103 protein-coding genes and 2 riboswitches (1 of these 105 cut by a window edge) are annotated in these 115,343 nt (G+C 35.8%); of the genes, 18 read left to right on the plus strand and 85 right to left on the minus strand.

Features of this window, described 5'->3' with window-relative positions:
* From A9178_RS05345 to A9178_RS05355, 3 genes are all read right to left on the minus strand, one after another.
* Positions 1-578 carry the 5' portion of a DegV family protein gene (locus A9178_RS05345; protein WP_068673094.1) on the minus strand. It extends 265 nt beyond the left edge of the window, so 578 of the gene's 843 nt are visible here — the first part of the coding sequence; it begins with the start codon at positions 576-578; the stop codon falls past the left edge of the window.
* A gap of 175 nt (positions 579-753) precedes the next feature.
* Positions 754-1,446 carry a response regulator gene (locus A9178_RS05350; RefSeq protein ID WP_068673096.1) on the minus strand — a complete coding sequence of 231 codons (693 nt, stop codon included), beginning with the start codon at positions 1,444-1,446 and terminating at the stop codon, positions 754-756.
* A 52-nt stretch (positions 1,447-1,498) separates the two neighbouring features.
* The gene (locus A9178_RS05355; RefSeq protein WP_068673097.1) at positions 1,499-2,644 is read right to left on the minus strand and encodes a sensor histidine kinase; all 1,146 of its coding nucleotides are present in this window, start codon (positions 2,642-2,644) and stop codon (positions 1,499-1,501) included.
* A gap of 129 nt (positions 2,645-2,773) precedes the next feature.
* Between A9178_RS05355 and A9178_RS05360 the strand changes: the two genes are divergently transcribed.
* Complete coding sequence (locus A9178_RS05360) at positions 2,774-3,421, plus strand: YigZ family protein (RefSeq protein ID WP_068673099.1); 648 nt, start codon at positions 2,774-2,776, stop codon at positions 3,419-3,421.
* Positions 3,422-3,549: 128 nt separating this feature from the next.
* Here A9178_RS05360 and A9178_RS19120 read toward each other — a convergent pair whose 3' ends face one another.
* The 9 genes from A9178_RS19120 to A9178_RS05395 all read right to left on the minus strand — a co-directional run bounded on the left by A9178_RS19120 (position 3,550) and on the right by A9178_RS05395 (position 8,682).
* Positions 3,550-3,699 (minus strand): hypothetical protein, encoded by a 150-nt coding sequence (locus A9178_RS19120; RefSeq protein ID WP_197482155.1) that lies wholly within the window; start codon positions 3,697-3,699, stop codon positions 3,550-3,552.
* A gap of 249 nt (positions 3,700-3,948) precedes the next feature.
* Entirely contained in the window at positions 3,949-4,431 is a 483-nt protein-coding gene (locus A9178_RS05365; RefSeq protein WP_068673101.1) for a VanZ family protein, read from the minus strand.
* An 85-nt stretch (positions 4,432-4,516) separates the two neighbouring features.
* Positions 4,517-4,852, minus strand: a complete 336-nt coding sequence (locus tag A9178_RS05370; RefSeq protein WP_068673103.1) for a helix-turn-helix domain-containing protein — start codon at positions 4,850-4,852, stop codon at positions 4,517-4,519.
* Between the two features lie 68 nt (positions 4,853-4,920).
* Entirely contained in the window at positions 4,921-5,058 is a 138-nt protein-coding gene (locus tag A9178_RS18570) for an anti-repressor SinI family protein (protein ID WP_082918099.1), read from the minus strand.
* A gap of 20 nt (positions 5,059-5,078) precedes the next feature.
* A riboswitch (cyclic di-GMP riboswitch) is annotated at positions 5,079-5,164 on the minus strand.
* A 99-nt stretch (positions 5,165-5,263) separates the two neighbouring features.
* Positions 5,264-5,905, minus strand: coding sequence for an LPXTG cell wall anchor domain-containing protein (locus tag A9178_RS05375; protein WP_068673105.1), 642 nt, complete (start codon positions 5,903-5,905; stop codon positions 5,264-5,266).
* Between the two features lie 23 nt (positions 5,906-5,928).
* The gene (sipW, locus tag A9178_RS05380) at positions 5,929-6,510 is read right to left on the minus strand and encodes a signal peptidase I SipW (RefSeq protein ID WP_068673107.1); all 582 of its coding nucleotides are present in this window, start codon (positions 6,508-6,510) and stop codon (positions 5,929-5,931) included.
* A 2-nt stretch (positions 6,511-6,512) separates the two neighbouring features.
* Positions 6,513-7,319, minus strand: coding sequence for an amyloid fiber anchoring/assembly protein TapA (gene tapA / locus A9178_RS05385; protein WP_068673109.1), 807 nt, complete (start codon positions 7,317-7,319; stop codon positions 6,513-6,515).
* A gap of 130 nt (positions 7,320-7,449) precedes the next feature.
* The gene (locus A9178_RS05390) at positions 7,450-8,007 is read right to left on the minus strand and encodes a TasA family protein (protein WP_068673111.1); all 558 of its coding nucleotides are present in this window, start codon (positions 8,005-8,007) and stop codon (positions 7,450-7,452) included.
* Positions 8,008-8,079: 72 nt separating this feature from the next.
* Positions 8,080-8,682 carry a CalY family protein gene (locus A9178_RS05395; protein WP_068673113.1) on the minus strand — a complete coding sequence of 201 codons (603 nt, stop codon included), beginning with the start codon at positions 8,680-8,682 and terminating at the stop codon, positions 8,080-8,082.
* A 474-nt stretch (positions 8,683-9,156) separates the two neighbouring features.
* Here A9178_RS05395 and A9178_RS05400 point away from each other — a divergent pair, with 474 nt between their 5' ends.
* The 3 genes from A9178_RS05400 to A9178_RS05410 all read left to right on the plus strand — a co-directional run bounded on the left by A9178_RS05400 (position 9,157) and on the right by A9178_RS05410 (position 13,045).
* Positions 9,157-9,753 carry a class D sortase gene (locus A9178_RS05400; protein WP_068673114.1) on the plus strand — a complete coding sequence of 199 codons (597 nt, stop codon included), beginning with the start codon at positions 9,157-9,159 and terminating at the stop codon, positions 9,751-9,753.
* Between the two features lie 245 nt (positions 9,754-9,998).
* Positions 9,999-10,937, plus strand: coding sequence for an LCP family glycopolymer transferase (locus tag A9178_RS05405; RefSeq protein WP_068673116.1), 939 nt, complete (start codon positions 9,999-10,001; stop codon positions 10,935-10,937).
* Between the two features lie 104 nt (positions 10,938-11,041).
* Positions 11,042-13,045, plus strand: coding sequence for a penicillin-binding transpeptidase domain-containing protein (locus A9178_RS05410; protein WP_068673118.1), 2,004 nt, complete (start codon positions 11,042-11,044; stop codon positions 13,043-13,045).
* A 51-nt stretch (positions 13,046-13,096) separates the two neighbouring features.
* Here the strand turns inward: A9178_RS05410 and A9178_RS05415 are convergent, their stop codons facing one another.
* From A9178_RS05415 to A9178_RS05430, 4 genes are all read right to left on the minus strand, one after another.
* A complete protein-coding gene (locus tag A9178_RS05415; RefSeq protein WP_068673120.1) occupies positions 13,097-13,552 on the minus strand; it encodes an IDEAL domain-containing protein in 456 nt (151 codons plus the stop codon).
* A 366-nt stretch (positions 13,553-13,918) separates the two neighbouring features.
* Positions 13,919-14,959 carry a hypothetical protein gene (locus A9178_RS05420; RefSeq protein WP_068673122.1) on the minus strand — a complete coding sequence of 347 codons (1,041 nt, stop codon included), beginning with the start codon at positions 14,957-14,959 and terminating at the stop codon, positions 13,919-13,921.
* A gap of 332 nt (positions 14,960-15,291) precedes the next feature.
* Positions 15,292-15,474, minus strand: coding sequence for a cold-shock protein (locus A9178_RS05425; RefSeq protein ID WP_068673124.1), 183 nt, complete (start codon positions 15,472-15,474; stop codon positions 15,292-15,294).
* Between the two features lie 93 nt (positions 15,475-15,567).
* Positions 15,568-16,443 carry a LysR family transcriptional regulator gene (locus A9178_RS05430; RefSeq protein ID WP_068673126.1) on the minus strand — a complete coding sequence of 292 codons (876 nt, stop codon included), beginning with the start codon at positions 16,441-16,443 and terminating at the stop codon, positions 15,568-15,570.
* Positions 16,444-16,558: 115 nt separating this feature from the next.
* On the opposite strand from A9178_RS05430, the gene A9178_RS05435 reads away from it, so the two are divergent.
* Positions 16,559-17,584, plus strand: a complete 1,026-nt coding sequence (locus A9178_RS05435) for a YeiH family protein (RefSeq protein WP_068673128.1) — start codon at positions 16,559-16,561, stop codon at positions 17,582-17,584.
* Between the two features lie 40 nt (positions 17,585-17,624).
* Here the strand turns inward: A9178_RS05435 and A9178_RS05440 are convergent, their stop codons facing one another.
* The 15 genes from A9178_RS05440 to A9178_RS05510 all read right to left on the minus strand — a co-directional run bounded on the left by A9178_RS05440 (position 17,625) and on the right by A9178_RS05510 (position 33,376).
* A complete protein-coding gene (locus A9178_RS05440) occupies positions 17,625-18,362 on the minus strand; it encodes a Cof-type HAD-IIB family hydrolase (RefSeq protein WP_068673130.1) in 738 nt (245 codons plus the stop codon).
* Between the two features lie 407 nt (positions 18,363-18,769).
* A complete protein-coding gene (locus A9178_RS05445; RefSeq protein ID WP_068673132.1) occupies positions 18,770-19,228 on the minus strand; it encodes a chemotaxis protein CheW in 459 nt (152 codons plus the stop codon).
* A gap of 68 nt (positions 19,229-19,296) precedes the next feature.
* Positions 19,297-21,324 (minus strand): chemotaxis protein CheA, encoded by a 2,028-nt coding sequence (locus A9178_RS05450; protein WP_068673134.1) that lies wholly within the window; start codon positions 21,322-21,324, stop codon positions 19,297-19,299.
* A gap of 211 nt (positions 21,325-21,535) precedes the next feature.
* Positions 21,536-21,994, minus strand: a complete 459-nt coding sequence (locus A9178_RS05455) for a flavodoxin (RefSeq protein ID WP_068673136.1) — start codon at positions 21,992-21,994, stop codon at positions 21,536-21,538.
* 176 nt (positions 21,995-22,170) lie between these two features.
* Positions 22,171-22,860, minus strand: a complete 690-nt coding sequence (locus A9178_RS05460; RefSeq protein ID WP_068673138.1) for a YesL family protein — start codon at positions 22,858-22,860, stop codon at positions 22,171-22,173.
* A gap of 63 nt (positions 22,861-22,923) precedes the next feature.
* A complete protein-coding gene (locus A9178_RS05465) occupies positions 22,924-23,892 on the minus strand; it encodes a sugar phosphate isomerase/epimerase family protein (RefSeq protein ID WP_068673140.1) in 969 nt (322 codons plus the stop codon).
* A 33-nt stretch (positions 23,893-23,925) separates the two neighbouring features.
* Entirely contained in the window at positions 23,926-24,951 is a 1,026-nt protein-coding gene (locus tag A9178_RS05470; RefSeq protein WP_068673142.1) for a Gfo/Idh/MocA family protein, read from the minus strand.
* A 5-nt stretch (positions 24,952-24,956) separates the two neighbouring features.
* Positions 24,957-25,988 (minus strand): Gfo/Idh/MocA family protein, encoded by a 1,032-nt coding sequence (locus tag A9178_RS05475; RefSeq protein WP_068673144.1) that lies wholly within the window; start codon positions 25,986-25,988, stop codon positions 24,957-24,959.
* 12 nt (positions 25,989-26,000) lie between these two features.
* A complete protein-coding gene (locus tag A9178_RS05480; RefSeq protein WP_068673146.1) occupies positions 26,001-26,717 on the minus strand; it encodes a ThuA domain-containing protein in 717 nt (238 codons plus the stop codon).
* A 63-nt stretch (positions 26,718-26,780) separates the two neighbouring features.
* On the minus strand, positions 26,781-27,800 hold the full coding sequence (locus tag A9178_RS05485) for a LacI family DNA-binding transcriptional regulator (protein ID WP_068673148.1): 1,020 nt from the start codon (positions 27,798-27,800) through the stop codon (positions 26,781-26,783).
* Positions 27,801-27,863: 63 nt separating this feature from the next.
* Complete coding sequence (locus tag A9178_RS05490) at positions 27,864-28,682, minus strand: carbohydrate ABC transporter permease (protein WP_068673150.1); 819 nt, start codon at positions 28,680-28,682, stop codon at positions 27,864-27,866.
* Entirely contained in the window at positions 28,682-29,542 is an 861-nt protein-coding gene (locus A9178_RS05495; RefSeq protein ID WP_068673152.1) for a carbohydrate ABC transporter permease, read from the minus strand. The genes A9178_RS05490 and A9178_RS05495 overlap by 1 nt, the downstream gene beginning before the upstream one ends.
* 88 nt (positions 29,543-29,630) lie before the next feature.
* Positions 29,631-30,938, minus strand: a complete 1,308-nt coding sequence (locus tag A9178_RS05500) for an ABC transporter substrate-binding protein (protein ID WP_068673154.1) — start codon at positions 30,936-30,938, stop codon at positions 29,631-29,633.
* A 303-nt stretch (positions 30,939-31,241) separates the two neighbouring features.
* Positions 31,242-31,991: an acyl-[acyl-carrier-protein] thioesterase gene (locus A9178_RS05505; protein ID WP_068673156.1), complete on the minus strand. Its 750-nt coding sequence runs from the start codon at positions 31,989-31,991 to the stop codon at positions 31,242-31,244.
* Between the two features lie 89 nt (positions 31,992-32,080).
* Positions 32,081-33,376, minus strand: coding sequence for an NCS2 family permease (locus tag A9178_RS05510; RefSeq protein ID WP_068673158.1), 1,296 nt, complete (start codon positions 33,374-33,376; stop codon positions 32,081-32,083).
* A gap of 136 nt (positions 33,377-33,512) precedes the next feature.
* Positions 33,513-33,614, minus strand: a riboswitch (purine riboswitch).
* A 169-nt stretch (positions 33,615-33,783) separates the two neighbouring features.
* Between A9178_RS05510 and A9178_RS05515 the strand changes: the two genes are divergently transcribed.
* Entirely contained in the window at positions 33,784-34,146 is a 363-nt protein-coding gene (locus tag A9178_RS05515; RefSeq protein ID WP_082918100.1) for a hypothetical protein, read from the plus strand.
* Between the two features lie 41 nt (positions 34,147-34,187).
* Here A9178_RS05515 and A9178_RS05520 read toward each other — a convergent pair whose 3' ends face one another.
* From A9178_RS05520 to A9178_RS05560, 9 genes are all read right to left on the minus strand, one after another.
* Positions 34,188-35,474, minus strand: coding sequence for a hemolysin family protein (locus tag A9178_RS05520; RefSeq protein WP_068673160.1), 1,287 nt, complete (start codon positions 35,472-35,474; stop codon positions 34,188-34,190).
* A 323-nt stretch (positions 35,475-35,797) separates the two neighbouring features.
* Complete coding sequence (gene ilvD, locus A9178_RS05525) at positions 35,798-37,477, minus strand: dihydroxy-acid dehydratase (protein WP_369801953.1); 1,680 nt, start codon at positions 37,475-37,477, stop codon at positions 35,798-35,800.
* A gap of 274 nt (positions 37,478-37,751) precedes the next feature.
* A complete protein-coding gene (locus A9178_RS05530) occupies positions 37,752-38,732 on the minus strand; it encodes a cation diffusion facilitator family transporter (RefSeq protein ID WP_068673162.1) in 981 nt (326 codons plus the stop codon).
* Between the two features lie 228 nt (positions 38,733-38,960).
* Positions 38,961-41,030, minus strand: coding sequence for a cation:proton antiporter domain-containing protein (locus A9178_RS05535; RefSeq protein WP_369801954.1), 2,070 nt, complete (start codon positions 41,028-41,030; stop codon positions 38,961-38,963).
* 408 nt (positions 41,031-41,438) lie between these two features.
* Positions 41,439-42,932 carry a tripartite tricarboxylate transporter permease gene (locus A9178_RS05540; RefSeq protein WP_068673166.1) on the minus strand — a complete coding sequence of 498 codons (1,494 nt, stop codon included), beginning with the start codon at positions 42,930-42,932 and terminating at the stop codon, positions 41,439-41,441.
* Between the two features lie 15 nt (positions 42,933-42,947).
* The gene (locus A9178_RS05545; RefSeq protein ID WP_068673168.1) at positions 42,948-43,406 is read right to left on the minus strand and encodes a tripartite tricarboxylate transporter TctB family protein; all 459 of its coding nucleotides are present in this window, start codon (positions 43,404-43,406) and stop codon (positions 42,948-42,950) included.
* Positions 43,407-43,551: 145 nt separating this feature from the next.
* On the minus strand, positions 43,552-44,601 hold the full coding sequence (locus A9178_RS05550; protein WP_068673170.1) for a tripartite tricarboxylate transporter substrate binding protein: 1,050 nt from the start codon (positions 44,599-44,601) through the stop codon (positions 43,552-43,554).
* A gap of 187 nt (positions 44,602-44,788) precedes the next feature.
* On the minus strand, positions 44,789-45,475 hold the full coding sequence (locus A9178_RS05555) for a response regulator (RefSeq protein WP_068673172.1): 687 nt from the start codon (positions 45,473-45,475) through the stop codon (positions 44,789-44,791).
* Between the two features lie 19 nt (positions 45,476-45,494).
* Positions 45,495-47,087, minus strand: coding sequence for an ATP-binding protein (locus A9178_RS05560; RefSeq protein ID WP_068673174.1), 1,593 nt, complete (start codon positions 47,085-47,087; stop codon positions 45,495-45,497).
* 460 nt (positions 47,088-47,547) lie between these two features.
* Between A9178_RS05560 and A9178_RS05565 the strand changes: the two genes are divergently transcribed.
* Complete coding sequence (locus A9178_RS05565) at positions 47,548-49,611, plus strand: thioredoxin domain-containing protein (protein ID WP_369801959.1); 2,064 nt, start codon at positions 47,548-47,550, stop codon at positions 49,609-49,611.
* Between the two features lie 77 nt (positions 49,612-49,688).
* Here A9178_RS05565 and A9178_RS05570 read toward each other — a convergent pair whose 3' ends face one another.
* Together A9178_RS05570 and A9178_RS05575 are read right to left on the minus strand one after the other, a co-directional pair.
* Positions 49,689-49,928, minus strand: a complete 240-nt coding sequence (locus A9178_RS05570) for a ferredoxin family protein (RefSeq protein WP_068673178.1) — start codon at positions 49,926-49,928, stop codon at positions 49,689-49,691.
* Positions 49,929-50,121: 193 nt separating this feature from the next.
* Positions 50,122-52,296, minus strand: coding sequence for a DNA topoisomerase III (locus tag A9178_RS05575; protein WP_068673179.1), 2,175 nt, complete (start codon positions 52,294-52,296; stop codon positions 50,122-50,124).
* Between the two features lie 227 nt (positions 52,297-52,523).
* Here A9178_RS05575 and ytaF point away from each other — a divergent pair, with 227 nt between their 5' ends.
* The gene (ytaF, locus tag A9178_RS05580) at positions 52,524-53,150 is read left to right on the plus strand and encodes a sporulation membrane protein YtaF (protein ID WP_068673181.1); all 627 of its coding nucleotides are present in this window, start codon (positions 52,524-52,526) and stop codon (positions 53,148-53,150) included.
* A 99-nt stretch (positions 53,151-53,249) separates the two neighbouring features.
* On the opposite strand, the gene A9178_RS05585 is transcribed toward ytaF, so the two are convergent.
* Together A9178_RS05585 and A9178_RS05590 are read right to left on the minus strand one after the other, a co-directional pair.
* The gene (locus A9178_RS05585; RefSeq protein WP_068673183.1) at positions 53,250-54,041 is read right to left on the minus strand and encodes an SDR family oxidoreductase; all 792 of its coding nucleotides are present in this window, start codon (positions 54,039-54,041) and stop codon (positions 53,250-53,252) included.
* Between the two features lie 91 nt (positions 54,042-54,132).
* Positions 54,133-55,035, minus strand: a complete 903-nt coding sequence (locus A9178_RS05590; RefSeq protein WP_231889802.1) for an AEC family transporter — start codon at positions 55,033-55,035, stop codon at positions 54,133-54,135.
* Between the two features lie 513 nt (positions 55,036-55,548).
* Here A9178_RS05590 and A9178_RS05595 point away from each other — a divergent pair.
* A complete protein-coding gene (locus A9178_RS05595) occupies positions 55,549-56,403 on the plus strand; it encodes a CvfB family protein (RefSeq protein ID WP_068673187.1) in 855 nt (284 codons plus the stop codon).
* A gap of 45 nt (positions 56,404-56,448) precedes the next feature.
* Here the strand turns inward: A9178_RS05595 and A9178_RS05600 are convergent, their stop codons facing one another.
* Entirely contained in the window at positions 56,449-56,736 is a 288-nt protein-coding gene (locus A9178_RS05600; protein ID WP_068673189.1) for a hypothetical protein, read from the minus strand.
* 183 nt (positions 56,737-56,919) lie between these two features.
* Here A9178_RS05600 and A9178_RS05605 point away from each other — a divergent pair, with 183 nt between their 5' ends.
* Positions 56,920-57,705 (plus strand): HAD family hydrolase, encoded by a 786-nt coding sequence (locus tag A9178_RS05605; RefSeq protein ID WP_068673190.1) that lies wholly within the window; start codon positions 56,920-56,922, stop codon positions 57,703-57,705.
* A 144-nt stretch (positions 57,706-57,849) separates the two neighbouring features.
* Here the strand turns inward: A9178_RS05605 and opp4A are convergent, their stop codons facing one another.
* From opp4A to ilvB, 13 genes are all read right to left on the minus strand, one after another.
* The gene (gene opp4A, locus A9178_RS05610; protein WP_068673192.1) at positions 57,850-59,628 is read right to left on the minus strand and encodes an oligopeptide ABC transporter substrate-binding protein; all 1,779 of its coding nucleotides are present in this window, start codon (positions 59,626-59,628) and stop codon (positions 57,850-57,852) included.
* A gap of 101 nt (positions 59,629-59,729) precedes the next feature.
* On the minus strand, positions 59,730-60,635 hold the full coding sequence (locus tag A9178_RS05615; RefSeq protein WP_068673194.1) for an ABC transporter permease: 906 nt from the start codon (positions 60,633-60,635) through the stop codon (positions 59,730-59,732).
* Positions 60,636-60,662: 27 nt separating this feature from the next.
* The gene (gene opp4B / locus A9178_RS05620) at positions 60,663-61,625 is read right to left on the minus strand and encodes an oligopeptide ABC transporter permease (protein WP_068673196.1); all 963 of its coding nucleotides are present in this window, start codon (positions 61,623-61,625) and stop codon (positions 60,663-60,665) included.
* Between the two features lie 255 nt (positions 61,626-61,880).
* Positions 61,881-62,825, minus strand: coding sequence for an ABC transporter ATP-binding protein (locus A9178_RS05625; RefSeq protein ID WP_068673198.1), 945 nt, complete (start codon positions 62,823-62,825; stop codon positions 61,881-61,883).
* A 4-nt stretch (positions 62,826-62,829) separates the two neighbouring features.
* A complete protein-coding gene (locus A9178_RS05630) occupies positions 62,830-63,825 on the minus strand; it encodes an ABC transporter ATP-binding protein (protein ID WP_068673200.1) in 996 nt (331 codons plus the stop codon).
* A gap of 352 nt (positions 63,826-64,177) precedes the next feature.
* A complete protein-coding gene (gene ilvA / locus A9178_RS05635) occupies positions 64,178-65,140 on the minus strand; it encodes a threonine ammonia-lyase (protein ID WP_231889796.1) in 963 nt (320 codons plus the stop codon).
* Positions 65,141-65,277: 137 nt separating this feature from the next.
* Positions 65,278-65,865: a 3-isopropylmalate dehydratase small subunit gene (gene leuD / locus A9178_RS05640; RefSeq protein ID WP_068673204.1), complete on the minus strand. Its 588-nt coding sequence runs from the start codon at positions 65,863-65,865 to the stop codon at positions 65,278-65,280.
* An 11-nt stretch (positions 65,866-65,876) separates the two neighbouring features.
* The gene (gene leuC / locus A9178_RS05645) at positions 65,877-67,289 is read right to left on the minus strand and encodes a 3-isopropylmalate dehydratase large subunit (protein WP_068673206.1); all 1,413 of its coding nucleotides are present in this window, start codon (positions 67,287-67,289) and stop codon (positions 65,877-65,879) included.
* A 50-nt stretch (positions 67,290-67,339) separates the two neighbouring features.
* The gene (gene leuB / locus A9178_RS05650; protein WP_068673208.1) at positions 67,340-68,407 is read right to left on the minus strand and encodes a 3-isopropylmalate dehydrogenase; all 1,068 of its coding nucleotides are present in this window, start codon (positions 68,405-68,407) and stop codon (positions 67,340-67,342) included.
* 391 nt (positions 68,408-68,798) lie between these two features.
* Positions 68,799-70,343, minus strand: a complete 1,545-nt coding sequence (locus A9178_RS05655; RefSeq protein WP_068673210.1) for a 2-isopropylmalate synthase — start codon at positions 70,341-70,343, stop codon at positions 68,799-68,801.
* On the minus strand, positions 70,330-71,364 hold the full coding sequence (gene ilvC / locus A9178_RS05660) for a ketol-acid reductoisomerase (protein WP_068673212.1): 1,035 nt from the start codon (positions 71,362-71,364) through the stop codon (positions 70,330-70,332). Before ilvC ends, A9178_RS05655 begins: the two co-directional genes overlap by 14 nt.
* A gap of 268 nt (positions 71,365-71,632) precedes the next feature.
* Entirely contained in the window at positions 71,633-72,151 is a 519-nt protein-coding gene (gene ilvN, locus A9178_RS05665; RefSeq protein ID WP_068673214.1) for an acetolactate synthase small subunit, read from the minus strand.
* Complete coding sequence (gene ilvB, locus A9178_RS05670) at positions 72,148-73,872, minus strand: acetolactate synthase large subunit (RefSeq protein ID WP_068673216.1); 1,725 nt, start codon at positions 73,870-73,872, stop codon at positions 72,148-72,150. The genes ilvN and ilvB overlap by 4 nt, the downstream gene beginning before the upstream one ends.
* 1,120 nt (positions 73,873-74,992) lie before the next feature.
* Here ilvB and serA point away from each other — a divergent pair.
* Entirely contained in the window at positions 74,993-76,579 is a 1,587-nt protein-coding gene (gene serA / locus A9178_RS05675) for a phosphoglycerate dehydrogenase (protein ID WP_068673218.1), read from the plus strand.
* Between the two features lie 86 nt (positions 76,580-76,665).
* Here the strand turns inward: serA and A9178_RS05680 are convergent, their stop codons facing one another.
* The gene (locus tag A9178_RS05680) at positions 76,666-77,451 is read right to left on the minus strand and encodes an HAD family hydrolase (RefSeq protein ID WP_068673219.1); all 786 of its coding nucleotides are present in this window, start codon (positions 77,449-77,451) and stop codon (positions 76,666-76,668) included.
* A gap of 194 nt (positions 77,452-77,645) precedes the next feature.
* Here A9178_RS05680 and A9178_RS05685 point away from each other — a divergent pair, with 194 nt between their 5' ends.
* Complete coding sequence (locus tag A9178_RS05685) at positions 77,646-78,737, plus strand: branched-chain amino acid aminotransferase (RefSeq protein WP_068673220.1); 1,092 nt, start codon at positions 77,646-77,648, stop codon at positions 78,735-78,737.
* Between the two features lie 108 nt (positions 78,738-78,845).
* Here A9178_RS05685 and A9178_RS05690 read toward each other — a convergent pair whose 3' ends face one another.
* Positions 78,846-79,040: an alpha/beta-type small acid-soluble spore protein gene (locus A9178_RS05690; RefSeq protein ID WP_068673221.1), complete on the minus strand. Its 195-nt coding sequence runs from the start codon at positions 79,038-79,040 to the stop codon at positions 78,846-78,848.
* 190 nt (positions 79,041-79,230) lie between these two features.
* Here A9178_RS05690 and A9178_RS05695 point away from each other — a divergent pair, with 190 nt between their 5' ends.
* Complete coding sequence (locus tag A9178_RS05695) at positions 79,231-79,692, plus strand: SRPBCC family protein (protein WP_068673222.1); 462 nt, start codon at positions 79,231-79,233, stop codon at positions 79,690-79,692.
* A gap of 41 nt (positions 79,693-79,733) precedes the next feature.
* Here the strand turns inward: A9178_RS05695 and A9178_RS05700 are convergent, their stop codons facing one another.
* From A9178_RS05700 to mbcS, 3 genes are all read right to left on the minus strand, one after another.
* Positions 79,734-80,042, minus strand: coding sequence for a hypothetical protein (locus A9178_RS05700; RefSeq protein ID WP_068673223.1), 309 nt, complete (start codon positions 80,040-80,042; stop codon positions 79,734-79,736).
* 57 nt (positions 80,043-80,099) lie between these two features.
* Positions 80,100-81,059 carry a dipeptidase gene (locus A9178_RS05705; protein WP_068673224.1) on the minus strand — a complete coding sequence of 320 codons (960 nt, stop codon included), beginning with the start codon at positions 81,057-81,059 and terminating at the stop codon, positions 80,100-80,102.
* Positions 81,060-81,215: 156 nt separating this feature from the next.
* Complete coding sequence (gene mbcS, locus A9178_RS05710; protein ID WP_068673226.1) at positions 81,216-82,787, minus strand: acyl-CoA synthetase MbcS; 1,572 nt, start codon at positions 82,785-82,787, stop codon at positions 81,216-81,218.
* A 165-nt stretch (positions 82,788-82,952) separates the two neighbouring features.
* Here mbcS and A9178_RS05715 point away from each other — a divergent pair, with 165 nt between their 5' ends.
* Both A9178_RS05715 and A9178_RS05720 read left to right on the plus strand, forming a co-directional pair.
* Positions 82,953-84,374 (plus strand): FMN-binding glutamate synthase family protein, encoded by a 1,422-nt coding sequence (locus tag A9178_RS05715; protein ID WP_068673227.1) that lies wholly within the window; start codon positions 82,953-82,955, stop codon positions 84,372-84,374.
* Between the two features lie 179 nt (positions 84,375-84,553).
* Positions 84,554-86,266, plus strand: a complete 1,713-nt coding sequence (locus tag A9178_RS05720; protein WP_068673229.1) for a putative bifunctional diguanylate cyclase/phosphodiesterase — start codon at positions 84,554-84,556, stop codon at positions 86,264-86,266.
* Positions 86,267-86,398: 132 nt separating this feature from the next.
* Here the strand turns inward: A9178_RS05720 and A9178_RS05725 are convergent, their stop codons facing one another.
* The 4 genes from A9178_RS05725 to A9178_RS05740 all read right to left on the minus strand — a co-directional run bounded on the left by A9178_RS05725 (position 86,399) and on the right by A9178_RS05740 (position 91,693).
* Positions 86,399-87,790, minus strand: coding sequence for an amidase (locus A9178_RS05725; RefSeq protein WP_068673231.1), 1,392 nt, complete (start codon positions 87,788-87,790; stop codon positions 86,399-86,401).
* A complete protein-coding gene (locus tag A9178_RS05730; protein ID WP_068673233.1) occupies positions 87,787-87,975 on the minus strand; it encodes a hypothetical protein in 189 nt (62 codons plus the stop codon). The genes A9178_RS05725 and A9178_RS05730 overlap by 4 nt, the downstream gene beginning before the upstream one ends.
* 79 nt (positions 87,976-88,054) lie before the next feature.
* A complete protein-coding gene (locus A9178_RS05735) occupies positions 88,055-90,112 on the minus strand; it encodes a catalase (protein ID WP_047184833.1) in 2,058 nt (685 codons plus the stop codon).
* 171 nt (positions 90,113-90,283) lie between these two features.
* Positions 90,284-91,693 (minus strand): SpoVR family protein, encoded by a 1,410-nt coding sequence (locus tag A9178_RS05740; RefSeq protein ID WP_068673235.1) that lies wholly within the window; start codon positions 91,691-91,693, stop codon positions 90,284-90,286.
* A gap of 174 nt (positions 91,694-91,867) precedes the next feature.
* On the opposite strand from A9178_RS05740, the gene ymzB reads away from it, so the two are divergent.
* Positions 91,868-92,218 carry a protein YmzB gene (gene ymzB / locus A9178_RS05745; protein WP_068673237.1) on the plus strand — a complete coding sequence of 117 codons (351 nt, stop codon included), beginning with the start codon at positions 91,868-91,870 and terminating at the stop codon, positions 92,216-92,218.
* 70 nt (positions 92,219-92,288) lie between these two features.
* Here ymzB and yhbH read toward each other — a convergent pair whose 3' ends face one another.
* The 4 genes from yhbH to A9178_RS05765 all read right to left on the minus strand — a co-directional run bounded on the left by yhbH (position 92,289) and on the right by A9178_RS05765 (position 97,390).
* A complete protein-coding gene (yhbH, locus tag A9178_RS05750) occupies positions 92,289-93,458 on the minus strand; it encodes a sporulation protein YhbH (protein ID WP_068673238.1) in 1,170 nt (389 codons plus the stop codon).
* Between the two features lie 534 nt (positions 93,459-93,992).
* Positions 93,993-95,888, minus strand: coding sequence for a PrkA family serine protein kinase (locus tag A9178_RS05755; protein ID WP_068673240.1), 1,896 nt, complete (start codon positions 95,886-95,888; stop codon positions 93,993-93,995).
* Between the two features lie 178 nt (positions 95,889-96,066).
* On the minus strand, positions 96,067-96,369 hold the full coding sequence (locus A9178_RS05760; RefSeq protein WP_068673242.1) for a heme biosynthesis protein HemY: 303 nt from the start codon (positions 96,367-96,369) through the stop codon (positions 96,067-96,069).
* A gap of 196 nt (positions 96,370-96,565) precedes the next feature.
* Complete coding sequence (locus A9178_RS05765; protein ID WP_068673620.1) at positions 96,566-97,390, minus strand: aldo/keto reductase; 825 nt, start codon at positions 97,388-97,390, stop codon at positions 96,566-96,568.
* 253 nt (positions 97,391-97,643) lie between these two features.
* Here A9178_RS05765 and A9178_RS05770 point away from each other — a divergent pair, with 253 nt between their 5' ends.
* Positions 97,644-98,234 (plus strand): TetR/AcrR family transcriptional regulator, encoded by a 591-nt coding sequence (locus A9178_RS05770; RefSeq protein ID WP_068673244.1) that lies wholly within the window; start codon positions 97,644-97,646, stop codon positions 98,232-98,234.
* 36 nt (positions 98,235-98,270) lie between these two features.
* On the plus strand, positions 98,271-98,441 hold the full coding sequence (locus tag A9178_RS18575) for an anti-repressor SinI family protein (RefSeq protein WP_082918102.1): 171 nt from the start codon (positions 98,271-98,273) through the stop codon (positions 98,439-98,441).
* Between the two features lie 127 nt (positions 98,442-98,568).
* Here A9178_RS18575 and A9178_RS05775 read toward each other — a convergent pair whose 3' ends face one another.
* The 14 genes from A9178_RS05775 to A9178_RS05840 form a co-directional block, all read right to left on the minus strand.
* Positions 98,569-99,447, minus strand: coding sequence for a 3-hydroxyacyl-CoA dehydrogenase family protein (locus tag A9178_RS05775; protein ID WP_068673246.1), 879 nt, complete (start codon positions 99,445-99,447; stop codon positions 98,569-98,571).
* Between the two features lie 157 nt (positions 99,448-99,604).
* A complete protein-coding gene (locus A9178_RS05780) occupies positions 99,605-101,194 on the minus strand; it encodes a long-chain-fatty-acid--CoA ligase (protein WP_068673248.1) in 1,590 nt (529 codons plus the stop codon).
* A gap of 20 nt (positions 101,195-101,214) precedes the next feature.
* Positions 101,215-101,994, minus strand: coding sequence for an enoyl-CoA hydratase/isomerase family protein (locus A9178_RS05785; protein ID WP_068673250.1), 780 nt, complete (start codon positions 101,992-101,994; stop codon positions 101,215-101,217).
* Between the two features lie 200 nt (positions 101,995-102,194).
* Complete coding sequence (locus A9178_RS05790; protein ID WP_068673252.1) at positions 102,195-103,340, minus strand: acyl-CoA dehydrogenase family protein; 1,146 nt, start codon at positions 103,338-103,340, stop codon at positions 102,195-102,197.
* A gap of 170 nt (positions 103,341-103,510) precedes the next feature.
* Entirely contained in the window at positions 103,511-104,536 is a 1,026-nt protein-coding gene (locus A9178_RS05795) for a phosphotriesterase family protein (RefSeq protein ID WP_068673254.1), read from the minus strand.
* Between the two features lie 12 nt (positions 104,537-104,548).
* A complete protein-coding gene (locus A9178_RS05800; protein ID WP_082918104.1) occupies positions 104,549-106,168 on the minus strand; it encodes a class I adenylate-forming enzyme family protein in 1,620 nt (539 codons plus the stop codon).
* Positions 106,169-106,374: 206 nt separating this feature from the next.
* On the minus strand, positions 106,375-107,988 hold the full coding sequence (locus tag A9178_RS05805; protein WP_197482157.1) for a long-chain fatty acid--CoA ligase: 1,614 nt from the start codon (positions 107,986-107,988) through the stop codon (positions 106,375-106,377).
* A gap of 250 nt (positions 107,989-108,238) precedes the next feature.
* Positions 108,239-109,279, minus strand: a complete 1,041-nt coding sequence (locus A9178_RS05810; RefSeq protein WP_068673256.1) for a phosphotransferase family protein — start codon at positions 109,277-109,279, stop codon at positions 108,239-108,241.
* Positions 109,280-109,305: 26 nt separating this feature from the next.
* Positions 109,306-110,085, minus strand: coding sequence for an enoyl-CoA hydratase/isomerase family protein (locus A9178_RS05815; protein ID WP_068673258.1), 780 nt, complete (start codon positions 110,083-110,085; stop codon positions 109,306-109,308).
* Complete coding sequence (locus A9178_RS05820; RefSeq protein ID WP_068673260.1) at positions 110,082-111,071, minus strand: NAD(P)H-dependent flavin oxidoreductase; 990 nt, start codon at positions 111,069-111,071, stop codon at positions 110,082-110,084. Before A9178_RS05820 ends, A9178_RS05815 begins: the two co-directional genes overlap by 4 nt.
* Positions 111,072-111,094: 23 nt before the next feature.
* Positions 111,095-111,865: an enoyl-CoA hydratase gene (locus tag A9178_RS05825; RefSeq protein WP_082918105.1), complete on the minus strand. Its 771-nt coding sequence runs from the start codon at positions 111,863-111,865 to the stop codon at positions 111,095-111,097.
* Positions 111,866-111,941: 76 nt separating this feature from the next.
* Positions 111,942-113,078 carry a CaiB/BaiF CoA transferase family protein gene (locus tag A9178_RS05830; protein WP_068673262.1) on the minus strand — a complete coding sequence of 379 codons (1,137 nt, stop codon included), beginning with the start codon at positions 113,076-113,078 and terminating at the stop codon, positions 111,942-111,944.
* 37 nt (positions 113,079-113,115) lie between these two features.
* Positions 113,116-114,267 carry a thiolase family protein gene (locus A9178_RS05835; RefSeq protein ID WP_068673264.1) on the minus strand — a complete coding sequence of 384 codons (1,152 nt, stop codon included), beginning with the start codon at positions 114,265-114,267 and terminating at the stop codon, positions 113,116-113,118.
* A 141-nt stretch (positions 114,268-114,408) separates the two neighbouring features.
* Positions 114,409-115,179, minus strand: a complete 771-nt coding sequence (locus A9178_RS05840; RefSeq protein ID WP_068673266.1) for a 3-hydroxyacyl-CoA dehydrogenase — start codon at positions 115,177-115,179, stop codon at positions 114,409-114,411.
* Positions 115,180-115,343 lie beyond the last annotated feature (164 nt).

Here is a 115,343-nt window from a genome sequence, read left to right on the forward strand (position 1 = left end):
TCTTCAAAGTGAAGAATAGGTTTAATTTGTAAGAGCCCACCTACTAAAGCTTGAGCACTACTTAGACGCCCACCTCGTTGTAAGTTTGTTAAATCGTCGACCATAAAATAAGCACGTAATGTTTGTTTCATTTCATCTAAACGGGCGATAATTTCTTTAGCCGAAATACCACTTTTTGCCATTTGGGCAGCTTCTAATACATAAAACCCTTGTGCCATCGCACTAATTTCTGAATCATACGCGTAGACATCTATTCCCTCTACCATTTCTCCTGCACTAATTACCGATTGATACGTCCCACTTATTCCGCTAGAAAGGTGTATAGAGACAACCGCATCATAATCTTTTGCCAATTTTTCTAATGTCTCGGTCACATATCCGATTGAAGGTTGAGATGTAGTTGGTAAATATCCTACTTCTTTAAGTTTTTTATAAAATTCATTAGTAGAAATATCGATTTCTTCTTGATATATTTCCTCTCCGAAAACAACGCTGAGTGGTACCATATATATATTCTCTTGTTTCCGGATTTCAGCTGGTATGTATGCTGTACTATCAGTCATAACAGCTACCTTCATAAACAATCTTCTCCTTATTAAGAATTAAGCTTCTTGAGCAATATTTTACATGATTCCATGAAAAAAAGCATTAATATACTAAGTGTTTCTTAGAAAACTTGCTTATCCTTACTTATCCTGCCACAAAAAATACCCTAATACAATTGTACTAGGGTATCCGCCCGTATATAATCTATCAGATAACCTCTACCCATCCTTTTCGGATAGCAGAGACTACTGCTTGTGTACGGTCATTACAATTCATTTTTTGTAAAATATTACTTACATGGTTTTTGACTGTTTTTTCACTTATATACAATGTTTCCGCTACTGCACGATTGCTTTTCCCATCAGCTAGTAATTGTAAAACTTGGCATTCACGTTTAGTTAATAGATGAAGTGGTTTACGATATTCGATACCTCTGTCATTTACAGAAGGTCTATTTTCTTTTGCAAGTCTACGATATTCTAACACTAGATTATGAGTTACTTTCGGATGTAGATAAGAACCACCTTCACTAACTACTTTGATTGCTTCGATTAAGGCATCTGCATCCATTTCTTTTAATAGATAACCTAAAGCACCTGTTTTCAATGCATGTGTTACATAATTTTCATCATCGTGAATGGATAGAATGATTACCTTGGAATTTGGAAAATAACGAACTAAGTCAGCTGTAGCTTCTACACCATTTGTATTCGGCATGTTGATATCCATCAAAACAATATCAGGGTTATTTTCTTTTACTAATTTCGTTGCTTCCGAACCATCACTACCTTCTGCAACTACTTCAAAACTAGGTTCAAATTCTAAAATACGTTTGACCCCTTCACGAAATAATTTATGATCATCTATTAGTACAATTCGAATATTTCTTTCCTCGCTCATTCTATTCTCCTCCATCTATATATCTATTACGTTTTATTGCTTTGTATCTTAATCATAACACGGATTCGTTATACGGGGCCTGAATAGTAACAACAGTCCCTCTCCCTATCTCTGATTGGATAGACAATTTACCTTGAAGGTTTTCCACTCTTTCCTTCATTCCGATTAATCCAAAGGACTGTTCTTTTTTACGTTCTGTATCAAATCCTTTTCCATCATCCTTAATTATTAAGGTTAGATAGTTTGTACCTATTTCCAACTTTACTTGAATAGCAGATGCCTCTGCATGTTTGATTGCATTTTGTAGCGCTTCTTGCATCAATCGAAAAAAAGCTATTTCATATTTAGAGTTTAGGCGTTTTTCCGTTCCCATCATAATAAAATCAATATGTATATTGTTGTATTCGCTTGTAGTTGATATATATTTTTTTATAGTTGGGACCAGCCCTAAATCATCTAATGCCATTGGCCTTAAATCATAAATAATTCTTCTTACCTCAACAAGCGAAGAGCGAATCATCCCGCGAATACTTTTCATTTCGTCCATTGCTTTGGTAACCTCACCTTGGAGATAAATTCTTTCAATTATCTCCGAACGCAATAAAATATTCGCTAAACTTTGTGCTGGACCATCATGGATTTCACGAGAAATTTTTCGACGTTCTTCCTCCTGCGCCTCAATGATCTTTAAGCCAAACTTTTGTTTTTCCTTTGCATCTTCAATCACTTCATTTACTTGTTTAAAATCTTCTTGTAAGTAATTTAAGATTACTGTGATTTTACTAGCTAAGCCTTCCGCTCTTTCCATCGTACTTGATAATTTCACTAGTCTTCTTTCAATATCATCACGTTTTTCCCGAAGATTTTTTTCCTCTCTACGAAGAATCGTTAATTTCGTCTGCATTCGATGAGTAGTCTCATAAACTTGACGAATTTCATTTTCAGAATGTTGGTCAAAAAATTTACTTACTTCTGCTAAACGTTGTCTGGAAAAACGAACTTTCACCTCTAGTTGGTCGCCTTTTTCAATATAATGAATTACCTTTTCTTTTATTTCTTTCAACTCTAATTGAAGGCGTTCATATTCGGAACGGGCCCATTCACTAATATCAAAAATTTCATCTTTACTGTGAACAACAACATTAATCATCTCATCAATCACATGATCTAAAGCATTGTCTCCAAATTTCTTTGACATCGGTTCCCACCAACCTATGATATAATTATACGTAAATACCCACTGCTTTGATAGGGTTAACTATAAAATTCTAGGAATTTCTACCCCTACATATTAAAATTATTACCCATATAGGAGGATTTAATATTCATGTTATCAACCTATTATACCGTAAAACCTGAAGGAAATGACCAAATAATCATACAAAAATCACGATTTATTGGGTATGTACGTCGAGTAAAGACCGAAGACGAGGCACAAACGTTTATTCAAGAAATAAAGAAAAAACATTATGATGCCACCCATAATTGTTCAGCTTATATCATTGGAGAACATGATGAAATTCAAAAGGCGAATGATGATGGGGAACCAAGTGGAACTGCAGGAGTACCGATTCTTGAAGTATTAAAAAAACAAGGTTTAAAAGACACCGCAATTGTTGTTACAAGATATTTCGGTGGAATTAAACTTGGTGCTGGTGGATTAATTCGCGCTTACGGAAGTACAACTTCACAGGCAATTAAAACAACAGGAATTGTAAAAAGACAATTAATGAAAGGTTTTTCTATTACAGTAGACTATGGTTTACTAGGAAAACTAGAAAACGTACTACGGAATTCTGAGCATATTTTAGAAACAATTAATTACTTAGAAAATGTAGAATTTATCGTTTTTGTGGAGGATGGGCAAGAAACAACATTCACTGAATGGATCATTGATTTAACAAACGACCAAGCTGAAATAACGGAACTAGATCCAAAATATATTGAAATTGACGTAGAATCAACATCCGAATAAACCTTTAGAAAACTTGGCATTCGCCAAGCCTTTGGTGAATGGCTTAGTTGCACTTATGCAGGAAAAGAGAGTTTATACTTTCTTTTCTGCAAAAAAAAGAAAAGCTCACCAACGTAGCTTTTCTTTTTTTAGATTTGTGTATTTCCACTTAATTGTTGATTACTCGTTAATTCTTTTACTATCTTCTGAATTAACTCCTCAGCTGATTTAATCTTCTGACTTTCTGTTTCATCTATTAATTTCTTTAACATTCGCTTATATAATTCTTGTTCCCCCATTAAACGGTCCCGCCTTTTGTTCAAATTTATCGCTTAAATCTAGATGAATAGACATATTTCATTTTACATTGTGTCGATATTTATTATTTTTTAAGAAAAAATAACGTACATAGGGTATCTTACTATATATCTACAATTTATTCTATAGATTTCTTATTATTTTCAATAAATTGTTTCTTATTATTAGAAAACCGGCATTCACAAGCCTTTGGTGAATGCTTAGTTGTACTTATGAAGATTAGAAAGTTTTTATGCTTTCCTTATCTTCCTAAAAATAACAATACATATCACTGCAACAATTGCTCCAAACACATCTATGAATACATCTCCAATATATGGTGTGCGATTTGGCGTTATACCTTGGTGGATTTCATCTACGATAGCATATGCAGAAGTTAATAAAAATGAAATTAAAATAGCCTGTATTTTTGGGATACGGGTCGTCCTTTTAATAGCAATATAAAAAAGGCATGTTAACAGGAAGAAAACGGTAAAATGTGCCCCCTTACGTATAAAAAATTCGATAAATCCTGCAACACCTAATGTTTCCACACTTACAACGGATTGATGATAAGTAAAAGAAATCCAAGAAAGAGCGGGTTCCAAAAAGGATAAATCAATGAGGTTTCCTAAAAACGGTCTCATATCTTGTTTTTCATAAGGGGTAGAAGATGAATAATATATAATTCCCATCCATCCCAAGGTCAAAATCCAGTACCAATATTTACGCATATGTCACCTTACTTCTTCTTTCTATAATTATTTCTCACACTAAAAAACCGTTAAAGCAGAATGCCAAACGGTCTACTAATCATATTTATGATTCGTTACTCTTTCTCCATTTATTGAATTCCAAGTATTCCCTAAATTGCTCTTTCGTTACTCCGGAATCCATTGCCTCACGAACGATATCTAACCATTCGTTATCTAACGTTTCATACTCTACACTTTGATTTGTTTCATCATTTAATAATTCATTTACGGTTACGCCTAACACTTCGCTAATCTTTTCTATAAACTGGATGGACGGATTGGATTGTAGGTTCCGTTCAATGGAACTTAAATAAGACTTAGCAACCCCAGCTCGCTCGGCTAATTCTGAAATTGACATTTTTTTCTCTTTGCGCAATTGTTTGATTTTTTCACCGATCAAGTCTTCTCACCTACTTTCATTGGGGATTATACCATAAAACAGGTGAGGTGTTCTATTTTCTAGCAAAATTACTTTGTGAATTTTATTTGTCCTTGTCTTAATAAAAATGCACGTATTTCCTCTTTCGTCATCCCCATATCCTTTGCCTGTTTTATCAATTGAATCCAACCATTGTCTAGCGCCACACTTTTTACTAACTCGCTCATCTCGTTTCCCCCATTTTAAATCAGGTAATCCAGCCGTCATAGCATAAAAAGCGTTAGACCTGTGACTTTGCGCCCTTACCTTTCAATAAGTTTGCCATTTTTCTGACGTCCATTTTTATCTGAGTCCATTATACTATTTCTAAACGCCCTTTTGTGTGGCTAGTTTTGTCGAGTTTTTTCTAGTTTTGTAGAGTGAGAAAATTTGCTAAGCCTTTGACCTTTTATTATATAAAACGAGTAAACCAACTATGCTACCAACGGTTATAAGTAACATGCCAATTAATAAAAAAGCAAACATGTTCGTAGCAGTGTTTGGTAAAATACCCCCATCTGTACTATTACCGCTATCAATTGTCCCTGTTACTGATTCTACACCACTTTCTTCAGTGTCTTCAGCTTCTGCAGTGTAATAAATAGTGAATTTAGCATCTAAACCTTGAAATTCATTTCCTAGATGCTCAGGAAATCGAACAGTATATTCTAATTCTTCTTCCTCATTCGGTGAGAGAACGCGCAGAGGAAATCCAGTGAACTCGGATAGTTTTCCGTTATAAAGCTCCTCATTGCCGTCCCAAACCTCTAGCAATAATTCATTATACAGTTTTAACGATTCACTATTTGGCTTAACGGAAGTAGTGTATTCAAATCCAACCTCTCCATTATTCCTAATTGTAGTAGTTCGCGGCGCCCAATCTCCTGGTTTCATGTTGCTTACATCAAACAACTCTTTTGCCGGTAGAACTTCAATAGATAACTTTTCTTCAGCTAAAACAGTCGTCCAATTCATTAATGTAATGATTATTAAGCTTATTATCAATATGAATAATGTTTTTCTCCGGAATTTCATAATCATCTTCCTCTTTAAGTAAATTAGGAATTCGTTGCATCAGTTGGAGTTTTCTTATGATCATCCAATTCTCTTAGTGCTCTCCATATTATTAAAATAGAATAACCTAACATTAAGAATCCAGGTATAATCAAGAAAGCAATACTACCATTTGGTGACTGAGCAAAACTTGAAATATATCCGAGGTATGGAATTGTAAATCCTTGATAAACAGCTACCACATTCTCTGCAAGTACTGGATTCGTATCAGGGGCATTGTTATTATCCCCTTTCGTTGTATAAAAGACATTGTCGCCACTATTGTTAACATCGATTACTCTGTGCGTCACTAACATATCATCCGATTCCATAAATGTAATGACATCACCATTCCCCAATTCCTTGCGTTCATCGCCTTCTACTGGTGTGACAGCAATAACAGAGCCAGTTTGGATTTCAGGCTCCATAGAACCAGATAAAACCGTTTTCAATTGATAACCAAGGATTTCAGGTTCTCCGCCTGAGGCTTTGTTTATAACCACTAATGCCGCCACTGCAAAAAGAACAATCATTAACACACTTGATATGATTCGATTAACCCATTTAAATAACGCTTTCTTTTTCATTATTATGCCCCTTCCTTGTTTTCTTGCTTTGGATTAGATTCTATTTCCGGCTTCATTTCCTCTTCTTTTTGTTTCTCTTCTTCTACAGGCTTCTGCTCTTGTACAGATCTCTGTTCAACAGGTTTCCCTGGGCTTTGTTCGGGTTCAGCACTTTTCTCTGGCTTTTCTTCCTTCACCTGTTTTTCTTGTTGTTTAGGTTCCACGGATTTCGTTTCATCCTCTTTCTTAACCTGTTCGTCTATATTTTCTATAACCTTTTCACTAGGTTCTTTGTTAACATTATTATTTTCTTCGGTTTTCTGTTCTGAGTTCGTTACTTTTTCATTATTCGGATTACATTCAACATTAAATTTTTTACTCTCCACTTTTATATCTTTTTCATCCACTATAAAGACATATTTGCCAGTCTTATTTGCTTCATAACTAACTTTTGCAGATTCTTCACTTTTTAGTGCATTAATTCGTCCTTCTCCTACTTTTTCACCTTTCACGGGATTTCCATTTTCAACATAAAATACATCAAATTTAACATTTTCCTCCATATCACCAGGTCCCGTATTCTTTACAGTAGTTTCAATACTACATGTTCTGTGTGGATTTCCACTCATATCAAATTGAAGCTCGTATTGCCCTTTTAACCAATCTGAAGCTTCAATACTTCCCTTTGGTGCAACCTTACTAGAAAAAACTGCAGAAGTAGTTGAAGTGAAGTAAGTTGCGGAAAAGAGTAACAAATACCAAATCATTGCAATTTTTGCTATCAACCAAAAACCCCGATATTTAGATTTAAACTTTTTTAAACGGCTCATCCTCACAAACTATCTCCGCCCTTTTAATGAAATCCTTTTTATGCTTCTGTAATTATGTGTAGTTCTAAAAACATTAAAGAATTAACATGCTTAGGACTACACATAAAATAGTCCTATAGAATGAACAATTTTATTTTTCCTTAATGACTTGCTTTGCCTCAAAAGTCCAATTCAAATCCATCACATTTCCTTGATAATCATTTTGGCTTTCCTTCGTCTGTATAAATTTAAACTTTACAAATACTTCAACATCCTGACTATCCTCTGGAAATTTATTTAATAAAACTTTTGCATTTTTCGCTCCTTTTAAATCATCTAAAGTGACCTTTTTGTCAGATGTAATTTTCTCTTCTCCATCAACCGTTAACGACACGACCTCTATCTGACTACCAAAATCAGCCTTACCGTCAACTGTATGGTTCGATATTAAAGTTACCTCTCCAATTTCTAAAGTTCCATTGTTAGACAGGTTAAATTTATAATCGAATACATCACCCGGTTGTTTATTTTTAAACTCAAACAGAACGCCGTCATCTATATTTGTCACACCCAAATCTAATGTTCCCGACATGATTTCGTTCTGCGTATCTACACTATCGGTAAAATAGGCAACAGTTCCTCCACTAATCAATGCCATCCCAACTAAACCTGTCGCCATCCCCATCATGATATGTTTTTTAAAACTCATGGGATCCCCTCCGTTTGTTAAAATATGTATAATATGGAAGACGAGATTAACTCGTCTTCCGTTTTAAGAATATTATTTTGCTGTACCTCTTGTTTGCTTCGCATCAAACGTCCATTCAAGTTTTAAAGAATCTCCTTGGAAGACGTTTTGGTCTTTTTTATTATCAACAAACTCAAACTTCACCTGCAAATCATCATTAGAATTTGCTTTTAGGCCATCATTTTCCCCACCTAGTATCCAACCTAATAGATCCCTATCAACGACATCCGTTTCACTTAATTCTTTCAAAGTAGTTTCATGAACTACCTCAGTTTTCTTATCTTTATTTATTAGAAACTTAACTTTAATATGTTCACCAAAATCGGCACCAGCATTATCCCCTTTGGCATCTGTTGTTGTGTATTTTGATGTTAATAATACCTTTGATACATCTAAACTACCTGTATTGTTCAGTTTAAAGTTACGTGTCATTGTATCACCAGGTTTTAAATTATTAACATCAATTATTGCATTAGCAGTGTCGTTTCCTTTAACGTTAATATCTAATGTTCCTGCTGCAAAGGAACTATTATTTACTTCCGAATCACTAAAATATGCAAACGTTCCCCCACCAACTAATGAAATTCCTAGTGCTGCTGTTGCGATTCCCATTCCAATTTTCTTTTTAAGACTCATTTTTCAATTCCCCCTATTTTTTAATTAAATTTTCTAATACAAAAAAATTCCACAGTTTACTAAAAAACGATAGCGCCTTTTTCTCAATCACTCTTACAGTAATAGATAAGTAATCTAAATGCCGATGCTGTCCCCCTTCCTAATATGTATATATTGAATCAGTCGCGTTCTTTTTAAAAACCCTTTTGTTTCTTATTAAGAACGTTATGTTTGCAGTATAGGACATTATCCTCAGAAAGAAAAACACCAAAATCACCCATTTATACGTTATAATGAACAATTATCTTTAATTTACTGCCTATTACTTTAATTTACTTATAGTTTTAAAAAAACTAAAAATTAATTTTACATTATAAAGAACGTTTAATTAAAACCTTCCTTTAAAAAGGTCTGATAACAAACATCACTTTACTTCTTCCATATTCTTCAAACCCCGTTTATAATAAAGCTAATACTAAAGAGGAGTTTGATCCTATGCGTATATTTTCTATGTTGCTCATAACAGCAGGAATTGTCTTTCTCGGTTTTGGCGGCTATCAATGGTATGCCACTGAAACCGCACAAAAGAATAGTTTAGCGGAAGCGAAAGAAATCATAAAAGACTCTACTAAAGAAACTCAATCGAATGAAGAAGCTACAATCGACGGTTCTAATTTTTCTCCATCCACTGGTGAAACAGCTGGAATCCTACATATTCCAAAACTGGAATCCGATCTTCCTATAGTAGAAGGAACGGATGAGGACGAGTTGGAAAAAGGTGTTGGTCATTATAAAGGAACTGCTTACCCAACACAAGGGGAACAAATTGTATTATCAGGCCATCGTGATACGGTATTCAGACGAATGGGAGAGCTAGAATTAGGAGATATATTAACCGTAAAACTTCCTTATGGTGAATTTTCATACGAGATAGTAGATACTAAAATTGTAAGTGCGGATGATCGAACGATTATTAAACCACAAGGGAAAGAGGTTTTAACCCTTACAACATGCTATCCTTTTAACTTTATTGGAAGTGCTCCGGATCGTTATATTATAACTGCATTACCTGTAGAAAATGGGGACAATTAAATTGTCCCTATTTTTTTTGGGATTTTATAAAACATTCTTCCTGCATCAATGGCATTCACTGAAAAGAATTGCTGAACTCTTATTTTCTAATGGTTATTTTTTCATTTTATATTTGCGGCTAATCCACATAACCTAAAATATAGGAAAAATTTCATAGACGAGTTTCGACAATTCGGTTATAATTTATACAGGATTTTTAAACATATGCCATAATTTTACAATTAAAAATAAAGAGGAGAATTCGAGTGGATTCTAGAAAAAGTAATCGTAAAAATAACAAAAAAAGAAGATGGCTTTATTGGGTAGGAGGAATTTTTCTCGCCTTAATACTCGCGGTTGTCGGTTTTGGGTTTTACGTATGGAATGAGCTTGGAAATACAGTTGAAACTATGCACACCCCTTTAGAAAGAGAAGATGGCCGCTACAAGGAAACAGAAGGCCGGTTTAAACAAAAGGAAAGTATCAATGCGTTGCTACTTGGTGTAGATGAGCGTGCTGGTGATAGAGGGCGTTCGGATACGATGATCCTATTATCATTAAATCCGAATACGAATACGATGGAGATGTTAAGTATTCCAAGGGACACTTATGTTAATATTCCGGGCCGTGGTATGGATAAAATTAACCACGCTTATGCATTTGGTGGACCTGAGTTATCCGTACAAACGGTGGAAGAAACATTTGATATTCCGATTCATGTGTATGGTCGTATCAATATGGAAGGTTTCATTGAAGGTATAGATGCAATAGGCGGTGTAACCGTTAATAATACATTTGCTTTCAAACAAGGCGGCTATAGTTTTCCTGAGGGAGAAATCCATTTAGATGGAAAAAAAGCGCTTGAATATACTCGAATGAGAAAGAATGACCCGCGAGGTGACTTCGGACGTAATGATCGTCAAAGACAAGTTATTGCAGCTGCAATTGATGAAGCGGCAGACTTTTCAAGCATTACTAAATTTGGGGATATTTTAGAAATAGTTGGATCCAATGTTCAAACCGATTTAGATATGAAAAAAATTCAAACATTGTTCTCTGATTATCTTGGAACTAGAAAAAATATGGAAACCTTACAGATTAAAGGTAGTGGACAAAAAATGAATGGGGTATATTATTACGTTGTACCTGATTCAGAGTTTAGTCGAATAAATACAGAAATAACTAATCACATGGAAGCAAAGTAAAAAGTTAAAGTCACCTGTTTTTCCTTAAACAGTGTGGCTTTTCTTATTTGGAAGAAATCGGTTTAATGTTATAATGTTAGAAGATATTTATGGGGGGTCACATAATGAAAAAAAGAATAGTTATGTTATTTATTCTCATCTTTCTTGTTGCTTGCTCCGATGATCGCGTTACACCAAATGAACGGTTCGATACTTTCGTAAGTAACTGGAATGAACAAAAGTATGAGGAATTGTACGATATGTTCGCTTCCGAGGCAAAATCCACTTTCTCACCAGAAGAATCTGTATTACGTAACGAGAAGTTATACAATGACGTTCAAGTCACAGATTTAAATGTATCTTTCAATCCAATTACCGAAGATGAATTAGAAACCGCTATGGACAAAGGGGTTGCGAAAATCCCCTTCCATGTAGAGATGGATACAATCGGTGGACCAATTCAGTTTAACTACAGAGCTACATTAAAACTGGAAGGCGAAGATGAAAATCAGAACTGGTATGTGGAATGGGATTCTGGCTTTATTTTTCCAGAATTAAAAAACGGTGGAGACCTTAGATATACGACAACTGAACCAAAACGCGGAGAAATTTTAGACAGAAATCAAATGCCTTTAGCATTAAATGATGACATTTATGAAATTGCTATTGTCCCTGAAAAACTAGGAGATACTGCGGATCAATCAAAAAAGGAAATTGCTAACCTCCTAGGTATTTCTGTGGAAAGTATTGACGGGAAACTAAATCAAAGTTGGGTGCAACCAGAATGGGCAGTACCCATTGCGAGAATTACGAAAGAAAATGAAAAAGTAAAAAATCAACTATTACAAATTAGTGGAATACAAATAAATACAGTTAGTGGACGAGTTTATCCTAGTGGTGAATCAACGGCTCATTTAACCGGATATTTAAGAACAGTCCGTGCCGAAGACTTTGAGGATTTTGATGAAAGTAAATATGCTGCGGATGACATGATTGGCGCTAGAGGCTTGGAAAGACTTTATGAAGAACAATTAAAAGGTGAGCCTGGTGCTACCATATATATAGAAAAAGAAAATGAAGAAAAAATAGTGCTAGCTGAAAAAGAAGTAGAGAATGGAAAAAATCTTAATCTCACCCTAGATATAAACTTACAAGATAAATTATACGATTCCTACAAAAAGGATGCAGGGACAGCTGCAGCAATTCATCCTAAAACTGGGGAAACATTAGCACTTGTTAGTAGCCCAAGTTTCGATCCGAATGAAGTGATGTATGGTACAACTGAAGGCTATATGGAAGATTTAGATAAAAATGAACAGTTACCATTAATTAATCGAATTGTTTCTACGTTTGCTCCCGGTTCTGTATTTAAACCTGTTACAGCATCAATTGGTTTAGAAAACGGGACTATTAAGCCTGATGAAGGATTTAAAATCAATGGCTTACAATGGGGCAAAGAATCATGGGGAGATTATAAAGTTACTCGCGTTTCTACTTCTAATGGACCAGTTGATTTAAAAGATGCATTAGTTCGCTCTGATAATATCTATTTTGCCATGCAGGCAATAGATATGGGGAAAGATAAATTTACAAAAGGGCTTCATAACTTTGGGTTTGGTGAAGATTTTCCATTAACTTACCCAGTAACCGGTTCTACTATTTCTAATAGCGGAGAAATCGATAATGAAGTGATGTTGGCTGATACAAGTTATGGTCAAGGACAAATTCAGATGACAGCTATTCACCTTGCTACAGCTTATACAACTTTCTTGAATGATGGAAATATGATAAAACCTATATTTTTCACTGATGAAGAGACAGGACAAGTCTGGAAGGAAGGCCTGATTACCAAAGAACAAGCAAGCATTATCCAAGATGCACTTAGAGCTGTTGTAACAAATGGTACTGCTAAAGATGCAAAAAACGATAAAGTTGCTATTTCTGGTAAAACTGGAACAGTGGAGTTAAAACAAACACTAGAGGAAAAAGGTGCAGAAAATAAATGGTTCGTTGCCTACCCTACCGACTCACAGGATATTTTGATTGCCATGATGGTGGAAAATAGCCATAAAGCAGAGACGGAAAGTCCTGTAATTAAAGTAAATAATCTTCTTATGAACTTGAAATAGTAACGATAAAAAGCTACTCCCAGGAGTAGCTTTTTATATTATGAGGCTGAATTAAAGATACTTAATAAGTTCATTAAATGCTTGTTCATTTCTTTCATCTAAGGCCTTGTCAATTAACCTTCTTACATTCATTTTCTCAAGTTCCTCCATTATGATTGCGCTTTCAAAACCATTTTCTACAATATCATTTTCATCATTTTCTTTATCATCATTTATATAATAGGAACTCGCAATAGAATGAAGCTGCTGTAAGAAATCCGGGAGAGTAATTAATTTTGCGAGAGTTAAGTATACTACCTCTTTCCCATTTTGAAATGCGAATTTAGCATCCACATTTTCAACCTTCTGAGTTCGTCGGTTAATACGGAACTCATTTGCCTCGATAGGGATAAATTGATAATCCTTTTCATTGATTACTACCGAAAAGTATTGATATGCTAAAACGATACGTACATACTCTTTATCCGTTTTTATATAATAAGGCTTAAGCATTTTTACACTAACCATCCAACTCACCAACCTCCCAATTTTTTCGATAAACCATATCTAAATTTTCTGTTAATTTATTTTACATCAAATTTTACAAATTATCAAGTGATACTTTTTAGAATATTTTGTCGATTAATCTTAAATGAAGAAAATTAGTATTCGCTAAGCTATAGGTAAATTATTTAGTTAGACCTAACGAGGTAAGGAAAACTTTCTTATCTTCTTAGAAAACTCGTCATTCGCCAAGCCTTCAGGCGAATGACCTAGTTGCACTTATGCAAATCTTTACGCTGGGGCGAGTAACCGGAGCCCCAGACGGGAAAGATTTTATACTTTCTTACCTACCAAAAAAACAGTACTCGATTGAGTACTGCGTTTCTCTTTTTATTGAATGACTTGTTTATTTATAAATTCAAATATTGCGTTCTTCTCTTCTTCAGTAAAGCTAAATTGCTTTTCGTATTTCTCACGATATTCTCCAGCTTTCTTTAATTCTTTAACCCCTTGTTTCATAAAAGATTTGTAGTGATTGTTGACTTTAGATATTTGTTCTTCATATTTTTCATCGGTTCCAGGCTTTACTGCTTCTTCATAAAGGTCAATAATTTCTTCTCCTTCACGTGTTGGGAAAAATTCATGTGGATCGGTACTATCAAACATGCAAAATTCCAGTTCAGGGACTAAGACCATATCTAAACTTCCTGGGTCGAAACTACAATGATATAGCTCCAAATCAAACCCATAATCTTCACATGCTTCGACTATTTTACGCATAAAGGTAGATTTACCCGTTCCTGCACGACCTTTTATATAGAAAACCTTTTTCATTTGCTCGATAATATGTGGTACTTCATTAACAACACCATCTGCAGTATTCGTTCCAAATAATCGATGATACGTTGTTGATACACGATTTCGTTCACTTTGATTTTCCATAATTCTTTGAATTAACTCTTTAGCAAGTTCATTCGCTCGATTAAAATCCATTTCATTAATAAAAATCGTTTCTAAATCATCATGAACAGTTAATCCTGTTTTAAATTTTTCGTATGCCTTTTCTGTAAAATAAGTTATTTTCTTTTCTAATTCCTTATTAAGCACTGGCTTATCTTTGATAAATAGGCTACAATCTATTTCTATCGCATTAAACGTTTTAATATCAGTTGTTGCCACTTGGTCACAAATAACAGCAAGTGATTTATCCCTAATGATAATACCATCTAAATACTTAGAACTAAGTGAACTTAATAACACTTCGATTTCATAGTTAGGCTGAAAAGAATCTATAACTTGTTGAATTAATCCTGTTTTCAAGGAATTCGACGGATGTTTAAGAATAATGATTTGTTTTATATTTTGAAGATTAGAAGAAACGTGATTGATTAAACCTTCTGCAGTATTTGCAGTTACGTAATATTTCTTCAAAAAGACACATCCTTTATTTATGTTTATAATAAAATATGATACGTATGGGCTATATGTGAATTTAGCCTATAAACAAGAGAAACCTCGGTTTTTTTGACCAAGGTTTCTCTAATAAAGTGGTTCTTCAATAAGCAGATCTTTCCACGTACTACTTATTGTTAGTAATAGAAACGAGCTTTTCTAGGCAACTCTCCCACTTGTGTCTACTTGTGTTAGTCCTGTCTTTTTGCTCTTGATTGGTATTGCTGCCCGTTAGAAACATAATAAAAAAGATGCCATACATGACACCGGTCGAAAACTTTATTCTGTTTCTGTTTTTACGATAGAGATACTTACTTTATTTCGGGAAGTACACGTACTTCTAGCTCCATATTGGATTGACAAAGTGGACATTCTGGCTCAGCTTGAAAGCTAAATGACTCTCGCATCCATCCTTGACATTCCTCACTAGTGCATGACCATACATTTGTTTCCACCTCTGGAACCGGTTCTTTCGGTCCACGTGAAAAAGCCATGAAAGCATCCCCTTTCCTGTTTCTGTTTCTATTATACACTTTATTATCTGACAAATAAAGGGCACCATAAATGTTGTATGTATAAGTACTAATTTAAGTGTAATTTTTAACTAATTCTTGAAATACTAATAGCGCCTTTGGTTGAAAAACTTGATCATTTTTAATGATTGAAAAATGACGTTTTATTGGTATCTCAGGTGCAGGGAGTTTCACAATGCGGTGTAACTCTAATTCCTTTTGAAATGTAAGTTGAGAAAGTAAACTAATACCTAGACCAGATTCTACACCTTCTTTAATTGTTTGTGTACTTCCAAGAGTTATTACCCTTTTTGGATGGATTTCATTAAATTTCAAAAAATCTTCTAGCATTCTTCGAGTACCTGAACCCTCCTCCCGAATAATCCACGTTTGATTTTCAAGTTCATTTTTCGTGAGCTTTTCTTTAAACTTAATTTCTTTACTACTACCAATTAGGTACATCTTGTCTGTAGCAAAAGTTTGAAGACTTATCTGATTATGTAAAAATTCTCCTTCGATTAAACCAATATCAATGTCACGTTGAAGAAGTTTTGACCCAATATCCTCTGTGTTCCCAATTGTTACATACGGGGTAATCGATGGGTACTGTTCTTGAAGTTTTGCTAATAATTTAGGTAAAAGATATTCACCAATGGTATAACTTGCACCGATTTGTATTTCCCCACTCGGCTCGCTTTTCATATCTGAGATAAGTAATTTCATTTGCTCATATTCTTTCACAATGGATTTCGCATAAAAATAAACCATTTCCCCAGCTTTATTTAACTCTACTGATTTATTCGTTCTTTCAATTAACTTGGCTCCTATCTCCTTTTCAAATGCGGATACATACTGACTAACAGCAGGTTGGGTCATATGAAGCGCTTCTGCTGCTCGAGTAAAATTCTTTCGTTCCGCTACTTCTATAAACACAATAAGATGCTGATCCATTTTTCTTCCCCTATCATAACTAAATCTTATCATTGTTATTATTATAATTTATTTTCCTTATAATAAAAAGGAATTTACAATAAAAGGAAGGAAGGGTTGAAAGGATAGGTGTAAAATGATGAATGAAGCTACAAGTAAGGAAAGATCTACAAGTAAAAAAAGATTTATCTTAGGAATTGGGTTTACATTTTTAATTGCCATTATCGGTTATTTACTTGCTCTTCTCCCAGTAATTAATCGTATTGGTCCTCTTGCCGCTGCCATTATTCTTGCCGTTGTCTATAGGCAAATTTGGGGCTACCCAGAATTCCTTCGTCCGGGAGTTCAATTTTCATCTAAATATTTATTACGTTTTGCAATTATTTTATATGGTCTTAAATTAAATATGGATGTCATTTTCCACGATGGACTTGGACTAATATTAAAGGGAGCCATCACAATTATTTTTGCTATTCTTGTCACAGTATTCTTGGCAAAGTTATTAAAGGCAGATCCACAAATCTCTCTTCTTTTAGGAATTGGTACGGGGATTTGCGGGGCGGCTGCCATTGCAGCTGTAGCTCCTATTCTTAAATCCAAAGATGAAGATACGGCAATTAGTGTGGGAATCATTGCATTAATTGGAACCGTGTTTTCCATCGTTTATACTCTACTATTACCATTTTTGCCGCTTTCAGATGTTCAATATGGAATTTGGTCAGGGATTAGTTTACATGAACTTGCTCATGTAGCTTTAGCGGCAGAGCCTGCCGGTGAAGATGCATTGGCCATTGCTTTATTAGCCAAATTAGGTCGTGTATTTTTACTCGTCCCTTTATGCTTTGTCATCATTTTTTGGAAAAATCGTCAAAACCGTTCTGAAAATGAAACGACAAAAGTGCCATTTCCATGGTTTTTATTAGGATTTATTGCTATGAGTTTAGTAGGTAGTTATGTATTAGGGGTATATATCCCAGTCTCTGAATCAATAATGGACTTTATAAGTATTGCTACAACATTTATTTTAACTTCAGCAATGGTTGGATTAGGATTAAATGTAAGCTTAAAAGATTTGAAATCAAAAGCATTAAAGCCTTTTTATGCGATGCTTTTGACTTCGATTCTGGTCTCTATCCTCATGTATTGGGTTTCAGGAATTTAACATAAAGAAAAAGACTTGCATGCACGCAAGTCTTTTTTCTTTATTGCAACACAAACTTCTCAATTGCTTTCGCTACTCCATCGTTATCATTTGTGTCTGTAATATGATTTGCCACTTTTTTAATCGCTTCTTGAGCATTGCCCATTGCTACACCAATTTTAGCTTCTTGAATCATTTTTATGTCATTTAAACTGTCTCCACATGCCATAACTTCATCCATTGTAATTCCAATTCTTTCACATAAAAAATGAAGAGCCTTTGCTTTACTTACGCCTTTTGGATTTGCTTCAATATTGGTTGGTAGTGAATTAGTTAATTCTAGATTATCGTAGTATGATAATTCTTTCACCATTTTATCCAATTTTTCTTTGTCCTCCGATTGGCATCCAAATTTTAACCATTCATGGTCATATAAATTATCCGGAGCATCCCCATAGTACACATCATCAGTAGATATAAGCCACATGTAGACCCCGATTTCCTTTCCAATGTTCCACATTCTATCAACCATTTCTGTTTCCAAAGTATGCTGATCAAGTAACTCTTTACCTACCGTATAAATTTGTCCACCATTTGCAGTAATAAGATATGACTGTAATTTTAATTCTTCCACATATGGATAAGCTGTTTTTAATGCTCGACCTGTACTTAAAACAACATGCACATCTTTTGCCAACGCTTCGGCAATCGCTTTTTTTGTTCTATCAGAAACCTCATGATTCGAAGTTAATAATGTCCCGTCCATATCTAATGCAATTAATTTTATATTATTATCCATTACAACATTCCTCCCTTAGATGCCCTAGATGCCATTTCTAATATGTATATGTTTACTATTTTATCAAAAGTTGCGACAAAATGATAAGAAATCCAATTGGCGACGAAAGATTTTAATGGTGGTTAGGCGCCTTTCCTCCATACAAGTGTGTGTAATACACTTGACAGCAATATGATAAGAACAGCTTAATATTAGCATTTCCCGGGAAATATGAGTCTTTTCACTGTTGAAATTTGTTTTTTTATGTCAATTAATATTTTTAGTGTCATATTGCTGACGAAATTGTAACTTTTCATAAAATCATAAGAATACTTGGCAATTATGTAGAACGACTGTTTTATAATTCCTCTCTAAGAAAAAAGAGTAATTTGAAAAGGTTCCACTGCCCTATCAAACTACTCTTTATTTTAATTGATTACTTCCTGTAGCTCGTTTGTTTCATCGAGATTGATAATCGTTTCTAAATCCAGAATGATTAAAAGGCCGTCTTCTAAATTTGCTACTCCGTTAACAAATGTATCTTTTACACCACCAACATAGGAAGGTGCTGGTTTAATTAATTTTTGTTCAATATCTTTTACTTCTGTTGCTGCATCGACGATTAAACCAATTTGCATTTCTTTTATTTGTACGACTAAAATTCTACTACTATCTGTATAGTCTTGTTGTTTCATCAATAATCTTTCTCTTAAATCAACTACTGGTGTCGTTTCCCCTCTTATATGAGTAACACCTTTAATAAATTCAGATGTTCTAGGTACTTCAGTTATTTCTTGAATTCGTTCGATGGAGATAATTTGTTGAACATCTACTCCAAATGATTGATTTTGAAGTTTAAAAATAATATATTTTGTCATCTCATCCATCTAATCACCTTCTGTTCTGTTATTTTATCGCTGGTTATCTGGCTGTAAGATCCCCACTGATTGAAGTCTTACTTTATCAAAGCATTTGGATCGATAATTAACGCCACTTCCCCATCGCCTAAAATGGTTGCTCCTGAAATGGCAAATACATCCTTCAAGTAGGATCCGAGTGATTTTAATACGACTTCCTTTTGACCTATAAAGGAATCCACAATCAGTCCGGTTAACATTTCACCTTTCTTCACAACAACTACAGCATGGTATTTTTCATTTGTTTCTTCTTCAGAAGGAACCTCAAATACTTCTGCTAAAGATACAAGTGGAACAACTTGTCCACGGAAGTCCATCACTTTTCTGCCATGCGCACTTAAAATCTGGTCATCTTCTAATAAAACTGTTTCGATAATGGACGATAGGGGGATTGCATACGTTTCTTGTTTCACTTTTACTAGTAAGGTAGCAATGATAGAAAGGGTTAAAGGTAATTGGATAGAGAAAATACTTCCTTTTCCTTTCTCAGTTTTAATACTAATTTCTCCGCCTAATGCTTCCATCTTGCTTTTTACAACATCTAATCCGACACCACGACCAGAAATATCCGATATTTGATCAGCCGTACTAAATCCTGATGAAAGAATAAAGTTTGCAATTTCATCATCGGATAATAATTCAGCTTCTTCCGCTGATATTAACCCTTTGTCAATTGCTTTTGCTTGTACTCTTTCACGATTAATTCCCGCTCCATCGTCTTCAATTTCAATAAAAACGTGGTTCCCGCTATGGTACGCTCGTAATGTTAAATGTCCTTCTTCGGATTTCCCTGCTTGCTCTCTCACTTCCGGAAGTTCTATACCATGATCAATCGAATTACGGATTAGATGAACTAATGGATCACCAATTTCATCAATAACGGTTCGGTCTAATTCCGTTTCCGCTCCAATTATTTCTAGATTTATTTTCTTGTTCAAGTCTCTAGCAAGCCCACGAATCATCCTTGGAAAACGATTAAATACTTGTTCAATTGGAACCATTCGCATGGACAAGATTAAACTTTGCATTTCTGAAGTTACTCGTCCCAAGTGTTCTACTGTTTCTGTCAGCTCTTGGTTACCAAATTCCTCTGAAATAACTTCTAACCGCCCACGATCAATAATTACTTCTTCAAAGATATTTAATAAATCATCTATTCGTTCGAGATTCACACGAATAGTTTTGGAACCATGATGACTGGCCTCTGATTTATCATCCTTTGTCTTTTTATTACTTTTCATTTCTGCTTTTTTTTCTACCTTATCTATCGTTTCTTTTTCCTTTTGAGGAGAGTTATTATCCACTACAAAACGAACAACCTCAACATTTTTAACCTCTGAAACTTTTAAAATCTGTTCCTGTAGATTTTCAGGAGGTTCACTAGATACATAGATAAATGAGAATGATTCATCAAAGTTCCCATCTTCTATATCCTCAACAGCGGGGCTTGTCTTAATGACATCTCCACTTTTTTCTAAAACATCGAAAACCATATAAGCACGGGCACCTTTTAAAATGCATTCATCTTCTAAAGAAACAGTTAGTTGATATGCGTCGATATCTAGTTCCTTTGCTTGTTGAACTATCTCTAACTGAAACTCGTCTAATTCTAACTTAGCGATAGATTGCGCTTCTAATGTAGCAGCTACTTCTTCTCCTTCATTGTTACCATCACTGTTAATGGACTTTCCATTTTCAATCATATCCAAACGGGCAACTAGTTCTGTTACATCCTTTTTACCATCATTTCCATCGGCTATTGACTCTATCATATCTTCCAAATATTCAATAGCAATGAAAATAACATCGATGACTTCTGTAGTAACTTTTAATTTATAATTTCTTATACCGTCCAACACATTTTCCATTTTATGGGTTAAAGATGCAATATCTTCAAAACCCATGGTAGCAGCCATTCCTTTTAAAGTGTGGGCTGAACGAAAAATTTCATTTACTAAATCAATGTTGTCTGGTTGTTTTTCTAACTCCAAAATATGATCGTTAACTGCTTGTAAATGTTCACGACTTTCATCCAAAAACATATCTAAATACTGATCTGTCTCCATATGTATTTCCTTCCTTTTACTATATGTATATCGTTACTTCACTCTATTCTTAAAGTCCCTTATTCTAATATCGACATGATTTCACATAAATCAAGAAGAATGATATAGTTTTTTACTAGTTCTATTTTACTATATCGGAATGTTTTCTTCATATATAAAGCCAATTTCATATTTATTTCAATAAGTAATAAGTTTATGTTGGTTCGAGGATTTATACTCCTTTACCAACTAGTTGACAAACCTCTTCAGCCAAACGTTGACACTCCATGATTTCCTCCCCTTCAGGATCCATATCTACTTTCACTTTATATGGAATCATCGTTGCACCAACGTCTTCAAATTGCTCATACATTATGTCCACCGCCCCACAGAAGTCATCATAAAATTGATCCCCTGAGCCAAACACACCACACACTTTTCCCCTTAAATCAAGATCAGACACTCCATCATAGAAATCCTCAACTTCAAATGGTAATTCACCGCCTGACCATGTATATAACCCCATTAAAATGCCATCATATTGCAAGATATCTTTCGCTTCTATTCGATCCTCATCAAATACTTTTACATCGATATCTACATTTCTATTTTTAAAGGTATCAATTATAATTCTAGCCATCATTTCCGTGTTTCCACTCACACTAGCATAAAGAACTAGAATATTACTCATTGAATCCCCTCCTTCCTTCTATTTTAGTTGATAATGATTATCAGTATCAAGATATCTCCTGCTCTTTTTTTAACAAATCGATGACTATTTTAAAACAATAAGAAAAAGGAAGCTCTATAGGCTTCCTTAAACTAAATATAGACGTGCTTCATACGTTCTTGTTCATAACGAGTGATTTATTTTTGTTTTGAACTAGATAAGTTCACATACTGACGATAAAAAGCAGAAAATGATAAGAAAGTTATTAATGTCCCTGTAAAAAAAGGAATTAAAAACGATAGTTTATAAATACTTATTACTAAAACAAGAAAATTACTCAACAATATTATCAAAGTTAAAACTGGACTACCAATTGAAATTATCAATGACCTTTTTAAAAGTTCTGCTAAACTCAAGTGGAAATGGGCATTCAAGGAAAATGCATTTACTGTATAGACGTATAGAAGCAATCCTAAAAATCCAATCATAAACATGATTACAACATTTTCCTTACTAAAATAATAAAAATCAAAGCCCCAGATAACCCACACAATAGTTAAGATTATTGCCACTTTCATACTTTTTTTATAATTTTCTTTATAATACTTTATATATGATTGAATGAGTCCTTTTTCTTCTTCATTTACTAACCAGTCACGAACTGTTGAAAACATACTTTGAGTTGCTGGGAAAAATAAAAAAGGTATCAAGATGATAAGTATTGGGAGTAAAATAACGATATCTTCTTCGCTATTTGCATAAAGTATACTCACAAGAATAAAAATAATTGGTAATTGAAAGAGGAGCCAAAGTAAATTTATGACAGAAAAACGCATCACCCACATACTTATAGCGTAGACCCCTCTCATAAACCCAGAATATTTCAAATATAACTCCTCCTTTCTTACCAACCATTTTTAACAAATTCGTATGGATACTTAATTAACGTTTCATGCCCACCACATTTCTGCAGGTGGTTCTTCTATATTTATAGATTTTAAATTTTTAACCGCTTGTTTAAATCCTTCGTCTATTGACATAATTGGATCCTCATGTTCGATACTAATTACATAATCATACCCATATGTTCTTAAGGCACTCACAATGTTAGTCCATTCCTGTAAACTATGGCCATAGCCCACTGAACGAAAAGTCCATGCCCTAGTTTGTACATTAGAATAAGGTTGCATGTCCGTTAAGCCATACATATTTACATTGTCCTGATCGATATACGTGTCCTTTGCATGGAAATGGTGAATGGCATTTGCTTTTCCTAATATTTTTATTGCCCCAACCGGATCAATTCCTTGCCACCATAAATGACTTGGATCAAGATTAGCGCCTATTGCATCATTCGTTGCTTCTCTTAGCTTAAGTAAGGTATATGGTGTATGTACGAGGAAACCTGCATGTAATTCCAATCCTACTTTAACACCATGGTCCTTCGCGAATTGCGCTTGTTCTTTCCAGTAAGGTATTAATCTTTTTTCCCACTGCCAATTTAACACATCAGAATATTCGGTTGGCCATGGCGTAACAGGCCAATTAGGATATTTGGAATCTTCATTTGAACCTGGGACACCAGAGAATGTATTCACTACAGGAACATCCATTAGTTCAGCTAATCTAATTGTTTTTACGAAAGTTTCATGTGATTTGTCTGCATGATTTTTATTAGGTGATACAGGATTATCATGACAACTAAATGCACTAATTGCAAGTCCCCGTGAATGAATTTTATCTAAGTATTCCTTTCGTTTATCCTCACTAGCTAAAAGTGCATCAAGATCACAAAAATCATTACCTGGATTTCCACCTGTACCTATTTCTACCGCATTTAGTCCTGAACTTTTTACATGATCAAGCATTTCCTCAAAAGTCTTCCCTGCAAATAGAACTGTAAACACACCTAATTTCATATATATCCTCCTTTAGTAATCTCTAAATTAAAATTAGAACCGTACACTCTTACCAGACTGGCTACTTTCATAGATTGCATCAATTATTTTTGTTACTCTTAGTGATTCTTCTGGTTTTACAATTAAGTCTGTTTCACCAAGACAGCTTTCCACAAAATTTTTAGCTTGCAAGAAACCGGACTTATCCTCCTCTATACTTGCGGTTGTTGTCATAAAGGCCCCATATTTTGGCGTATATAATTCATAAGGGAATACGCTTATTCCTGCTTCAGATCCCGAGATACTTAAATGTGTAGTATCTTCTTTAATATTTGCCGCCCAAGAACATTCAAACAACATCGTACTTCCGTTTGTAAAGGTTACATATGCGGATACGTGATCATCTACATCAAAAGATTCATGGTCAAAAGTACCCCAATCGTTGATTTGATTCGGTGTCTTACTAAGACGGTTATATGTTTTTCCAATTACCTCAACTGGTTCTGTTTCTCCCAATAGCCATAAGGACAAATCAATCAAATGACAACCAAAATCAATTAAACTGCCTCCACCTTGTAGATCTTTGTTTGTAAAAACACCCCAACCCGGTACTTTTCTTCTTCTTAATGCCTGTACCCTTGTAACAAGAGGATCACCAATTTCATGTATAGCTTGTTTGGCGAGTTGTCCCTCCGGCATAAATCGGTAATGATATCCAATTCCTAGTAATCTTTTAGATTTTTTTGCCGCTTCAATCATTTTCTCGCACTCTGATGTATTCAATCCCATTGGTTTTTCACATAAAACATGGCACCCAGCCTCTAATGCCGCGATAGTTATTTCCGCGTGAAATTTATTTGGAGTACAAATTGTAACGGCATCAACTTCTTTGAATAGATCACGGTAATCGTGATAGACATTTGGAATATCGTATTCCCTCGCTATTTTATGTGCTCGTTCTATATTTACATCTTGAACGGCAACTATATTTACTTTATCTTTTAATAAAAGGTAGGCGGGAATATGCCGCGAAACAGCGATTCCCCCCGCACCAATTATTCCCATTTTTAATTTATTCATCTCATTCACTTCTCTAATTTATAAATAGTTTTTGTATCCACTGATTCTATTGCAGCTAGAATAATATCTAATGACTTCATTCCTTCTTCTCCATCAATTAATGGTTCCTTATCCTCTACGATGGAATCAATAAAATGATCAATTACGTGTGACTTAGATTGGCCTCCATCTTCATTAGATTGAATTCCATCAAGCTCATACCTAACAATATCCCCGTTCTTATACTGTACTATTAATGAATAAGTTGGATCATCTTCTAAACGTAAGATAGCATTTTCTGCAAAAATTACAGTGGAATTGTCTTCCGCTGCTGTATAGGCCCAACTTGCAGCAAGTGTTCCAATAATTCCAGTATCCGTTTTTAAGATAAATACAGCATTATCATCAACATCAGCTTTTTCTTTGGCACTAGTCTCAACAAACGCACCGACTTCACTAATCTCATCATTTAGTAAATAACGAATAAGATCAGCCTTGTGAACACCTAAATCCCCCATAGCACCGATAAATGCCTGTTCTTTCTTGAAGAACCAACTATCTGTTCCTTCTGCACTCCAAGTTTCAGGTCCAGCATGTCCAAAAGTAGTACGGAAGCTATAAATTTTCCCTATTTCACCACTATCAATAATTGCTTTTGCCTTTTGATGAGAAGATACAAAACGTTGATTATGTCCAATCATTAGTTTTTTACTATTTCTTCGTGCTGCTTCAATCATTTCTTCTGCTTCAGTTCGAGATGTTGCCATTGGCTTCTCACATAAGACATGACACCCTGAGTCTAGTGCCTTGATTGAAACCGGAGCATGTAAATAGTTTGGTAAGCATACACTTACTGCATCTACTTCTTCTAATTCTAGTAATTGTTCATAATTTGTATACGGCTTTGCATTATACTTTTTCGCAACTTCTTTAACTCTCTCTTCAACTATGTCACAAACAGCAACAATTTCTACATTAGGATTATCATCGTACTCAGGTAAATGTCGATTTTGTGCAATACTTCCAGTTCCTATAACAGCAATACGTACTTTTTCCATTTCCCCATCCCCCTATTTATCAAAGTTTTCTAATGGTTTATGATTTCCATAAGTATGTTTTGTTGTATTGTTATTATTAACCCATCTCACACCATTTTTTATAACCTTTCTAATATCTTCATTATGATACGTTGGATAGGTCTCATGTCCAGGTCTAAAATAAAAAATCTTTCCTCTTCCCCGTTTAAAGGTTGCTCCACTTCGGAATACTTCTCCACCCTCAAACCAGCTTATAAAAATTAATTCATCCGGTGTAGGAATATCGAAATGCTCTCCGTACATTTCTTCTTTTTCAAGTTCGATATATTGCCCAATTCCCTCTGTAATCGGATGAGTAGGATCGACAACCCATAGACGTTCTTTTTCATCTGCTTCACGCCACTTTAAGTCGCAGCCCGTACCCATTAATTTCTTAAATACTTTAGAAAAATGCCCAGAGTGTAAAACAACTAACCCCATTCCATCTAAGACACGTTGTTTCACTTTTTCAGCTATATCATCTCTTACTTCTTCATGTGCTTTGTGCCCCCACCATACAAGAACATCCGTTTCTTGTAGCAGTTCATCTGTCAAACCATGTTCCGGTTCGTCAAGTGTTGCGGTTTTTACGGTTATTCCTTCCTCACGTAAAAATGTCGCTAATGTTTCATGGATTCCTGCTGGATAAACCTCTTTTACAGCGGGATTTTCTTTTTCATGTCTGTATTCATTCCAAACAACTACATTCATTTTATAATCTCCTCTCTTCACTTTAGGCAAACGTTTGCATTTATATTTAAAAAATAATGGATGTTACTTTAATACAGATTCTCTTTCCACAATGACAGCTGGTATGATCACACTTTTTCTGAACATATCTGGTTTTTTTATCAATTCAATCAGGCCTTTTGCCGCCTCAAATCCCAATTGATAGGTTTGAATATCTATCGATGTTAAAGGTGGAGTGGATAATTCAGAAATAATCGTATTATTAAATGTAATAATGCTTATTTCATCTGGTATTTTTATTTTTTTATTACGTAATGCCTTCATAACCATTAATGTATGAAGATCAGCCGAAACAATGATAGCCGTTGGTCTTTCCTTTGATTCTAGTAAGGCATCGATATTCTTCCTAGCAATTTCATCCACTTCCAAAGGATATGTTAGATAATATTTACCGGGAATTTTTAATCCATGTTTTTTTATCGCGATATCAAATCCGCCTATTCTATCTTGCACAACCTGATAATCCGGATCATCGCCAATAAAACAAATTTGCTTATGTCCCTGGTTGATTAAATACTCTGTTGCATCAATCCCTGCTTGAACATTATCGTTGTCCACATACATTATTCGATTTTGTTCTTTTGTTGGCTTTCCTATAACAACAAATGGAATTCCCGATTCAAGTAAATAAGGAACAACTGGATCGTCTTTTTTGGAATAGATAACGATAATTCCATCTACTCGCTTTCCCATTACCAACTTTTTTACTTCATCAAAGATAGACTTTTCGGAATTACCTGTCGTAAGTAAGATACTATATTCTTTTTCGTTACATTCCGCGCTAATCCCCCTCAGCAATTCCGGAAAGAAAGGATTATCCAAGGTTTGACTTGCGGAATGTTTCATCACAATACCAATCGTTTGTGTTGACTTCTGAACTAATACACGTGCATTTAAATTAGTATGATAGCCCATTTCCTCCATCACTTTTCGTACCCTTTTTTTCGTCTTCTCGCTAATTTTATTACTATCGGAAATTACCCGAGATACAGTGGATGGAGATACATTAGCCTGCTTTGCTACATCTTTTATTGTAACTGACATTTTCTCATTCCTTCGTTAATAACTATCCATCAAAAAATACTAACTTATACGTTTGCATAGGGGTTATTTAACCGCGCCGTCAGTAACTCCTTTAATAATCTGCTTTTGCGCGAAGAAATAAACAATAATGATTGGTATAATGGCTAACGTTAATCCAGCAAGCGCTAGATGCCACTGTTTTGTATATTGTCCGAAGAAAAAGAACATATTTAGTGGAATCGTTGCATTTTCGGCACTAAGTACAAGGGATGGAAGTAAATAATCATTCCAAATCCAGATAATATTCAGGATCATAACAGTTACGGAAATTGGCTTTAACATCGGAAAAATAATCTTCCAAAATATTTGCCACCTATTTGCTCCATCAATTGTTGCTGCTTCATCCAAGGAGGCAGGGATACTTGACATTGCCCCATGATACAAAAAGATAGAAAGGCTGCATCCAAACCCTAAGTACATAAAAATAAGACCACCGGGATTAAGCATATCCACCTTTCCAAAAAGAGAGATAAGTGGAATCATGACAGATTGGAATGGTATTAACATTGCAGCGACGAAAACCATAAATAAGGCATTACTTATCTTACTTTTATTTCGTGCCAATGCATATCCAGCCATAGAAGAAAATAGAATAATTATCGTTACACTGACTACAGATATTAATAAAGAATTCATAAATGCATTTACAAAATCCAAGTCAATAAACGCTTGCTTAAAGTTTACAAATGTCCATTCCTCAGGTATACCTAATACATTAGAAAATATACCTTTTTTTGTTTTAAAGGAATTCACAACCATTAAATAAAACGGAGATAACCATAATAAAGCTAGAAGCGTACCAATTACACCGATAATTAATTTATTTCTCTTTTTCTGCTTCATTATAAATCAACCTCTCGTTTCTTATTGTAATAAACCTGTGTTAATGCAACTACTGCGACAAGAATGAAGAATATAACAGCCTTTGCCTGTGCATATGCCATATCATACTCCTTAAATGCCGAGTTATAAATATTCATAGCTACCATTTCAGTAGATCTAAATGGCCCACCATTTGTTAATGCAAGGTTTTGGTCATAAAGTTTAAATGCATTAGATAATGTTAAGAACAAACTAATAGTGAATGCCGGAGCTACTAGTGGAAATTTAACATTCCAGAAACGTTTAAAGCTATTTGCTCCATCCATTTCAGCAGCTTCTAATAATTCTTCTGGAACACTTTCTAAATATGCGATATAGATAATCATAATGTATCCTGCATATTGCCAAACATTTAGGATGACCATTCCCCAGAAACCAGTTTCAGAAGTAGATAACCATCCACTTAATGCTTCAATTCCTAACGCGCTACCAACTGCATCAAATGCACTAATGAAGATAAATTGCCAAATAAATCCTAAAATTAATCCACCGATTAAATTAGGCATGAAAAATACTGTTCTTAAGATACTACTCGATTTTAACTTTTGTGTAACGAGTAAGGCTAAGCCTAATCCAATGATATTTACTAAAATAATAGATGCTACAGCAAATTTAATCGTAAACCAAATGGAACTTATGAATGCTTCATCCTGTAATAATTCCGCATAATTTGCAAGTCCTAAAAACTCCGTCGCTTTTAAACCATTCCAATCAGAGAAGGAATAGAAAAATCCATAAATAAATGGCACAAAGACAACGAGTGCTAATGAAATTAACGTTGGTGTAATAAAAAGCCAAAATGATACACTTCTATTTTTCATTTAAAACAACTCCATTCGAAAATAAAAACTTGGATAGAAGGCAACCAACAAAAATGAAATTCTTATTTTGTTGGTTGCACATACTGCATTATTTTCTATCTTTTTCCCACGCTTCTTTGGCTTGCTCTAATACACCTTCCCAATCCATATCACCACTTAGATAACGTTGGAAGTTAACCCCAATAACATCCTCATTCCAACCAACCGGTGTTCCAAGGAATGTCCAACCAATCGTATTTCCTTGTTCGGCATAGCTATATACAGATTTTGATAGAGGGTCGGCAATTTGCTCAGTATCATAACCTTCGTAGGCAGGAATAAACTTAAATTCATTCAACACAATTTCTTTACCTTCGTCAGATGTATACATCCAATCTAAGAAATCTTTTGCAGCTTGTACCTCTTCGTCACTACTTTCTTTATTTACAACCCAATATTGCGGTACACCAACAGGTAAATGACCTTCAAGACCTTCCACTGGCATAGGAATCATACCAATATTACTTTCAGCAAATTCCTTATCCATCTGTTCAATTGTAGGATATACCCAGTTTCCTTGTTGAATGATTGCAACTTTTCCTAAGGAGAATAGTTGCTCTACTTGTTGTGAATAATCTAAACTTAAAACAGGTTGAACAGAATACTTACTTTGTAAATCAAGCATTCTCTTCATTTGATCGCCGTAATCGAAATTGATTGTTTCCGCCTCATATGCCTTTGTGACATCATTATCAAATTCTGGTGCAATGTACGTATTTGCTAAATGGTTACCCATTACCCATAATTCTTTTGCAGGGAATGCAAATACTGCATCAATTCCTAAATCATCTTTTTTACTATCCAATGTTTTAATAGCGCTTTCAAGAGCGTCGAATGTTGTTAATTCATCTGGATTAATTCCTGCTTTTTCAAAAACTTCCTTGTTATAAATTAAACCATAACCTTCTTGGGCATAAGGAAGACCAAGAATTTTGTCTCCTTCTTTCACACCATTAAGTGTTCCTTCTAAAGCTGCTTCTGCTGCTGCAGTATCTGATAAATCTGCTAAATAATCATGATATTCTTCTACTTCTGTTGGTCCACCAACATTGAATATGTCCGGTTCATTTCCAGATGAAAATTGTGATTTCACCGCGGATGCATAACTATTTCCTCCGCCAACTGTTTGAACATTGATTTCAACATCAGGATTTACTTCTTCATATTTTGCTATAAGACTTTCAAACTGATCTTTGAACTCTACCTTATACTGAAAAACATCTAGTGTGACTTTACCTGAATCCCCTTTACCTTCTGATGCATTTTCATCATCAGAAGAACTACAACCCGCAATAATAACTACTACTGATAAAGCAACTATCAAAAATAGTTTGGATAAAAACTTTCTTTCTCCCATTTTTCTCACTCCTTATTTTTTATTTCCCCTCACTTTGATAACGGTTTCAAAATCCTACTAAAATAATTTTATAGAATCTCTTTTTCTAGTAATCATTTAAACTACTCTTGTTCATCAAAAGTTGGGGAAAACTTTTGCATAATCATATTAACATAAACTATATATGTAAGACAAGGGTGTTTAATTAATTTATATAGCACTGCATAATGCAACTTTTTCCAACACCGCTACTAGAGTGCAAACGTTTTATTATTATGTTAATAAAAAAAGACCAAAATCCAGTTTTGGCCTCATTATCTAAAATTATGATTTTTCCACTTTTAACATCGCTTTAAACACAACCCGATTTTCCTTCTCGTTAATACCTCCCACATAAACCTGATTACCACGTAATATTACATCTTTCTTTAACACAATACTTTCACCAGGCAAAGCTTCATGCATAAAATCTACTTCAATCGACGTTACATCGTATTTTTTATGATTATTTATATCAAAACAGTCCATAATATAATCAATGTATTTAGAATTATTCAAATGCCCGTTAAAATCAACGTCACTATAACCTATTCTTTTCGTATAGACCGTTTCCGCTTGTTCAATATGCTTTAATCTTCTAAATGTATCCTTTATCGCCCTATCTACTATAGGAGTTGGAAATGTAAATGGAACGGATGTTGACCTTTTTAATTTTCTATCCTTTAAGTCTATTATTACCCAAGACGAAATGGCTCTTATGATACTTTTCCCATCTTTATCTCGAACAATATAATCACGATCAAAGTTTAATTTGCCCGGTTCTAAAGGCCATGTTTCTATCGTTATTTCCTCGCCCCACACGGGTAAACGTTCCACGTCCACACGAATTTTCGTTAAAACCCAAGCAAGACCATTTCCTTTTTGTAACGTATCAATACCTAGTCCCAAGCTAGATGCAGCTAGACTTGCAATTTCTTGAAAATAACTAAATAACGCGCTTAATTTTAACTCTTTTTTAAAATCAACATCACGTAAATCAATATGATACTTACTCGTAAATAAAGATTCAGACATTCTAGGTTCTCCTTATACAAAATTGTATATATATTTTATCATAAATTACAGTATGAAATAATAAAGACACTCTTAAGGAGTGTCTTTATTCAAGCAATAAAAATAAAATATAAAATAAATAACAAACAGAGTACATACATAATCGGATGGATATCTTTAAACCGTTTTTGGGCAATCAACGCCAATGGATAGAGAACAAAACCAAACGCTAGTCCCATCGCAACACTTGAAGTAAGGGGCATCATAATGATTGTCATAAAGGATGGTATAACGACTTCTAATTTGCTCCAATTAACATTCTTAATCTCCATCGCCATTAACGCTCCAACAATGATTAGCGCTGGCGCCGTTACCTCTGTTGTTATGACAGACAGAATTGGAGAAAAGAATAGAGCAACCGCAAAACATAACGCAATAATTACAGAAGTGAATCCAGTTCTTCCACCAACTGCTATTCCAGCTGATGACTCCACACTTGTTGCCGGTGTAGATGTACCTAATACCGCACCTATCGCCCCTGCAGAAGAATCAGCTAACAATGCTCTTCCAATACGAGGGATTTCATTATTTTTCATAATCCTCGCTTGGCTCGTTAAGGCAATTAATGCACCTGCCGTGTCAAAAAATGCCACAAATAAAAAGGTGAAAATAACCGCTAGTACATCTGGTGTCAAAATTTCAGGTAAGTTCGAAAACACTACACCAAACGTTGGCTCGAGACTAGGGATAGACCCGATAACGGAAGATGGCATCTTTACTAAACCAATGATTATACCAATGATTGTCGTAATGACCATCCCATAAAAAATAGCCCCATTAATTCCCCGAACAATCATAATGATCGTAATAATTAAGCCAAAAACAGCAAGTGCTGTCGTCGGGGAAGTTAAATTCCCAATCGTAACAAAGGTATCTGGATTCGCTACAACCATTCCAGCATTTTTCAATCCTATAAACGCTATGAAAAATCCAATCCCTGCGGCTATAGCATGCTTTAAATCTTCAGGAATCGCATTAATAATTTTTTCCCGGATTTTCATTAAACTTAAAATCATAAAAATAATTCCTGCTATAAATACACCCGTTAAAGCAACTGGCCACTCTATTCCCATCCCAATACAAACAGAAAATGTAAAGAAGGAATTCAACCCCATACTCGGTGCAATTGCAATGGGATAGTTGGCAAGCAACCCGATAAGTAAGGTCCCGATAATGGCAGTTAGAGCAGTTGCAGTAAATACAGCGCCCCTATCCATACCTGCTTGACTAAGAATGAGCGGATTTACAACTAAAATATACGCGACTGAGAGAAAAGTCGTTATTCCTGCTAATGTTTCCTGTTTATAGGAAGTATTTCTTTCGGTAAACTGAAAGAAGTTTTTCATGATGATGTTCTCCTATTCTGGTAGATTGACCTTGAATAGCTCATATGTATAACCTTCCACAGCCTTTGCCTTTTTATGAAAAAGCAAAAAAACTTTGACTACAGCATGCCAAAGTTTTATCTAGAAATGAAAAAATATACATATTTTCACTCCTTGTAGACGGGCTATTTTAAGGTAGCTGGTAGAAACGTTCAAGCCATATTCTTGAACTTATACAAGGTGGTAACTATTAATTTAAATAACTGTAGAAATGATAACAAGTTTCTACCAATACGTCAATTGAGAAAACCTTTCTTCTTATTTTTATTTATATATAAAAGCCATACAAAATACTAACATTTTCCACTGTGATATAATGATGGATAGTTGGTTAATTAACATGCTTCATAAGAAAGGTCGTAATATGAATGAATTCAGATATTGTAGAAATACTTACAACACAAGGAAAAAACACCGTTAAGGCTATTCAGGATTTAAAGCAACAAGCAAAAAAGTTAAATAAAGAACGATCTGATCTTTATGAAAAGTTTTGTGCAAATGAGCATTCTTTTCGTGTTTACACCTATATGGATCAAAATATTAGGGAATCGAATGAAGTGCAAGCATTTTTGCAAAAAGTAGAAGAGCTTAACGAAAATTTTGTTGGCGTTAATACCGAACTTGAGACAACTGTAGATGAAAAAAAGGTAGCAGTATCCTATAAAAAAGTTGTAGAAGCATACAATGACATGGTGAAATCATTAGGTTTTGCTGAAGAAGTTATATTGTGAAGAAAAAGAAAAGCAAACTCCCGAAGAGTTTGCTTTTCTGACTAACTAGTTACAATTTTTATTTTTTTAACTTTATATTTATCCATTTCATCAACAATAAATTTATATCCTTCGTGTACGATGGAGCTACCCACAGTAGGTTCCATGTTTTTAGAAAACACCCATCCTCCGATTGTTTCCACTTCTTCATTCGGAAGATTAATGCCAAGTAGTTTGTTCAAATCAACCAATTTTAATTTACCTGAAACTACTTTTGTTTTTTCGTTTACTTCTTCAATTTCCGGTAACTCATCCTTATCGAACTCATCACGAATATCCCCTACAATTTCTTCTAATATATCCTCTACTGTAACTATTCCCGATGTTCCTCCATATTCATCGTGTACAATGGCCATATGAATTCGTTCTCGTTGCATTTTTAAAAGTAGTTGTCTAATCGGGGTTACCTCAGATACATGAATAATGGGACGTATTAATTTCTCTATTGATAGGGATTGATGCCCTTCTAAATGACCAGTAAACACTTCCTTAATATTAACAAGACCAATAATATTATCCTTATCTTCATCCGCCACTGGATATCTTGTATATTGAGCTTCTAGAATAATATCAATATTTTCTGTTATATTGTCCGCCTTGTAAAAGCAAACTACCTCATTACGTGGTACCATTATTTCCCTTACAATGGTTTCATCAAATTCGAAAATATTATTAACATAGGTCATTTCAGTTAAATTGATTTCCCCGTTTTTATAACTGTCCGTAACAATCATTCGAACTTCTTCCTCTGAATGTGCTACGTCATGTTCCTTTACTGGTTGAAACCCTAAAAGTCGTACGAGCAACCTAGCTGATCCGTTTAACAACCAAATAAACGGGTACATTATTTTATGAAAGAAAATGAGTGGTCTTGCTAATAAAAGTGTTACAGCTTCCGCCTTCTGTATCGCGATAGTTTTTGGTGCTAACTCTCCTATCACCACATGTAAATAGGTTACAAATAGAAATGCGATTAGAAATGATATGAAAGTTCCGACTGTATTATTAATGCTTAGCCCTTCAAATACTGGATGTAATAAGCGTGCCACAGTTGGTTCACCTAACCAACCTAAGCCAAGTGCAGTTACTGTAATTCCTAATTGACAAGCAGACAAGTAATCATCTAAATTATCGATTAATTGCTTTGCATAAACTGCGCTCTTATTCCCCTCAGCTACCAACTGATTAATTCGAGTCGTACGTACTTTCACAATAGCGAATTCGGTTGCTACAAAGAATGCCGTTAGCAAAATCAATATAGCAACCAAAAGCAAGTTAACTATGTCCAATTAGTATCCTTGCATCATCAGATACAAGGATTTTCACCTCCGTGATATTCTATTTTAAAAGAACCTGTATATCCGATCGTGATCCAAAACATAAGGTAAAGCAACTATTATTGAATCACCTTTGAATCTATAAAACTGATTTACCTTCCCATATGAATCACCCACCTTCTTAAACTTATTATATTTTAATAAAGATTAATTGTCTATACTCTAGCACTAAAAATTTTTACCAATTTTCAGAATACTTATAGATATCTTCCTTTAAGGTGTGATAAAAAAGCATTGCCAAGAGTATTTCTCTCAGCAATGCTTTAAAATTTAAATTATATTTTCATAACTCCACCAGTATTTGCTGAAGTTACAAGGGCTGAATAACGGCCAAGCCAACCTTTTTTCACTTTCGGCTCGAACCCTTTCCAGTTTGCTTTTCGTTCTGCAAATTCTTCATCGGAAATCTCCAATGTAATCGTACGTTTATTCAAATCAAGCTCAATCATATCTCCATCTTCAACAAAGGCAATTGGACCACCTTCAGCTGCTTCTGGAGAGATATGACCAATCGAAATACCTCTAGATGCACCCGAGAAACGTCCGTCTGTAATTAGACCAACCTTTGCACCTAGGCCACGACCGACAATTTGTGATGTAGGAGCAAGCATTTCTGGCATTCCCGGTCCACCTTTAGGTCCTTCGTAACGGATAACAACAACGTGTCCTTCTTTTACTTCCCCAGACTCGATTTTTTCCATTGCTTCTTCCTGAGAATCAAAGCAAATAGCTGGACCTCTATGGTATCCGCCAACCTTAGGATCTACCGCACCAACTTTGATAATGGATCCATTTGGAGCTAGGTTTCCGAATAATACTGCAAGTCCACCACGCTCTGAATGCGGGTTATCCAATGGATGAATAACATCTGTATCCATAATCTCTGCACCTTGCACTGTTTCTCGGATTGTCTTAGCCGATACACTTAGACAGTCCCCATTAAATGCTCCTGGCTTTTTAAGGAGTTCATTAACAATCGCACTAATTCCACCTGCTCGATGAAGATCTTCAATATGATGGTCAGATGCCGGAGCAAGTTTTGCTAGATGTGGAACACGGTTAGCAACTTCATTAATTCTTTCAAGTGGATAATCAATATCCGCTTCGTGAGCTAGAGCCAGTGTATGTAATACTGTATTTGTTGAACCACCCATCGCCATATCTAATGCAAATGCATTATCAATAGCTTCTTTAGTAACGATGTCACGTGGCTTAATATCTTTTTTAATTAATTCCATTAATTGTTTCGCAGATTTTTTAACAAATTCTTTTCGATCCTCAGATACCGCTAAGATGGTACCATTTCCAGGAAGTGCTAGTCCAATCCCCTCTGCTAAACAGTTCATAGAGTTTGCTGTAAACATTCCTGAACAAGATCCGCAAGTAGGACAAGCATTTTGTTCTATTTCTAATAATCTAGCTGCATCAATTTTACCAGATTGATAGGCTCCAACCCCTTCAAAAACAGAGGTTAGGGAAAGTGGATTTCCCGCACTATCCGTACCAGCTTTCATCGGGCCCCCACTAACAAAGATAGAAGGGATATTAACACGTAAGGAAGCCATTAACATTCCTGGTGTGATCTTATCACAGTTCGGAATACATACCATTCCATCAAACCAGTGTGCATTTGCTACAGTTTCGACTGAATCGGCAATGATTTCACGACTTGGAAGGGAGTACCTCATCCCAATATGTCCCATTGCAATTCCGTCATCGACGCCGATGGTATTCATTTCAAATGGTACCCCACCAGCTTCACGAATTGCTTCTTTAACGATTTTACCAAACTCTTGTAAGTGTACATGGCCTGGAACAATATCTATATAGGAATTAACAACTAAAATGAATGGTTTACCAAAGTCTTCCGCTTTTACCCCTGCAGCATGAAGCAGGCTTCGATGCGGTGCACGATCGACACCCTTTTTGATCATATCACTGCGTAATTCTGCCACTATAATCCCTCTTTCTAAAACTTCTATTAATTTAAGTTTTTAAACTTTTTCCTATTTTAACACTTTTGGAGAAATAAGTGTAGGGAAAATTTCAATCTTTTCAGTAGAATTCAAAATTTTGTCGAAAAACATCAAATTAAGCTCATTTTTTAAAAAGGGAATTTTATAGTGTCCTTGACACGGGTGCTAGTTTAAAGTTTTAAGCCAATGTCCCACCTATTTCAGTTAGGACATTGGCTTACATTCTTCTATATCACATAAAATTACAACGGTTTTATTTCCTTGGTTTCCAATCTATATCTCCATCATCTTCAATAATACCGATTCCTACATCAGCAATATCCGGGTCTTTTAATATGTCTTCCGCTACTCTGATTTTAATATCATCTGCTTCGGCTAAAGAAAATCCTTCTCGTAACTCTATTCTTGCCTCTACATGATAATATCTCCCCTCTTGAAGGATTCGCATTTTATTAATATCTGTAACGTCTTTATCATTTAAAATGATTCCTGTAATTCTTTCTTCTATATCTTTAGGAGCCGCTACCCCAATTAGTCCAACCATGTTATCATAACCCACTCTAAAGGCGACGCCAATCATTAATAACCCGATTAATATTGTAATAATTCCATCTATCATAACAAAGTTTGTTAAGGATATAACCACAACTGCAATAAGTGCTAACGCTGCACCAGAAACAGCAACTAGATCCTCATAAAAAACCAATCTTGTTGGGGGAGCGGCTCTACCAACATTTCTAAAAGCCCCTGTTACAACGCCAAATCCTTTAGCTTCAGAGCGTGATTCTACATTAATCTCTTTCATGGCCTTTACCAAAATAAACCCATCAATGATAAGATTTAGGAATAATACACCAACATTAATCCAAAAACCACCTCCCATTTCAGCAGGATGTTGTATTAAATGCCAACCTTCACGAATAGTTTCGTAGGCCATGATTGTAACTACAATGACGGCAACCATACAAAAAATATTGATTACTCTACCAAAGCCAGTTGGGAATCTTGGTGTAGGTTTTTTTTCAGATAAAATGCTTCCAATATAAACGAAGCCTTGGTTTACAGCATCTGCAGTTGAGTGCATAGCAGATGCAAATAATGCACCACTACCACTAATCGTTCCAGCAAAAAATTTAGCTATGGCTATGATGGTGTTACCAATTGCTGCAATTAACGATGATTTATTTCCTTTCTTAATTAAGCTTATAAAAGATTCTGACTCATTTCCAACCAATACATTCACCCCTCTTGTACCTAAATTACTATTAATATTTGATGAGAAGGGGAATTTTAAACGGTTTATGGAAATGATTTTACTTTTGTGTTCCTAAGGCTTGATTTATAACTTGTCAATTCCACCAAATACTAAGAATCCGTAGCCAAATAAAAAAAGAAGGATAAAGATGTTTTTATACATCTTAAAATCCTTCTTTTTTAACAGTATTCAAATTATCAAATTTTATCAGACCTCGTAATCACCTTTAAAAAGTAACTCTTTCGGGATTTTCATGCCACGTGAGCCACGAATGTCTGTTTCCTTCATTTCCGTCGGGTAAAACACGATGAAGTTCTCAAGATTCATTGTAGCTAGTTTTTTCGGTATAGTTTCTAATACTGGATGCCATGCCACCGTCCCTCTTCTAGCACTTAATAAAATCACAAGATCGGTTGATTTTATACCCTTCAAATCCTGTTCATAGAGAGAATCCCAGCTATCCAGTGATTGGAACTCCATTTTAATATTAGGATGTACTTGTTGAGAAACCTTCTGATACGTTTCTAAGTTATCGCGAATGACAAATCCTTTAATAGTTGTACTAAGCTGAGAAGCCATGCCCTTAATGATGGATATGGAATCTTCAAAACCCGGTTTGTATACAACATTACTTGGAAGAATAACAATCATTCGTTCCATCGTATTCAATGGTTGCCTAATATGGGCTATAAGCGTGCTTTGGTACGTATGTTCAAGGAAATTATCAATAACTTTCCCAAAAACCTTATGGCTACCTTCACTTTTACCATCCCAGCCTGCAATGATCGTTGTGATTCGTTCTTCCGTGGCTGCGCGTTCTATTCCCCATCCAATATTATGATCTACTCGTGTCAACAGCTTAACAGATACTTCTGCGCCCGATGCATACATGATCGAACGACCGAGCATTCTTTCCGCTTGTGCGACTTCATTGCTTGCTTGTTTTAAATCCTTTTGTACGATGGTTAACGGGTATAATGGTTCATCTGTATTTTTCGCCTGTTTTAATGCAAATCCTAAATCCATTAGGGATTCCATTGTATTTGGATTCGCCAGTGGGATTAATATACGTTCAGGAGGGATATCGTCTAGTACCGCTCTATCTTGTGCGACGGCTAGTTTTCTTCCATATTTTTCACTGAAGTAGGGACCTAAAATACATGTAACTAAAATGATCACAATAACTGCATTTATTAATTGTTGGTCAATTAATCCGAATTGATACCCAACAAGTGTTATTGCTAATGTTGCTGCAGCATGTGTAGTGGAAAGCCCAAACATTACCTTACTTTCTATTTTAGAATAACCATATATTTTACTCGTTACCCAACTGGCAAGCAGTTTGCTGCCAATTGCTACAATGGAGATTAATATGATGGTTAATAATGCATCAGGGTTTGATATAAGAACACTAAGGTCCATTAACATACCTACAGATAACAAGAAAAACGGAATAAACAATGCATTTGCTGTAAATCTGATTCTATTCATTAATGGACCATGATCAACAATGTATCGGTTCAAGGCCAAACCTGCTAGGAATGCCCCGATAATTGGCTCTAATCCCACAAACAATGATATTGCCCCCGCAACGAATAAAATCGCCATGACAAAGTTAAATTCTATAGTGCCTTCATTATTAGAGCGTTTAAAAAACCACTTTGTAAGTTTTGGGGCAAAAATTAGAACGACTACTGCAAAAAGTATTATTGCGATAATCAAGTATACTAAAAATCCATAAGTTAAATTGCCTTCAGATGCCCCTGCTATTATTGCAAGAACTAGCAATGCCAAACTATCTGTTAATAATGTACCACCAACCGCTGTTGTTACAGCTTTGTTTTTCGCAACGCCAAGTCGACTAATGGCAGGGTACCCCAAAAGTGTATGTGAAGAGAAAATGGTACCAAATAATATGGCTGACAGGATACTAAGTTCAAGCCACAATCCCAGCATTATACCAAGAACAAATGGGATTGAAAACGAGAGTAAACCAAATAAAATACTACGATTTCGGTATTTTTTGAAACCGTCGAGGTCCAACTCAAGCCCTGCTATAAACATGATAAACAGTAACCCAACTGTTCCAAGCAATTCAATAGTCGAATCTCGAGCTAATATTTCTAGCCCGTTTGGTCCGACAATAATTCCTGCTATAATAGGACCGATAATCGCAGGTACTCTCAATTTCCCCATTAGTATAGGGAATAACAAAAAAATTAACACAGCAAAACCAAATATGAGAACTGGTTCCTGTAGTGGGATATTCATATTCATATTCATTCCTCGCTTTCTTTAAGCGCAAACTTTATCATTTTTATTTTGGCTATTATTTTTTATGAATTAATAATGTACTATATTTCACCTAAATATTCTAGTCTAAAATTCTATTTTAATAATTTAAATGAAATATGAAAAAACGAGGATGGGAATAGGTCAATAAACAACCTAAAAAGCTGTTTCATAATGAAAAAAGGAGTGTTTTTTATATTTTATTGGTTCATAAAAATGAAGAGGGGGAATGTCAGGATTTATTAAGCGAACAAGAAAAACAGCCAATACATTTGAGTATCGGCTACTTCACTTGCTTTGTATAAACTTGAAAGGGATTACGGCCACCTTAGTTCAATGTAAAAGATGGGATAGTGTCTGTCCCTTTGGCTCTTGATTTATCCTTCATTTAAACTATCCTCTTTGTTTTGTTTTTCGTAACTGTTGTATAATCGGAATAACAAATGAAAGTAGTGAGATTATTAATAATGCTAATGATATTGGATTAGTAATAAATATCATTAAGCTTCCATTAGAGATAGTTAAAGATTGTCTGAATGACTGTTCCAACATTCCACCTAGTATAAACGCTAAGATGAATGGGGGTGCAGGAAAAGCAAACAACCGCATTATAAAGCCGATAACACCAAACAGCAGTAGCATGTACAAATCAAATGTATTAAAGCTAATTGCATAAACACCAATCATACTAAACATAATAACTAGTGAAATAAGTAGCGGTCTTGGTATTTTAAGTATTTTTGCAAAGTATGGTATTAGTGGCAAGTTTAAGATTAATAAGAATATATTCCCAATATACATACTTGCAATGATTCCCCAGAAAATTTCTGGTCGATCCGTCATCAACATTGGACCTGGCTGTACTCCAAGCACTAAAAACGCTCCAAGCATAACAGCTGTTGTTCCTGAACCTGGTATTCCTAAACTTAACAATGGAACGAATGCACCACTTGTTGCAGCATTATTAGCTGTTTCAGGAGCTGCCAACCCTTTAACCGATCCCTTCCCAAATTCTTCCGGCTTTTTAGAGATTTTTTTCTCTGTTATATAAGCAATAAAAGATGCAATTGTTGCTCCAGCTCCTGGTAGTACCCCTAGAATGAAGCCTAAAATAGAATGTCTAGACATTGGACCTGACATTTCTTTGAAATCTTTTTTTCCGAGTTTTAAGCTACCAATATTATGAGCATTTTTAATCGATTCATCTTTTCTATTTAATACCAACGAACATACTTCCGCTAATGCAAATAAACCTAAGGCAATAACTAGAAAATCCAAACCTTCAAGTAAGTTTATATTTCCAAATGTAAAACGTTGTGTACCTGTCTGCGGATCAATACCAATTGTCACAACCATAAATCCTGCAACTGCAGAAATTAATGCTTTTATTGTAGACCCTTCTGATAGACTCGCAATCGCAGTCAAGCCTAACACCATTAGCGCAAAGTAAGCTGGTGGCCCAAAGGAGATGGCCACACTAGAAAGCGCGGGTGCTAATAGCATTAACAAGATAACACTGACCGTTCCACCTACAAATGAGGAAATAGCTGCTATCGCAAGTGCTTTTCCAGCTTTTCCTTGTTGTGCCATCGGATATCCGTCGAATGCTGTAGCAACAGTACCAGATACCCCTGGTGCATTTAATAAAATAGATGATGTTGAACCACCAAATATGGCACCATAATAAACCCCCGCCATCATGATTAATGCAATTGAAGCATCCATCCCGAAAGTCATCGGGATCATAACAGCTATTGCACTTATTGGTCCTAATCCAGGCAACATCCCAATAATGGTCCCAGCAAAAACACCTAACAATACGAAAAAAATGGCTTCTATACTAAATGCGGTTTGAAATCCTGTAATTATCCCTTCTAATGATCCCATCTATCTATCCCTCCCTTAAAAAGGCAATATTCCACTAGGTAAACTTAATTTTAGTAATTCCGTAAACATCAAATACATTATTATAGGAAATAAGATAGAAACAATTGCATTCGTTATATATTTCTTATAGCCAAGAAACCATGAGCAAAAGAAAATGAATAGTCCCGTTACTAATACAAAACCAATTATTTCTAACAGAGCAATATATACTAAGATAAATCCTGCTACTACTAATAGCACCCCTATTTCTTTCTTTGGTATCTTTCTCCTTTCTTTTTGTTCTTCCGAGTCCGAATCCTTTAAAAAGAATAAAGAAGCTGAAAGTAAAACCAATAACCATCCTAATGTTTTCGGAATCACATCAGCATCAACTTCCGTATAAGGGTAAGATGGAATTTGATAAGCAATAATTAAATAAAGTGCAGCAATTAACAGTAGAACAATACTAACTCGCTGATTCACCGTTTTAAACATAAGCACATCCCCTGAATTTAAAGTTTTTTGGCTAATAGGCATGTATAAAACTTTTTCCTAAATAAGTTCGGCTGAGGCTTCGTTTTATAACTATATTTATAAAAGGTTGGAGTCAATAACCAAAGTCATTGACTCCAACTAATACTTATTGCTTTGCAAGCCCTAGTTCATCTAGTAACACTTGAACTTCTTCCCTTTGTTCATCTAAGAATTGACTATACTCTTCACTATTCATATATAATTCATCCCAGCCAAATTGGGCACGTATTTCTGCAAATGCATCTGAATCACTTAATTCTTTAAATTTCTCTTCGTAATAAGCAACTGCAGCTGGATCCATATTAGCTGGTCCAAAGAATCCTCTCCAATTAATAAACGTTTCATCGATTCCTTGTTCAATTGCAGTTGGGAAATCCTCTAATATCTCTCCTTCTAACCTTTCCTCAGAAGTTACACCTAGAACTTTAATATTACCCGCTTTTACTTGTTCTACCGTTTCAGCTACACCAGTAGAATATACGTCTGCACTACCATTTAATATCTGTGTCAACCCGCCAGCATCTTGAGCGGAAACATATTTAATCTTGGTTATATCTACACCTGCTGCTTTAGCAATTTGAACAAATTGCATATGGTCCATACTGCCGGGTGAGGAAGTTCCAACGACTGTAATGCTTTCAGGATCTTCCTTCATATCCTCAAACAAATCATTTAAATTATCCCACTCCGCATCATCTCGTACTGCAAAAGCTGCATAATCAGCTATTAAGTTTGCTAGTGGTGTGAAATCCTCGTGACTGTATTCAGATTGCCCGTTTAATGGAATAAACACGAGCGGTGGTGATGCTACAAAAAGCTTATGGGCATTCCCTTCAAAACCAGCAATATATGCCCAACCTACAGCTCCGCCACCGCCTTCTTTATTGACGACACCAATGTTCTCATCGATTATACCTTCCTCAGTAAATACTTGTGCCGCCATTCTAGCAGTGGTATCCCAACCACCACCCGCCCCAGCTGGTGCGACGATTTCAATAGATTCTTCAGGTGTCCAATCACCAGAACTAGCATCATCAGTCGATTCTTTTGTTGAAGCGTCATTTGAAGTTCCACTGGTTTCTTCATCACCAGAAGAACAAGCTACTGCAAACAGCATTAAAGCTGCTAGCATAATCAATAGTAAGTATTTCTTCATTTTGATTCCCCCTCTAAAAATAGTAAAAGTAGATACTTAAATGTAACTACTTTTCAATATAATTTAATATTTCTGTTATGTAAACGTTTACAAAATAAAGCGCAATTTGTTTTTTATAAACCTTTTGTTCATTTTGTTCACACTACTAAATGGCAATTTAAAAAGATGCCGAAACTACGACACCTTATTAACCTATATTTCTATTCATCATATAATATTTTCGCTCGGGCCTTCCCACAGCACCGTATTCTAAGTCAGCTGTAATTTCCTCTAGTGAAATTAAATATTCTAAATAACGTCTAGCGGTTGTACGTGAAGCACCAATCCTTTCCCCCATCTCTTCAGCAGTAATTCCGCTTTTTAGCACCTTGATTATTTCTTTTACTTTTTCTAATGTGAGTGGATCAATTCCCTTAGGCGTACTTTTAGGTAATGAATCGATTTTAAAACTAAAGAATACGTCGTCCAATAGGTCCTGATCAAAAACCTTCACATCCTCCAATTGTCTTTTCTTTCTTGTATAATGATTAAATGCCCCAACAAATCTTTCTTTCTTAACTGGTTTAATCATATAATCAAAAACACCATTTTTTATAACTTTACTAACCATATCATTTTCTGTGGCGGCCGAAATAACGATTATATCTATATTTGGATTTGCCTTTCTTAATTTTGGGATTAATTCTAATCCTGATATATCTGGCAAATATAAATCTAGTAACACTAGCTCAACTTCATAATTGGACACTATTTCAATAGCATCCTTCCCCGTCAATGCTTTCCCTATTATTTCCGCATTACTTACCCCTTTAAGAAAGCCTGCATGTATATCCGCAATCCGAAAATCATCTTCCACTATAAGAACACGGATCATACAGGTACACCCCCCCTATTTAATTTACCTTTTTTGGTATATAAACTGTAAATACAACACCAATGTTAAATTTGTTTTGAATTTCTATTTGCCCCTCTAATTCATTTATCACTTCTTTAACAATGGCTAATCCGTAACCTCTGTTTTTTGTATTTTTGGTTGAATATCCCCGTTCAAAGATTTTGCTCACTACAGAATCTGGAATGCCTATACCATTATCTGCTATTTCAAAAATAATATCATTACCAATATCGGTTGCAAAAAAAATAACTTCTTTTCTTTCATTTTCGCTATCCTTGACAGCCTCCATTGCATTATCAAGTAAGTTTCCTACAATTGTTATCAGTTTAACGACACTTAAATGATTAGGTAACTTCTGTAAATAGCTATTAGAATCTATTATTAAACTAATCTTATTCTCAGTTGCCTTTCCAATTTTACCTAAAAGGATAGCTTGTACAGTTGGATCTTTAATTTGTGAAAACAAAATCCTATTCTGACTTCTCGTAATCTCCAGCTCCGTCTGTATTAACTCAATAGCTTCTTGGTAATTACCTAATTGTAACAACCCAGATAATACATATAATTTATTCGTGTACTCATGCGTTTGCGATCTAAGGTCTTCTGAATATTTCCTGACCTCTGATAATGTATTAATCATTTCCTTTAACTCTGTTTTATCGCGAAAACTTAAAACAGCACCCTCAACTTTATCTTTCTCTAAAATTGGTGTTACGTTAACAATAACATGTCTATTATTTACCATTATTTCTTTATTCTTGTAGTTATTATTAATCCGGAGAATTTTTTCCATCTCTATATCTGAATAAATTTCATCCAGTCTTTTTTCCAAAGTACATTTCTTAGATAGGCCTGCTATTTGTTGGGCAGATTGATTCATCATCGTTATTCTTCCAGCTTTATTAATGGCTATAATTCCTTCATGAATGGAAGTAAGTATTGCATTTCTTTCTCTATATAAGGATGCAATTTCAAACGGTTCCAGACCGAGTGTATCCTTTCTTATACTTTTGGCTAAAAAAACCCCACCAAATATACCTAATAATAATACGATTAAGGAGACACCGCTTATTTTCATTAGCTTACTGTAAATAATTGAATGGATATCTTCCATTAAAAATCCTATAGAAACAATACCAATAATTTCGCCATTAGCATCCAAGATTGGCGCTTTACCTCTCATCGATGGACCGAGACTTCCAACAGCTTTTGAAACGTAAGACTTCCCTTCTATTAAAGCCTTATCATTGTCCCCTCCAACCATTTTCTTCCCCAACTTCATCGGGTCGGGATGAGAATATCGAATACCGTTATTGTTTCCAATAACAACATATTCCGCCTCAGTCAGTTCCCTAATCTCCTCAGCAATGGGTTGAATAGTTTTTTCAGGATATTCCTCATGAAACGCCTTCCTTACTGTCGGTAGTTTTGCGACTATATTCGCAATTTGGAGCCCCTTTTCACCAATTTCCTGTTCTGTACTCTTATACTCTATATACGAATAAACAGCGGTAAGTAATAAAGAAATAAACAAAACTAATCCTATAATTAAAACTAGTATCCTAGTTTGCATGGAAAATTTAATTATCATATCCCCCCCTACGCTCGTAGTTGCTATTTTCTATTTTCTAATCCTATTGTATAACACATTTGGTTATCTATTCTACTAAAGATTAAGTTAATTCTACCAATTAAGAGATTACAATGTCTACATCATGAATATACTAGAAGATAAGGATAACGATATATATATATCTACTATAAACAAACCTTTAACCAAAATTACTTTGTATTTGCTGATGGTAGTCATTGGATTGTTATAATAGGAGAAGATGGGATCATGGAAACAGCCATGATTGCGGACAATTATAAAACTGGAGGTAGAGATTGGACCAAGTTCTAAAAATAAAGTTTATAATAAAGATACTCATTCGAGTGTCTTTTTCACTTTTATAGATAAGACGAGATGTAAATTTACCTGTCTTATTTATTTTTAGATTGGGTAATATAATTAAAGGTACATATATAAAGGATGGAGGAAATATCTCATGGTGTCTGAAAATAAACCACCTAATCAATTAATTAATGAAAAATCCCCCTACTTACTCCAACACGCCCATAACCCTGTTGACTGGTACCCATGGGGTGAGGAGGCGTTTGAAAAAGCCAAACAAGAAAACAAACCAATTTTTCTTTCCATTGGCTATAGCACTTGCCATTGGTGTCATGTAATGGCCCACGAATCATTTGAAGATGAAGAAGTAGCAAAAATCTTAAACGAAAAATACATATCCATTAAAGTGGATCGGGAAGAACGCCCGGATGTCGATTCCATCTATATGAAAGTTTGCCAAATGATGACGGGACACGGTGGTTGGCCGTTAACTATTTTTATGACACCTGATAAAATTCCTTTTTATGCAGGGACCTATTTTCCTAAAGAAAGTAAATACGGTCGGCCAGGATTAATTGAAGCTTTGACACAATTACATCGGAAATACGCCGAAGACCCCAACCATATTACGAGTGTTACAAGAAGTGTTACCGATGCTTTAACCAAATCCATTACACCAAAAAGTGATCAGCGACTTACAACAGATACATTAGACAAAGCTTACGAACAACTAGCAAAAAGCTATGACTTTACGTATGGAGGTTTTGGGGATGCACCAAAATTTCCGATGCCACAAAATCTTCTTTTTTTATTACGTCATTACTACTTCACTGGGAATACCGCTGCCCTTAAAATGGTGGAAAAAACGTTAAAAGATATGACCGCTGGAGGAATATGGGATCATATTGGATATGGATTTGCCCGATACTCGACCGATGAAGAATGGCTCGTTCCACATTTTGAGAAAATGCTTTATGATAATGCCTTGTTATTAATGGTTTTCACTGAATCCTATCAAATAACGAAAGACCCCTTTTACCGAGTAATTTCAGAACAAATCATCACATTTATTAAACGAGAAATGACGAGTAATGAGGGTGCCTTTTATTCCGCAATAGATGCTGATTCAGAAGGAGTAGAAGGAAAATATTATGTTTGGGATTATGAGGAGATTTATGACATTCTCGGTCATGATTTAGGTGAATTATATTCAGAAGTATATGACTTGACACCTCAGGGAAATTTTGAAGGAAAAAACATACCCAATCTTATTGATCAAGATTTAGAATATGTAGCAAGAGAAATCAACCTACCATTAGATGCCTTACTGAAAAAACTAGAAATAGCTAGAACAAAACTATTAGAAAAACGAGAACAACGTGTCTACCCGCATGTTGACGATAAAATTTTAACGTCTTGGAATGGTTTGATGATTGCGTCTTTAGCAAAAGCCAGTCGAGTTTTTGGCAATGTAACATACATCCAAATGGCAGAAACCGCTATCGAATTTGTCGAGAAAAATTTAAATGAAAATAATCGCTTAATGGCTAGGTATCGGGAAGGTGAAACAAAGTACAACGCGTATATCGATGATTATGCCTTTCTATTATGGGCATATATCGAGCTATACGAAACGACCTTATCTAAAAGATATTTAAAACAAGCCCACTCTCTTTCGAAACAAATGCTAGAATTATTTTGGGATGAAGAACATGGAGGCTTCTATTTTAGTGGAAAAGATAGTGAACAATTAATTGCAAAAGATAAGGAGATTTATGATGGTGCAATTCCATCAGGTAATAGTGTAGCCGCGGTCATGCTAACCCGTTTAGGATATTTATCCGGAAAAACTTCCTATCTAGATAAGGTAGAAGAAATGTATTACACTTTTTTCAATGATATAAATAGAATGGCTTCCGCAAGTCCTTTCTTTCTACAGAGTCTTCAACTAATGGAATACAAAACAAAAGAAGTTGTCGTACTTCGAAATATGGATGACGATAATGGAATACAATTATTAAGAGACGTTCAATCAGATTTCTTACCAAATGTTGTTTTCCTTATCGGTGAAACACCAGAAGACTTTTCTGAAGTTGCACCATTCGCTACTGAATACAAGCAAATAGGAAACGAAACCACCGTTTATATTTGCGAGAACTTTTCTTGTAGACAACCGACAACCAATATGGACGATGCTATCAAAGCAATTAAAGAAAAGTAACATTTCCGAAAGTGTTACTGATTTCATAATCAAAAATCCCCGTTACATTTCTACTAAAAATGTAACGGGGATATCATTTATCTATTTGCAAAGAATTCCTCAGCCTTTTCTAAAAACACCTCTTGATCTGGTGTTAAATCATATTCTTCCTCTATGGCTGAAACAGGGCACACTGCTTTACACGCACCACAGTCGATACAAATATCTGGATCTATGTAAAATTGATCTGGACCTTCCTCTATACAATCAACAGGGCATACACTAACACATTCGCCAGCCTTTTCTCCCCTACAAGGATCTAATATAACAAATGCCATTAAGTCTACCTCCTTCATGTCAACATTTATATACTATTTAAATGATAATGCTTTCTAGATTAGATGTAAACTATTTGGCTTACTTCTTATAAGTTAATTTGAACGCGTCAGCCGTTTCATTATGAACTTCGGTATTCTGTAATTTAGCATGCAACTAGCCCTCTATTATTTTAAATAGAGGGCTAAAATGATCCTATTTTTTAAATTTCGCTGCTAATGCTTCTGCAAGGGCATTATTTTTAAATCCATCATCCTGTTTTTTCAAATACTTATTAACATCTTTTTTAGACACTTTATGTTGTTTCTCTTGACTTCTTCGTTTATTAAATGTTGAAACTTTTTCTCGATGACCACATTTACAAACGAATAATTGACCATCGCCTTCCCCTCTAAGCTCCATTCGCTTATGACAATTCGGGCATCTTGCATTTGTTTGTTTTGCGATATTTTTCTTATGGCCACATGAACGGTCTTGGCAAACCAACATTCTTCCATGTTTATTTTTCACTTCAAGCATGAGCTTTCCACATTCTGGACATTTCGTTCCCGTCATATTATCATGCTTGAAAGTCTCATCACTATTTTTTATTTCTAAAACAATCTGTTTCGTGTAACCTTTTATTTCAGTGATGAATTTCTCCTTCTTTAACTTTCCTTCCGCAATGGCTTGAAGTTTTTTCTCCCACTCTGCAGTCAGGACTGGCGAGCGTAAATCATCTGGTACTAAATCCAATAATTGACGACCTTTTGATGTAATGAAAATATGTTTTCCTTTTAATTCCATATACATACTGTTAAAGAGTTTTTCAATAATATCTGCGCGTGTCGCAACTGTTCCAATTCCACCAGCTTGATTTATTGTTTTTACTAAATCCTTTTCTTTCGTATTCATGTATTTGGTTGGGTTTTCCATCGCTTGTAATAAAGCACCTTCTGTAAAACGCTCAGGTGGTTTTGTTTCTCCTTCCGTTTGTTTAAGCACAACGGTAGTAAAAACTTCTCCCTTATGAATCGCCGGTAGTCTCTGATCATCCGAAGATTCTTCATCATCATAACGATTGTCATACACTTCTTTCCAACCTTGCTTTTTAACTACCTTCCCTTTAGCGACAAATGTTTCTCCATTTATTTCTGCAAAAATAGTAGTCTGCTCATATTCATGCGGATCCGACAAAACAGCCATAAATCGTTTCACAACTAAATCATAAATTTTTCTTTCTTTATCGTTCAAGTCTTCTAAAACCACTTGTTCTTCAGTTGGAATAATGGCGTGGTGATCAGATACTTTTGCATTATCTACTACTGATTTGGGAAGTTTAAAGTCTTTTTTCAATAACTTCCCTGCAATTTTTGCATATTGATCCACTCCACACGCTTTTAAGCGGTCCTTTAATGTTGGAACAATATCCGTCGAAATAACACGTGAATCTGTTCGTGGATACGTTAATACCTTATGTTGTTCGTATAGTTTCTGCATAATTGATAACGTTTGTTTTCCAGAAAAATTAAATATTCGGTTTGCATCCCGCTGTAATTCTGTTAAATCATATAATTGAGGAGCAAATTTTTTCTTAGCAGTTTGATTAACCTGAACCACTTTTGCGGACTGATTTTTCAATTTTTCTAGAAGTCCATTCGCCTTTTCTTTGGAAAATATACGATGATTCTTTTTATCATCCTGCCAAATAAATTTGAAACCTTTATTCGTCTTCGCTTCTATTCCATTAAATTTACGGGGCTGGAATTCTTTAATTTCTTTCTCTCGTTGGGCAACCATTTCTAATGTAGGTGTTTGCACACGGCCACTTGAAAGCTGTGCATTAAATTTAGTTGTTAATGCTCTTGTAGCATTTAGACCTACATACCAATCCGCTTCTGAACGCGCAACCGCTGAAGCATATAAATTTTCGTATTGCTTACCTGGTTTTAAATGTTTAAAACCATCACGAATTGCTTTATCGGTAACAGATGAAATCCATAAACGCTTTACCGGTTTATTTACACGAGATTTTTCTAAAATCCAGCGTGCAACAAGCTCTCCTTCTCTCCCAGCATCTGTAGCAATGACAATGTCTGCAACATCTTTTCGATTTAATTGCGTTTTTACTGCATTGAATTGCTTTCCTGTCTTTTTCATGACCACTAATTTCAAATGATTTGGAAGCATCGGTAAATCGTCCAGCTTCCACGATTTATACTTATCATCATAGGCTTCCGGATCTGCTAACGTCACCAAATGCCCTAACGCCCATGTCACAATATAGTTAGATCCTTCTATAAATCCGTTCCCTTTTTTATGGCAATTTAATACTCTTGCTATATCTCGACCAACTGATGGTTTTTCTGCTAATACAACTGTTTTACTCATCTATTTCTTTCCTTTCTTAAAAAGAACATTATACTTTACTTTATCACATTCACATAAGACTTTCAGAAGTTGTTTCTTTAAGAAATAAGAATGTATAAAAGTTTAACTTATTACATCTATTCTTAAGGAAGGTAAATTAAATATTATATTTGCCTATGTAATGAAGCACACCTAACCTTTCCCCCCCATACAATATGTTAGTAACATTGTAAAGGAATGGGTTATGAATGCTATATTATACAGGATTGTTTTTATTAGTTATAGCAGTAAGCATCGACGGACTCGGTGTTGGAATAACTTATGGTATGCAAAAAATCAAAGTACCAATACGTGCCATTCTCATCATCATGTTGTGCTCTGGTACTGTATTATTGCTCTCCATGACGGTTGGTAACTTTCTTCAAAAATTTATTTCCATTGATATCGCACAATCAATAGGTGGAGTTATATTAATCTCTTTAGGATTGTTTTCTTTGTTTAATATAATCCGTTCAAATATAAACAAAGAAAATATAAAGGAAGAGGAAAATTCGAATAGCAAATTGAAGGATATAACAACGGTATTCTCCACTCCTGATAAAGCAGATCTAGATAAATCTGGAGCTATCTCAATCGGGGAAGCCCTAATACTCGGTTTCGCCCTTTCTCTAGATGCCTTTGGTGCAGGGATTGGAGCATCCCTATTAGGTTACACCCCTTGGATAACCGCCTTATTAATCGCGACAATGAGTGGAATTTTCTTATTTACTGGGATGAAGATAGGAATGTTTCTAGCTAAGCATGAGAAGTTACAGAAACTTTCTTTTCTTGCCCCGACTATATTGATTGGATTAGGCGTACTAAACCTTATTTAAAGCAGTTTAAAGACAGGTTTCTTATTCCTTCATCAGTAAACAAAGTGAGGGAGAAAGTTTTATACTTTTCAACCTGCAGGAAAAGAAACCTGTCTTGTATTATAAAGCCCTTACCGATCCACCATCTACAACTAATGTTTGCCCAGTTATATATGTATTTGCTCCTGATCCTAAAAATACAATCGCTTTGGCAAATTCCTCTGGTTTTCCGAAGCGTCCCATCGGAATGTTTTTTACTTCTTCCTCAATAACTTGATCAATGGATATTCCTTGTTGATCTGCAGCAAATTGATATAAATCGTTAATTCGATCCGTATGAATAACTCCAGGACCAACTGTATTAATCAAAATATTTTCCTCTGCAAGTTCCCGTGCTAATGTTTTTGATAGTCCTACGATTCCTGGTCTCATTGTATTGGATAGGACAAGATTGTCTAAACTTTGATACATCGATGAAGAAGCTAAATTAACAATTGCCCCACGTTTTTGTTTTTGCATATATGGAACCACAGTACGAATCGTACGAACAAAGCTAAGTAAATTCAGTTCAAATGCATGGTACCATTCTTCATCCGTCATATCTAGAAACTTTCCAGCAGGTGGACCCCCTGCATTATTAACCAATACATCGACTGTTCCATTCCAAGATACAGCCTTGTCCACTAAACGCTCAATATCATCTACTTTTTTCATATCACAAACCATATAATCAACGTGATTGTTTCCAGTTTCCTGTTTTATTTCTTCTACAGTTAACTTTAATTCATCCTCGCTTCGACTGCTAATTAAAACATGGGCACCCTCTTTCGCATACTCAAGTGCAGAAGCTTTTCCCAATCCTTTACTAGCCGCAGTAACAATGACAGATTTCCCTTTTAAACCTAAATCCATTAATCCCACCCCTTGTTTAAATTTACTTCTACCCCTATTATAAACAAACCTATTCAAATATTCCCACTACTTGAATTCAACTTTGATAGAATTACATAATATTTAACAATATCGTGATTGTTAGAATACTAGTAACAGTAGAGATAAACGTAATACTTGATACTAATTCAGGCTCCGTGTCAAATTCAATCGCATACATTGTGGTCGTTGCTGCAGGAGGCATTGCCGAAATAGTAATAAGGATTGCTCCAATCAATGGATTGATATTCGAAAAATAAACAAATCCTGCTGCAAATAAAGGTGCAACGATCATTTTCAAAAAAACACTAGAGGTAATTACCTGCCAATTTATTTTAATTCCAGTAATCGATCCTAACTGCATCCCCAGTACAATCATCATGACAGGAATCGATGCCTCCCCTACCATTGATAATGTAGAATGAATCGATTCAGTAATTGGAATCTGGAAGAATTGGAAAATAAAAGCCAGAAACATCGCATAGGTTGTTGGCATTTTAAATACATTTAACAAAGCTCTCTTGATTCCACTTGAACTACGTGAAGCATAGTAAACCCCAAAGAAGTTATTCTGTAATCCTTGTACTACCATAATAAAAACCGCATATGGTAAAGCCGCTTGCCCTAAACTAAATAAAACAACTGGTAGACCATAATTCCCTGAATTCATAAAACCTGTCGATAATATTGCTGCACTTTCCACGTTTTTCGACCATTTGAAAACCTTAGCAAGAACTTTATTTAGAAACACCATAACATAGAATAAAATAAACATATAAATAAAAATGACGGCATAAGCACTGTTAAAATCCGCATCGTATAATGATATAAAAACCAGTGCAGGTGACAGAATGTAAATTGTTACTGCTGAAACTGATTTTACATCTAAGACTCTTAGCCTTTGTAAAATAAATCCCGCTAAAAATACAAGCATGATTGGTAAAATTACATTAAAGAATAAGGACAATACTTTCATCTCCATCTAACTAGACTATATTTTTAAAATTGATAGACTATTATTTAGTGTACCATAATTATAAGATTTTGATATAAACAATATCTTATATATTCGTATCTCACCCCTCAAAAATTTGACATCTAGATTAAACAAATGTATAGTTAATAGGTTGCACTTGAAGTAACAACTAAGTGTCCTGGCATTCTACAATGTTTTTGAAGATGCTTATTCACACTGGCGCGTCTAAGGGGACGCAAGGACGTAAGAGCAGGTTGGGCTTACGTTGTTAAGTTAGAGAACATGAAATGAAATAGCAAGAGCCCCGCAATACATGCAGGATGCTTGAGCTAGATAAATAGTGTAGATAATGTACCGCGGTTAATGGAAAGAATGATGCTGAATTCCTCTCGCAAGAATTGGAATTAAAATATAAAACTTATGTGTTACTTTGTAATCAAAGGGGGTACTCTTGTAATAGGGTATCCCCTTTTCCAAAAAGAGTGAGAAATACATATAGAAAGTAGGTTACACATGAATACATTAAAACTAGGAACAGTACAAACGATGACGGTATTACGTAAAATAGATACAGGTTACGTCTTAGAAAAAAATAGTGAACAAGCTTTATTACATGTTAATGAAACAGACAAGGAGCATGAAGAAGGACAAGAAATTAGCGTTTTTCTTTACATGGATAAGAAAGGGAATATCACGGCCACAACTACTTTGCCAACGATTCAAATGGATGAATATGGATGGGCTGAGGTAGTTGAAAGCATTCCCAGGCTTGGAGTTTTTGTAGATATTGGTATTGCAAAAGACTTTTTAGTTTCTAGTGACGACTTACCTTTGTATTCAAAGGTATGGCCAGAACCAGGAGATCAACTATTTGTAACGTTAGGTGTTGATAAAAAAGGGAGATTATTAGCCATTCCAGCAACAGAAGGAATGATGTACCGTGAGTTTGAAACAGCTAAGGAAGATATGTTGAATAAACAGGTGAGCGGAAGAGTTTATCATACAAGTAAAGAAGGTTCTGCTATCATTACCGAAGATTATTATCGGGGATTTATTCATCATACGGAACGAAAATCAGAACCCCGATTAGGTGAACTCGTAAACGGTCGCGTGATAGAGGTAAAGGGGGATGGGACATTAAATGTTTCATTGCGCCCGCTTAAACAACACGGAATGATTGATGATGCAGAAATGATTCTTCAACATCTCCAGGATAATAATGGCATGATTCCTTTTGGAGATAAGAGTGAACCAGAAGATATTCGAGGTACTTTCCAAATTAGTAAAGCGGCATTTAAACGTGCCCTTGGAAAGTTGATGAAAGAAGGAACAGTGGAACAGCGCGATGGTAAGACGTACTTAAAATGATTAAAAAACGATAGTCCCTTTCATTAAGGTTCTATCGTTTTTGTTTTATGCATTTTTCGTATTTGGTTGTTGATAAGCATCAATAATAGAAATAAGGATTAGGGTAACTGCAGCTGCGAACATACATGCAATTCCAACTCCACCTAATGGTGCGCCCATAACTTGAGTATTCACTAAAGGTGATGCGAACATACATAATAATCCGATTGCGGCAATAAGTATTCCAGGATAATATCCTATGTTCTTTTCTTTTGATGCTCTAACTAGAAATAAACTAATAACAAATGCGACAAATGCAAGGATACCACCAAATGTTAAAACTGATGCAACCATCCTCTTCACCCCACTATAAAATAATCCTATAACTTAGTCTACATTCGAACGCTTACAAAGTCAATTGTTTATCCTTTTAGTTAGGACTGACCATTTAAATTGTATTTGTTTGAATGTTAACAGTCCAAGCCGTTATAATAGTGGAGATTTGATATTCTACATTAATTTTAAAAGGAGTCTATTATGACATTTAAGGCAGTATTTTTAGATATTGATGGAACAATATTAAGACCGGACCATTCGTATTCAGAAAAAACAAAAGATGCTATTGAGCAGCTACAAAACAATGGTATAGAAGTATTTCTTGCGACTGGTAGACCTATTCATGAAATTAAAGAATTAGCAACATCTTTAAACATCGATTCTTTTATAGGCTATAATGGAGCACTTGCCATTTATAATAGTGAAACCATTGTAAATGAAACGATGGGTGAAAATTTAGTAAATAAGATGGTTGCTATATCTAAAGACAATCAGCATGAGTTTGTTATGTATACGAACAATATGAGTTATTTTGCAAATATGAACAGCCCTTTTTCGCGAGATTTCAGTGAAATTTTCCAAATGAATCATATCGAAAATTACACTTCTAAGGTAGCTGACCAAATATTAGGCATAACCATTATGAACGTCAAAGAAGATGAAAAGGCGCTTTATCAAATTGATCCTAGTATTGTGCTTGCTGAAGTGAATGTCAATAATTTAAATCATACCTATGATGTTCTCCGTACGAATGTTAATAAAGGAGAAGCTATTAAAAAGACATTAGAACGATTAAACATTTCCGCAGATGAAGTCATTGCCTTTGGAGATGGAATGAATGATAAAGAAATGCTCCAATTTGTTGGAGAAGGATTTGCTATGGGTAATGCGAACCCTGATTTATTCCAATACGCGAAACATAAAACTACTACTGTAACGGAAGATGGAATATATAACGGTTTAAAAAAGTTAGATTTAGTTCTATAAAAGGCTAAAATGAGATGCTTACTTAGCTATAAGAAATAACCTACCAATCATCCATTAAATGATCGGTAGGCTATTTCACTTTTAATATAGATTTTTATTATCAATAACAAACTACCTAATACGTGAATGCCTATTCCGCATTCATTATTCTGCTTTAAAAGGTTCTCCATGGGTTACACCAATTTCATGGAATCCCATAAAATCCGGTCCAATCGAATAGTTCACGACACGTTTGTTAATCGGAACAAGTATGGAGCGGAAAAGCGTTGGAAACACAGGAATTTCATCTACCATTAATTGTTGCCACTCACTGTACACTTCTTGGCGGTATTCTGAATCAAAAGCCTCTTCTGATAACCCTTCTTTCAACAGACGGTCATTTTCTTCACTAGCATAGCGAGAGAAGTTAAAAATTGCCTGACGTCCATATAAACCAGATGGGTCCACATCCGTTGCAACGCTCCAAGCACCTTGATAAATATCAACTGCTGGGTCATCATCTCCATTTTGTCCAATTCTGTCATAAAAGCTATTAAATTCAATCAAACGACCATCTAATAGTTGAACGTTAAGCCCTACTTGCTCCCAAGATTGAACATAATAGTTTGTAAGTGGCTCAGCGATATCCCCACTAGACATGGAAGCAAAATTAATTACTAATTCTTCCCCATCTGGATTTTCACGCATTCCATCATTGTTCGTATCCACATATCCAGCTTCATCTAAGATTTGTTTTGCCTTTTCCGGATCAAAGGTTGGCGCTTCAATAGAATCATCATGATAATCTGGATGAGAAGGCGGAATTAGCGTATTAGCATTCCATCTAAGTCCATTATAAAACTGTTTAGCCACTGCATCATTATCGACTGCATACCACATAGCGCGACGCAAGTTTACATCTGCCATTTTTGCATCTGGATCTGGTTTTACTTCTTGGGCTTCTTTATCCCAAGTACCTAATTTAAATCCAATGTAACTATAAGACATATCAACTTTTCCCAAAAATTCCACGTTAGTAAGACTAGCTTCTACATCTGCATATTGCTCGGATGGAAAGCTGTCAACTACATCTACATCCCCTGACTTAAGCGCCTGAACAATCGTCTGCGGATTGACTACTTTTACAGTCACCCCATCTAATTTAGGCGCTCCCTGCCAATAATCTCCATTAGCTGTCAGGCTAACAGATTCTCCTGGAACAATACTTTCCACTTTAAATGGTCCAAAACCAATTGGATTTTTACGTACTGCATCTGATGCAGACATATCAGCAACCGGGATATCTTCAAAAATATGTTTTGGTAACGCATATGGCCAAACACCACCAGCCAATAGAGACGGTGTACCTTCTATATATGTTATTTTCAAGGTTTTTTCATCTACTACCTCAAGACCTGAAATCGAATTCGTATCTCCATTATGATATTCTTCCATACCTGCTATATTTCTAAATGAGGAGTCATAGCGAGGTCCATCATAATCTGGATGTCCAATTACTTCTATTGCGTATGCCCAATCCTCTGCCTTTACCGGCTCACCATCATGCCAATTAACATTATCACGAATAGTGAAAGTAAACGTATGATGATCCTCACTCACTTTAAATGTCGCTGCACCATCTTGCGTATAATTATGGTTTTTATCAACGGATAGTAGTGATTCATCGAACCATTTAATGATTTCATTATCAAATGATCCAGAATAAAAATTATAGTTTAATGTTCCTTCAAAAGGGGTCTCTGTTACTAGACCATAATTTAAAGTACCACCATCGATTGCTTCGCCTTCTGTTGATGAATCGGTCGAAAAGTCCTCTATAGAATATATAGTATCCTCTGATTCCCCATTTGAATCATTACCACATGCAACCAATAGTACGAACATGATTAGCATGATGACCAGAATCCACTTACTCTTTCTCATCATAATAACCTCCTTTTTATGTTTATTAGTCCTTTATAAAAAGACTCTAATTCTATATGTACATCCACTAAACTTCAGTGAAAGTTCTCAATAAGGAATAGCTATCCTTTCCTTTGCCTTGCATCTGTTGCTCGTCTTAAAGCTTCTCCCACATTTCTAACTGCAAGCATTAATACTAAGATCATAACTGCAGCAGGAACCCAAATCCACCATCTATTCTCTAAAGTTTGTGGATTTGTAGCATAGCTTAATAGTGTTCCAAGGCTAGGTGTACTCTCTGGAAAACCAAAACCTAAAAAGGAAAGTCCAGATTCTAACCCAATATTCGATGCTAAATTCAATGTCATCGTAACAATAATTAAGGAACTAATATTCGGCATGACTTCTCTAAATATAATTTTGAAATGCGATGTGCCTAATGTCTTCGATGCTTGTACATAATCCAATTCTTTTTCTTGCAAGGCTTTAGATCTAATCAGCCTGGCTATCCCCATCCAACTGAACGCAGTAAAAATTAAAGAAAAAGCAACAATCGTATAATTTGGAACAATCGAAACAAACACAATTACCAACATTATGAATGGTAATACCTGGAAAAAATCTAATACACGCATAAGAATGTTGTCAATATGGCCACCAAAATATCCAGCAACCAAACCAAATATCACTCCAATTACACCACTTAAAAATGTCACAATAAACCCAATAGAAAGCGAATTACGTGTACCGATGATTAACTGCCCAAATACATCCCTACCACCGTAATCCGTACCTAATATAAACTCTTTTGAAGGGGGTTCATGAATAGAAAACAGATCTACTTTAACAATTTCATCCTGATCCATCACAAATGAAATCCCATATACAAATACAACGATGACAATTAACATAATGAGAGAAACAAGAGCAAGTTTATCCCTTACTAATTCGGTCCAAAGTATTCTTAAACCGGTTGAGTTATGTTCCATATTTTGTTGACTCTGCGTTTCCTTTTTATCTAATTCCATATACTCACCCCATAGATATCTAAGTCCCTACTTTATCCGTATACGCGGGTCAACCATACTTAGTATAATATCGGAAAGCAATGCCCCTAATATCGCCGCTGCACCAAATAATAGCACTACAGCGTTCACCACACTAAAATCTCGTTGTAATACTGATTCGATAAATAACTGCCCCATACCCGGAAAACTAAAAATTTGTTCCACAAAGATAGTTCCGGTTATCAACATCGTAATTTCATAACCAAAAAAAGCGGCAATTGGTAATAATGAATTTCTTAGGATATGTCTGTTGTATACTCTAGATTCAGAAGCACCTTTTGCCCTTGCAGTAATAACAAAATCTTTTTGTTTCGTATCTACTATTTCACTCCGTAAATATTGAACAGTTGATACCGTTTGAATAATAGCGATGGAAAGTGCCGGTAAAATAAGATGTTGAATTCTACTCATCACATATTCCAAGGTACCGGGTTCCAAGCCTGGCGCAACACTCCCCCCAGTTGGAAACCATTGAAAATGAAATCCAAAAATCCATAACAGTACTAATGCAAATATAAATAACGGAGTAGCAAATCCGATATATGTATAACCAGCAATGGAAGAATCTAGGATGGTATCATTGTATCGTCCACTAATCATGCCAAGCGGAACAGCAATAATATACGTAAAAATTAATGCCGTAACAGACAGCCAGAATGTATTCACGATTCGTTCTTCTATTAAATCGGTAACCGGCATTTTATAGCGGAAGGATTGACCAAAGTCCCCCTGAACCACACCGCCAACCCAATCGATGTATTTTTCATACCATGGCTTATTTAAGCCTAATTTTTCCCTTTGCTCTTCTATTGTTTCCGGGTCTATATTCGGATCAACAAGACCAGTAAGGGCATCACCTGGCATAGCTTGTGCAAGCAAAAATATTAGTACACTTAGTAGAATTAATTGAGGAAAAGTAATCACAAGTCTTCGCACGATAAATTTCCACATGTTTAATCAACCTTTCTCTTTTAGAGTGAGTTTAAAAAGGAGGATGAAAAGGACCGAGCAGTTCAAGGCGGTGTAGCTTTGAGCAGCGGAACGTATGCAATTAATACGTGAGCAGACGTTCTTCCACGCAGGAAAAGTGATTTTCTTTTCCAAGGAGCGGAAAAGCAAGCCAACGAGCTGCTTTAAAGGAAGGCCGACTAAAACCGGGCTTTGCGCCCAACGTCGGCATACCCCTTTTGCAGGGGCATGTCATTTTCACCAGACTTTTTCAACATCCTCTTGTAGAGCAACCAGATGGGTTTCCGAAACAGACTTCAAACCATACGCCAATCCCTCACTATCAAAATAATCATGGTATCGTTGATCAAATTCTTGTTGAACCTTTTTCCGAAGTCGGAATTGTTTATCCCGATTACTAGGATTCATATCAGGTATAGCAGAAATTAGTCTCTTCGTATAAATGTGTTGTGGGTTATTAAATATTTCTTCTATTGTTCCTTGTTCCACATACCTACCTTTATACATAATAGAAATTTCATCACAAAAATGCTTTACAATGCCTAAGTCATGACTAATGAAAAGGTAAGTTAATCCAAGTTCCTTTTGAATATCTTGCAAGAAATTTAAAACTTGAGCCTGAACAGATACATCAAGCGCGGAAACTGGTTCATCAGCAATAATTAATTTTGGCTTTAACGCAATCGCTCTAGCTACCCCAATTCTTTGTCGTTGCCCTCCAGAAAATTGATGAGGATATTTCATCATATTTTCTTTTGATAAACCTACTAACTCTAGCAACTCTTCTACCCGTTTAATTTCTTCCTTTTTCGTTAACTTTTCAAAATTCCTTAAAGGCTCAGCGATAATATCCAATATTCTTTTTCTCGGATTCAATGATGAATAAGGATCTTGGAAAATCATCTGTAAGTTCTTTCGTATCTCTTTTCGATTGCTATTCTTACTTGTAATATCTACCCCATTGAAGATTACTTTACCAGAAGTTATTTTCTCTAGGCCGATAACTCCTCTTCCTATCGTAGATTTGCCAGAACCAGACTCGCCAACTAATCCATATGTTTTCCCTTGCTCAATTTGAAAAGAAACACCATCAACTGCCTTAATATGATTGACCGTTCGATTAAATAATCCTGTTTTAATTGGAAAATGAATCTTTAAATTTGTCACTTCAAGTATCGACATGTCTTTACGCCTCCTTAGACTCATCTTCTTGGAAGGAAAAATTCTTATAACAGGTGCAGCGTACATAATGGCCAGGTTCTACTTCATGTAAAATTGGATTTTCTTCGTGTGTTTCCGCACCCATCCACGGAATTCGGTGAGCAAATCGACAACCCTTTCTTGGTAGATGTTTTAACGATGGTACAATCCCATTTATAACATGTAATTTATCTTGACCTCCCGTTGGCATTGAATGAAGTAATGATCTCGTATACGGATGCAATGGCCTTTTAAACAGTGTGTATACATTTGCAATCTCTACAATTTGTCCCGCATACATGACAGCAACCCTATCTGCCATTTCAGCGACAACCCCTAAATCATGCGTAATCAAAATAACTCCCGATTCGATTGTCTCTTTTAATTCCCGAATCAAATCAAGAATTTGTGCTTGTATCGTTACATCCAGGGCTGTCGTCGGCTCATCCGCAATCAATAGTTTTGGTTGATTGGCAATCGCAATCGCAATAATGACACGCTGCCTCATTCCACCCGATAATTCATGCGGAAACTGACTATAGACATATTCAGGACGAGGAATGCCGACCATCTTTAGAAGCTCAATTACTCGATCTTTACGTATTTTCTTGGTCATATTTGGTCTATGTAAAATGAAGGTTTCACTAATTTGTGCACCTATTTCCATAAGGGGATTTAAAGCAGTCAGAGGATCTTGGAAAATCATCGCCATTTCATTTCCGCGCATTTTATTTAAGTCTGCCTTCGAGACGTTTACAATATCTTTCCCATTAAAAAATATATTTCCTTCCATTTTTGCTCGTGTGTGTAGGCCCATAACTGAAAATGCTAAGGCACTCTTTCCAGATCCCGATTCTCCAACAATACCTAAGATTTCATTTTCATTTACCGTTAATGTAACATCATCTACCGCTGCATAGTACCCATCATTTATATAAAAGGATGTTTTTAAATTCTTAACTTCAAGTAATTTTCTATTCATGGAATCCCCCTAGTATATTTGGAAAATAGTAAAAGATACTTAACCATTCCCCTAAATTGTTTTAGGAAAACTTTTAAAATTTAAATCATTTACAGTATATGTAAATAATTTTTATAAAGCAACGAAGACGGGGTTCTTATTATTCCACATTTTACCTAAAAATAAAACATGAAAAGAACAAAAAAGAGCTCACTACCTTATAAATAAAGGTTAGTAAGCCCTTTTATCATGTCTTTATCAGCTGTAATATCCCTACCTTAAGGGGACAACAGCCAGTAGAGACCTGATAAGCTCAACTATTCAGTGGAAAATAAAAGAATACTTCCGTTAAATTAGTTAAGCTTTATCTATTTCATAATGCAATGGAGGTCTTCTTGGTTTCCATTGGGTGTGATTGATTTGCAAGTTCTTGAATCTTGGCCATCTTACCGATATCCAAATTTCCACCACTTACAATTACTCCACAATGCCTGGAATGTATCTTATCATTATGGGCAAACAAAGCGGCCAATGCAGCTGCTCCAGCACCTTCCATTAATGTCTTGTTTCGTTCAAGCATATAGACAATTGCCGATGCTATTTCTTTATCCGATACGGTTACGACATCATCTACATAATTTCTGATAATCGGCAATGTTAATTCACCAGGTTCTTTAACTGCTATCCCGTCAGCTATGGTTGATACTGTCTTGGTCGTTTTCACCGAATTACTGTGATAACTTTGAAAAATAGCAGGTGCACCGCTCGCTTGTACACCGATCACCTTAATATTTCGATTCACATGTTTTGCGGCAACGGCAACGCCACTTATTAAACCACCTCCACCAATCGGCACGAGAATAGTATCTATTCGATCCTCTTGACGAAGCATTTCCATAACCATCGTTCCTTGACCGGTCATAACATCATAATCGTCAAACGGATGAACATAAGTAGCTCCTAGTTCTTTTTGATGCACAACAGAAGCCTTATACGCTTCTTGAAAACTCTCTCCAGTAAGTACGACATCAGCCCCATAATTTCTTGTAGCATTTACTTTTGCTAATGGAGTACCCTCAGGCATAAATATAGTAGCTTTTGCCCCTAACTTTCTAGCTGCAAGGGCCACACCTTGTGCATGATTTCCTGCTGATGCAGTTATAACTCCCTTTCTTAACTGGGATTTCTTTAATTGCATGAGCTTATAACTTGCTCCTCGAAACTTAAATGCACCGGTTTTCTGTTGGTTTTCCATTTTAAAATAAACATGCTTTCCAAGTATTTGATCTGTTGTTGCTGATGTTAATAGTGGTGTACGGTGAACAATATGCCCCAAACGCTTCCAGGCGTTGTGGACTAACTCACCTTTTAGGCAATCCCCAATTGAGTCACACTCCTTAGTTTTTAAGAGAATTATATTTCAAAAAGTATGGTTTAGATAGGAAGTTGAACGTATACCATCTTTTTAAAACCTTATGCTTGTGTTGCTTCTTCATACGCTTTAATTTTATCCTCATTCAATAAAGTTAAAGCAATATCATCCCATCCATTAATCAATTTTTCTTTATGATAAGATGGAATGTCAAAATGTACGATATTTCCTTCGTCATCTTGAATTTCTTGTTTTTCCAAATCAACAGATAGATAAAAAGCCCCATTTTCTGCTTCTTTCATCCACTCTGTAATTTGACTCTCTTCCATTTTAATCAAAATAATGCCATTTTTCAAAGCATTATTATAAAAAATGTCTGCAAAACTTGGTGCAATGATTACTTTAAAGCCATAATCAAGCAATGCCCAAGGCGCATGTTCACGAGAGGAACCACAACCAAAATTTTCACCCGCAAGCAAAACAGATGCACCAGCAAATTGGGCTTTATTTAAATCGAAATCTTCTCTCTTATTCCCATTATCATCAAAACGCCAGTTATAAAATACAAATTGGCCAAAACCTGTTCTTTCAATACGTTTCAAAAATTGTTTCGGGATAATTTGGTCAGTATCAATGTTTGTGCGATTTAAAGGAAAAACCAATCCTTTATGTTCTTTGATTGCTTCCATCCTGCTACCCCCTAGTTTAATACTCCAGATTTAAATTTACGAACATCTACGAAACGTCCTTCTACTGCTGCGGCTGCTGCCATTTCAGGACTTACAAGGTGTGTACGAGCTCCATTACCTTGTCTTCCTTCAAAGTTTCGGTTAGATGTTGAAGCGCAGCGCCCTCCGGCTGGAACAATGTCATCGTTCATTCCTAGGCACATACTACATCCTGAATCACGCCATTCAAAACCTGCATCTAAAAAGACTTGATCAAGACCTAGTTTTTCTGCTTCTAGTTTTACACTAAATGATCCTGGAACAACGATTGCTTTTATACCATCTTTCACTTTTCTACCTTTAATAATTTCAGCAGCATTTTGCAAATCTCTTAATCTAGAGTTTGTGCAAGAACCGATAAATACGTGATCGATTTCAATAGAAGTAATTGGTTGACTTTCCTCTAATCCCATATACTCTAGTGCACGCTTAACATCTTCTTTATGTTCTTTAACACTTTCTAAACTTGGAGTAGTTCCACTAATGGGTACACACATACTTGGATTGGTTCCCCATGATACTTGTGGCTCTACTTCTTCAGCATTTATTACGACCGTTTTGTCGTAAACAGCACCTTCGTCTGTTGCTAAAGCTAACCAATCCTTGGCTATTTCGTCAAAAGCATCTCCTTTTGGAACATACTCTCTACCTCTCAAGAATTCTACCGTCTTTTCATCCGGACTGATTAGGCCAGCTCTTGCTCCACCTTCAATTGACATATTACAAACAGTCATACGTCCCTCCATCGATAGGTTACGAATCGCCTCACCAGTATATTCCATGACATATCCTGTACCAAATTTTACACCGAATTTTGCGATAATAGCTAAGATTAGGTCTTTAGCAGTTACACCAGGACCTAAATCGCCTTTAACATAAACATTTAACGTTTTTGGTTTTTCTTGCATCAACGTTTGTGTGGCAAGAACATGTTCTACTTCACTTGTTCCAATACCAAATGCAAGTGCACCAAATGCTCCATGAGTGGATGTATGACTATCTCCACAAACGATTGTTTTTCCTGGCTGGGTTAAACCTAGCTGTGGACCGATTACGTGAACGATTCCCTGATCGGGGTGAAACATATCTGCTAACTTTATACCAAAATCTTCGCAATTTTTACGTAGGGTTTCCATTTGTTTTCTAGAGATCTCGTCTTTAACAACATCTCTATCTTTTGTTGGCACGTTGTGATCCATTGTTGCAAAAGTCAAGTCTGGTCTACGTACTTTTCGATTGTTCAACCTTAATCCTTCGAATGCCTGTGGCGATGTAACTTCATGTATTAGATGTTGATCGATATATATTAAATCTGGTTTACCACTTTCTTGATAAACAACGTGTTTTTCCCAGATTTTTTCAATGACTGTCTTTGGTTTACTCAATAATCTCGCCCCCATTCACATTAATACGTTTCTCCTGTTACTTTATACTTTTATTTCAAAAATTCTAATACAGCGTTTGTCATCGCAACAGTTCCTACTTGATGACCATTTTCAATTCTCAAGTCAGCTGTATGATAGCCTTCTTCTAAACAAGTATTCACAGCACTTTCGATTTCTTTTGCTTCTTCATCTAACCCAAAAGAATGCCTCAACATCAAAGCAGCGGAAAGGATCATTCCTAAAGGATTTGCTACCCCTTTTCCTGCAATATCTGGAGCTGATCCGTGAACTGGTTCATACAAACCTACTCCATCTGTACGAACACTCGCGGAAGGTAACATACCTAGTGAACCAGTGAGAACAGATGCTTCATCACTTAAGATATCCCCAAATAAATTTTCTGTTACTATAACATCAAATTGACTTGGATTTGTTATTAGTTTCATAGCAGCTGCATCTACTAATAAATGTTCTACTTGAACATCAGGATATTCTTTCGCTTTTTCTTCCACGATTTCACGCCATAGTCTACTAGATTCTAAAACGTTAGCTTTATCAACCGATGTAAGATGTTTATTACGAATTCTTGCACTTTCAAAACCTTTTTCTACAATTCTTTCAATCTCTTCTCTCGTATAAACAAGTGTATCTACAGCACTATTGCCCTTATCTCTACGTTCTCGGGGTTCACCAAAATATAGTCCACCTGTTAATTCACGGATAATTAAGATGTCACTGCCTTCAATAATTTCCCGTTTTAAAGGGGATGCATGAAGTAATGCCTTAAACCCTAGGATTGGTCTTAAGTTTGCAAATAAACCAAGTGCTTTTCTTATTCCTAATAGACCTTTTTCGGGACGAATATTCGGTGAGACATTATCCCATTTCGGACCACCAACAGATCCTAATAGAATGGCGTCTGCATATTGGCATGCTTGAATGGTTTCTTCTGGAAGTGGAATACCATACCGGTCAATAGCATCCCCACCAATTGCATGTTTTTCAAAAGTAAATTCGTGATTATATTTTTTAGCGATTGTTTTTAATACTACTGTTGCTGAATCCATGATTTCTCTTCCAATTCCATCTCCTGGAAGAAGTACAATTTGCTTTTTCATGACGTCCCCCTAAACTATAAATCTATTGTTCCACCGGGTGCTTTCGCCTTTCTTGATCTAGCTCCAGCACCCAGCGACTAGCAAACTTCCTTCACCTCCGTGCGATAAAGAAGACTTGCCGACTGGTGAAACCAGAGGCTTAGTCGCCCTTATACCCTTGTGGTGAAAGTCAACTTCGACTCCCAGCACTGAAGGTAGGCCGACTAAGTACGGCCTTTGCGGCCAACGTCGGCACACCTCTATGAAGAGGCGTGTTTCCTTTATCTCCTTCGGCTCAGTCCAGTTCGTACGTCGCTAACCGGGTGCTTTCGCCTTTCTTTCACCAATGCCGATAACGCCACTATTTTGTGGCGTTATCGGCAAACACCCGCTTAATGGAGTGGTTAGATTATTAATTCACTGTCTCTGCTTGTTTTACAGATTGTTGTTTGATAATATAACGATTTACTGCATTTAAGTAGGCATTGGCAGATGCTTCAATTACGTCTTGAGCAGTACCTCTACCATTCGTTGCTTCGCCATTCACGGAAAGTTGAACATGAGATTCAGCTAAAGCATCTTTACCTCCACCAACAGAGTTGATATGATAATCTAATAATTTTAGTTCTTCTTTTACTAACGAGGAAAGAGTGTTATATAATGCTTCTACACTACCTTTACCAGTACAAGCCGTTTGTATGGATTCCCCCTCTGGAGTCGTAAGGGATACAGTAGCAGTTGGAATATCAGACGATCCATAATGTACCTGGAAAGTTTCTAACTGATATTTATTAACTCCTGCTGCATCTGTTTTAATTTCCATTACAATTGTATAGATGTCGTCATCTGTAACTTCTTTTTTGTGATCAGTAAGCTGTTTAAATTGTTTAAATGCATCTTTAACTTGTTCTTCTGTTAATTCAATACCAAATTCTTTCACTTTATCTCTGAATGCATGACGCCCAGAATGTTTACCAAGGAAAAGTGTGTTGGAATTTACTCCAACTAATTCTGGGGTTATTATTTCATAAGTCTCCGCATTTTTTAAGACACCATCTTGGTGAATTCCTGATTCATGCGCATAAGCATTTCTACCAATAATCGCTTTATTTGGTTGAACATACATTCCAGTCAGTTTAGAAATAATATCACTGGAGCGTTTAATTTCATTTAGTTTTAGACCAGTCTCATATGGATAAAAATCAGATCTAATTTTAAGTGCAACTGCTACTTCTTCCAAAGCAGCATTACCTGCCCGCTCGCCGATACCGTTAATCGTACCTTCTACTTGGGTCACACCATTTTCAACCGCAGAGATAGAGTTAGCAACAGCCATTCCTAAATCATCATGACAATGGCAAGATAAGTCTACTTTATCAATGTTTGGTACATTTTCTCGAATATATTGGAACATTCTTCCATACTCAGATGGAGTTGTATAACCAACTGTATCTGGTAAGTTAATAACTGTTGCACCAGCATTAATTACTTTTTCGATGATTTTTACTAAGAACGCCCAATCCGAACGAGTTGCATCTTCCGCAGACCATTCAATTTGTGGAAATTTTTGCTTTGCATAGGAAACCATGTTCACAGATTGATCGATTACTTGCTCCGGAGTCATTTTCAATTTGTATTGCATGTGAATTGGAGATGTTGCAAGGAAAAGATGCAATCTTGGTTCAGCAGCACCTTTCAAAGCTTCCCATGCAGTATCAATATCCGACTTAATCGTTCTAGAAAGTCCCGTCACTGACGTGTCTTTAATCGTATCAGCGATTAATTTAACTGCTTTAAAATCACCTTCTGAGGAAGCAGGAAATCCTGCTTCCATAATATCCACACCTAAACGTTCTAGTTGTTTAGCAATTTCAAGTTTCTCCAATTTATTTAAATTAACCCCTGGTGATTGTTCTCCGTCCCGAAGCGTTGTATCGAAAATTTTAATTCGTGACATGAACTTTCCCTTCCTTTTCATTTTCTTTATTTTGTGGGTTTACAAACGGCATTAGTGCGCGTAGTTCTTTACCAACCGCAGTAATTGGATGTTTATATTCATTGTTATTAATTGCATTGAATTGTGGACGACCAGCTTGGTTTTCCAAAATCCAACCTTGAGCAAATTTACCAGTTTGAATATCTGAAAGTACCTCTTTCATTCTTACTTTCGTTTCTTCATTTACTACACGCGGACCTGATACGAAGTCACCCCATTGAGCTGTGTCAGAGATGGAATAACGCATGTTTTCTAAACCACCTTCGTACATCAAGTCAACGATTAATTTTAATTCATGTAGACACTCGAAATAAGCAACTTCTGGTTGATATCCAGCTTCTGTTAATGTTTCAAAACCAGCTTTAACTAGGCTAGTAAGTCCTCCACATAGTACTGCTTGCTCACCGAATAGATCCGTTTCAGTTTCTTCTTGGAATGTCGTTTCAAGAACACCAGCTCTTGCAGCTCCAACTCCATCTGCATAGGCTAAGGCAACATCTTTTGCTTGACCAGTTACATCTTGGTAAACAGCGTATAATGCTGGCACCCCTGCTCCCTCTTCATAAGTTCTTCTTACTAAGTGTCCTGGGCCTTTAGGTGCTACCATAAATACGTCAACATTTTCTGGTGGTACAATTTGGTTAAAATGAATGTTGAATCCGTGAGCAAACGCGATTGCACTTCCTGCTTTTAGATTCGGTTTAATGCTTTCTTCATAGACTTTTTGTTGGTTTTCATCTGGTAATAGAATCATAACAACATCTGCTTCTCTTGTTGCGTCTCCTACAGATTTAACATCAAATCCATCTTCAACTGCTTTAGCTTGAGATTTTCCTGGACGAAGACCGATAATAACTTCATATCCACTATCACGAAGGTTTTGTGCATGAGCATGACCTTGTGATCCATATCCTACGATTGCAACTTTTTTCCCTTGTAATACCTCTTTGTTAATATCTTTTTCATATAATACTTTAGACATAATTTATTCTCCCTTTCCTATTTCAATAATTAGTTTGTTTTTAGAGGATGTTCAAAAAGTCCGGTGAAAATGACACTTCGGTACAGGGGACCTTCGACTAAGTTCCGTCACGTCCTGTGACGAACGTCGAAGTCACCACATCCTGTGGAAGCTCGTTGGCTTGCTTTTCCGCTGCTCACGTCATACGTTCCGCTGCTCAAAGCTACGCCGCCTCGAACTGCTCGGTCCTTTTCATCCTCCTTTTTGAACACACTCTTTTATATTAATATTAAAATATTAATGCATTCATTTCCTGAACGTTTTCTGGCTGTCTTCCTCTTTGGAAGGCTGTTACCCCCGTTCTAGTTAATTCTTTAATTCCATAAGGTCTTAACAAATCAATAAGTGCATCTATCTTTTCAGGGTTACCTGTTACTTGAATGATCAGGCTATCTTTACTTACATCAATTACACTCGCACGAAACGGAGTGATTACTCCTTGTATTTCTGCACGATTTTGACTAGAACTTCCAACTTTAATTAATGCTAGTTCTCTAGCAACAATTGCCTTATCTGTAATGTCAGTAACTTTCAAAACATCAATTTGTTTGTTTAATTGTTTGGTTAATTGCTCTAATTTCTGGTCATCACTAACCTCCACAACAAATGTCATTTTAGAAATTCCTTCTGTTTCAGAGGGACCTACCGAAATACTTTCTATATTAAATTGACGTTTTACCATCATGCCTGTTACACGATTTAATACACCACTACGATTTTGTACAGTAGCTGTTATAATCCGTTTCATTTTGTCACCCCGATCATTTCGTGGTTCCCCGCACCCGGTGCAACCATCGGAAATACACATTCACGTTTTACAACACGACAGTCAACAACAACAGGTCCGTCATATGAAAATACATCTTCTAGAACTCTCGGTACATTTTCTTCTTTATCTACTCTAACCCCTTTAACTCCATAACTTTCTGCAAGTTTAATAAAATCTGGGTTTTCAGTTAATAATGATTCTGAATATCTTTCTTCATAGAATTTTTCTTGCCATTGTCTTACCATACCAAGTGCTTCATTATTAATAATGATTACTTTAACTGGTAAGTTACGTTCCTTTATAACGGAAAGTTCTTGTAATGTCATTTGGAATCCACCGTCTCCTACAATGGATACAACTAATTCATCTGGTCTACCTAGTTGTGCACCAATTGCGGCTGGAAATCCAAATCCCATCGTCCCAAGTCCCCCGGAAGTAACCCATTTATCTGGACTGTCAAATTTATAAAATTGTGCAGCCCACATTTGATGTTGCCCAACATCCGTTGTTACAATTGCTTCTCCATTAGAAACTTCATATACTTGTTCAATTAACCATTGTGGTGAAATTAATTCTTCGGAACGGTCATACCAAAGCGGATAATCTTCCTTCTTAGAATTAAGTGATTGTAACCATTCATCATGGTTAGTAATCTTAGCATTAACATCCAGTAATTGTTTAAGGGCTTCTTTCGCATCACCAACAACTGGAATTTTAGTTTTAATGTTCTTCCCAATTTCAGCTGGATCAATATCGATGTGTGCCACTTTTGCATTTGGTGCAAAGTGCTTGATAGCGCCTGTTAGTCGGTCATCAAATCTCGCTCCAATATTTATAAGCAAATCACATTCATAAATAGCCATATTTGCCGTATAGGTCCCATGCATACCTGCCATACCTAATGAAAGTTCATTTGTTCCAGGAAAACTACCTAACCCAAGTAAGGTTGTTGTAACTGGAAGTTGGTATTTTTCGGCAAATACCTTTAATTCCTTTGCAGCATCAGCAAATAATACACCCGCTCCAGCCAGTAGTAGTGGTCGTTCAGAACGACTTAAAGCGTCCGCAAGTTTACGAATTTGCAATGGGTTAGGCTTAACGGTTGGTTGATAACCCGGCAAATGAAACGCTGTGTCAAATTCATCTACTGTGATTTCTTGTGAGATGTTTTTTGGAATATCAACTACTACCGGTCCCGGACGTCCTGTTGACGCAATATGGAATGCCTCTTTAACAATTCTAGGTAATTGTTTCAAGTCCGTTACTTGATAATTGTATTTAGTTATTGGAGTAGTTATCCCAATAATGTCAGCCTCTTGGAAAGCATCTGTACCAATTACTCCAGTTCCAACTTGACCAGTAAAGATGACGACTGGTAAAGAATCCATCATCGCATCTGTAATACCAGTAATTAAGTTAGTTGCTCCCGGTCCTGAAGTAGCAATGACCACACCCGGCTTCCCTGTCACTCGTGCGTATCCTTCTGCTGCATGAATCAATCCTTGTTCATGGCGGCAAAGAATATGCTGGAAAGGTGCGTTTGCTCGATACAAGGCATCGTAAATTGGTAAAACTGCACCACCCGGATAACCAAATACTGTGTCAACATCTGCATCTACCAATGAACGAATAAAAACATCTGCACCAGTTGTCGTTTTCTTTTCAACTGCAAGTTCCTTAGGCTTTGCCTCAACTTTCACTACTACTTACCTCCTTATAAATTTAAAAATTCTAATAAATCATTCTAGAAAACTTGGCGTTCGCCATGCTTTTTGGCGAATGCTTTAGTTGCACTTTGCAGGAGAAGAGAGTTTATCCTTATCCTTTTCTCTGCTAAATAAATTTATAGTAAAACAACGTTCAGAGTACTCTCTAAATGCCGTTATACCTACCTTAAGCTAACTATACTGTGCGTTTTTCAGAGATAAGTGACTTTTCTCCAAATAAAAAGACCCTTCTCTCCCTATACGCATACTGCACACAACTGCAGAAATCTATTGGGGAGAAAAGAGTCCTCTTTTCACGGTACCACCCAGTTTCGTAGCATCCTCACGAATACTACCTCACCGACTGAAATAAACAGTCTTTTTTGATAACAGGTAAGGAATATACCTGACCAAACTTAATAGAAAAGGTTCTTCAAGATATGCACTAGAAGAATCGTTCAGCTTGGCACTCGGGGAAGAGAATAGAAATTTGTGTATTTCTAGGCTTCCAGCAACCCTAGATCTCTGTGAATACACGTTTGTATTTCTAAGTGTCCCGTCTGCGTTTTAGTTGTATATCATTATTTTCAAAAAAGAATTTAAAATGGAATGAATTTTAAATTTCTGATATTGGACTTTATGTTATAACGTTTTTGCAAGAACGTCAATAGGGTTTTTCACTTTTTTTTCACCCCATTGCAATATGCAATATACTGAATCCGTTTCCAACGTTGGTGCATTAGTGTTTTAAAAAAATAAATTCTTCCAAAAATTCTACCGAACCCACTGCTGTCCCAACGTTATTTCATTACCCCCACCGTTTCATAATATGCAATATATCGCAAAAAAGTATGACATATTACGAATACCATTTTTTTAAAAAGCAAATAAATAAATTTTATAGTTTATGAATTCTAATAATTGTCTACCTTTCTAATAAATAATTATATTTCTATTCGTCAAATTTTTCAATATTTCTACAGAAATATTTTTTCTTTGTTTTTAAATTATTTTTCTTCTTTAATCACTTTCCTTTGCATACAAAAATAATATTGACAAGTAATAATTTACTGCTATATTGATTTCAATGACTTACCTTTTGGGAGGGTTATACATGGCTTTTAATGTACTAATTAGCGATCCATTAAGTGAAGAAGGTATTCTACCGTTACGCCAAGCTGACAATGTAAACATCGTTATCGATACGGGGTTATCGCAAATGGATTTAGAAAAACGTATAACTGAATTCGATGCTCTATTAGTACGAAGTGGTACACAAGTTACAAGATCCATTATAAGTAAAGGAAAAAAACTAAAAATAATTGGTCGTGCTGGAGTTGGCGTCGATAATATAGATCTTGATGCTGCTACCGAGCACGGAATTATTGTTGTCAATGCTCCAAATGGAAATACAAATTCCGCAGCGGAACATACGATGGCAATGTTAATGGCTCTATCTAGAAACATTCCCCAAGCTTATCTATCACTTAAAGAACATAAGTGGGATAGGAAAAAGTTTGTTGGTGTGGAGTTATGTGATAAGACCCTTGGAATTGTTGGACTTGGAAAAATCGGTACAGAAGTTGCAACTCGAGCGAAGGGACAACGAATGAATGTCATTGCCTATGATCCTTTTTTCACAAAAGATAAAGCAAATAAAATGGGAATTGGTTATGGAACGTTTGAAGAAGTGATTGAACAAGCTGATTTCATCACTGTCCATACACCGTTACTTAAAGAAACAAGGCATTTGATAAATGCTAAAGCATTTGGAAGAATGAAAAATGGTGTATTTATCATTAATTGTGCAAGGGGTGGAATTATTGATGAAGATGCCCTATATGATGCGATTGTTTCCGGGAAAGTTGCTGGAGCAGCATTGGATGTTTTCGAGGAAGAACCGTTTATGGATCATAGACTATTAGAACTCCCTCAAGTAGTAGCAACCCCACATCTTGGTGCAAGCACTGTTGAAGCACAGGAAATTGTTGCCATTGATGTTAGTAAAGATGTACTTAGATATTTAAATGGAGAGAGTGTCATAAATCCAGTAAATTTACCTTCCCTATCAAAAGATAGAATGAAAAAAGTTGAACCATATTTTTATTTAGCGGAGAAATTAGGAGCTTTTCTTATTGACCTTGCAGGTGAAGTCGCAGAAGAAATAAATGTTTCTTTCGCAGGTGAACTTTATGATATGGAAGTTGCACCGATAACTAGAAATACGATTAAAGGGATTTTAAAACGGCACTTAGGTATGCACGTTAATGATGTGAACGCCCTATATTTAGCAGAAAGAAAAGAAATTGTAGTTAATGAGAAAAAAACTTCCCAAGCGAAAGGCTTTACGAATTTAATTACGGTAGAAATTAAAACGAAATCTCAAACTAGAAAAGTTGCCGGAACATTATTAAATGGTTTGGGACCTCGTATCGTTCATGTAGATAATTATAGAGTAGACGTTCGACCAGAAGGGCATATGGTTGTTATCGAGCATATCGACCAGCCAGGTGTAATTGGTAGAATGGGTAGTTTACTTGGGAAACATAATATTAACATTGCAACGATGCAAGTGGATCGATCTGATAAAGGTGGGAAAGCAATCATGATCCTTACCATTGATCGACACTTAGATGAGGCCGCATTAAACGAATTACTTCAATTAGAAGAAATTAACGATGTCCTTGCGATTGATTTGTAAGTGAATATATATAATAAGATTAGTCACACAAATAGAAGAGGTTATCCTATAGTTTGCATTTTGGATAACCTCAATTAATTTTTTGATTAACCTTTCAAAATATCCAATACTTCTAAAAGACTTTTAATTTCATAAGTAGGCTTTACTTCCGTTGCTTCCATTCCTTTGCGGTTAACCCATGCGGATGCAATACCAGTACTATTCGCACCTTTTATATCCGTATTCAAATTATCTCCAACCATTAAAACTTCATCTGATTTTACATTTAACAGCCCTAAAGCATGTTCAAAAATACTTGGGTCTGGTTTTCCTTTTCCAAAATCGCCTGAAATAAGAATTTGGTCAAAGTACGGACGTAATTCAGGAGTAATTTCTAATTTAATGTTTTGTAATTCTGGTGAACCATTTGTTAGTAATAATAATTTGTAATTTCCTTTTAACGCATCTAGTACTTTTAAACTTTCCTCGTATAAATATGGTACTTGTTTTCTATTTTCGGGAAATGCCTTTGCAAGCTCTGCTCCAAATTCAGGATCATTTATTCCTAATTCAAGCAGTCCGTCAGTCCATGCTTGCTTTTGATATGCAGGAGCTACTTCACTCAGTTTTTTAAAATCTTCACCTTTATCATGAAATGTTCCCCATAAACCTTCAAATGGATTAATACCGATCATTTGGGTAAATGGATATACATCATAGTTTTCATATAGAGCTCTTGCCTTTTTACGAACCATAATCTCTAATTTTTCTGGGTCAACCTCATATTTTTGTTGAGCTAATACACAAGTTCTATGAAAAGCTTGTCGAACACTTTCTTCATCCCATAATAATGTATCATCTAAATCAAAAAATACTGCCTTTATTCTTTCCATCAGTTCTCCTCCATTAACTATTACTATCTATTCATCACAAATAAAACAGGCCATTATGGTAACACAAACGAGATTTCGGTGTAATTCCACTTTTCGCCCAATTCTAATTTAACACAAAAAAGCCCTTGCTTAAATTAAAATTATAATTTATCATTAATAGAAATCTTTAAACTTTTATGCAAGGGGATATTGAAATGGTAGATCAATCAATTCGTGTGGAAAAAAGTCAATCTAGAAAAACGAAACCAGATTCCAGCAATTTAGTGTTTGGAAGAAACTTTACAGATCATATGTTTGTTATGGATTATACAGAAGGGATTGGATGGCATGATCCCAGTATAGTCCCTTATCAAAAATTAACACTTGATCCAGCTTCGATGATTTTCCATTATGGTCAATCTGTATTCGAAGGTTTAAAAGCATTCCGTACACAAGACGGAGACGTTCAATTATTTAGACCGGAGAAAAATATCCAACGTTTAAACCATTCAAACGATCGTCTCGTTATTCCACCAATTGATGAGAAGCTTGGATTGGAAGCAATCAGACAACTGGTAGAAATCGATAAAGACTGGGTACCAGATGCTGAAGGAACATCATTGTATATTCGTCCATTTATTATTTCAACTGAACCATACCTAGGTGTTTCGCCATCGCATCATTATAAATTTATTATTATCATGTCACCAGTAGGTACTTACTATAAAGAAGGTATTAACCCAGTTAAAATTGCTGTGGAAGATAAATATGTACGCACTGTAAAAGGTGGAACAGGTGAAGCGAAAACAGGCGGTAACTATGCTTCTAGTTTAAAAGCCCAAGAAACTGTAGAAAAAGATGGGTTTTCACAAGTTCTATGGTTAGACGGTGTTGAACGTAAATACATTGAGGAAGTCGGTAGTATGAACGTGTTCCTCAAAATCAACGGAGAAGTTGTAACTCCTATGTTAAACGGGAGTATTCTTGCTGGTATTACAAGAGACTCTGTTATCCAATTGTTGAAACATTGGGATCTCCCTATATCTGAACGCAAAATTTCTATGCAAGAAATTTATGAAGCTCATGAAAATGGAACCCTTGAAGAAGCTTTTGGTTCTGGTACTGCAGCAGTAATCTCGCCAATTGGTGAATTATATTGGGAAGGTAAACACTTAGTAATCAATGAAGGTAAAACCGGTGATTTATCTAAAAAAGTATATGATACCATCACAGGAATCCAATACGGTAAACTAGAGGATCCATTAAACTGGACTTTAAATGTAGAAAAATCAAGTGTAAATAACTAAGTGTAAGTGCTCGTTCAACGAGGACGGAAGAGAATTAAGTCTTATTAGTTGTAGAAAAAAGTGTTGGCCTGTGTAAAGGCCAACACTTTTTTGAGTAGATAAACTACGCTATTTATCTCCATCTGCCATTGATTGCTGGGCGATTTGAATCATTCTTTTGACCATTTCGCCACCCACCGATCCGTTTTCTCTTGCAGTTGTATCCGCTCCAAGTTCAACGTTGAATTCTTTTGCGATTTCTTCCTTCATGCTATTTAAAGCATTTTCCGCACCTGGTACTAACAACTTATTTCTGTTAGCCATTAAGAATCACTCCTCGGGGGTATTGAACAGAATTTCTCTGTTCCTTTTTAGAATTTAACTTTTTGATACTTTTATACGTTAAGAAAGGATATAATTTTATAGATAGGTTCTAAACTGTCCTTTCATTCCATATACTAACAATGTTTGATTTTTAAAGATGTATGTGTCTTACATAAGGGGGAATATATAAATGGGAAAAGGGATTCATTGTGTTGAATTAGACACACCGGTTTCTAATATTTGGGATTTTGTAAGTGATATGAATAAGTGGGCGCCACTCGTACCAGGTTATGTCAGTCATCAAATTATCGACGATCGTCATTCTGTATGGATTATCCATGGGGATATCGGAATTATGGAAAGAACGGTAGCATTAAATATAAAAATTGTAGAATGGATTGAGAATGAAACGATTATTTTCCAAGTAGCTACATCTAATGAAACATGTAAGGGGGAAGGCTGCTTTGAAGTAGAAGCACTTAGCGATACAAGAAGCAAAATGAAAGGTTACCTCCAGGTTCATGTAAAAGGAATGGTCGGAACAATGGTTAACCCTGTATTAAAAACTCTTGTTCCTAAGGTAGGCAAAGATTTTACAGATAAAATTGCTACAAATATAATGGAACGTGAAACAGCTAGAGCTACGATTTAATAAAATGCTTACTACATTTTTTATGTAGTAAGCATTAATATTTAATTGCTATGATGATGACTATGCTTTGTTTTCTCTAAAACAGTATTTGATCTTGTATGGTCATGCTTATCGCAATAAAAAGTAATCGTTTTAATAACATGAGTTATTTGACATGTTCGATTCCGTTTTATGAAATTCTTCCAATATGAATATTCATGTGTTCCCCCATCTACTTCATGATAGTCAACACCATACTCCGCCCAGTTATGATGACTTTTTTCTGGTGTATCCGTAGCAGCATAAATACTTGATATACTAATAGTACTAAGCAACAGTACTGTTCCTAATACTATTATCCACTTTTTCATCTTTTCACCACACCTAATTTATCGTTCTAGACATAATATGACTCAAAGATAGATTGTCTATTCAGAATCACTTGGCCGATGATTCAGAAAGTTTTTATATGCAAATCCACGTACTTCTTCATCAGAATAATATTTTAATAACTCATTGATAAAGTTTTGATATTTAGATGAATTTTCTAAACCATTTACAAAAGTTGTAATTCCATCAAAATCAGAACCGAATCCAATTTGTTTCACTCCGCCTAGTGAACAGAAATAATCAATATGTTTAATCAAGTCAGTCATGGTGGCCGCTTCTTTATCTTTATTAATAAAAGGTGGATTAAAGACAACATGGATTAGTCCATTTTTCTGAAACATTCCTATAATCTGGTCATCATCTAAATTTCTCGGATGATCACAAATTGCCTTGGCATTGGAATGGGTTGCTACTGGATAATCTGCAATCTCTAAAATATCCCAAAAAGCTTGAACAGATGCATGGGATACATCACTTAATACGTGATTTTCATTATTTAACCTAATGATTTCTTCTCCTAGAAGCGTTAATCCTGCTCCACGAGGCTCCAAAATCCCATCCGCACAATAATTAGCATAATTCCACGTCAATCCAACACTCTTAATTCCCAATCTGTATAGTTGTCTTAACTTCATAAGATCGTTACCAATCGCGTCTACCCCTTCCAATGCTAATACCGCACCAATTTCCCCTTCTTTTAGTAAATCTAAATCATTCCAACTTTTTATATGCTTCATTCTTGGATTTTTTCCTAGAACATCGGTATAAAAAATATCGACCTGTTCCAATGCATGCTGCCATTTTTCATCAGAAGGAACATCCGGGTCGATAAATATCGCAAAAAATTGAACCGCAACATTCCCTTGGATTAATCGGTTTATGTTTGTTTCAATTTTATCTGACGTTCTATAGTCAAACGGACCATTAAAATCAAACTGTCTTCTTTTACCTAGTTGTAATTTCATTAATGCATCACAATGGGTATCTATAATTTTCAAGTAAAACGCCCCTTTTCCCTTCGTTTATCCAATCTTTATCCTTTCCTATTCACTATTATTATATATTGAATCGAAACATGTAATGACCGAAGAAGAAAAAATAAGTAATAGCCCCACTAATAGTGAGGCTATTACTTACAAACCATCTTATTTATTTTAGTTTTTCTCACGCTGTCTTAATTCTACACGCCTAATTTTACCCGAGGATGTTTTAGGTAATTCATCCACAAATTCAATTTTACGTGGATATTTATATGGAGCTGTTAAAGCTTTTGTATGCTTCTGTAATTCATTCACAAGATTTGGATTCGTATGATCTACTCCATCTTGTAACACAATATAAGCTTTTACTACATTTCCCCTTATTTCATCTGGACTTGCAATTACTGCACATTCTTTTACTACTTCATGTTTTACTAATGCGTCTTCCACTTCAAATGGTCCGATTGTATAACCAGAGCTAACGATTATATCGTCATTTCTACCTTCAAACCAAAAATAGCCTTCTTCATCCATTTTAGCTTGATCCCCAGTGGTATAAAAGTTACCTCGACACGCCTTTTTGAAGCGTTCTTCATCTTTATAATAACCTTTAAATAATGCTGGTGTGTCTAATGGAAGTGCAATGTCCCCTACTTTACCGGCAGGAACTGGATTACCATCTTCGTCAATTAGTTGAACATTATTACCAGGTGTTGGCTTACCCATTGATCCAGGTTTTACTTTCATTCCCTTTAGGAATCCGAGAAGTAACGTATTTTCCGTTTGACCATATCCATCTCTAACCGTCACGTTAAAATACTTTTCAAACTGATCAATCACTTCACGGTTCAATGGTTCTCCAGCAGAAACCGCACTATGCAAGGAGGCCAATTGGTAATCCTGTAAATTATCCAACTTAGCCATTAAACGGTATTCTGTAGGTGTACAGCAAAAAACGTTTATCTCATTTTTTTCAAGTAAATCTAAATATTTTTTTGGTTCGAATTTTCCGTTATAAACAAATCCTGTTGCCCCTGTTCCTAAGACAGATAACAATGGACTCCAAACCCATTTTTGCCAGCCAGGTGCTGCTGTAGCCCAGACGGTATCCCCTTCTTGGATTGCTAACCAGTGTCGCGGTGCTGTTTGCATATGAGCATATCCCCATGCATGTGTATGCATAACTGCCTTTGGATTACCAGTTGTTCCAGAAGTATAAGGCAAAAAAGCTAAGTCTTCGTTGGTAGTAGTAACTATTTCTAATTCATCCGATGCAGTTTCTTGTAAATCAATAAGATCAAACCAATCTTCAACAGAATCCCCGTGTGTAAATTTAATAAGTTGATTATATTCATCTATATTATAAAATTGTGAAACACAGGAATTACTACACACCACACCTTTTACTTCTCCATGAGTGATGCGGTATTGTAGGTCTTTTGTTCGTAACATTTCTGAACAAGGAATAATAATGATACCCGTTTTCAACGCAGCAATATAAACCTCATATGTTTCAATAATACGAGGCATCATGACTAATATCTTATCCCCTTTTTTAAAACCATGTTCTAATAATATATTTCCAATTTTATTCGCATTTTTAACTAAATTTTCATATGTAATTTCTTTTCGGTTACCTTTATCGTCTTCCCAAATAATAGCCTTTCTATTTGGCTCTTTTGTATATTTTTCAAATTCCATTACAATATTATAATTTTCAGGTGCTATTAAATTTACTTGAGACATGCACGATCCTCCTATAATTTAGCACTAGATGCTAATTCCTAACTATTATATCAGACGATAAGCTCTTAAGAAAGCAAGAAAACTTAATAAGACCAGAACTAACATATTTATCCTTAATCTTGAAATACTAAAAGAAAAAGGAATTACTATATAGGAGACGTGTAAATGCCGGATTTTTTAAATTATACCGTTTTTGTAATGATTTTCATTTTATTTGCATTTTTTATCTTTATACTTTTCGGTTGGCGTTGGATCATGAAAAAAATTACCAAATCAGTAGCAAAAATAGTTTTATCGGATAGTTATCAAGAAAACATTATTGAATTAATGCCTGGTCTTAGACATATGGGAATTCAGAATATGATAGAAAATAGCTTAAGATCTGAATCAGGTGATGTACTTCATCGACCACTCGGTTCATCTAAAAAATGGCCACATCTGGATTCTATTACCTTTATCCCAACACAAATCCTTCCGCCCCTTATTGATGGAGAGGAAGATGTTGATGTAGCAACTACTATTGGACCAAGAGCAAAAAAACCGTTAAAAATCCAAATACCACTTATGATAAGTGGTATGGCTTATGGTATCGCGCTTAGTGAACAAGTGAGACTAGCTTTAGCTGAGGCCGCAAAAACAACAGGCACTGCAATTAATTCAGGTGAGGGAGGAATAATGCAGGAGGAATTAGACACTGCCGGAAAATATATTTTACAATTTGCTAAAACGGAATGGTCTAAGGAAACGAAGAAAATAAAACGTGCGGATATGATTGAAATCAAATTTGGCCAGGGTGCGCTTTTTGGAGTAGGAGCCAAAATATCTCCCGAAAATTTAACAGGAAATGCTCGTCAAGTAATGGGGCTTAAAGAAGATGAAGATGCTGTTATTTTTGATAACTTCTTTGAAAATCAAACTTTGAAAGATTTAAAAGATTTAATAGATGAACTCCGGAAAATCACTGGTGGTGTTCCAATCGGTGCGAAAATTGGTGCAGGTGGCAAGATTGAACAAGATATTGATTATCTATTAGAAATAGGTGTGGATTATATCGCAATTGATGGTGGCCAAGCGGCAACTCTTGGGGCACCACCCATTTTAACTGATGATATGGGTATCCCTTCATTACATGCGATAATCCGTGCTGTGAACCATTTGGAAGAAAGAAAGAAGAGAGACCAAATTAGTTTAATTGTTTCTGGAGGAATGCTAATACCGGGACATTTTTTAAAAATGCTCGCACTTGGTGCAGATGCTATTTATGTAGGTTCGGCGATGTTGTTTGCAGTGGCACATGGCCAATCGTTAAATGCGCTTCCTTTTGAACCACCAACTCAGGCGGTATGGAATCAGGGGAAGTTTAAAGACCAATTTAAGGCAGAGGAAGGAGCAAAAACAGCGGAAAGTTTTTTAACTTCTAGTATTGAAGAAATGAAAATGGCGTTAAGAGCAATGGGAAAGCGTTCTTTAAACGAATTAACCAAGAAGGATTTAGTATCCTATGACGAACATGTAGCCAAAATGGTTGGAATACCTTATTCATTTAAAGCTTGGGAAGAAGAACAACAACAGATTGAGAAAGGATAGATGAAGTTGTGTCTATCCTTTCTTTGATTATTATTAATCCACTTTGTGCATTATCTTTTTCTTTCTCTTTCGAAAAAAGATAGAAAATATTCTCAATTTGTAGGGGAATTGTCAAACTATGATTGTTTTTTTAAGCTATAATTAAAATGTATACCTTTCCACATTTAGGGGGTGAAACAATGAACCATAAGATAGAGCTAGAAAAAGCGTTACGAAAGCTAAAAGATATAGAATTAGCTTTGAATGAATCATCCATTGTTGCCATTACCGATAACAGAGGGATCATTCAATTTGCAAATGATAAATTTTGTAATATGTCAAAATACAGTAGAAATGAATTAATAGGAAGTCGACAAAATATCGTTAACTCAGGACATCATAGCCAAGATTTCTTCAAAGAAATGTGGAGAACAATTGGTAGGGGAAAGGTATGGAAAGGCGAAATAAAGAATAAAGCAAAAGACGGAACTTATTATTGGGTAGATACTACCATTGTCCCTTTCTTAAAAGAAAATGGAAGGCCTTATCAATATATTTCTATTCGACATGACATTACGAAGCGAATAGAATATGAAGAAACGATTAAACAAATGGCATACTATGACCCTTTGACTTTATTACCTAATCGAAATTTATTAAACGAATGGTTAAATGAGTACGTAAATAAAGAAGGTAAACTTGCTGTTCTATTTCTTGATATCGATCGTTTTAAATCAATCAATGACAATTATGGTCACAGAACAGGAGATATGATTCTAAAAGAACTTGCCAAAAGATTGCAAACCTGTATTCGCACATCCGATCTCATTGTACGACAAGGAGGAGATGAATTTGTCATCTTCCTTACAGATGTAGATAATAAAGATGATATTTTAAAAGTAGTACAGAGAATTAAGAAGCAATTTAACGTACCATTTACCGTAAATGGAAATAAGATCATTGCTACTACTAGTATTGGGATTAGCCTAGAAAAAATGAGCCAATATGAAAGTGATTACTTAGATTTAGTAGAGGAAATGATTAGACAAGCCGACACAGCAATGTACCACGCCAAACAAAATGGAGGTAATTCGCACTGCTTTATTTCAGATGACCAAAATGACGAATTGAGACGTTATTATCAATTAGAACAAGAAATAAAGCACGCACTAGAAGAGGACGAATTTTCTATTGTCTATCAACCACTTATCAATCTCAGAAATGATAAAATAACTGGTGTCGAAGCATTGCTTAGATGGAATAATGAAAAACTAGGTTCGGTATCACCAGGTGAATTCATTCCTTTACTAGAAGAATTAGGACTCATTATTCCAGTGGGAAACTGGGTTTTACAATCTGTTTGTGATCAAATGGTTTCTTGGCATAAAAAGGGGTTCTCGATTGATAGAGTAGCCGTAAACGTTTCGCCAATCCAATTTGTAAATCAAAGTTTTGTACATGATGTTAAGGAAATTATAAGGGAAACCAAAATGGACCCTGTATGGTTAGAGTTGGAAATAACGGAAGGGACAATCCTCAACATAGATAAAGTGGAGAAAACACTCAAAGAATTAAGAGATTTGGGAGTCCATATATCTATCGATGACTTCGGAACTGGGTATTCCTCCTTAAATTATTTAAAACGTTTACCAATAAATACGTTGAAAATTGATCAATCATTTATACGGGACTTAGACGTGAATGATGAAGTCATTGTCAATACCATTATAACAATGGCAAAAAACTTGCAATTTAATATAATTGCTGAGGGGATTGAAACAGATTACCAACTTTCCTATCTTAAAGATCAAGATTGTCACGAAGGTCAAGGGTATTACTTTAGCAAACCAATTGACGCACGTGAGCTTGAACAAGCTTACAAATGTACAAGTCTTAAACCAAATGCTATTTAGAAAATAGAACAGCAATAATTTTACTAGGCATTCGCTTTTAGGGTCAGCGAATGCCTTTTATGCAAGAATGTTTGGACGGTAAAACGCTTGACTTCGAGGAGGAAGTTTTCATACACCCCTACCGATTATGATTCAATCCGCTATTCGAAAACGAAACGGATTAATCCTTTCCCATGCATATCCAACCTGAAGTATTTGTTTTTCAGAAAGGTGATTTCCAATGAATTGCATGCCAACTGGAAGTCCTTTTTGGTCAAATCCCATTGGCACTGCTAGGCTTGGTAGCCCCGTTAAATTGACAGGAACAGTAAATGGTAAACAGCGTCTAATAACTTCCAAATTTTGGTCGACCCAATTCTGCGCGAACGCTGGGGTTGTGATAGGTATTGTCGGACCGAGGAGGATATCGATATCCTTAAAGGTATTATGAAATGCTTCCACCATCTTCCTCCGGGCTTGTTGGGCTTTGACGTATTGTGGTGTATTTGTTAACGTACCAGATAGAAGGAAAATTCGATTATCTGCTCCGTAATCCTCTACATGAGTCTGTAGCCACTCATAATGAAAAGTAGAAGCTTCTCCCGATACAGTCACATAACCAGAAAATGTTGCCATCGATAATTCAGGAATTTCTATTTCTCTTAATTCAGCTCCTAACCCTTTTAGTGTTGTTATAGCATTTTTAAAAAGCTTTTCTACATCTGATTCTAATCCTTCAAGATAGTACTTAGGAATACCAATTTTTACTCCTCTCATCCCTTTATTTAAGTCTTCGGTGTAATTAGGAATAGGTACATGAATGCTTGCTGGATCATCTGCATCAAACCCTGCCATAACATCAAGCATTAACGCCAAATCTGAAACCGATCGTGCCATCGGACCAGCATGATCCAATGACCAAGCTGAAGGAATTACCCCATAGGTACTAACAAGCCCATAGGTTGGCTTTAACCCATAAATACCACACATAGCAGCTGGTAAGCGAATAGATCCAAATGTATCTGTTCCAGTTACAAGTGTTGCTAGCCCAGCTGCTAAGGCAGCACTGCTACCACCACTTGAACCACCTGGCATATATTGAATGTTCCATGGATTTCGTGTAGTGCCAAAGGTTTGATTAGTACCGGTGGATCCGAGGGCTAACTCATGCATATTTAGCTTTCCTAACATAATCCCACCTGCAGCTAACAATTTTTCTACCGTTGTTGCAGTTTTGTCAGGTATGAAATCAACAAAAAGCTTTGAACCAGCTGTCGTGCGTATGCCTTTTGTATCGAAATTATCCTTGATACCGATTGGAATTCCGTGAAGAGGTCCTTTATATCGCCCATACATAATTTCAGTTTCAGCTTTACCAGCTTGTTTAAGGGCTAATTCATGAAGAGGGGTAATATACGAATGGATGGTTGGATCAATTGTATCTATACGGTTTAATATATGTTTTGTCAATTCTACTGGGGATAATTGCTTAGCTTTAATTAAAGGAGCAAGGTCACTAGCAGTAAAAAAACCTAGATCTGTCATAGCAACAGCCTCTTATCAACAACCGTAATTGGTACTTTTTGATTTAGATTAGGGGAGATTTTTTTTAGATTTCTCTCAGCATAATTGATTGTAAGAAGGGTGTTTTGAATATGCAAAATGTCAGCATCGTAGATAGGTAAACCTTGTTGATATAAGCTTTGCTTTATAAAATTTGTATCATTCATTTAACTTACCTCCCATTTAGGTTTATATGAAATTACAGGGAAATAACTATAGTTATCTCCCTGTAAATAATAAACAGTATTATGTTCTATTCCAGAAGCGTTGTTGGGCAATTGCAGAGACAAAATCCTGCTCAAAGTTTGGATTATTTGCAGCAAAAACAACACCTGCTAAATTATTTTCTTTTGATGTCTGAATATAAGACTGTCCGGTCGAAGCAACACCAATCGGTTTATAGTGCTTATAGGCATTACTTACAAAATCCATGATGTCCTGCAGGAACTTTGCTTCATTTTTAGCACTTCCGCCAACGACATAAAGCGAGTCAAATAGGTAAGGACTAGTTGTCAGGAATGTCTTATTAACTTTGATTGTTGTGCCATCGTTTCCTGTGACCTTACCGAGCGTTTCACTTATAATATCTATAAAGACCCCATTTTGTTGCAAATAGTTAAGTACATTTGTTACTTCTTTACCATTAAAACCATTACCAATTAGTACACCTACTTTTTGCGTATATGCATAACTAGGTGTATTGTACTGGCTAAGAGAAGCATAACTTGTAGAAACAGGTACATTGGATCCACTTGGGCGCTCTACACCAATATTATCAGCAACGATGCACGCCATTTCCTTATCAACATTGACTAATAAATTGACATTTTGTTGGCGGACAGATTCACTTTCAACTTTTCCGAGTTGATAGCTAAACGCTTGGATAGTATGCTGTTTTTCAATAGGTTTCATACTATTCCAGAATATCCTCGGTTGCGAAAAGTAATCGTTGAATGATTCGCTACGCCCACGTATAACGTGTCCTTCCACTTTTTTTGGATAATGCTCATAACCGCCTTTTTCCGGTGGTGTTGTGTATGGTGTGTTATTGGCTAGCGAGTTTTTATGATAGTCTACCTGATCAACATCAATTCGATATCTCATAGGGCCTCGTCGTTGATTATTATGAAACGGACAAATTGGCTTATTAATCGGTAATTCCTGATGATTGACTCCAATTCTGTGGTATTGTGCACTTTGATAAGCAATTAGCCTTCCCTGTAGGACAGGATCATTGGAAAAGTCAATTCCCGGTACAACATTTGCAGGGTTAAAAGCTACTTGCTCTGATTCTGTATGGTAATTATCAATGTTTCTATTTAATGTCATCTTCCCTATTATTTGAACAGGAACGAGCTCTTCTGGCCAAAACTTCGCAGGATCGAGAACATCAAAGTCGTATTTGAATTCGTCCTCTAGCGGAATCAGTTGAACACCTAATTCGTATTCAGGATAAGCACCTTTGTCAATCGCCTCTCGAAGGTCTCTACGATGGAAATCAGGATCTAACCCACCGATTTTTAGCGCCTCATCCTGAAGAAGAGAATGAACACCCAGGAGGGGTTTCCAAACAAATCTTACAAATGTCGCTACTCCTTGCTCGTTAACAAATAGGTACGTATTAATGGACCACGACTCCATCATTCGGTAACTTCGTACAATACCACGATCAGACATGATCCACTGCACCATATGAAGTGATTCTGGGTTATTGGCTACATAATCCCAAAACCTGTCGTGTGCACCAGTAGCTGTTGGTATATCATCATCCTGCTTAGCTTGGTATGCATGCATAGCATCTGGAAACTTCATTGGATCTTGATTAATTAATACAGGCATAGCGATCGTTGTTAAATCATAATTTCCTTCTTCTGTATAAAACTTAACACCCTGACAACGTAAATCTCTTGCCGTATCATAAGACCCTCTAGGCCCTTGTACGGTAGAAAAACGGATGGTTAAGGGAGTCTTTTTCCCAGGTTCTTGAAAAAGACATGCTTTTGTCACATGCTTCATTGACTGATAACATTCAAAATCCCCATAGGCACTGTAACCTCTTGCATGAACTACTCTTTCTGGTTCCTCTTCTTTTACAAAGTGCGTCATTTTCTCAAAATAGTGATAATCCTCATGTAATGTAGGACCGCGTACACCAGCTTTTAAGATTTCTTCATCGTTTGAAATTTTTCGCCCTTCGTTTGTTGTCATCGGCTTTCCTGTGTTTTGTACACGGTATTGATCTAACTGCTCTTGTTTAGCATCTTTATTCATAGGCTTTTGGTTTCTTGATGACTTATCATCCATATGTTCACCCATCCTTTAATTTACAATTTAAACTCCGCTTATATCATATGTTAGTAATCTCGTGAATATTCATCTAAGATGGCAACTGATTATTGTAGAGGTAGTGTTGACCTGAAACCGAAAAAGCTTGGTAAGGTATTTTTCATTTAACCTTACCAAGCTTTATTATTCTTACATACTCTTTCTCATCACCTTATTCCCATCATAAGAAAATAGTGCTTTTTTTCCTTCTAAAACAGTCTCCATATGGACTTTCCTTCCCCAAAGTTGATAAACGTAAGGAAGAACATTCTCTAAATAGTGAAGATCTAATTCTATTCCTTCATAGTTATGCATTAAATATAATTCACCATTTCGGTTATAATCACCATTTTCTACCGTTATATATGGGAATCCTCCATTCACACGCATAGACACTAGCTGATCACGAACTTGCTCGTAATCTTTTGTCGTAATGCGATAGTCTCTACCCTTCTTTTCAAACAAATACATATCTTCTTTTTGTGCCAAATCTTTTGTTAAGTAGTTACGAATAAACGATATATCTGATTCGATTTCACGAACCTCAAACATCTTTTCCCTACCACTACCAGCCCTATAACCTAATTTCTTCATTTCCGCTGTTGGATTATTATATCTTTCTTCAATGTCTTCAAAAATCTTTAATCCTAAATAATAAGGGTTAATTTGCGTTCTAGATGGTTGGACAACCCCCGCATTTAATTTTGAATACTCAATTGTTTCTTCCGTCGTTAAGTCTAACTCCCTTAAAATCCTTTGATGCCAAAAGGATGCCCAGCCTTCATTCATGATTTTTGTTTCAAGCTGTGGCCAAAAATACAGCATTTCCTCACGCATCATCGTTAGAATATCCCGTTGCCAATCTTCTAAATCACGACTATATTCTTGAATAAATAATAAGATATCTTTCTCCGGTTGTGGAGGGAACTTTCTTTCTTTCTTCCTTCCAACTAGTTTCTTTTCTTTCGGCTTTTCATCCAAACTCCACAAGTCATCATACGGAGATTGCTTCACTATTTTTTCTTCCTCTTCCTCGATTAATTCTAATTCCTCATAAGAAAGCCTAGAGGAAATAATGGAAGGATCAATATGTTCCTGAATGGATAATATCGCATCTAAAAATTTCTCAACTTCATCTTTGCCATATCTCATTTCGTACTCTGCAATACGTTCCGCTGTAGCTGTCATACTTTCTACCATATCTCTTCTTGTTTTAGAGAAGCGGATATTGTTTTTGAAAAAATCACAATGTGCTAAAACGTGGGCAATAATTAACTTGTTTTGAATAAGTGTATTCGTGTTGAGTAAAAAGGCATAACAAGGATCTGAGTTAATCACTAGCTCATAAATCTGACTAAGACCAAGATCATATTGAAGTTTCATTCTATGAAATTGTTTTCCAAAACTCCAGTGAGAAAACCTTGTAGGCATCCCATAAGCTCCAAATGTATAAATAATATCTGCAGGACATATTTCATAGCGCATCGGGAAAAAGTCAAGACCAAAATGCTCGGCTACTTCCGTAATCTCCTCTATCGCAAACTCCAGCTCCTTTGTCATCGACAAATAGAATCCCCTCCAAAATTGCTTTATATAGTTTATGAAATGAATCAGGAATAAATGAACCAATTCTTGTAAAAAATTAATGCTTGACTAATAATCAAATCTATTCTTCATTTCAAAGCTGTATGAATTCTTCCAAAACAGGAAACTTTATATACTGGAGGGATGAACATGAATCAGCATTTTCTTTCAATTGAGCAATTTAATGATTTAATCAGACAATGGAATGGTAAACAAATTAAAATAGTAAAACATGAATTAGATGATTTCGATGAGACACTAATGGATTTAAGTGCCATTTCCTATTCTAAAAATGAAGGAACCATTGATGGCTATGAACCGGTCTATTCCTTAAATTTAAATGGAAGTGGTGTCATTGAAACAACAATGAATGATTACGAGTCACTCCCATCTGAATTATATGAAATTCCTCTAGAGGATTCAGCAATGTATGAATACGATGGTTCGCGTTTTATTGTGAGTACTTCAAGGGGTGTATATACGATAGAATCTATAGAATAATGATAAAATCGGCACATAAAGGCATTTCTACTAAAAAAGCAAAAAGTCCCCAATTTAAATGGGGACTCTATTATACAAGCTCTTCTTCTTTTTTAAAAAAGCTTTTCATTGCGTGATATACATCGCGTTTTTCTTTTAAAATATAGTGTCTAAACTTTGGATCTTCTATTGTGCGATATGCATTCATCAATGTGGAGTATCGATTATATCCATTTACTTCACCATAACCGAACATTTGGGATACCTCCATAATTTGACCAACTAAATCAATACATTTTGCATTGTCAGATGTAATATTTTCACCATCTGAGAAATGGAATGGATAAATATTATAACGTTTTGGATTATACTTCTCATTAATAAGTTCTATAGCTTTTTTATAAGCGGATGAGCAAATGGTCCCTCCACTTTCTCCTTTATTGAAGAAATCATCTTCGGATACCACTTTCGCTTCTGTATGATGAGCAATAAATTCAATTTCTACAGATTCATACTTTGTTCGTAAAAATCTTGTCATCCAGAAAAAGAAACTTCTAGCCATGTATTTCTCAAATGTCCCCATCGACGCACTCGTGTCCATCATCGCTAGGACAACCGCTTTGGATTCTGGCTTGACCACTTCATTCCATGTTTTAAATCTTAAATCATCATTATAGATTGGTGCAATCGATGCCTTTCCTTCTCTCGCATTTCGCTTAAGAGCTGTTAAGATTGTTCGTTTTTTGTCAATGTTACCCATAAGCCCTTTCTTACGAACATCATTGAACTCAATATCTTCCACAATAATTTCATCTTGTTCCTTTTGCTCTAAATTCGGTAATTCTAAATCTCTAAACAGAGCTTCCTCGACTTCTTCAATGGAAACTTCTGCCTCATAATAATCACTTCCAGGTTGATCGCCCGCTTTCTTTCCTTGACCGCTCCCTTGCGATTGATCTCCTCTACCCGGTTCCCTCGCAATGACATCGCCAACTTGGCTATCCCCATCGCCTTGGCCTACGTGTTTATTTTTATTATAGTTATAGCGAATTTTATATTCATCTAGAGAACGAATAGGTATTTTTACAACTTCACGACCATTGGACATAATAATGTTTTCCTCTGTCACTAAATCAGGTAGGTTATTTTTTATAGCATCTTTTACCTTTTCAATATGTCTTTGTTGATCTTGATAGCCTTTACGATGGAGAGTCCAGTTTTCCTGGGAGACAATATAATTCGTCTTACGTTTTTCCGACAATTTACGACCCTCTCCTTTTCCTTTGAATTTTCTTTTACAGATAGGAAAGTAAAAACTTTTATCCCTGGGGCTCCGATTACTTGCCCCATCGTTAAAAAGTGCAACTAAGGCATTCGCTAAAAGGCCTGGCTAAACCTTAGTTTTCAAATATTATCCATTAAAAAATCTTTTTAAAAGTAACTAGATTACTTTATTTATCATATGCAAAACTTGTTTAGTTATTGCTACTTTTACAAAAATATAGACAATACGTACAGGATTAGACCCTTTACATAAAATTCTTAGACCTTATAGTAAATCCACGTATAGATAAAAACACAGGACTAATGTACAATATTAGTCCTGTGTTTTAAAAGACAATAGATCATACAGTTTACACTTGATTTTTATCACGTCTTTACTGGCTGTAAGAACCCCACTTCAAAAGTACGAGTTAAATTAAAAGTATTAAATGGGAGGCAACAGCCAGTAGAGCCCTGATAAGTTCAACTAATCCGTGGGAGATGGAACAACACCCACTGAATAGGTTCCACTTTATCGGTTCAATAGACTTCCTACGTAACGTAATAATTCGTTTGCTGAAGTAGAGTTATAACCGTATTCGTCAATTAAACGGGCGATGACTTCGTTCACTTTCTTCAACTGTGACTCATCTGGTGTTTTCGATGATGTTGTAATTTTCACAACGTCTTTCAAATCAGCAAAGAGTTTCTTTTGAATCGCTTCACGCAGACGTTCATGAGAATTATAATCAAAACGTTTTCCTTTTCTTGCAAACGCCGACAACCGTATCAGGATTTCTTCGCGGAAAGCTTTCTTCGCATTCTCGGAAATACCAATTTGTTCTTCAATAGAACGCATTAGTTTTTCATCCGGATTCATTTCTTCGCCAGTCAATGGATCTCTCAGTTTATTATGGTTGCAATATGCTTCCACGTTATCTAGATAATTATCCATTAACGTTTTAGCAGATTCTTCGTACGAATATACAAATGCTTTTTGAACTTCTTTCTTCGCGATTTCGTCATATTCTTTTCTAGCAATTGCAATGTAATTCATATATTGTTCTTTATCCTCTTTCGAAATCGACGCATGAGCATCCAATCCATCTTTTAATGAACGTAAAACATCTAATGCGTTAATAGACGGCACTTCTTTTCGAATGATGGTAGATGAAATTCGGTTGATGACATATCTTGGATCGATTCCATCCATACCTTCATCCGAATATTCTTTTCTTAGTTCCTCTACATCGATATCGTTATACCCTTCCACACTTTCTCCATTGTATAATCGTAATTTCTTGAGTAAATCCACACCTTGTTTCTTCGAGTCTTTTAATCTAGTGAGAACAGAGAATATCGCTGCTACCCTTAAGGCATGTGGAGCAACATGCACATGGGACATATCACTCGTTTTAATCATTTTCTCATAGATTTTCTCTTCTTCATCCACCCGAAGATTATATGGTATTGGCATCACAATAATCCTCGAATGTAATGCCTCATTTTTCTTATTCGAGATAAATGATCGATATTCCGCTTCGTTTGTGTGCGCTATAATAAGTTCATCTGCACTAATAAGGGCGAATCTACCAGCTTTAAAATTCCCTTCTTGTGTTAAAGATAGTAAATGCCAGAGGAACTTTTCATCAGATTTCAAGATTTCTTGGAATTCCATCATCCCACGGTTCGCCTTATTTAGTTCCCCATCGAAACGATACGCTCTTGGATCTGACTCAGAACCATATTCCGCAATTGTTGAGAAGTCTATACTACCAGTTAAGTCCGCAATATCTTGAGATTTCGGATCAGATGGACTGAATGTTCCAATCCCAACCCGCTTATCTTCTGAGAAGAAGATTCTTTCTACTACAACATCTTCAATCTTTCCTTCATATTCCTTATCCAACCGCATCGTATTAAGTGGAGATAGACTACCTTCAATTCGTATGCCATATTCTTCATAAAAGTCATCCCGTAAATGATGTGGTATTAAGTGCAGTGGATCTTCATGCATCGGGCAACCTTTAATCGCATACACCGCCCCAGCATCTGTACGAGAATATTCTTCCATTCCACGTTTTAACATACTAACGATGGTTGATTTCCCACCACTAACCGGACCCATCAATAGTAAGATCCGCTTTTTTACATCAAGTCGTTTGGCTGCAGGATGAAAATACTCCTCCACTAAGCTTTCAATAGCTTCTTCTAAACCATATATTTCTTTATTAAAAAATTTATATGTCTTTCTTCCATCTACCTCTTCTATTCCAGCATCCTTAATCATATTATAAACGCGGGAGTGGGCCGGCTGTGCAACTTCTGGCCGTTCCTTTAAAATTTCCAAGTATTCCGCAAAAGTACCTTCCCATTTCAAGCTTTCCTCTTTATTACGGTAATTTCTTACCTTACCTAGAATATCCATTTATACTCTCCCTCCATCATAATTGCGGTTTATAAAGTCTATGCACGTACATCTTGTATCATTCATTAAAAGTTCGAATACTGCATCGACTTCTACAAAAAGGAGGAAATTTCGTCAGGCTTATAAATAGGGATAAAAAAAGCCCCTGTCACCCATATAATGACAAGGAGCTTCCTGTTTAATGATGGTGATGTCCACCTTTTGATGGATTCGTAATAACAAACCCTTCATTATCCACATAGAAATATTGAATCCAAATTCCATCTAAAAACGCTTCACGAGTATCTAAGATAATATCAATATCTTTATCCGTCTTTACTACTTCATCATGTTCTCCTGGAGTATCATAGGAAATCCCATAATGGGCATGATCCCCATGCATGTGAGATATGTGGATACGAATCATTTTCCCTTGCGCTTCATCTGACTCTAACATTTTTTTAAATTCTTTTGCTGCATTTCTGTTTATTTTTACCTTCATCTATCTCTACTCCTATTCAATCCTTATTTTTTTCTGTCATTATTATCACACAAATAACTATTAAAAGTCATCTATAGAAACTTCAGCTTAGCACTTTATTAATCAGTCTAACCAATAAAGGTATTTTAATATCCATGATTGTGGTTAACAGAAAAATCCCGTAACCAATTCGTTACAGGATTCGTTCGTTTCCATATTATACAAAAGTGTCTGGATCCGGACCGCTTCGTTCGTTCATATTTAGACTATCAATTTCTTTTACTTCTTCCTCTGTTAAAGAAAAGTCAAAAATATCGGCGTTCTCTATAATTCTTTGTTCTTTCACTGATTTTGGAATCGTGACAACGTTATGTTGAATGTCCCAGCGCAGAATAATCTGTGCTGGAGTTTTACTATATTTTTCAGATAGCTTTTGTATGATAGGTTCATCTAAGACCCCTCCTCTTTTCAGCGGAGCCCAAGCTTCAAGTTGAATATTTTCTTTTTCACAAAACGCTTTTACTTCTTCTTGTGTTAGATGAGGATGACATTCCACTTGGTTAATAACCGGTTTTACCTTGCAGTCTTTCAATAGATTTTCTAAATGATGCACTTGAAAATTACTTACTCCGATAGCACGTACTTTCCCTTCTTCATAGATCGTTTCAAGGGCGCGGTATGTATCCTTAAATTTTCCTGTTACTGGCCAATGAACTAAATAAAGGTCTAGGTATTCAAGTCCCAGTTTTTCTAGGCTTTCATCAAAAGCTTTTAATGTATTTTCATAGCCCTGCTGATCATTCCAAACCTTAGACGTAACAAAAATCTCTTCTCTCGGGATACCAGCTTCCTTAATGGCTTGCCCTACACCTTCTTCATTATGATAATAAGATGCAGTATCAATTAATCTGTATCCATGTTTCAATGCAGCTTTCACCGATTGAACAACGCTTTGCCCTTCTTCCATTTTATATACTCCAAGACCAAATCCTGGCATTTTTACACCGTTATTTAGTGTCACCGTATCTTGTAAATTGGTAATCAAAGGAACTCCTCCTATTCTTAGTGTTCTGATTTCATTTTAGCACATTGTATTCTATAAATTATAATGACAGCCTAATTTATCAAAACCTTTTAAAAGTAAATTATATTTACATTTTACTTATCTAGAATTCGGATATAAAAATCGTAATAGAGTTAATTTTCCACCTTTTCCTAAAAATTAGGATTGACGAGTTATTATTTTTAAAATATAATACTCATGAGTAATATATTATTTCATGGAGCTGGAAGAAATGGGAAAAAGAGGGAGAAAAAAGGGTGCAAATGGAGAAAAGCGAAGGAGTCTTTTGCTTCATATTGCTGCAGAAGAGTTTTCCAAGAATGGATATCATGAAACAAAAATAAGTACGATTGTTCAAAGGGCTAACGTAACACAACCCTCCTTTTATCTGTACTTTCAAAGTAAAGAGGAAATTTTTAAGGAATTAGTTAATCTATTTCATCAAAAATTATTGACATTAGTACAGCAAAGTCTTCTGGAAAAGGGACTGGAAAAAAACTCACTTGAGGAAAAAATTACAGGGAGAATTACTACTATTTTTTCATTTTTTCAAGAACACCCCGATTTGACACAGATTGGTTTTTATATGGCTAATGAATCCAAAGAAATAAAAAGCCAAATAGCCAGCCAAATCGAACAGAACTTGCGAGAGGAACAAAAGAACGGTTACTTCCGAGCAGACATAGATATGCATACCGTGGCTGAAAGTTTAATTGGTATCATAGAGCGTCTTACCAAAACGAAATTACTAAATGGGGGAACTAAACCTGAAAAACTAGCAAATGAAATTGTTCGATTATTATTATATGGAATGATGAGCTAGTATAGATAATTTACAATTTTAACGGGGGAATAGGAAGTGAGAGATATTAAGGAGTTGGGGAGTAGGAAACTTGATGACGAATGGGTATATCTCATTTTACAAGCAAGAAAAATAGGATTAAAACCCGATGAAGTAAGAAAATTCCTTAGTAACGCTATAAACTCGAGAACAGCAAAGGATATTAGACATGGAAAAGCTGATTTTTAATAATAGTAAAAGAATTGGGGTGGTTCGCATTTCTTTAAAGAATAGAAATGGGTGACCGTCCCCGTTAATTATGAAATTGTTGGTCTTCTGCTATCGAACGAGCAACTTTTTAATCATTTCCTGTTGATCAGTTAAAAGCATGGACCGTTTCTCTCCTTGTTTCATACTCGTAAAAACCTTTTCCTGATTTCTTACCATAATGCCCTGCTTCTACCATTCTTTTTAACAATGGGCATGGACGATATTTAGAATCATCAAATCCGTCATACATGCTTTCCAATGTATTTAGTAGAACATCAATACCAACCATGTCTGCTAATTTTAAAGGTCCGATTGGATGATTCGCGCCTAACATCATTCCCCTATCAATTTCTTCTGGACTATTTCCTTCCATTACTAAAAATGCTGCTTCATTAATCATTGGTACTAAAACACGATTTACTGTAAATCCTGGATAATCATTTGCAACAATAACTTGTTTCCCAATTTGTTCTGCAAATAAATGAGAAAACTGGATTGTTTCTTCACTTGTGTTAATACCACGAACAATTTCTAGCAATCTCATAATTGGTACCGGACTGAAAAAATGAAGTCCTACCACTTTTTCAGGTCTAGTCGTAGCAGAGCTAATATCTGCAATTGATAAAGAAGATGTGTTACTAGCTAATATTGCATTGGGATTCATTAGTTGATCTAGTTTTTTAAATACTTCTCGTTTAATTTCTATTTTTTCAGGGACAGCTTCAATCACCAAGTCACTATCCTTACCCGCTTCCATATTCGTAGTGAAAGTAATATTACTTAAAATTACTTCTTGTTTCTCTTTGGCTTTTTTGGAGATTCCTTTTAAAATCTGCTTTTCTCCACGTTTTAAATCTGCCTCTGTTCGATCAGACGCAATCACTTTTATACCTGCTTGAGCAATAACTTGCGTAATGCCTGCTCCCATTAATCCACAACCAATGACTAACACTTGATTACAATGATTTGATAATAATGAAGACATCTCGTCCACCTCCTAAGTATAGTAAAACTTCACTCAGCAGCATCATTTCACTAAGTGAAGTGGCATTGCTTAATTTTCAACAATATTTTTATTACGACATCTACTCTATTTTATTTTGGGCGATATTATTCTTTATTTTTTAAAAAATTGTAAAATGTCAATTTACCTTTTTCGCACTCCCCCAATGCATTTCTCGTAAACGGAATTTCTGTAACTTACCAGTAGCCGTTTTCGGTAAACCTTCCACAAATTCTACAATTTTTGGAGCTTTAAAATGCGCCATGTTATCACGACAATATTCAATCATTTCTTGTTCAGTCACTTTCGCATCGGCTTGAAGTACAATAATTGCTTTAGGGACTTCTCCCCATTTTTCATTTGGAACAGCAATAACTGCCACTTCCAATACATCTGGGTGTTTATAAAGAACCCCTTCCACCTCTGTAGAAGAAATGTTTTCTCCACCTGAAATAATTAAATCCTTCGCACGATCACGAATTTCAATATATCCATCTGGATAAGTAACCGCTAAATCACCGGTATGAAACCAGCCATCTTTAATCGCTTCTTCGGTTTTAACTGGGTCTTTATAGTATCCTTTCATTACTACATTTCCACGGGTAACAATTTCACCTAATTCTTCACCGTCCCAATCTACCTCTTCACCGTCCGGACGGATTACCTTTGTTTCTCCATTAAAAGCGAGCTCAATCCCTTGTCTAGCCTTAATTGTAGCTTGATCATCCATAGATTTGGATTCAAACTCTTTCTTCCACTCACAATATAAAATAAATGGTGATGTTTCCGTTAGGCCGTAAACATGCATCATATTTAATCCTAAAATTTCTTGTGCCTTTTGAATTAGTGCCGATGCTGGAGGAGACCCTGCTGTAGCCATACGTGGATTTGTCTTGATATTTGCTTCTTTCGCTTTAGGTTCATTGACAAGCATATTAATTACAGTTGGGGCTCCACATAGTAAGCTAATTCCTTTTCGCTCGAATAAATTTAGAATTTTAGGAGGGTCAATTTTTCGTAAACATACATGGGTTGCGCCAGCTCCTGTAATAGCCCATACACCACCCCATCCATTTGCATGGAACATCGGTAATGTGTGTAAATAAACATCGTCATGTTCCACATTCAGATGATACATAAAGTCTGCTGCATTAATATAATTACTTCGATGGGTTTGCATGACGCCCTTAGGCCTTGAGGTAGTTCCACTCGTGTAGTTGATCGTAAGTAACTGATTTTCATCAATTTCTACTTCTGGAGGTGTAGTTGAAGATGCATGGTTGAGAAATGATTCATAGTCAATACAGTTTAGAGAAGAATTCTGTCCTTCTACAGGGACTAAAATGATTTGCTCTAAAGATAAATTGTCTATAATTTCTTCAATTGGTGCAGCGAATTCTTCATCGACTATTAACATTTTGGCATCACTATGATTAATAATATATTCCATATCAGATGCCGAAATTCGGTAGTTTAACGGAACCATCACCGCGCCCAATTGACTAATTCCATAGAAACTTTCAAGCATATAATGTGTATTTGGTAGCATTACTGCAACATGATCACCCTCTTGAATGCCAGATTCATGTAAAGCAACCGCTAATCGATCTGTACGCTCTCCAAATTCCCTATATGTAAACTCCTTGTCTTCATCAATGACAGCAATTTTATCTGGGTAATATTTAATCGCTCTTCGTTTCCAATCTAGTGGAGTTAGTGGTGTAATCATAATGAACAACCCCTTTTCTATTATTTACCTTTAAATTTCGGTTCACGTTTTTCTATAAAGGCTGATTGACCTTCTTTAAAATCTTCTGATTGGAATATAACAGCTTGACCATATGCTTCAAGTTCCAGCATATCTTCCAATCTTAAATATGGAGCTTGATGCATAATCCTTTTAGCCATTCCAAATGCCTTAGTTGGTCCTTTAGCTAAGCTTCTTGCCAACTCTCTACCCTTTTCGATGGCTTGACCTCCCTCTACTACCTCATTAATCAATCCATAGTCTTTTGCTTCATTGGCAGAAAGCTTTTTCCCAGTGAAAATTAATTCACTAGCAACATGCATTCCTACTTTTTGTGGTAGAAAATAGAGACCACCAAAATCAGGGATGACACCTACTTTAGAAAATAATTCAGAGAATATAGCATTTTGTTCAGCAATGACAATATCACAAGCAAAAGCCAAATTACATCCAGCACCTACTGCAGGTCCATGGACTGCACAAATAACAGGTTTTTCTATATTAAATAACCCCAATACTCCTTCATGCCCTACTTGAAGGAATTCTTTTACTTCAAGAGGATTTGAAACATCAATCCCAAAGTCTTTTAAATCCCCACCTGCACAGAAGCCCCTTCCATTTCCATATACTAAAACAGCTCGAACATCAGGATTATTTTTTGCTTCCGCAACCGCCTTAGCTAAACCTTTTGCGAGTTCTACATTTAATGCATTGATCTTTTCTGGACGGTTTAAAATAATTTCAAAGACCCCATCTTGAAAATCTGTCAATACTGCCTCCATCATAATCCTCCCTTACATTTATAGTCGTTCAACCAAGTTGAAATCGGTTACATACATTTAATTCTAGTATCAGAAAAAATAATTGTCAATAAAATTAAATGAATTCACATTAATCTAATTGGGGAACAAAAATTAGATGTACTATTATTTAATTTAAATAATGTTAGACGCTTGGTCTGGCACTCCCTTGTTTACACTTTTTATAATCCTATATTTTTAGATATAATCACTTTCATAATTTCATTTGTTCCTGCATAAATTGAATTAACCCCTACATCACGATATCTTCTAGCAATCTCGTATTCTTCCATATATCCATATCCACCATGGAGTTGCATACATTCGATTGCTACGTTCTGTGCTAAATCAGTTGTCCACCATTTCGCCATGGAAACCTCATTAACTACATCCTTACCTTTCATATGATCCTCAATTAATCGGTCAACAAATGTTCTTCCAATTGTAGCTTGCGTTTGCATTTCCGCTATTTTAAATTGAGTATTTTGGAACTTACTAATCCTTTTTCCGAATGCTTGACGTTCTTTTACATAACTAACGGTTATATCTATCATTCTTTGAACAGAGGCTAAACTTTGAATGGAACACATTAACCGTTCTTGCTGTAATTTTTCCATTAAATAATAAAACCCTTTACCTTCTTCTCCAAGTAGATTTTCCAGTGGAACACGGACATCTTCAAATATTAGTTCACTCGTATCATTTGAATGTTGCCCAACTTTATTTAATTTTTTACCCTTCTTAAAACCTGGAGTTCCTTCCTCAACCACAATTAAACTAATACCTTTATGCGGAGGATTTATATTCATGTCTGTTTTACATACAACAATAACTAGATCAGCAGAATATCCATTCGTAATAAACGTCTTTTCTCCATTAATAATATAACTATCCCCATCTTTAGCAGCAGTTGTTTGTACTGCAGCTAAGTCCGAACCTGTACCTGGCTCTGTCATCGCAATAGCACTAATCATATCCCCAGTAGTAGCCTTTGGTAACCAGCGCTCCTTCTGTTTCTCTGAGCCGAACGATTCAATATAAGGGATAACGATATCGTTATGAAGACCAATTCCACCTGTTCCGCTTGCCACCTTCTCAAACTCCTCAGATATTACAACAGCATATCCGAAGTCTGCTCCTAATCCACCATATTTCTCATCTACTCCAGGTGCTATAAAACCTTTCTCAGCAGCTTTTTTCCAGAAAGTTCTCGGCACTTGTTTTTCTTTTTCCCACTTTTCCAAATAAGGTATTGCTTCTTTTTCTAAGAACTTTCGTATAGAATTTCTAAAGATTTCATGTTCTTCCGTTAAATATGTTCTTTCCATATGAACTCCTCTTTCCCCATTTAATTATCTCCATTTAACTTTAGTAAAAGTATATGATTCATAGTTATAGATAAATCGTTATAATTAACTTTCTTAATGTTAAGTTAATTTTCTAAGAACTAAATCCATCACATAAAAGGTATGAGGAATTCCTCATACCTTTTATATTCTTAATGTACACCGCTAGCGTTATTTACATTTCTTTCTTTAAGTGATTCACTGCCGCCAAATATTCTGTTAGGGTTTTTAACCAAAATTTGTTCAACTTGCTCGGCTGTGATACCTCCTTCTCTTAATGCTGGAACAATATTTTCGAAAATATTTCCAACATGCCAATTTGTTAACAATTTCTGCATTTCCTCTGGCATTTCAGGGGATTTCCCTAACCAATAATTTACTGTATCATGAGCCATCATTATCTGGTCTGCATACCCTAAACCAATAAGCCCAATTAGAGTTCCAATACGATCTTTATCCATCGGTGCTCCAACGAATCCTTGTAATCCAAAACGATCAAACCCAACATACACGCCTTGTTCTAAAGTACGTATATGATATCTTATATCTGTGTTTCCATCCATATGCCCAATTAGAATACGACTCGGATCTGCTCCCTCCGAAACTAATAGTTCAGCTTGCTCAGGTCCCATCGTCCCTTCTTGAGTGTGGGTAATAATAGAAATGCCTGTTTCCTTTTGTACTCTTGCTGCGACTTTGAAAAACATTTTCTCGTAATCTGTTATCACATCTTTACTAGTTCCTAATTTTATGACGCCTGGTCTCAGTCCGGTATTCCCAACCCCGTTTTGAATTTCATCCATATATAGTTCATATAATTCCTCTTCCGCCGTTCCTAAACCTTGCTTAAATTTAAAATATGCAGGTGCACCTTCCCCTTCATAATAATATCCCGTGGAAAAAATAATATTCAAACCTGTTCTTTCAGCAATTTCTTTAAGTAATTCTGGATCTCTACCGGAATCATTTGGCGTAGCATCCACAATTGTTTTAACTCCGTGTTGTTTTGCTCGATCGGCTACTTCTATCCCTACTCTTATCGCTTCTTCTCTATCTATAGGATATTTAGTGTTTCCATTGAAACCGGCATAACCGAAAAAGAAATGTTCATGCATCAATGTTTTTCCCAAACTATCAACTGCTACTGGTCCTAAAACGGTATTTACTGTTCTACTCATCATTATTTCCCCCTATTTTTTAATATTTGATGGTATATACTTAAGTTGTGTTTTAACCACTTTTCCATTTGGGTTTCTTGGTAAAAGATCCATAAACTCCACATAAGTCGGCACTTTAAACTTAGCTAACCTTTCTCTTACCCATCCTTTAACCTCTTCTTCAGTTAAGGACTCACCCTCTCGTGGAACGATGCATGCCTTAACTACTTCCCCATATTTCTTATCAGTAACACCAACAATTGCTACTTCCATTACTTTAGGGTTTGAGTATAGAACATCTTCTACCTCTACAGAGAAAACTTTCTCTCCTCCACGATTGATCATATCCTTAATTCTATCCATAATAGTTATAAAGCCTTGGTCATCCACTTTTGCTAAGTCGCCAGTAGATAGCCAACCTTCTGTTATCGTTTTTTGGGTAGCCTCATCATTTTCCCAATAGTTATGAATAACCATTGGCCCTTTAAATAATAATTCTCCAACTTTTTCACTTTCTAGTTCCACTCTTGTTTCCGGATCAACAATTTTGAAATCCGTAACGGGCGTAGGTGGACCTACAGCACTTATTTGACTCAATTGATGTTTATCCGGCATAATCACCGCTGGAGAAGTGGTCTCTGTAAGTCCATAAGTATTATGCAACTCAATATCTGGTATCCAATCTTTTAGTGCCCTTAATGTCTCACCTGGCATTGGAGCACCACCAAAACCTATAACACGAAGATTAGTAACATCATAGTTTCTATAATTCGGCTCAAGCAAAGTCATCACAAAAACAGTCGGCGAAGCGATAACATGCGTAATTTTTTCATTTCGCAATATTTCTAGAAATTCCTTCGTATGAAACATTGGCATAAGAACAATTTTTCCGCCTAGATAGATGAGCGGCATTAATTGCGCGGCAAGTCCGGTAATATGAAATACAGGAACCGCTATAACGGTGGAATCTCCTTCTTTTAGGTTATAGCAGTATTTATAATTTAAAATGGTATGAATCACATTGCTATGCGTAATCAATGCACCCTTTGGCCTTCCAGTTGTTCCAGAAGTGTACATAATAAAAGCATTGTCAGTCTCATCTACTTCAACCTGAACTTCTTTTTCAGTATATTCTTCTACCATAGTTGAAAATGGGATGGATCCTGTTGGTGACTGTTCATCCGTAATAAAAATCTTCTCAAGTTCAGTATTTTTTAAAATAGGATTTAAATTTGGCCACCATTCTTTATTTGCAATTAGTATTCTAGCATCGGAATTTTGTAGCATAAACTCTAATTCTTGTGATTTTAATTTAGTATTAAGCGGAACCGCTATCGCCCCTATTTTAAGAGCCGCATAAACACCAACAACAAATGGTGTTCCATTCATTAATAAGAATGCGACCCTATCCCCCTTTTTCACACCAAATTCATATTTTAATTGATAGGCTACGTTATTTACTTGCCTATATAATTCATGATAGGTAAGTCGTCGCTTTCCATGAACAAGTGCAATTTTATTTGGGTAGCGCTTTACACTTTCTTCTAAAGTTTCGTTAAGATTCTTTGGTCTATTTTTGTAGGCTTTCATACATACGCCATTTATAGTTTCTTCATGGATAAGAGGCTGCAATTCTTCCCAAAAGCCTAGCATTTCCTTTCCCCCAATCAATAATTAGAAATATATTAGCTAAGGCTATTATTTATTACCTTGAACCTACCTGACGATTAATATAGTGAATATTCAGCCAATTATTTTTATAAATAGCCCTTTTTGGGGAAATTAGTATTTGTTGGCAACTTTAGCAAATCCCTAATTTCCCCATCTATGAAAAAAACTTACTTCAATTCATAAAAGGTCTATATTACTAATTGCTTTTCAACTTGTTCTCGTAATTTTGCCTTTAAGAATTTCCCAACAGAAGTTTTCGGTATTTCATCCATGAAAAGCACTTCATCAGGTAGCCACCACTTAGCAAACTGTGGCCGTAAATATTCCATTATTTCATCTTTAGTAACCTTGTGTTGTGCACCATCTTTCAATACAATGCAAGCAACAGGTCTTTCCTGCCATTTTGGATCAGGTATGGAGACCACAGCTGCCTCAAATACAGATTCATGGGCCATAAGTGCATTTTCTAAATCCACAGATGAAATCCACTCTCCACCACTCTTAATCAAATCCTTTGTACGATCTACAATTTTAATAATTCCTTCCTCATCAATGGTTACGACATCTCCCGTATGTAACCATCCATTTTGGAAGGCGTCCGAATTACTATCCCCTTTATAATAAGCATCTGCAATCCATGGGCCACGAATGAGTAGTTCACCCATGTCTTTTCCATCAGGCTTGACTTCCCCATTTTCATTCACCGCTTTTATTTCAATTCCAGGTACTACTAATCCCTGTTTAGATAGCAATTCTAAACGTTCATCAACCGGAAGATCCGATTGGTAACTTTTTACCCGTGTTACCGACACAAGTGGTGAGGTCTCCGTCATACCATATCCGTGTAAAAATGGAATTCCATATTTGGATTCAAACATATGAATCATCCCTTTTGGCGCTGCGGAACCCCCACATAATAAAGCGCGTAGACTACTAGTATTATAAGTACCTTCTTCCAATTCCTTCAATAAACCTAACCATATCGTTGGAACACCCGCTGAAAAGGTAACCTTATACTCTTCTAACATTTCTGCGATTATTTTTGGTGTCATATTTGGTCCCGGAAAAACTTGTGTTGTACCCATCCATGTAGCCGCGAATGGCATACCCCAAGCATTTACATGAAACATCGGAACAACTGGTAAAACTACATCCGCTTCGGATAATGCCAGTGTATCTGTCATACCCAATGCCATACTGTGTAAATAGATTCCTCGGTGGGTATAGATCACACCTTTTGGTTTTCCAGTAGTACCGGATGTATAACAAATACCCGCTGGATCATTTTCATCAATTTTTGTAGTAAATTCATAGGTATTATCTGCTTTATCTAATAATTGTTCATAGGAATAAACTGGTTGTAGGGAGGTTTCTGGGAGTCTTTCATTGTCTGTCATAATAACATATGCTTCTACTGTTTTAAGTTCATCTTTAATACTTTCAATTAGTGGGAATAAATCTTCATCTATTAACAATATTTTGTTTTCTGCGTGGTTTATAATATAAATTAAATGTTCCTTCGACAGTCGAAAATTAATTGTGTGTAGAACCGCACCCATACTCGGTACAGCAAAATATGCCTCTAAGTGCCGGTGATGGTTCCAGGCAAGCGTTCCAACTCGATCTCCTTTTTTAACCCCTAATGATTCAAGAGCACTTCCCAATCGCTTCATTCTACCTACTGTGTCTTTATAGGTAAATAATTGCACTCCGTTTTGCGTCCTTGAAATGACTTCTTTCTTCGGAAAATACTGCTCTGTTCGTTTAATCATAGAGGCAATAGTTAATTGTGTATCCATCATGATACATTCCTCCTTCATCATAACAACTTTTGTTAACGTTTACATATACTATATAATTTTAAATATTCCGAATTATAATGTCAAGCATAAAAAGAATTAATAACGACGTATATTTAGTGTCTATAATCAAAGGTCAACTAAACAGTATTGAGCTCCAAATTTTATAATCACATAAATAGATGTGTCCAAGTGCTACCCTTTAGGAAGTAGCACTTTTACATTTTTTAATATGTTATATTTATGAGCCTTCTTATAAAAGTCTATTATTCCTAGCCTCTTCTGCAAACTCTATTAAATTTGTAATTCCTTTATTTAAGTTAGAAAATCTTTCATCTTTCACTTCACCAATTTTCCATCTATAATAAAGTTGTTGTAGAATGCCCGCCAATTTATAAAAACCAAATGTTAAATAAAAATTAATATTGGTTACATCTCGGCCAGATAATTGGACATATCTTTCTAGAAATTCCCTTCTACTATAAAAACCTGGATTTGCTGTCACAGCAGTAATCCCTACATCAACTTCCTCATCAATCCAATATACAAGGGTGGAGCCTAAATCAGTTAAAGGATCACCTACCGTAGCTAGTTCCCAATCAAAGACGCCAACAATTTTACTAGAGTCGTTGCGGTCAAACATCATATTATTCAATTTAAAATCATTATGGACAATAGTAGCTTCTTCGTTTATTGGTATATTGTCTACTAACCATTTTTCAATATTTCCAATGCTTCCTGGTACATCATCGGTCTTTGAATTTTCATGGCGTTTAATCCATCCATAAACTTGACGAGTTAAATAACCTTCTGGCTTTCCTATATTACTAAGATTGGACTTTTCAATATCAATGTTCTGTAGTTCAACTAGTGCCTTAATAACCGATTCTGATACATTTTTACCAGTTTGTTCTGTTTTCCCAAATTGTTTGGGAATGTCGTTATCGATTACTATACCATTTCTTTTTTCCATAAGGTAAAAATGTTTATCCATTATTTTTGGCTCTTCGCAATAGATGAATGGTTTCGGAGCTAGAGGGAAAACAGGGTTGACTTTCTTTAATATGCGGTATTCTCTTTCCATATCATGTGCTTTTGGTGGAGTATATCCGAATGGTGGTCTTCTTAATACTGCTTCCCATTCTCCAATCTTAATCATATAGGTTAAATTAGAATAGCCTTCCGTAAATTGCTTAATCTCCATTTTCTCAGTAGGTATTCCTTCTATGTTTGAACGTATATAACTTTCAACCTTTTCCCAGTCTATCGTTCTATCTGTTGTACTCTTTCGCACTCATTCATCCTCCTCTCATCTAAGATTTACTTTCCAGTAAAATCGGGAGAGCGCTTTTCTAAGAATGCTTGTATCCCTTCCTTGGAATCTTCTGTTTGAAACATTAAGGTTTGAATCATATTTTCTTGCATGATACTTGTTTCATGAGAAAATTCACTTGCATGGTTTAATAGATATTTAACAAACCGGTTGGAAACTGGCGGACCTTTTACTATGAATTGGGCGAATTCTGTTGCATCTTCCAATAAATTCCTGCTTGTTGACAATCGATTTACAATGCCTTTTTCAAAAACTTCTTCAGCAGTAATTCTTCTTCCAGAAGCTACCCATTCTTTTGCTGTTTGTGTTGGGACATTATCGGCTAATAATTTGATTAGACCTAAATCCGGTGACAACCCAATGTTCCTAAAACTGGATATAAATAATGCATTTTTATCAGCAATAATAAAATCAGATGCAAGTGCAAGACTAAACCCTGCACCAGCCGCAAATCCGTGGACTGCTGTGATTACAAATTTATCTAAATGAAGGATTGCTTTTGTTAAGGATGATGATTTTTTCATCGAATCCATTACTTCTTTCGGGCTACTATCCGGATTCATGGAACTGATATCCCCACCTGAACAGAATGCTTTCCCCTCTCCGGATAAAATAATTGCTTTTACTTCATCATCCTTTTCTGCATCTTTAAGGGCGGAAAGCAGTGCAGAAACTAAGTCGCCGGAAAGAGAATTTCTTTTTTCTGGACGATTCATGGTAAGGTAAGCAATGTTATTTTTTTTGCACACCTTTAATACTTCCGTCATTTTTTCACCCCCATTTTTATGGCCTTTTTGGAAACATCTTTAATCGCCTGATAATAACCTTGTTTTAATTCCTCAACAATTTCAGCAACAGTCTGAACCTTGATAATTGGACCAATACCTTGCCCTGCGCCCCAAATATCTTTCCAAGCCTTCACTTCCGAATTCCTAAGTTCCGAAAAATCAATCTTATCCTTTTTCTTCAAATTATTAGGATCAAGTCCACTTCTCTCAATACTTGGGATTAAATAGTTTGCATGAACCCCACTAAATGAATCCGTGTAAATAATATCTTCAATAGACGCTTCTACAAGCATCTCCTTATACTCATCTTGAGCCAAACTTTCTTCCGATGGTATGAAGCGTGTACCTATGTAGGCGTAATCAGCTCCCAAAATTTCTGAAATAAGAATGTCTTCCCCTTTTGACATCCCACCAGATAAAGCTATCGGTCCATCAAAAAATTCTCTTACTTCATGGACGAAAGAAATTGGGTTATAGGTCCCTGCGTGTCCACCCGCTCCACTGGCTACAAGAACTAGGCCGTCTGCACCTTTTTCAATCGCTTTTTTAGCAAATTTAATATTAATCACATCAGAGAATACAATTCCACCATATTCCCGGACAATCTCAACAACAGGTCCGGGATCTCCAAGGGACGTAATGACAACAGGGGGTTGGTATTTTCTAATTAACTCTAAATCCTCTACATATCGTTTGTTTGAGCGATGAACAATAAAGTTTACACCCCATGGAGCGATTTTCTTACCCGGATTTTCTTTTTGTATCCTATCCAATTCAGATGTAATTTCGTTCATCCAATTCTCTAAAACTTCTTCCGTTCGGGCATTTAAAACAGGAAAAGTACCAATAACACCTGATGCACAAGCATTGATAACCATTTTAGGACTATTAATTAAAAACATTGGTGCAACGATCACTGGCAAATCGACTGAATCCCTAATTCTTTCTATTGCTTCACTTCTCACTGTGAACCCCTCCCCCGTTTGATTTATTTATGTGTAAACACAGGTTTTCTTTTTTCAATAAATGCGCTAACGCCTTCTTTTGCATCCTCTGTTACAAATAGATCATCAAATAATTGCTTTTCCATTTGTAGACCTTCTTCTAACGATAATTCACTTCCGACATTTACTAATCGTTTTATTCTACTTAACGCTTGAAGGGATTGGCTTGCCAATTTGTATGCCAGTTTTTCTGCAGCTTCCATCCCTTCCCCTTTTGGTACTACTTGATTGACGATTCCCAATCTATGTGCTTCCCCAGCACTAACTGGATCCCCGGTAAACATAATTTCCTTCGCCTTGGACGGGCCAACAATCCTAGGAAGACGTTGGGTACCCCCACCACCTGGTAACAAACCTAGATTAACTTCAGGTAGTCCTATTTTCGCATGATCCTCTGCAATTCTAATATCACAAGCTAGAGAAAGTTCTAACCCACCACCAAGAGTAAATCCATTCAACATTGCAATAGTTGGTTTCGAGACACTTTCAATCATGTTAAGAACGGCGTGAATATCAATTTCATCTCCCTTTTCGGGATCTCGTTCAGGAAATTCCTTAATATCTGCACCAGCCATAAACGCTCTATCACCTGCACCTGTCAAAATTATAGAGATTACTTCTTTGTCTTCTTGTAGTTGTTTAAATACGAAATTTAATTCCTTTGTTACCTTTTGGCTAAGGACATTCATTGGCGGATTATCGATTGTAACTGTCGCAACCCCATTTTTCTTACTTACAGATAATAATTCAATCATGTGACCATCTCCCTAAAATTAATTTAATACAGGGCCTACATTCATTCCCAAAAATATGTAAACCCTTATATCTCTTTTATTTAACTGCATCGCTTTCTTCCAAAATTTCTTTTGTATGTTCCCCTAGCTTAGGAGCTTGTCCTCTAATCCTCCCTGGGGTCTCTGATAATTTAATTGGAATTCCAACTTGTTTTACTGTGCCTAGTTCATCATGATTAACATTTTTAATCATTTCTCGAGCTTTTACTTGTGGATTTTCTATCATTTCATCAAATGAAAGAACTGGAGTTACACATGAATCTACCATAGAGAAAATCTCCATCCACTCATCTAACGACTTTTGGAATATAATGTTTTGAATTTCTATTTTCATTTGATCTTGGACTTCCATTGGTGCATCTAACTGCGAAATAAAGTTTTCTTTACCAATCGCCTTACAAAATCCACTCCAGAATTTCAGCTCTAGTGCCCCAACAGACATCCATTTTTTATCTTTTGTTTGGTATACTTCATAGCAAGCTAGCTTACCACTTAATACTAACTCTCCTCTGTTTGGATGATTATTTGTAGCTAGATAACCAGGTAAAAGGGTTGGTAACCAAGAAATAACTCCATCCATCATCGAAATATCTACCATTTGACCTTTGCCTGTTTTTTCCCTTCCAAATAATGCAAGTAAGATACCAACAGCAGCTGGAAGTGCTCCCCCACCAATATCAGCTATCTGCGCCGCTGGAATTTGGGGCTTTCCGTTTCTTTCTCCCATCATATTTAGCAAACCAGCATAACTAATATAGTTAACATCATGACCTGGTACGTTAGCATATGGGCCATCTTGACCATATCCTGTAATCGCACAATAAATAATACCTGGATTTATTTCTTTTAATGTTTCATAATCCAATCCCAATCGTTTCATTACCCCTGGCCGGAATGACTCGATTACTACATCAGCTTCTTCAACTAACTTAAGAAAATATTCTTTATCATCTGCTGATTTCAAATTCAAACACACACTCTTTTTATTTCGATTTAAAGAATGATAAAATGCACTGTCTTCATCAACTTTCGGCATGTATTCCCTTGCATAATCACCAATACTAGGTTCCTCTATTTTAATAACTTCTGCTCCGAAATCTCCAAGAATCATAGAACAATAGGGTCCAGGTAATAAACGAGACAGGTCCAATACACGAATAGATGTTAGTGGCAACTTAGGTTCCTCCTTTCTTTTATATATGTGGTAGTCATCAATCTAATCTTTCAATAATGGTAGCGTTCGCCATACCATGCCCTTCACACATCGTTTGTAGTCCATATCGGCCGCCAGTTCTTTCTAGTTCGCTCATCATTGTAATCATTAAACGTCCACCACTAGCACCAAGTGGATGACCAAGTGAGATTGCTCCACCATTTGGGTTTAATTTTTTAGGATCTGCTCCAGTTTCTACTAACCAAGCCATTGGAACGGAGGCAAATGCTTCGTTTACCTCAAAAATATCAATATCATTAATAGTGAGTCCAGATTTTTCAAGGGCCTTTTGTGTAGCTTGGATTGGTCCAGTCAGCATTAAAGTTGGATCAGATCCTACAACTATACGAGTACGAACTTTGAATCTAGGTTTTAATCCTAGTTCTTTTGCTTTCTCACTTGACATTAGAAGGATTGCATTTGCTCCATCACTAATTTGACTAGAGTTTCCTGCCGTAATATTTCCATCTTTTTTAAACGAAGGTCTTAGACTACCCAATTTTTCAACACTCGTATTTTCACGTGGTCCCTCATCATCCTTCATCACAGCCGTCGTACCATCTGGTAAAGTAACTTCTAAAGGCATAATTTCTTTCTCAAATCTACCTTCCTTACGAGCTTTTATTGCCTTTTGATGACTTTCTAATGAGAACTTATCCATTTCCTCACGAGTGAATCCCCACTTTTCTGCAATACGGTCAGCAGATAACCCTTGGTGAATTATTTCGTATTTTGAGGTTAATTCCTCACTAAAATCCACGTCTAATCTATTCGATCCTATTGGTACACGCGACATGTTTTCAATACCACCAGCAATCACAACATCCATATCTCCACTAATAATTGCCTGGGCCGCAAAATGAACAGCCTGTTGACTAGATCCACACTGTCTATCTATAGTCGTACCAGGCACTTCAATAGGGAATCCTGCTTGTAATGCCGCAACTCTAGCAATATCTAACGATTGCTCTCCAACTTGAGAAACACAACCGAAAATAACATCTTCTACTAAACTTGAAGAAATGCCAGCTCTTTTCACCACTTCTGCTAACGGTTTGGCTGCTAAATCTTCCGCACGTATCTCACTCAAGGCACCATTCCTTTTTCCTACAGGGGTTCTAACCCATTCAACAATAACAGCTTCACGCATACTCTTTTCCCTCCTTCATCCGCCCTTTTGAAATCCCTTACAATTTCAAATGGCAAATAATTAATAAATAATTCAATAGCATTAAAATATTCCGAATTATACAATCACAATTATACCATTACTATATAAAAAAAAGAAAGTTTATCTCGGTTGCATACGGATTGCCCCGTCCAACCGGATTGTTTCTCCATTTAACATCGGATTTTCTATAATACTTTGTACTAAATGTCCAAATTCCTTAGGAAGCCCCAGTCTTGAAGGGAAAGGAACCATAGCACCTAACGCTGTTCTGACTTTTTCCGATGCCCCTGCAAAAAGCGGTGTTTCAAATAGTCCCGGTGCAATAGTAAGTACTCTTATGCCTTCAGAAGCCAAATCTCTGGCAATAGGTAACGTCATACCAACAATACCACCTTTAGAAGCACTATACGCTACTTGACCTATCTGTCCTTCAAATGCAGCTACAGATGCGGTATTAATTATAACCCCTCTTTCACCATTCTCGTTTGGTTTATTCCCACTCATTTTTTCTGCTGAAAGGCGAATAGTATTAAACGTTCCTACTAAGTTTACCTGTATTACTTTGTTAAAATTCCCTAAGTCATGAACCCCTTTTCTACTGCTATACGTTTTCTCAGCGATTCCAATACCGGCACAATTAACTAGTGTATTGATATTCCCGAAAGTACTTATCGCATGTTCTAAACCCACCTGCACACTATCTTCATTTGTAACATCTGTTCTAATAAAAGAAACATTTTTCCCAAGTTCCTCTACTAAATTTCTTCCTTTATTTTCTTGTAAGTCAAGGATTGTAACTTTTCCACCTTTTGCAACAATGTTTCTTGTTGTTGCTTCACCTAATCCCGATGCTCCCCCTGTAACTACAGCTGATACTTGATTTAATTCCATGATCACTTCTCTCCTCGTTCGGTTTATAGTTATTTTAGGTCCTTAAGGATTCTTAGCAATAATTAGAAATAGCTAATTCATTTTTATTTTTACTACTTCCTGTGAATACCATTCAATGACATCATTCTAGTATTTTTAATAGTTCATAGTTATACACACCTAAA

The sequence above is a fragment of the Oceanobacillus sp. Castelsardo genome (assembly GCF_001659985.1).
Classification (GTDB): Bacteria; Bacillota; Bacilli; order Bacillales; family Amphibacillaceae; genus Oceanobacillus.

Bases quoted from the DNA above. Each gene is read 5' to 3' on its own strand.
- A9178_RS05410 (WP_068673118.1), top strand. From the start codon at position 11,042: ATGAAAAAAAGAATAGTTATGTTATTTATTCTCATCTTTCTTGTTGCT.
- A9178_RS05515 (WP_082918100.1), top strand. From the start codon at position 33,784: ATGAATTCAGATATTGTAGAAATACTTACAACACAAGGAAAAAACACC.
- A9178_RS05690 (WP_068673221.1), bottom strand. From the start codon at position 79,040: ATGGCTAACAGAAATAAGTTGTTAGTACCAGGTGCGGAAAATGCTTTA.
- ilvC (WP_068673212.1), bottom strand. From the start codon at position 71,364: ATGTCTAAAGTATTATATGAAAAAGATATTAACAAAGAGGTATTACAA.
- A9178_RS05415 (WP_068673120.1), bottom strand. From the start codon at position 13,552: ATGGTTAGTGTAAAAATGCTTAAGCCTTATTATATAAAAACGGATAAA.
- A9178_RS05495 (WP_068673152.1), bottom strand. From the start codon at position 29,542: ATGAAAAATAGAAGTGTATCATTTTGGCTTTTTATTACACCAACGTTA.
- A9178_RS05755 (WP_068673240.1), bottom strand. From the start codon at position 95,888: ATGGATATTCTAGGTAAGGTAAGAAATTACCGTAATAAAGAGGAAAGC.
- A9178_RS05455 (WP_068673136.1), bottom strand. From the start codon at position 21,994: ATGAGTAATATTCTAGTTCTTTATGCTAGTGTGAGTGGAAACACGGAA.
- sipW (WP_068673107.1), bottom strand. From the start codon at position 6,510: ATGAAAAAGAAAGCGTTATTTAAATGGGTTAATCGAATCATATCAAGT.
- A9178_RS05400 (WP_068673114.1), top strand. From the start codon at position 9,157: ATGCGTATATTTTCTATGTTGCTCATAACAGCAGGAATTGTCTTTCTC.
- A9178_RS05395 (WP_068673113.1), bottom strand. From the start codon at position 8,682: ATGAGTCTTAAAAAGAAAATTGGAATGGGAATCGCAACAGCAGCACTA.
- A9178_RS05680 (WP_068673219.1), bottom strand. From the start codon at position 77,451: ATGGAAAGAATAAAGGCAGTATTTTTTGATTTAGATGATACATTATTA.
- A9178_RS05445 (WP_068673132.1), bottom strand. From the start codon at position 19,228: ATGGATGAGATGACAAAATATATTATTTTTAAACTTCAAAATCAATCA.
- A9178_RS05715 (WP_068673227.1), top strand. From the start codon at position 82,953: ATGCCGGATTTTTTAAATTATACCGTTTTTGTAATGATTTTCATTTTA.
- A9178_RS05605 (WP_068673190.1), top strand. From the start codon at position 56,920: ATGACATTTAAGGCAGTATTTTTAGATATTGATGGAACAATATTAAGA.
- serA (WP_068673218.1), top strand. From the start codon at position 74,993: ATGGCTTTTAATGTACTAATTAGCGATCCATTAAGTGAAGAAGGTATT.
- A9178_RS05560 (WP_068673174.1), bottom strand. From the start codon at position 47,087: ATGATAATTAAATTTTCCATGCAAACTAGGATACTAGTTTTAATTATA.
- A9178_RS05735 (WP_047184833.1), bottom strand. From the start codon at position 90,112: ATGGATGATAAGTCATCAAGAAACCAAAAGCCTATGAATAAAGATGCT.
- A9178_RS05375 (WP_068673105.1), bottom strand. From the start codon at position 5,905: ATGAAATTCCGGAGAAAAACATTATTCATATTGATAATAAGCTTAATA.
- leuB (WP_068673208.1), bottom strand. From the start codon at position 68,407: ATGAAAAAGCAAATTGTACTTCTTCCAGGAGATGGAATTGGAAGAGAA.
- leuD (WP_068673204.1), bottom strand. From the start codon at position 65,865: ATGGAAGCAATCAAAGAACATAAAGGATTGGTTTTTCCTTTAAATCGC.
- opp4B (WP_068673196.1), bottom strand. From the start codon at position 61,625: ATGTGGAAATTTATCGTGCGAAGACTTGTGATTACTTTTCCTCAATTA.
- opp4A (WP_068673192.1), bottom strand. From the start codon at position 59,628: ATGAGAAAGAGTAAGTGGATTCTGGTCATCATGCTAATCATGTTCGTA.
- A9178_RS05720 (WP_068673229.1), top strand. From the start codon at position 84,554: ATGAACCATAAGATAGAGCTAGAAAAAGCGTTACGAAAGCTAAAAGAT.
- A9178_RS05760 (WP_068673242.1), bottom strand. From the start codon at position 96,369: ATGAAGGTAAAAATAAACAGAAATGCAGCAAAAGAATTTAAAAAAATG.
- A9178_RS05485 (WP_068673148.1), bottom strand. From the start codon at position 27,800: ATGTCAGTTACAATAAAAGATGTAGCAAAGCAGGCTAATGTATCTCCA.
- A9178_RS05425 (WP_068673124.1), bottom strand. From the start codon at position 15,474: ATGGCTTTTTCACGTGGACCGAAAGAACCGGTTCCAGAGGTGGAAACA.
- A9178_RS05465 (WP_068673140.1), bottom strand. From the start codon at position 23,892: ATGAAATTAGGTGTGTTTACAGTTCTATTTGCAGGGAAGACTTTTGAG.
- A9178_RS05685 (WP_068673220.1), top strand. From the start codon at position 77,646: ATGGTAGATCAATCAATTCGTGTGGAAAAAAGTCAATCTAGAAAAACG.
- A9178_RS05595 (WP_068673187.1), top strand. From the start codon at position 55,549: ATGAATACATTAAAACTAGGAACAGTACAAACGATGACGGTATTACGT.
- A9178_RS05625 (WP_068673198.1), bottom strand. From the start codon at position 62,825: ATGTCGATACTTGAAGTGACAAATTTAAAGATTCATTTTCCAATTAAA.
- A9178_RS05590 (WP_231889802.1), bottom strand. From the start codon at position 55,035: ATGAAAGTATTGTCCTTATTCTTTAATGTAATTTTACCAATCATGCTT.
- A9178_RS05365 (WP_068673101.1), bottom strand. From the start codon at position 4,431: ATGCGTAAATATTGGTACTGGATTTTGACCTTGGGATGGATGGGAATT.
- A9178_RS05500 (WP_068673154.1), bottom strand. From the start codon at position 30,938: ATGGGAGAAAGAAAGTTTTTATCCAAACTATTTTTGATAGTTGCTTTA.
- A9178_RS05480 (WP_068673146.1), bottom strand. From the start codon at position 26,717: ATGAATGTAGTTGTTTGGAATGAATACAGACATGAAAAAGAAAATCCC.
- mbcS (WP_068673226.1), bottom strand. From the start codon at position 82,787: ATGTCTCAAGTAAATTTAATAGCACCTGAAAATTATAATATTGTAATG.
- A9178_RS05475 (WP_068673144.1), bottom strand. From the start codon at position 25,988: ATGGAAAAAGTACGTATTGCTGTTATAGGAACTGGAAGTATTGCACAA.
- A9178_RS05575 (WP_068673179.1), bottom strand. From the start codon at position 52,296: ATGAGTAAAACAGTTGTATTAGCAGAAAAACCATCAGTTGGTCGAGAT.
- A9178_RS05450 (WP_068673134.1), bottom strand. From the start codon at position 21,324: ATGGAGACAGATCAGTATTTAGATATGTTTTTGGATGAAAGTCGTGAA.
- A9178_RS05840 (WP_068673266.1), bottom strand. From the start codon at position 115,179: ATGGAATTAAATCAAGTATCAGCTGTAGTTACAGGGGGAGCATCGGGA.
- A9178_RS05630 (WP_068673200.1), bottom strand. From the start codon at position 63,825: ATGAATAGAAAATTACTTGAAGTTAAGAATTTAAAAACATCCTTTTAT.
- tapA (WP_068673109.1), bottom strand. From the start codon at position 7,319: ATGAGCCGTTTAAAAAAGTTTAAATCTAAATATCGGGGTTTTTGGTTG.
- ymzB (WP_068673237.1), top strand. From the start codon at position 91,868: ATGAATCAGCATTTTCTTTCAATTGAGCAATTTAATGATTTAATCAGA.
- A9178_RS05555 (WP_068673172.1), bottom strand. From the start codon at position 45,475: ATGATCCGTGTTCTTATAGTGGAAGATGATTTTCGGATTGCGGATATA.
- A9178_RS05695 (WP_068673222.1), top strand. From the start codon at position 79,231: ATGGGAAAAGGGATTCATTGTGTTGAATTAGACACACCGGTTTCTAAT.
- A9178_RS05775 (WP_068673246.1), bottom strand. From the start codon at position 99,447: ATGTCTTCATTATTATCAAATCATTGTAATCAAGTGTTAGTCATTGGT.
- A9178_RS05655 (WP_068673210.1), bottom strand. From the start codon at position 70,343: ATGTCACGAATTAAAATTTTCGATACAACGCTTCGGGACGGAGAACAA.
- A9178_RS18570 (WP_082918099.1), bottom strand. From the start codon at position 5,058: ATGAGCGAGTTAGTAAAAAGTGTGGCGCTAGACAATGGTTGGATTCAA.
- A9178_RS05510 (WP_068673158.1), bottom strand. From the start codon at position 33,376: ATGAAAAACTTCTTTCAGTTTACCGAAAGAAATACTTCCTATAAACAG.
- A9178_RS05815 (WP_068673258.1), bottom strand. From the start codon at position 110,085: ATGACGGAAGTATTAAAGGTGTGCAAAAAAAATAACATTGCTTACCTT.
- A9178_RS05725 (WP_068673231.1), bottom strand. From the start codon at position 87,790: ATGACAGATCTAGGTTTTTTTACTGCTAGTGACCTTGCTCCTTTAATT.
- A9178_RS05615 (WP_068673194.1), bottom strand. From the start codon at position 60,635: ATGGAATTAGATAAAAAGGAAACGCAGAGTCAACAAAATATGGAACAT.
- A9178_RS05585 (WP_068673183.1), bottom strand. From the start codon at position 54,041: ATGGATTTAGGTTTAAAAGGGAAATCTGTCATTGTTACTGCGGCTAGT.
- A9178_RS19120 (WP_197482155.1), bottom strand. From the start codon at position 3,699: ATGGGGGAACAAGAATTATATAAGCGAATGTTAAAGAAATTAATAGAT.
- A9178_RS05825 (WP_082918105.1), bottom strand. From the start codon at position 111,865: ATGATTGAATTATTATCTGTAAGTAAGAAAAATGGGGTTGCGACAGTT.
- A9178_RS05730 (WP_068673233.1), bottom strand. From the start codon at position 87,975: ATGAATGATACAAATTTTATAAAGCAAAGCTTATATCAACAAGGTTTA.
- A9178_RS05700 (WP_068673223.1), bottom strand. From the start codon at position 80,042: ATGAAAAAGTGGATAATAGTATTAGGAACAGTACTGTTGCTTAGTACT.
- ytaF (WP_068673181.1), top strand. From the start codon at position 52,524: ATGCTATATTATACAGGATTGTTTTTATTAGTTATAGCAGTAAGCATC.
- A9178_RS05740 (WP_068673235.1), bottom strand. From the start codon at position 91,693: ATGACAAAGGAGCTGGAGTTTGCGATAGAGGAGATTACGGAAGTAGCC.
- A9178_RS05355 (WP_068673097.1), bottom strand. From the start codon at position 2,644: ATGTCAAAGAAATTTGGAGACAATGCTTTAGATCATGTGATTGATGAG.
- A9178_RS05770 (WP_068673244.1), top strand. From the start codon at position 97,644: ATGGGAAAAAGAGGGAGAAAAAAGGGTGCAAATGGAGAAAAGCGAAGG.
- A9178_RS05435 (WP_068673128.1), top strand. From the start codon at position 16,559: ATGATGAATGAAGCTACAAGTAAGGAAAGATCTACAAGTAAAAAAAGA.
- A9178_RS05780 (WP_068673248.1), bottom strand. From the start codon at position 101,194: ATGATTACACCACTAACTCCACTAGATTGGAAACGAAGAGCGATTAAA.
- A9178_RS05470 (WP_068673142.1), bottom strand. From the start codon at position 24,951: ATGAATAAATTAAAAATGGGAATAATTGGTGCGGGGGGAATCGCTGTT.
- A9178_RS05600 (WP_068673189.1), bottom strand. From the start codon at position 56,736: ATGGTTGCATCAGTTTTAACATTTGGTGGTATCCTTGCATTTGTCGCA.
- A9178_RS05835 (WP_068673264.1), bottom strand. From the start codon at position 114,267: ATGCGTGAAGCTGTTATTGTTGAATGGGTTAGAACCCCTGTAGGAAAA.
- A9178_RS05440 (WP_068673130.1), bottom strand. From the start codon at position 18,362: ATGGATAATAATATAAAATTAATTGCATTAGATATGGACGGGACATTA.
- A9178_RS05570 (WP_068673178.1), bottom strand. From the start codon at position 49,928: ATGGCATTTGTTATATTAGATCCTTGTAGGGGAGAAAAGGCTGGCGAA.
- A9178_RS05350 (WP_068673096.1), bottom strand. From the start codon at position 1,446: ATGAGCGAGGAAAGAAATATTCGAATTGTACTAATAGATGATCATAAA.
- A9178_RS05790 (WP_068673252.1), bottom strand. From the start codon at position 103,340: ATGGAAAGAACATATTTAACGGAAGAACATGAAATCTTTAGAAATTCT.
- ilvN (WP_068673214.1), bottom strand. From the start codon at position 72,151: ATGAAACGGATTATAACAGCTACTGTACAAAATCGTAGTGGTGTATTA.
- A9178_RS05390 (WP_068673111.1), bottom strand. From the start codon at position 8,007: ATGAGTTTTAAAAAACATATCATGATGGGGATGGCGACAGGTTTAGTT.
- A9178_RS05805 (WP_197482157.1), bottom strand. From the start codon at position 107,988: ATGATGGATACACAATTAACTATTGCCTCTATGATTAAACGAACAGAG.
- A9178_RS05550 (WP_068673170.1), bottom strand. From the start codon at position 44,601: ATGAAGAAATACTTACTATTGATTATGCTAGCAGCTTTAATGCTGTTT.
- A9178_RS05360 (WP_068673099.1), top strand. From the start codon at position 2,774: ATGTTATCAACCTATTATACCGTAAAACCTGAAGGAAATGACCAAATA.
- A9178_RS05540 (WP_068673166.1), bottom strand. From the start codon at position 42,932: ATGGGATCATTAGAAGGGATAATTACAGGATTTCAAACCGCATTTAGT.
- A9178_RS05535 (WP_369801954.1), bottom strand. From the start codon at position 41,030: ATGAATATGAATATCCCACTACAGGAACCAGTTCTCATATTTGGTTTT.
- A9178_RS05505 (WP_068673156.1), bottom strand. From the start codon at position 31,991: ATGTCTGAATCTTTATTTACGAGTAAGTATCATATTGATTTACGTGAT.
- A9178_RS05785 (WP_068673250.1), bottom strand. From the start codon at position 101,994: ATGGAGGCAGTATTGACAGATTTTCAAGATGGGGTCTTTGAAATTATT.
- A9178_RS05800 (WP_082918104.1), bottom strand. From the start codon at position 106,168: ATGCTAGGCTTTTGGGAAGAATTGCAGCCTCTTATCCATGAAGAAACT.
- A9178_RS05795 (WP_068673254.1), bottom strand. From the start codon at position 104,536: ATGAGTAGAACAGTAAATACCGTTTTAGGACCAGTAGCAGTTGATAGT.
- A9178_RS05545 (WP_068673168.1), bottom strand. From the start codon at position 43,406: ATGTTTAAAACGGTGAATCAGCGAGTTAGTATTGTTCTACTGTTAATT.
- A9178_RS05430 (WP_068673126.1), bottom strand. From the start codon at position 16,443: ATGGATCAGCATCTTATTGTGTTTATAGAAGTAGCGGAACGAAAGAAT.
- A9178_RS05490 (WP_068673150.1), bottom strand. From the start codon at position 28,682: ATGAAGCAGAAAAAGAGAAATAAATTAATTATCGGTGTAATTGGTACG.